The sequence below is a fragment of the Candidatus Bathyarchaeota archaeon genome (assembly GCA_026014805.1).
GTDB lineage: Archaea > Thermoproteota > Bathyarchaeia > Bathyarchaeales > SOJC01 > JAGLZW01.
The window spans coordinates 1-87,826 of sequence record JAOZHR010000029.1 but is presented as its reverse complement, the minus strand read 5'-3'; the positions used below and the strand labels follow the sequence as shown (position 1 = coordinate 87,826).

Genomic DNA, 87,826 nt, shown 5'->3' with positions numbered 1-87,826 from the left:
GTGAGGGGATAGCCAAACAGATCGGTTGGGCAGACTACTTCCCAATCGGTGTACAGCGGGTGTGTCTTCGGATAGTACATCCATTCCCATCCGAAGTATATGGCTGAGAGGTATTCTATGTATATCCGTTCTCCTGGTGTAAAGGGCATATGTCCTACCACATCTTCTACTGTGAGGTTGAGAGTGAGCGTCATGTTCTCTACATGATACTTGTCGGTCAAGCCAGTGGGTAAAAGCGCTAGTGTGACGTTATCGCAAGGATTAAGCAATCCGTCGCCATTGTCTTCCCAATCTAATGTTTCGTAGTCATTGACGCTGCATTCAGGGTAAAGCTCATGCCAGATTATGCCAGTAGGATCATCGATCTTCTCGTTGAGGATTATGTCTATTGACAATTCTTCAACGTGCCACCAACCATAGTACAAATCTGCGTACAAATCGTGCAGCTCAATGTTATCGCAATAGTCTAGTACTCCGTTACAGTTGTCTTCCCAGTTAGTTATGTTAAGAGATGGACTATATAGAGGATAGACTTCGTGCCATGTGGAATTCACCACAGTGGTTTTAATGTTGTACATTGTTTCGAATGGGCCTTTATACTCAATGTACCATTCTTGCTTTGGATCACTTAGATTGGATATGAGCATGGTGAAGGTTACTCTGTCAACGTAGTACCATTTCGTTTCTTGAGTTGTCTCGTTCAACATGTCGATCTGGTCGCCGGGACTAAGCCTGCCAGGGAAGGGATCTTCTATGGGTTCTTTCCAGCTAGTGAGAAGGTGGTAGTTGCTAAAGCTTGGATAAAGCTCATGCCATTCAATGCCAATAGGATCCATAACTTTTTCGTTAAGGATTAGGTCAGTAGCAGACTCTTCAACATGCCACCATATTCCCATCCAATCTTCAAACATGATATAGTCGCAGAAGTCGAGATAACCATTGCCGTTATCCATCCAATCAATAATGTGATATGGATGCCCCGTTACCCCGTGGTAAACGGGCCACACTTCGTGCCAGAAAGTGCAGATAGGCATGTATATATGTGGTTCTAATGGATCATAGGGTGGATTAATTGGCGGGTTCTTGTACTCAACATACAGAAATTCTTGGTAATCCTCACTGTACAAGCCTAATGTCAACGTCACTCTGTCCACATGATACCAACGTACCTCCTGAGTCACATCGTTAGTCATGTCGATTTGATCTGGAGGATCGAGATATCCATTCCCGTTGTCTTCCCAACTGGTGAAAGTCCAACTCTCACAATAGTCAGGATAAATTTCATGCCATGGAGTTCCCCATGGGTCAAATGGGTTGATTATGCCCATCAACGAGTGCATGTGAACTGGCGTAAGAGACGGACCATCCATGTGAATTGGCGTAAGAGACGGACCATCAAGGTAAATGAGGTCATCCTGCGGCAGCGCACTTGAAGGTAAATTAATGCCAACTAATAACAAAGATGTAACAAGCAAAGTCAAAGCAAACAGCGTAAACACTTTCTTTTTATCGATATTCAGCATATCTTCTATCTTCTCCTTTCTATTTTCGGTATGTACTATTTCTGTAACCTGCTTAAAAAAGCCTATGGAACATAGTTCCAATTTCTGGCCTAAAGGCGTAAAACGCCTAATCTTCAAAGCATTATCAGAAAACATCAAAAAGTGACTTTCACAGCTATATTTTCACTTTATCCCTACGGAAATATACTACTAAACAGACAAAAACCATTAAAAGCTCGGTGAATAGACAATTAAGAAAAGGAGTAAGGCTCGTTGCTTTCTGCCAGCGTTTTCAAAGATGAAACCAAACTTGACATTAACTATACACCAGCGAAACTTCAACACCGCGGTTATGAACTTAAACTTCTGAACCATTACTTCCGCCACACTATAGAAACTCCGGGAAAAATGACGCAACGTGTAATTGTAACTGGCAAAATTGGAACTGGGAAAACCGTGGTGGCTCAGTATTTCGGGCGAACCATAATGCGCGAAGCGCAGCAGCGTAACATCAATCTCCACTATATCCACGTGAACTGCCGCCAAAACAGAGGCAGCTTTTTTCTAATACTGCAACAACTAGTGACGAGATTTCATCCAACTTTTCCAAAACGAGGGTACTCTGCTGAAGAATTACTGCAGACCTTACTTCAAATTCTTGACAATCAAAACATCTATCTCATCATCGCCTTGGACGAATTAGAATCACTCATACGGAACGAAGGTTCCGAGCCTCTCTACAAGATAACTCGCGTAGAAGAAACCCGTGCCAAAGCACTTGGGCGACTTTCGCTTCTATGTATCCTCCGACAACTAAGCTGGCTCAACAAGTTAGATGCAAGTACTAGGAGCACACTTCAGAGCAACATAATCGAACTGGGCGCCTATACAAAGGTACAGCTACAAGACATTCTAGGCAACCGCGTGACATTAGCCTTCAAGCAAGGAACTATTCCTACGGAAACCATAACACTTGCAGCAGAGTTGGGTGAAGAGGAAGGGGGAAATGCACGTTATGGCATAGAACTTCTTTGGAGAGCTGGGAAATATGCGGACACAGAAGGAATTAAAGAGGTTTCACCTGAATATGTCAGAAAAGCTGTGGGAAATGTTTATGCAGGAATACGGCGAGACGAGATTGCGGCTTTAATCTTTCACAAAAAGCTATTTCTACTCGGCATTGCACGGCGTTTCCAGCAAACCGGTGGGATTCATCTATCAATGGGTGAAGCGGAAGAAGCTTATACTATTGCGTGCGAAGAGTTCGACGAGAAACCGCGAGGGCACACGCAACTCTGGAAGTATATTCAGGAGCTTTCAAACTTCGGCGTTATCAAGGCAGAGCTTTCCACTAGTGGTCAACGGGGCAAAACCACCTTGATAGGGCTACCACGTATTGCCGCGGCAGACTTGGAAAAAGTGTTAAACAAAACTCTAGAGCGCGCCAGACGAGGACATGCGCTATGAAAGTTGAAGACATATTCTCTTCCAGAGGAAGAGTTAGAATTATGCGCATTCTCTCCGAGATAGGAGAACTAAACATTTCCGGCATCGCAAAACGCGCAGGACTAAACTACACTACAACCAACGAACATTTGCAAAAGCTAGAGAATGCAGGTTTGATAAAACACAAGTCTTTCGGTCGCATTCGCATTTATCGTTTCAACGAGGAAAACGCAAAAGCGAGGGCTATAAAAGATTTGATGGAATTGTGGGAACAAGAAAACAGCGTATACGCCAAAAAAATAGGGAGGGGGGAGGGGAGGGGGGGGTAGGTCTGCATCTATGTCCCCTTGGGCTGCGATAGAAGTAGCACTCATACTGCCTTTGATGAAGCAGCCGCTGAACATCGATGCTGACCATATTTTTAGGAACTTTGCAAATAGCATAATTGGAAAAACGGAAACATTTAAAATAAGAATAAGCATTGCGGAAGCAGAGGAAAAGGTTCCATAAATTGATTATAAGCAACCTCTAAGGAAAGGCGTGAAATGTATGAGTATGGTAGATATAAGCAAGAAGCCAGAAGTTTTTCGCGAGGCAACAGCTAAAGGCACAATAAAGTTGAAAGCCAAAACCATGCAGCTAATCAAGGATGGGAAGGTTGAGAAGGGTGATGTTTTCAGTTTGGCGAAGATTGCAGGCGTTTTAGCAGCTAAAAAAACGAGTGAACTTGTCCCGCTGTGTCATGCCCTACCGTTGTCCACCATAGACATTTCAGTTGAAACTGCTGACGAGTCAATGGTAGCTGTGGAAGCAACGGTCAAAGCCTTTGCAAAGACCGGTGTGGAGATGGAAGCGCTAGTAGCCGTTTCTGTTGCGCTTTTGACAGTATGGGATATGACCAAACAATATGAAAAAGACCGCAAAGGCCAGTACCCTACAACCGTTATCGAAGACGTCAGGGTTTCGCGCAAGGTGAAGAAAGAGTGAGTCAATCTTCACGGAGGCATAAAGCTGAAGCACCAACCCAGCTTAGTTTCACCGTCATAATGTGTAGCACATCCCGTTTTGCCCGTCTAAAAAATGGGAAGCGGATTGATGATCCTTCAGGGGACTTGATTGTTCAAATGCTTAAGAGTTTTGGCCATGAGGTGGCTTCTCGTGTTATAGTGCCAGACAACGAAAACCTGATCAAAGAGGCTTTGGAAGAGGCTCTGCAGAATGAAAATGTGTTGGTTGTTGTTATTTGTGGCGGTACAGGAATTGCACCAAAAGATGTGACTATCGAAACTATCACTCCCAAGTTGAAGAAGATTTTGCCTGGCTTCGGTGAATTGTTCCGTAAACTAAGCTACGACAGGATGGGTTCTGCAGCCATGCTGAGTCGTGCAGTCGCTGGAACCGTAAATGGTAAAGCTGTCTTCTGCATTCCTGGAAGCATAGACGCTGTGAGGCTTTGTCTCGACAAGCTTATATTGCCTGAAGCAGGTCACATCGTGAAGCACGCTCGGGAAAAACCATGATAAAAGACAACTTCGGTCGCCCTGTTCTAAACTTGCGATTTTCAGTCACTCAACGCTGTAACTTACATTGTCCCTACTGCCACCGCGAAGGTCAAGAGAAAAGGCCCGACGCTTCTGTTGTCGAAATGACTGCTACAGAAATTGTCCATCTGGCGAAGATAGCTGTTGACTTGGGTATACGGAGAATCAAATTGACAGGTGGTGAACCTTTGCTGAGAAAGGACATTCTAAACATTGTCGAGGGTATTGCTGGTTTGGAGAACTTGCAGGATTTGTCGATGACCACAAACGGAATTTTCTTAGCATCTATGGCGAAGAATTTGCGGGCTCGCGGTTTGATAAGAGTCAATGTTAGTTTGCCTTCTTTGAATGAGGATGCTTATTGCAAGTTGATGGGTGGTGATTTAAGAGATGTGAGGAGGGGAATCAGCGCTGCAGTTAAGGCAGGGCTATATCCAGTTAAAGTGAACATGCTGGTTTTAGCAGGCGTAAATGAAAGCGAAATCCCTGAAATGATCCAGTTCACCCGAAGAAGTGGTACATTATTACAGCTGATCGAGCTGGAACCTATCAACCTCAGCAAGACATACTACGAACGCTACCATTATCCATTAGATAAGGTTGAAGCAGAGCTGGCAATGCGAGCCGTACATGTGGAGGTAAGACCACACATGCATAATAGGCGCATATACGAGATGTCAGATGGAAAAGTTGAGGTAATCCGCCCCACAGAGAACACCGAATTTTGCGCTCACTGCACTAGGTTAAGAGTAACAAGTGAGGGAAAACTGAAGCCTTGCTTGATGGTGAACACAAACTTAGTTGACGTGATGACTCCTTTAAGGAATGGAGCAGCCGAAGAGGAATTAGTGAAGCTTTTTACGGAGACTTGTCGGAAAAGAGAGCCCTACCACAAACAGCTAGCACATCAAATAGTGAAATAGGATAACCTTTCTTAATGTTGCCATCCAGCACTGCGCCCTAAGCCTACAGGTTCCAACATCTAATATCCATCATGCTCCAACGGGGTGAATAAGAACAATGATATCTCGGCTCATCAAACGCGGTGACAGATGACAGCAAATTATATATAAAGGATCAAAGCATTATGAACGTTCGTACTTTAAGGAACGTGACAAAATGAGAAGAAAATCTGCATTCATATGCGGCTTATTCATAGTTGCTTTGGTTTCGCTATCAACAATTAAGGTGGCTCAAGCATATATTAAGCGCTCTGAATGGCAACCGCCTTTCGTATGGTACGAGTATGACAATGTCTTTCACGATTATGACATTGTTGCTTATTCAAACGGTTCAACTGCTACACTGAGGATACCTGTACTAAATGACTATCATAGCCCCTACATGAACATCACAATTGTAAGGTTAGTTTTTGACAATGGTTTTAAGAAAACCCTAAATTACACTGCAAACCCTATAAAAGTAGATTATTATGATACCCACTGGTTTGAGATCAGCTTCACTGCTGACGTAGACAAATTTTCCCAATATACTCCGCATGAATATGATATCAGAGTAGACTATAACTATCCATACACAAGCTACTGGTCTGTGTCTTGGAGCAGCTATTATCCTGCCTACAAGTTTGCTGTGTTCACTGCTGATCAAGAAGACGTCATTGAAGCTAAGAAAAGATACGATGCACTATATCAATCTTGGAGCTCCTTCAGTGGTGTTGAAGCTCGATGGCTAGCACGTCAAGCTGCAATAGAAGGAAGCATGGCTGAAACGCACCTTTCAATTTGGGACTTGGCCAGTGCGAATACGTCTATTTGGAATGGCATTGACTTATTTGAACAAGCATATGCAGCTGATATAGACTACCTGACAATTTACCAGGATGCTCAATTGAACCAAACTATGACCCAGTCTGAGGCACTCAAGATGCAAGCTGACGCAGCCATGACAGAAGCTGACGCATCTATGCTTGAGGCGAACTCTACCAAAGTTCAAGCTAACGCAGCCATGAATCAATCCTATGCATATCTCTTGTTCGGCTTAGGCTTCATCATCATCAGCATTGGCGTACTTGTGTATGCAATGAAGAAGCCCTAATCACCTTAGCCAACTACTGCATGCGTATCTGCTGGCTCTAACAACCTTCTTTTTTTATTTTCGTTTTTCAGCCGCATGCAAACTGTTCTTGCTGTTTTTCACGGTCTTTTGCTAGTGAAGACGCAAGGTTTGCATGTGAGTTCACTTTTTACTGGGGTGCTGAGATGGGGTGCTCTGTTCCATGATTTTTATAATATTCTTGGCTTGTTTTTTATTTCCAGTAATGTAGCTGACTTCGTCTTCTTTGAAGTTGAACCAGTTAGCTATGCCTGCAGCCATATCCGTGTTGCTTTCAAAAATGATTTCCAAATAAGGCAGGACATCTTTTTGCGCTACCGCTACTGAAATGTGCATTCGCCGTTTTACCTTCTTCCCTATTTCCCTCTTCTTTGCTCTCTCGGCTCGGCTAGTTGACAACATCCTTATTCTTTGCGGAAACCTAAACGGGATCCATCCAGTCGGCTTCGACTTGTCCCTAGCCATCGCTACCCCTGCAGTCATGAAGTCAATCATGTACCGCATCAACTTCCAATTCCGTGTCCGCCTAATCCTTCCCCTATACAAGTCGGCCATTGCCAACGCTTCCATAGCATTTGCCAACTCGCTTGGAACGTTAAAATGATGAGGTGCATTTTCGTAAATCCATTCGAAAAACATGTCCAAATCAACATCAACCATGCCGACAGTCTGCTTAGCAGCCTTGCAACTTTTTCCATATAAAACCTGGCGTAGAACAGTGAAAATAACTTCTTTGCGGTCTCGATAGGCAAGCCAAGAGACATCACCATATGTAAGCCTCCGCTTTCCCTGTCCCAACGCCTGTAAATCATTTACAGCCGACCGGATGTCACCTTCACTTCGCTGAGCGATAAACCTTACAGCTTCCTCATCAGCAGCAATGTCTTCTTTGGCGCAAATCTTCTTCAAATGCTTCAACACTTCGCCTGCCGATGGCTTTTTGAACTCGATTACTAGGTATTTTTTCTTGTTTCGAAATGCTATGAACTTTTTGTTCCAGAAATCGTTCGCGATTAGAACGATAGGGCACCGTGTGTTTTTTATTATTTCAGTAATGGCTGGGATGGCTCCTCTATCTACTGTGCCATAAATTCCATCCATCTCGTCAAGGAGAATTATGCGCTTTTTTCCGAAGAAACCACCATATTGAGAAGCTAATCCAGCAAATTGGCGGATTTTCTCCTCAGTGCGGTAATCACTGGCGTTCTTCTCTACGAACTCCATGCCAAGGTCGCTAGCTAAGGCTTCAACTGTTGCTGTCTTGCCGACGCCTGGTGGACCGTGAAGGAATGCGGCTTTCTGTGAAGGAACTCCTTTCTCCCACGATTTTAACCATTCTTTGAATTCGCCTATTGCTACTCGGTTTCCCACAACTTCTGTCAAAGATTTGGGCTTGTACTTCACTGTCCATGCAGCATGCACTACAGATTAGCCACCTTTCAACTCGTAACCTGCCTCAGCAAGCCTCGCCAACAACGCACTCAACTGCACCTCTTCATCTGCGCCTTCAGTAAGGCGGAAATCCACTTCGCCCACTACGTCTGCCAGTTTAACCTTCCAGCTTTCTGGAACGTCAAGACGGAAAAGTTCTATGTGAATCTGTTTTATTACGTCGCCTCCAGCCACGCCATACTTCATAATCATCTCCCGAAGCCTCTTTCTTGCTTCAACGAAGTTGCCATCCATCGCGATTTTTATCATGGCGTGAACGTCTGCTGGGTTTGCTCTTCCAACCACCGAATAAACCGTTTCTGAGCTTACAGGTTTCCCAAGGGAAGCGGCTGCCTGTAACGAGTTGACAGCTTTCCGCAGATCACCTCTGCAAATGTCGTAAATTGCGTCTAACCCATCCTCTAACAATTCTGCGTTTTCGTTTTGGGCTATGTGCTTAAGATATATGTCCTGTTCCTCTCGAGGCAGATAGCTGAAACGGAAAGGGGCGCAGCGGCTTTGAATCGGCTCGATGATTTTTCCGCTGTAGTTAGCTATTAGGATGAATCGGCAAGTTCCGGTGTACCTTTCCATTGTTCGCCGTAAAGCTTGCTGTGCATCTCCAGTCATATTGTCTGCTTCATCTAAGATTAGGATTTTGAATGGAATTTCTCCAAGACTCCGCACACGAGCAAAAGTCTTCACGGTTTCGCGAACAACGTTTATGCCCCGTTCATCGCTTGCGTTCAGTTCCATTAAATTCTCTCTGTAAGTGTCGCCGTACAACTCGCGAGCTAGACATAAAGCTGCGGTTGTTTTTCCTGTTCCAGGAGGACCAGCAAAAATGCAGTGGGGCACGTTGCGGGATTTTGCAAAGCTGGCAAGGCGTTCTACGATGTCTTTCTGGTTTACCATTTGGCTTAAGGATTTTGGGCGGTATTTTTCTGCCCACATTTCATAGCTCATGTAATTCTCTCCGAATGATACTATACACTAGATTTATAGTAAGATAAATTAATTCTTTAGTAGATGTGCAGCGGTGGTACCTGAAGGAATGGGGGTTGAATGTTAGAAAGGCGATGCTAGGAAGATTTCCACAATCCGTGGATGCTGCAGTACTCTCTTGCCCAGATTTTCTCCGCTGTGATTTCAAACTCTGCTTCTGGTTTGTCTCTTGGTTTTAGGAATTTTCTGTAAATTCTGCCATCGGCAATTATTTCTATCCATTCAATATAGTGCTTTTGTTCCATCGGATGCGGGACTGAACCAACTTTCACGCTTATTCCTTTCGCAGTTTTTTCTATTACAGGGACATGTTTTTCTAAGCCTGTATCCGTGGTCTTTTCCGCAAGTAACTCCATTGGCTGACCGCAACAGACGAGTTGTCCCACTCCCGCATGCAAAACTTCAACTATGTTGCCGCAAATGTTGCATTTGTAAATTTGTTTTTGTTCTGTCGTTTTCTATCCCTCCTTTTAATATTCTTCACATTTAAGCTGGAAGTAGCTTCGCGGGTGATCACATGAAGGACATTCTTCTGGTGGTTCCTTTCCAAAGTGAATATATCCACATTCTCGGCATACCCACCAAACATCTTTTTCCTTTTTGAAGAAGGTTCCTGCCTCAACCTCTTTTAGCAGTTTCTTGTATCTTTCTTCATGATGTTTCTCTGCTTTACCGATCGCTCTTAATCTTATCGCGATTTCAGGAAAGCCTTCTTTTTCAGCAACTTCGGCGAATTCTGGATACATTATTGTGTTCTCGTAGTTTTCTCCTGCGATTGCTGCCTTCAGATTCTCTGCTGTGCTGCCGAGAACCGTTGGGGCTACTGCTTCAACTTTAACCTCATCTAGTTCCTCGCCACTTTTCTTTTTCAACCTGCAGATTAACTTGAATAGGTTGCTCGCATGCTCCTTCTCGTTCTCTGCAGTAATGAGGAAAATCCCCCCAATCTGCTCAAAGCCTGCCTTCTTGGCAACCTTTGCATAGAATGTATAGCGGTTTCTTGCTTGACTTTCACCGATGAATGCTTTTACCAGATTTTCAATGGTGTTTTTCATTGTTACCTACCTTCTGTCCGACTCATAAAATGTGTCTAGTTATTTAAATTTTCATTAACTGATTCGCTCACCGCTTTGAATCTTCTACTCTGGGAACCCCTTCTCTCCGCGTGTAGCATGTGTACGCAGCATGAGTTTTTCAGCGATTTCCTTTCCAAGTTGTCTGCATTTTTCAAGCCCTGCTTCGTCCGGTACGTATTTGAGTAGAACTGGTGGTTCCATCAAGTGCATTTCAAATCTGTTTTTCATGATTTCAAGAACCAGTCGTGGTGCTTCACCACTCCAGCCGTATGACCCGAAAGCTGCTCCTATTTTATCTTTCAAATTGACGTTTTTCAAGGCAATTTTCTCGAGAAGATTCTTAATATCAACAGCCATGTCATGATGGTAAGTTGGGGCTCCAATTGCAATAGCGTTATAGTCAGCGAACTCTTCAGGTCTTGCGTGAAACTTTAGTTCAGCTTCAACTCCTTGAATTGCTTTAGCTCCTTCGGCTACTGCTTTAGCCATCTTTTCGGTGTTTCCAGTTCGGCTATAGTAAAGAATGAGGATTTTTTGCATATAGAGACTCCCTTTAAGTTGTTCTGCGATGCGTCTGTGTGGTATACTCACGTTTCTCCTCAGTTTCTTTGTTCATCTAATCACTTCCTATTTCAGTTATTGCAACATTTTATGCTTGAGTCTCGTTGGATGTTGTTGGGGGCGTAAATATCCGTGTTGCAAGTTCTTTGTCAATCATAAACAATCCATTACCTTTTCCAGCAAGTTTCAATTTAGAGATTATCTCGTTGTCATTAGCCTCCTCCTCGATTTGTTTAGTGACAAACCATTGGAGAAAGATGTTTGTAGGATGGTCTTTCTCTTTAATCGCAAGGTTAACAAGATTATTGATACTCTTTGTAATGAATTTCTCATGCTTCAAGGTCTTCTGAAACATGTCTAGAGACGAGCCGAATTCTGTTGGTGGTTATATGATAGCCATGAGTTTCACTTGTCCGCCTTGGTCGTTAATGTAATCGTAGATTTTCATGGTACGTACCATCTCTTCCTGATATTGAACCATAAACCAATTGGCAAGTCCTCTAAGCCCAATAAAAGTGCTGTAAGCAGACATGGCCATATACAGATGTGCTGAATACATCTCGTTGTTGAGCTGTTTATTCAGCGCCGCTACCATTTTCTTACTTGACATTTTTTCACCTCCTTTTTAACATACTAGGTCGTGTTCTTTGTGTTTGTTCAGAATTTCGTCAGCTAGTCTGTCTAACGCCTTAAAGTCTTCTTCCTCTGGAAAACCTTTTATGACAACAGGTTCAAGCAACTCAACCTTCAGGTTAGACAGCAATCCCGTGATTTGCTCAACCATTCTACCCCCCCAACCATAAGACCCAATGATCGATGCAAACTTCAACTTCGGCCTCAAAGCATTTGCAAGATAAACCGCGTAAACCACATTTGGATGCGGCCCAACAAGAACTGTAGGCGAGCCTACCACAACTGTGGCAGCGTCCACTAGAGCCATAGCCAATTTTCCAATATCTGTCCTAGCTAGATTAAACTGTTTTACAGTTATGCCTCTCTCAACTAAAGCGGCAACAAAGTATTCCACCATCTTTTTGGTGCTGCCATGCATTGAGATGTAAGGCAGTACAACGATGTTTTTGGGCGGGGCGTAGACCCAATCCCTGTAGGCTTCAAGTATAAACTCTGGCTTGTGATAGATGGGACCGTGGCTTGGCGCTATAATGTCGATCTGCAAATCCTTTATTTTCTCTAAATTTTTCTGAATTATTGCTCTGAAGGGCATCATGATTTCTGCATAGTATCTCTTGGCTGCTTCGTAGACTGTTGCTTTATCAGTTATATACAGGTTAGATGTTGCGAGATGAGAACCGAATAAATCGCAAGGGAAAAGTATCTTGTCTTCTCTTAGATACGTCAGCATCGTCTCTGGCCAGTGAACCCACGGAGCATGGATGAACTCTAAAGTTTTATCTCCTAACGACAGGGTTTCCCTATCCTTCATAGTCATGATTCTGTTTTCAGGAATCAGGAGCAATTCCATGAGCAAGCTTTTGCATTTAGGGGTTGCAACAACCATGGCATTTGGATACAATTTCAATATTTGCGGCAGTGTCCCAGAATGGTCTTGTTCCGCATGGTTTGTGACTACGAAATCTAAGTTTTTAACTTCTAGCTGGTTTAGGTTGTTGATTAGCACATTGGCCATGGGTGGGTCAACAGTGTCTATCAAAGCTGTTTTTTCGCTGCCTTTGACAAGATAGGCGTTATAACTCGTTCCGTCAGGAAGCGGGATGAGTTCATCGAAGAGTCGTCTATCCCAGTCAACCGCTCCAACCCAATGAACGTCTGCTTTTAGTTTTCTCGGCTTCATTTTATTCGACCTTTTCAAATTGATCTTTTGTTGCTCCACAAAGTGGGCAAACCCAGTCATCTGGCAGTTCTTCGAACGAAGTTCCTGGTTCTATTCCAGAGTCTGGGTCTCCTTTTTCTGGGTCATATATGTACCCACAAATTACGCATCTGTATTTTGTCATTCTGTCACTCCTTGTTTTCTTCTTTTAGGTAAGTCGGAGCTGCTTTAGGAGTTGCACCTTTCTTTATTATATGGTAGTAAAAATAGGTCATAGGCTCTTCGTCGGTAAGGATTTCGGCGTCAACTACTTTGCAGATAAAAATGGTGTGTGTGCCTGCATCGACTTCTTTGATCACTTCAGCTTCTAAATATGCAATTGTATGATCCAAGACTATTGGTGCGCCAGTTCTTCCGATTTTGAAGTTTACTTCTTCAAGTTTATCTACATCTCTTCCACTTCTGAAACCGAAATGGCCTATAAACTTCAATGGCGTATTCCTTGAAAGAATCGAGACAGCTAAAACGCTGCTTTCTCTGATGAATTCGTGTGTGAAGTTCTGTTTGTTTATGCTCACTGCTATTGTCGGTGGTTCCGATGTTACTTGGAATAGCGTGTTGACGATTTGCCCGTTACAATTATTTTCTTTTCCGGAAGTTACGATGTATAAGCCATAGCTTATCCTATGTAACGCTTTGCTGTTCATTCTTTCACCATAGTTTCTTTAAAATGCGCGCGCGCAAAGATTGAAATCAGGGCCAAAGCCCCAGCGTTTCTATGGCTTCAGCGACTCTTCCTACGCCTAGTAGCAACGCGGCAGTTCTCATATCAGTTTCTTTCCTACTCATACTCTTGTACACATCGTTGAAGGATTTTACCATAATATTTTCCAGCTTCTGGTTTACATCCTTTAAAGTCCAGTGCTCTCGAGTCAAATTTTGAACCCACTCGAAGTAGCTAGCTGTTACGCCGCCAGCATTTGCGAGTATATCTGGTATCAAGAACACTTTTTTCTCACGGAGTATTTTGTCTGCCTTTGGTGTGGTGGGTCCGTTTGCTCCCTCGCCTACTATTTTTGCTTTTATTTTTCCAGCGTTTGCTTGGTTGATTTGATTTTCTAATGCCGCCGGGATTAGTATGTCGCATTTAAGTTCCAGAACCTCAGCGTTTGTTACTTCTTTTTTCGCTTTTTTAAACCCTGAGACAGAGCTCGTCTTTTCTTTGTGTTCAAAAACTTTGTATGGATTTAAGCCTTGCGAGTTGTAGATTCCGCCTTTGGAGTCGCTTACTGCAATAATTTTTGCTCCTATGTCGTACGCTATTTTAGCGGCGTTCCATCCTACATTGCCATATCCCTGCACCGCTATTTTTGCACCTTTCATTTTTATGTCTAAACGTTTGGCGGCTTCTCTTATGCAAATTATGACTCCTCTAGAGGTTGCTTCGGCTCTTCCTTCGGATCCGCCTATGATTATAGGTTTTCCTGTGACGCATTCGGGTACGCTGTAGCCTTTGAATCGGCTGTACGTGTCCATTATCCACGCCATTGTTTGGGCGTTTGTGTAGACGTCTGGGGCGGGTACGTCTTTGTGGGGGCCAATGAAGTCGAGGAGCATGTTTGTGTATCGCCTTGTTAGTCGTTCAAGCTCGGCTTGGGACATTTCTTTTGGGTTGCAGCAGACGCCGCCTTTTGCTCCGCCATAGGGGATGTCGACTACTGCGCATTTCCACGTCATCCACATCGCAAGTGCTGTAACTTCGTCCAAATCAACACGTGGGTGGTAGCGGATTCCCCCTTTGAATGGACCTCGAGCGTCTATATGTTGAACTCGGCAGCCCCAGAAAATGCAAATGCCACCGTCGTCCATCTTTATCGGAATCGAAACCGTAAGCGTTCTTTTAGGACGTTTTAGAAATGCATGAACCCCCGGGTCTAACTCCAACATTCCCGCTGCGATTTCCAATTGTTCTAAAGCAACATCTAATGGTCTCATTTCTCTACTCATTTGCCAACCTCCAAACCTTTTGCTACCTCTTTATGAAAGAATGCACTTAAAATTTGGGCTTTCGCGGTTTGCGTGTCCTCTTCAGAAGCTATTCATCAGCAGAAAATCAAAATAATCCTTCAGTGGGAGTCATTTCCATAACTGATAAATGTCCGCTTGAACATTTTAGCCTAAGGGAAAGTAAGCATGAGATTGATGGTTAGAATTTTTTTCATTCTTGGGCTTGTCCTGATAAACCTCTTCACTTTTGGATTCAGCATAAAACCAGCGGCTCATGGACAGTTTGCCATAACCAGCCAGACAGTGGTTTATGTTGACCCATCTAACATCACAGACATAATGTTGATCCCGTCGAAGAATTTTACTATTGCAGTAAGAATCTCTAATGTTACTGATCTTAAAGGGCTTGACATTCAGCTGAGTTGGAACGCTTCAATGTTAAACTACACCAGCCACGTAGTGAAAATTCCCGTTGAGAGCTACACTGATGGGATTCTACATGAACCAATAATGCAAGTTAAAAATGAGGTAAACGCAACAGCGGGAACTTGCTGGGTCGCCTTCATCACTTTTAGTGGGCCATCCTTTGATGGTGGTGGAACGGTCTTTGAGATGATATTCACAGTGATAGATTTCGGAGAGTGCTCCATAGATATATCCAGTAGTGATCTCTCCGACTCGAACGGGCAGCAAATAGGCCACACAAGTGAAGACGGATATTTCAGCAACGTGTTCTATGACATAGGCATCCTTAGTGTTACTCCATCTTCTACAAGCGTGTTCATCGGAGATATGGTAAACATTAATGTTGTTGTCCTAAACAACGGGACAGTGAGAGATGAAACCTTCAATGTTACCACGTATTATGATAGTGTTGCGATTGGCACTGAAGCTGTATTTGGATTACCGCCGAATACAGAAGAAACGTTAACATTTCATTGGAACACAAGCGGTATATCTCCTGGAGACTATACCATATCTGCTAACGCAACCATCGTACAAGGCGAAACTAGAATAGAAAACAACAGATTTGAAGATGGGACAATAACCTTAGCTATTGAATCGATTCACGATGTAGCAGTTACGTTGCTGACGCCTCTTAAAACAGTGGTGTTTAAGGGATACTGCTTTCATGTGAACGTTACCTTAGAAAACCAAGGTAATGTTCCCGAAACCTTCAACGTAACGCTCTATGCCAACAATGTTGATATAAACAGAACCCAAGTTTACTTAGACAAAAGTGACATCCTCACTGTGACCTTCGCTTGGCAGGTAACAGATGCAATAGAATATGAAGATTACCTGTTGAACGCCACGGCAGATCAAGTCTTCGGTGAAAATGATACAAACGACAACAGCCTCATTTATGAAGGCGTGAAAGTCGCACATCCTGGTGATTTTGATGTAGACATGGATGTGGACATCTATGACATCGTGTTAATAGCTTCAGCCTATGGCTCTGAAAAAGGTGATCCATTGTACAACACCAACTATGACGTGAATTGTGACGGCAAAATTGATATTTTCGACATCGTTATGATAACTCCTTGGTACGGGTATGAACACCAATAAACAAGACAGCTTGAGGCACGCACGTGAGAGAGAAAAAGCCGGCTCAGAGAAAGAAACTATTAAGTATGATGGTAGTTTTGGTTCTAATTATTGCCATCGCCATAGCTGCAATCTATAATTATCTGAATAATACTTTTACCGTTGCTCTAATGGAATCATTAAGCACCTTCGAAGTGACTAGAGTTGAATATCCTTCTATCCAACCCGATTCCATCCAATTGAACATAACGTTCACCTTAAAAAACCCAACTGATTTTCCAATAAGTATTGAGGCAATCATTATTTCTTTGTATATTGATGAGAAGCATATTATAGGGGTGAACTTACCCCTAAACGAGAACCTGCCTGCTGGTGAGGACACCTTTTTCTATTCCATTCACGACGTTACGGGTAACGATGTTTTAAGTAGTATCCGAAGCCAAACGTACACGCTGAGAGTTGAAGGGGAGATTGTTGGATCCATAAGTTACCTTTTCGTTCAAACACGTGTACATAAAGGATTAGCCTTCTCTAAGGTAGTAGAAGGAATTCCTTGAGCCAAATCTTAAATAACATCCTGCCCCAGTCAACCACGGTGCTGAAAGAATAGCACCTTAGACATCTTAAAAAGGAGGAGATCAAAACGCTCGATTTGTTGAGAATGAAAAGCGTGGCTGTATTGTGTCTTTTTGTCATTATGATGGCAGGTGCTACGGTATATTCGTCGCATCAATTCGCTGTTGCAGATAGGGAACTGCAATCTGATACTCCAAAGTGTACAGTGTACTTCGATCCTGGATCACCAGAAGTGAAACTTGGCGAAATCTTTACAGTTAACGTAATGGTAGATGATGTGGAGGACCTTTGGGGCTACGAGATTGGCTTGGTGTTTGACCGCTCTGTCCTAGAATATGTTGGAGCCAGAACGCCACATTGGAGGTTTATCTCTGGCCAGATTGAGTATTTGTTCTGGGTCGCTGGAACGGCTCCTCAAAATGGCGAAGTAGAATTGATGGAATTTACTTTCAAAGCTAAAACCAAGGGGAGTTCTTCGCTTAGCTTTTACATCCACAATCTTGCAACTATAAAGTACTGGGAAGCTCCTAAAGACTACGTAGGCTGGCCCATTCCACATATGCTGTCTGAAGGCCTCGTAACAGTCTCATAGTATGCTTAATCCATCTCACTGCTCTTCAAAAGAAACCCACAAACCACGCTTCTCTTTTTTTTGGCTACGAACATGACCTCTATATAGACAAGTTACTAAACTCAATAGTCGTACGTTTACTAGCTTTAAAAAGAAGGAAAAAAAAGGGGAAATATTATTCTAGAATCCTTTCAATAGCGTCTTGTTCTGCCTCTTCCGCAAGGGGTATTCCTGTGACTTTTGCCGCCCTCTCACTTAAGGCCATCAGATCGTTTCTGTTGAGTAGGTGAAGTTTCCACTTTCTTGCACCCGCCAGCAATTGCTTGAGTCCTACGCCGACACGGTCAGAAAGATATGTGTACAATCCTACTGCTTCCCATGGGATTTCCTTGAATCTTTCACCGAATTTCTCTTTTAGCTTAGGTGCAGCAATGTAAAACTTGTCAGGTGTATCACCGTATCTGTTCGCAAAGGTACGCGGTAGCTTGCCCTCTTCAGACAACTGCCTGAAATAGTTTGCTTTCATTACCGCTGTTAGTGGTGAGCGCCCCATTAAAACTGCTTTGACCATTGGTCCGTTGCCAAAGTTGCTCATAGCTATTGCTTTGAAGATTTGTGTTTCGCTGATGAAGCCTCCTGCCATAATAAGATCTGGTACGAATTTGCCCTTCTTTTCTAGAATTCTAGCACATTTCAGCACCCATGATTCCAAATATACCGTTGGAATGCTCATTTCGTCCATCATAGGAACCGGGCTCATGCCAGTTCCGCCGCCTGCGCCGTCAAAAGTTATTGCTTCAATTTTAGCCTCGGAAGCTAATTTCATGGTGAAAGCAACTGCAGAGGGTCTATACGCACCAGTTTTAAGGATTACATGCTTGGCGCCCTGTTGCCTTAGCCAATCGATGTCTTCAAGAAAGCCTTTCTGATTCGGTATGCCCACTCTGCTGTGTCTTTCGAAGGATTTGAAAACACCATCTTTGAATGCTTGCTGGACTGTTGGGTCTTCCGGGTCGGGGATGACTATGTAACCTCTTTTCTTAAGCATAATAGCTTTGTCAAGGTTACTTATTCGAACTTCTCCTCCAATAGCTTTAGCTCCTTGTCCCCACTTTCGCTCAATTACGTTTACTTCTAACTTTGAAAGCGCATAGACGTCTATACCTAATCTTTGGTCTTCCACGTTCGTTTGTACAACGACCTCACCGTATTTGCCATCCCAGAACTTTCGAAAAACTTCAATACGTCTTCTCAGTTCTTTTGACTCTACAACTTTGCCGCCTTCAGTTTTTGACTCTCGGTCCATTCCGCATACGTTTTCTCCAATTGTTATTATTGCGCCTGATAGTGCTGCGCCGATTGCTAGGCCATCCCAGTTGAGCCGTGCAACTTCTGTTGAACCAAAGGCGCCGGTTAGGATTGGGACTTTTAATGGGATTCCTGCAATTTTAGTTTCTGTGTTTGCGTTGTGGAAGAGTGCTACGTCGGAGTCGGCTTCGATGCCGTGGACTTCGAAGATGGAGGCTTGGATGTTGAAGTGGGACCAATCGAGTCCAAAATCTTTCAGTGCGCCTGCTGTGCTGTAGCCAAACTGCAGGGGTTCGGGGTAAAGTGCTTCTCTTCCGCGAAAGGTTGAGAGGCTGATTTCGCAGAGGAATGGGCAGTCACGGATGCATATTGGGCACATGCCGCTTGTAGGGCTAGTATCTTTAACTCGTGTTTGTGTTCCAGTGGTTGATTTTGCGTTGAGATAGGCACTGTTTCTATCTACACGTTCTGGCATTTTTTTCCCTCATGTTTACGTTTGCAAACCTTAGAATATGAGCGAATAGCAACTGTGGAATTTAAATATTCCTAAAAAGGGGCTCTGTTAAGTCTTAGGGTGATGGAGAAAGGTGTTAACCATCGGGTGATGGGTTGAAATGAAGGGTTGTTGTAAACTTTCGGTTACTAGATAAGAAATCAACTGTTACAAAAGCATTTACCCATGTTTTTTCCGATAGGCAACATCGCAAGGTGTCTCGGATTCCATCTTCAACAAATTGTGAGAATTTACCCATTGCATCAAGGGTAGTACTGCTTTTGCCAGTTCAGTTCCATCATTAGTGAGAGAGTATTCAACTCTTGGGGGTATTTCTGCAAAGGCTTCTCTGTTAATTAGACCGTATTTCTCCAGTTCCTTCAACCTATCTGAAAGGGTCTTGGAATTTATGCCCGTGAGACTTTCCATTATGCTCTTATATCTTACCTTTTGGTTGTTACCAATCATGTTTATTATTAACAATGCCCACTTTTTGCTGATAACATCCATAACTTCATCAAGGGGGCATATACACTTTTCTTTAGTTTCTTTTCGGAAACTCATTTTACTAATCCACATTAGCTTATCTTTCAGTTACTTGACAACATAAATACTTGACCTTTCATATTTACTTTATGATTTAAAGTAATAGAGGTGAAAAAATGGGTCATTCTATTGAAGTGTTTACGGCTGGATGCCATTTGTGCGACGAAACGATAGAAATTGTTCAGAATACTAAATGTAACGAATGTATTGTGAGTGAGTATAACATTCTGGAAAAATGTGAAAGTGAAATTTGTTTGCAGAAGGCTAAGGAATACGGGATAAAGGCTGTTCCGACAATTGTAGTTGATGGGAAGATTGCGATTGTTGGCAAGCCAACGGTCAGACAAGTCAAAGATGCATTAGGATTGTAGGTTCTGTTAAGTCTTAGGGCCATGGATGTCCATGTTAACTATCGGGTCATGGCGAAGTACATTTAGAGAAAGATATTATGAAACTATGCTAGCGATTTGTCTAGTAAATATTTGATTAATCTTGGAATTGATTCTAGCAAGTTTGTTCTCCAAATTTTCCAACTCGTTATAGGCTTCTAACACTTGTTTTTGTTCATTGAAAGCTGGTGTGTCGATTCTTACATTTCGGAAGAACCCAGTTTTATTCCATGTTCCATTGTCTGCACTAGAAGAATACTCCAAAAATGTCTTAGAATATTGAATCATCAAGTTTGAGCCAAGCTTCTTCGAGTACCCCTTCCATTTCTTCTCCCTCAGTGCTAACCCACCCTGAGATTTCATCATGCAACCATCCATTTCTATTATTTCTTAACTTAGTTGGAAATCTCTTATCGGAATTAGCTAAACCATCATTATCAATTATGTACATCCATATTGGAGATTTTTGTGGTTTTGTGTTCTTTTCGCTTCTTTTAGTTATAAACAAGGCATACGTTTTTTCCTTGGTTAAGGCTCAATTTGATGAAATGTTTCCAGAAGATTATCTGTGGACTATTAGGGAAGTGGGTGAAAGACTCACAGACATGTACCGAGAATTAGACATAGAAGTTGAAATAGAATATTTTGAAGGTGGCTTTACGTTGAAATATAAAACTTGCCCCTACTTCAAACTGGTGAAATCAGGTCAAAAGAAGTGGCTCTGCAATTTCCGCAAAAAGACAATAGACTACATAATTTCGAGGGTTACACATGGCAAAAAAGGCAAAATCAAAATCATAAAATCCCTACTTCAAAACGAACATCCATGTGAATACGCCATATTCTTAACAGGATTCTTGGAAAAGGAAGAAAAAGCTCTATAAGAAATCAAAAGCTTTAGCACTTACGGTATTATTTTTTCGACTATACATTTTATATTCCCCCAGCACTCTCTTCTTAAAGACATAATAAGGGGGAAAGGTGAACTGTCCGCTCATCAACATGTCTCAGTAGAAGATGCAGACTTTATGTTTGAAAACAAGCCGGTTAAGGTTATTGCAAACCGGAATGAGGCGAAAACTGAACTAGCAGGATTAAAGGTTGGTCCTTTTGATGAAGGAAGAGAGTATGAGGTTCGGTTTTGGGTTGCAAAAGAACTTGAAAAGGCGGGGATAGTTCGTTTTCGAGAGGAGGACATATTAGACGTTGTCAAGTTGCATAAGATACATTGGAAAGAAAGAGTGCAACCCACAAACAAGGTTTCTCCGCTTCCCGAAGATTTTTATCCAAAACTAAGGCGCTATCTCACCAGCCTCAAAGGAGCCTCTGCAAACAATGCAGAAAAACTGAAGGAACATGAAAAATCTGTTAGGATTTCAAAAGACATTGTTAATTGCCGAGTAAAAAAGATAGTTTCTCTTGCTTCGTCCCTGCCCCTTACTGCACAGGCACTTCAAAGCCTGACCGCTGAAGAGAGAACACTTTATCATAATCTCTACAAGACCATTAACGAATGGAGAGGCAAGATCTTCTAAAGAGGTGGCAAAAACGACTGAAGAAGTTGAAATCGACCCTCAGCAACGCTTTGAAGATTTTTTCAAGCAAGATAAATATCGTGAAAGAATATCTCAGATGGCAATCGGCAACAGCACTTCACTTATTATAGAGTTTGAAGACCTAATGGTTTTCGATATGGCATTGGCACAAATTTTGGTGGAAAAGCCAGATGAATATTCAGGGTACATAAATAGAGCTGCTTATTCGCAGCTGGAAACAGAAGACAGCGAATACGCGTTAAAGATAGAAAGCGTCACTGTTCGTTTCAGAAATTTGCCTGAATCAACGGCTTTGCGCATGTTGGGAGCGGCTAACATCGGTAGGCTGGTGATGGTTGAGGGCATAATCGTGCGCGCCTCTCCAGTGCAGCCTCAGGTGTTGCGAGCAGCGTTCAAATGCAAAAGATGCGGTGAAACTGCTTACCTAGACCAGGCAGGTCCCTTTCTGAAGGCGCCTTTACGGTGCGAGGTCCCTCATTGTCAGAGTAAAGGACCTTTCGAATTTGTTCAAGAGGGTTCTACTTTTATCGATTACCAGCAGATTCGCATACAAGAGCGGCCTGAAGATTTGCCTCCAGGTCAGCTACCTCGAACTTTGAATGTGAAGCTCATAAGCCGCGACCTTGTTGACACGGCTAGACCAGGCGATCATGTTGCAATAATTGGCATTGTTCGTGCTGTGGCACCGGTTTTTCCTACGGCTGGAAAACTTCGGGTTTTCCGTCTTCATGTTGACGCTAATTTCATAGATATAGAGAGTAAAGAGCCAGAAATGGTTCTCGTTTCACCAGAGGAAGAAAAGAAAATCCTTGAATTTGCCGCTGACCCGTGGATTCACAGAAACATTATACGTTCAATTGCCCCTTCCATCTACGGCTATGAAACCATCAAAGAAGCCATAATGTACATAGTTTTCGGCGGCGTTCCAAAACAATTAGCGGACATCTCAATTAGAGGCGAACTAAACATTCTTCTTCTTGGCGACCCAGGTACCGCCAAGTCACAATTGCTCCAGTACGTAGCTGCAATCGCTCCGAGAGGCTTGTATACTTCCGGTCGTGGAACAACTGCAGCGGGTTTGACTGCTGCTGTGTTGCGTGAGAAAGGCGGGGGAATGACTCTTGAGGCTGGCGCACTTGTCTTGGCAGACAAAGGAGTCGCGTGTATTGATGAGATTGACAAAATGCGTCCAGAAGACAGGGTGGCAATTCACGAAGTTATGGAACAACACACAGTGTCCGTGGCGAAAGGCGGTATTGTGGCAACTCTCAACGCAAGAACAGCCATTCTTGCAGCTGCCAACCCCTCCTTAGGGAGGTATGATGCTTATAAGACAGTGACTGAAAACATAAACTTGCCTATCACCATTCTCTCAAGATTTGACCTAATCTTCGTGTTAAAAGACGTTCCTGAAAAGGATTTGGACGAGAAAATGTCGGCCCACATTCTAGAAATACATAGACGAGGCGTAGCGCCTTTAGAAACACCTGTCCCGTCAGATCTACTTCGGAAATATATCAGTTATGCGAAGAACATAAAACCCGTGTTAACCGATGAGGCATCACAGCGGCTAAGAGCTTTCTATCTAGAGATGAGAGCAATTACAGAAAAAATTGAAGGTTCACCTATAGCCATCACGGCAAGGCAGCTGGAATCTCTGATCAGGCTGGCGGAGGCAAGGGCGCGGATTGCGCTTCGAAAAGAAGTTACTGCCGAAGACGCTGAAGCTGCTATTGTCATTATGAATAAATCGTTGGAAGAAGTGGGCATTGACATGTCAACCCAAATGCGGGACATTGACATAATCATGGTTGGAAAACCGAAGAGCATGCAAGACAAGTTGAGAGTAATCCTCACTGAAATTGTTGAAATGTCAAAAGAAACAGGTATGATTGAAAAAAGACTACTCTTGGACGAACTTTCAAGCAAGCATAAAATCGAAGCGTTTGAAGCCCAGAAGCTTATTGGACGGATGATAAGAGACGGGACAATATATGAACGGCGACCAGGCTTCCTAAGCAAAGTATAGCCTAAAGGTTTTAGGATTGAAAGTTGAAGAGCTGCCTATTCCTGAACAAGTGAAAGAAGTTGTTATGAAATCTGGGATTTCTAAGCTTTATCCTCCCCAAGAGGAAGCAGTTCGCGCAGGCGCTCTTGAAGGAAAAGACCTTGTTTTGGCAAGCCCCACTGCTTCTGGCAAAACTCTCACGGCGGAGCTTTGCGCTCTTAAGCATGTCGTAGAGCGCGGTGGAAAGGTTCTCTATTTAACTCCTCTAAGAGCTTTAGCCAGCGAAAAATATGAAGACTTCAAAAAATACAGTGGCGTTCCAAAGCTTGATGGGCGACGTGTACGCGTCGGCATCAGCACCGGCGATTATGACAGCAGTGACCCGTGGCTTGGAAGATATGACATAATCATCTCAACTAACGAGAAGGCTGATTCGCTTTTAAGGCACCGGTCTAAGTGGGTGGATGAGATATCGCTTGTAGTTGCTGATGAAGTTCATTTGCTCAACGATTCTGAACGGGGACCGACGCTTGAAGTTGTGTTGGCGAGGCTGATGCAGATTAACCCAGAAATTCAAGTCTTAGCTCTGAGCGCCACGATAAAGAACGTTGAAGAACTGGCGGACTGGCTTAAAGCTGAATATGTTACAACCGAGTGGAGACCCGTTAAGCTGAAGGAAGGAGTTCTTCTTCATCAGGAAATACAATTCAAAGACGGCGGGGCTACGAAAATAGGAAAACACTCCAGAAACCCCGCTTTGAACCTTGCCCTCCACGTTGTTAAGTCTGGCGGTCAAGCACTCATCTTCGCATCAACACGGAAGAACGCGGTTTCTCTGGCGAAAAAATTGGCTGCTGAACTGGACATTTTCCTCTCAAAGCCGGCTAAACGTTCTTTGAACCTACTTGGTGAGCGGATGTTAGCAACCGGCGAGCGAACGAGAATAAGCGAGCTTCTTGCCGGCTTTGTCAAGCATGGAGCGGCTTTTCATCACGCTGGGTTGGGGGGTGGTCACCGAAGGCTGCTGGAAGAGGCTTTCCGAGAAGGTAAAATCAAGGTCTTAACTGCTACGCCGACTCTAGCTTTCGGCGTTAACCTGCCGGCGAGAATGGTGATAATTCATGATTATAGGCGTTACGAGGTGGGTTATGGCTACTATCCCATACCTGTTCTGGAGTATAAGCAGATGGCCGGTAGGGCTGGAAGGCCGAAGTATGACAAGGTTGGTGAAGCGATTCTTATAGCCAAGACGGATGACGAGCAGGATTATCTGATGGAAAATTATGTTTTAGCGGAGCCTGAGCGTATCTGGTCAAAGCTTGCGGTGGAACGAATCTTACGTCCCCATGTCTTGTCAACCATTGCTGCTCAATATGCACAGACTGAGCAGGGTGTTTACGATTTCTTTGGCAAAACCTTCTATGCCTATCAGTATGATCCTAAGGCTATTAGGCTGGTTATAACTAAGATTCTTAAGTTTCTCTATGATGAAGAGATGATTGACGCAGGTGGCAAGAACCTTTTTGCTACGAAGTTTGGTCGTCGGGTTTCAGATCTTTACATTGACCCGATTTCAGCTGTTTTTATTCGCGATGCGTTGCGTGCTCGTGCGCCCGTGATAACTGACATTAGCTTTCTCCACATGATAGCTCATACTCCGGACATGTACCCGAAACTGCGTCCTTATTCTAGCGAGGTTGATGAGCTTGCGTTGTTTGTGGATAAGCACAGGGACGAGTTTATGTTTGAACCGCCCAGCGAGTTTGATGACCATTTTGATTTTGAAGAGTTCATGGGTGAGGCGAAATTGGCGTGGGTAATGCAGTCGTGGATTGAAGAGGTCACTGAAGACCAGATGATTGAGCGCTTTCGAGTGCAGCCTGGCGACTTGTATAGGCTTATTAACTCTGCGAAATGGCTGCTTTATGCTTCTAGGGAACTCGCGGGTTTGCTCAAGCAGAAAGACTTAGCGTCACAGTTGAATAAGTTAATGGAGCGCAGTGCTAATGGTGTAAAGGTGGAGCTGTTGCCTCTTGTTCGTCTGGAAGGCGTCGGCAGAGTGCGTGCTCGCATTCTTTTCAACTCTGGCTTGAAGACGGTGGATGATCTAAAGCGTGCGTCGGTGGAAAGGCTTGTGGGGTTGCCTCTTATTGGATCAAGGGTTGCTAAGAAGATTAAGGAGCAAGTTGGCGGGTTTGTGAAGTCAGAGCAATGGAAGAAGCTGGGAGAGGAAGAAACTCCTGAGCAACAATCCCTCTCCGAATACTACTAACACACGATTGTCGTGATATTTCTCTAATGTTTTCCAATCTCTGTTCGAGCATTTACTATGAGCGATGGCGATAGATTCTTTCCTTAAGTTCTTTTATTGCTTCTGAAAGTATTTGCGCAAGTTTCTCAAGCATCATGTCGGTTTTTTGGTCGAAGGCACGGAATTTTCGTTTTTCTATCTCTGAAACTAGTTGGTAAGACGCTTCAATTTGCTTATGAAGCTTGGATGAAAAACCGCTAAGCATTGCCTTTTCCTTTACTATGTCATACGAAATTATGCTGAAATGGACCTGAGGCCATTGTATCTTTTTGTTCCTGATTAACTCCAAGTTTCCTTCGCATTCCATCAGCAAATCCTTCAGGATCTTTATCTCTTCCTTTTTCTCCTTTCTCTTAACTATAAGATGATCGAAGAAAGATTTCATCAAAACACCGACCATAATTAGGGCTATTACTCCTAGGTGGGTATAGATCGAAGGAGAAGGCTCTAAATAGATTGAGTATAAACCACCTATTAAGGCAAGGACTATTGAGATCAGTGTTGCTATCGGAAATAGGTATCTTAACGGTGAACCAGAAATTCTACTCTTCTTTTCCTTTGACAATCCTATATCACGACTGATTCAAACCAGTCCAGCCAAAAAAAGATTTTCCCACGCATTAGACATTATTTTTGCAGTTGTGCTAAGTCAGTTTCAAGCGCACCTTCTTTTCCTAGAAAAAAGCACCTAACACTAGTGTCAATTTGGGTAGAGTCAGTCAAGGAACAACTTTTGAGTTAATCGCACAGGAATCTGGAGCATATACATTTCATTTCAAAAATGATTCTATTTCTACGCTAAAGTAAACACGCTTTCCAGATTGGTATTGGATTCTGATTCTGATTCAGAATTCATACATCTTAAATGTTACGAACCAAAACAATTCTTTTCATCCCCTGGAAAGACAAAGAAAATGCAATCCCTGATGCCAGAGTTCTTCATGCTACTAGGCATTGACTTCTTCTTAGCCACAAGCCTACTAACATGCACATTCGACAAACACTTCCCAGACAAACTCGCCTACCTCTACCAACTAATCGCTCTAGCAGGTTTCGGCCAACTCCTCGTCACCCAAGAATTCATGGGTTCCTTTGCAGATTATATGCGTTTCTGGTACAGCTTCATCTACCTAATCATTGCAGTAGCCAATATCGCCTCCCTTAACGCCTATTTATTCTTCTACAAAAAAGCGAAAACCATCGCAAAGCTTTTCTCAATCATCGCCACAGCCCCCACTTTCATCATATCAACAATGTTCCTATACAACTACGCCACCGAAGCCCCGCACGCAATCATCCCACTTCCACAAATCTCCTTAGGTCTCATGTTCATCAGCGTCTTCGCCTTCGACACGCTAGTGGTCAGCGCAAGCATCTACGTCCTCGTAAAACCAAAATGGTGGCAAATTGCGACTCCCACGATAGCCCTTTTGATAGGTGCAACAGCCTTCTTGTCTATTAAGCCAACAATGGGCGAAGTCTTCTTCATAGCAGGCGCCATATACATCTACATAATTTTGGGGATTGCGTGCGTCGGAGTTTTAGGGGCAAGCCTCTACGTACTCCTGCGATTCTGGTGGGAAAAACAAAAAGCGAAAGGAGGTGAAATAACAAAATGAACATAAACTACAAGAAATCAGCAAAACTCATAATACTACTAATATCATCGATACTCATAGCCACAGTAAGCGCAGCCACTTACAGATACATGTACATAGACGGAAGTGTCACAGTAGGCGCTGCAAAGCTCATATGGATAGAGGGTGACGATGCTCCCCCTGGTACAACAATATCAGGCAGTACAGTCACTATGGACTTAGGTGTAGAACCTGGAACTCCACAAAACTTCACCGACTGTCTCTATCTAAAAAACGAAGACACTGCAGCACATAACATGACCATCAGCGTAACCACAACAATAACCGCAGCCGATTTTGATGAATGCAAGATTCACATCTACGAAAACTCAACAAGTTCATGGGTGTTTGTCGACACACTAGATGTAGAAACCTCTGATTCGTACGAAACATATACTGGAAATGACCCATTAGGTGCAAGTGGGTACTACCTAATGACATTCGAAGTAGCTGCTACAACATCGGCAACCGGAACGTATGACTTTGACATCCAAGTGGAATATGAGTAAAAACCTCATATTCCATTTTCATTTTTTCTTTAGACGTTTTTTTATGATACATCATGCTTGTTACGTGGTTGCGCTTCACGGCCAAAAGAAGCTTGTTTTACCATGTTACACAAGAAAAGTAGCCTGTTGAAAGCCTCTTCTATGCGGTTAATACGTCAAATCGGTCTTTTTCGAGGCTACCAAGTGGGTAATCTATAAAAATTTGAATCTAATAGAACAGCCTAGCCAAGATGCTACGCACAACTTCTACTGCTTTACACCATGCTTCGCCCAAATACGACAAGTACCTTCCATTGAAACCATGCAAGCTCCCTTCGGCGACTCGGGCCTGCAAGCATCCATGAACAATGGGCATTCGCTGGGCTTAATTTTTCCGATCATTACTAAATGGCATTGGCATCCAGGTAAAAGATCTCTGCCAGCTTTTACTTTTACACCGTGCTTCTTTCGAGCATCCCACTCTTTAAACTCGTCTTTCAAGGCAAACGCTGATGAAGGCAACATTCCTAGACCTCTCCAACCACCTTTAACGACATCGAAAACACGACTAACAAGCTTTAACGCCTTTACATTTCCCTCCCGTTTCACAGCCCGCCCATACTCGTTCTCCAACCTAGCCACCCCGTCCCTCAATTGTCGCAATAATAAGTCAACTGCAAACAGTACATCTAAAGGCTCAAAACCAGCGACCACAACAGGCATATGATAAGCACTCGTAAACACCTCGTAGGGCTTCAAACCAATAATAGTTGAAACATGACCCGGTGCAATAAATCCGTCAATATGCAAATCTCCAATCCCCAACAACAGCTCCATAGCCGGCGGGATCAAACGATGCGAAACAAGAAAACTAAGATTCTCAGGCGGCCCCTTTAACACTTCATTCGCCGTCGTAGGCACAGTTGTCTCAAAACCAATTGCAAAAAAAGCAAAATCTCTACCCGGTTCTTCCTTTGCCATCTTCACAGCATCACCGACACCGTAAACAACACGCACGTCACCTCCCTTAGCCCTCGCCTCAACCAAAGACAAGTCCGAACCGGGAACCCGCAGAACATCCCCAAAAGTTGCAACCGTAACCCCCTTCAACGCCAACTTAACTGCCTCATCAATTTCTGCCGCAGGTAAAACACAGACAGGACATCCAGGCCCCGCAATCACCTCCACATTTTTCGGCAAGAAACTGCGCAGCCCAAAATGAGTCACCGTCCACTCATGAGTCCCGCAAACGTGGCAAAACTTCACCAAGTAGTCTGGCGTAAGCTCAAGAATGTGCTTTGTAACCAGCCTTGCTAATTCTGGATTACGGAATCCCGCTAACTCGTTCAAACCAAATCACAGTCCGCGTTTTAACGCCTCTTATTAAGTGGTGCCCAAAAATTTCCTGCATATGCAAAAGTTCCTATGGCTTAGTCATTTGGCTCTTCCATTTTCAAAATTTCATTCCACAATCTAAGAGTCTCCTCAGCCTCTTTTCTGTCAATTACTTGGATAGCATAACCTGCGTGAACCAAAACGTACTCATCAACCTTCGCCTCTACCAGAACAACGTTTACTTCTCTAAGGACACCTCCACCGAAGTCCACCTCAGCTACATCACCATGAACCTTCACAACTTTTGCGGGAATTGCCAAACACATTTCTTATCCTCTGTCGAGAATCTTCATCACCCATAAATCAGTTTCGGTTTACGTAGATGACAACACAAATGCACGCGTTGTCGCTCATAATATTTCTCTTATGTCACAAATTGTGCATAAATATGGTCGGTGTCTGGTTGGTATCAATGGAGGGTCGGTGTCACAGAAATATTGGTTAGAATAATAGTGTTGATGGACTTTTAAGCATGTTGAAAATGTGCGCGAGCAAAAAAAGGGGGTTTGCGGGAGATATCTCCACTGGTCGCTGGTTCGCGTTCTACCAGCAACGTAGCAGACAAGCCTGCGATTCTACTTGCGGTTTTTCATGTGGCTTTGTACGTCAAGGCGTTAGTTTTTTAAGGGTGAACTGCTATCGTGGAAGAGGATTCACATGTATCTGAGAGCAGAACATAAGCTAACCTGTGAGGGTGAAAAAATTGAACCAAAAAGAGGACAAGCCACGCTTCGGCTTCATGACACGCAACTACTTAGTGCTAACCCTCACATCCACACTATGGGGAATACCCACAAGCATCTGTAACACCTACTTCTCCCTATACGTCTTCGGACTAGGCGGAACAGAAATAACAATAGGCATAATCGCAGCCCTAGGAAGCACTACTTATGTCATATTCTCGATCATAGGCGGCCACATAGCAGACCTGTACGGCAGAAAGAAACTAATCGGCTTAATGACCATAATCCTTGGGTTAAGCCAATTCCTCGTAGCAATCGCACCCAACTGGCAATTCCTAATCCTAGCCATAATACTAACAAACATGTGCTGGATATTCGAACCCGCATTCTGGGCCATACTAGCAGACTCCATAAACGAACAAAAAAGAGGAACAGCCTTCGCATTCTACAGCTGCCTAAGCTTCCTACCATGGGCCATAATGCCCTCCATCGGCGGCTACCTAATCGACATCCACGGCATTCTAGCCCCAATGAGATGGGCTTACGTTGGCCTGGCAATAATAGGCATAACTGCAGGAATAATACGACTATCCATGCTCACAGAAACCATTTCTCCTCAGAACAGACAAACTGATGAGCAACATAGCCTTAAAGGATTAAGCAAACTCATAAAAGACGCCTTCAAAGGACACTTACAAACATGGTCATGGATGCCCCACTCAGCCCTCGCCCTAACAGCCATATACATTTTATGGGCATTCGAATACGGCCTAGTCGAACCCTACTGGATAGTCTACGCCGAAGAAATAATCAGCGTCACATCTACACAATGGGGCATCGTCATAGGCGTAGGCAGTGCAATCAGCATCGCGTCGAAGATACTTATAGTTGGCAAACTGTTAGACAAATTCAGTCGAAGAAAAATTCTGTTAGCAACAACAGCCTTAGACATATTTACCTACCTTCTCTTTATCCGCTGCGGGATGTTCATACAAGTTCTAACTCTCTGGACCGCAAGTTCCTTCATATGGTCTTTTTATGAACCAACATACTCATCTTTGGAAGCAGACCTGATTCCAGAAGAAAGAAGAGGAAGAGCGTTCGCTGCTTTCGGCGTTGCTTGGTCAGCATTCAGCGTTCCAGCAAGTCTTCTAGGAGGATTCGTTTACGAGCGAGTTAATCCTGAATTGTCCTTCGTCATGGCATCGGTTGTCATTATGCTAGCTTTTATTCTAACTGCACTATTCATTAAGCAACCACAACGCACTGAAAAGTAGATGATGACAGGAAAATATGGAGAAGAATACAATCCTCAAATTGACTCTTTCTTATTACATACACAAATATGTGAAAAAAAGGGCGTGCAGTTTCTGTTGTGTGCCAGTTTTCCTTATGTTCTAATGGATGTGTGTGTTGGCTCAAATCAGCCGCTAGCGCAAATTACGGCTGCAAGAGCTTGCCCGAAGGAAATTCCACCATCGCCAGCTGGGAGCGAGTTGTGCATATAAAATTTGACACCTTTTTTTTCCACAAGCTTCTTTATGGCAGATGTTATGTGTTTGTTGTAAGCTACGCCGCCGGAGAATCCTATTGCCTTTATTCCAATTTTCTGTGCTGCTCCAACTGCAAGTTGAGCCATGCCTTTTGCCATGTAGGACTGGGTTGAGTATGCCAAATCTGCAGTTGAAAAATCGTCTTTTGCCTCGAAAACAGCCCGTACAATGCGAGTCGTGTCAAGAACCTCATTTTCAATCTCTGGTTCCAGTTTTAGCATGTCCTGACCATGTGTTGCTGCTGCTTCCAGCTTCATCGCTGGTTCCCCCTGATATGTCCTTTCATGGCAGATGTCTAAGATTGCTGAGACAGCGTCTAAAACTCGTCCGCAGCTTGTGGTGGTTAAGGGGGGGTGTTTGCTGTTAAGTTGGCTGATTATTGTTTGCGCTTCTTCTTTTCCGTGAGGGAGATATTTGCTTCTTCTTAGAAGCCAGTTTTCAATGTTTACTACGTCGTTTAGTATTCCCGCTGCCATTCGAAGAGGATAGCGGGCTACTAAATCGCCTCCAACTAGGAGTTGTTCCTGGAGATGGCCAACTCGGTTAAAACGGTCTTGGCTACAGTGGAGAACTTCGCCTCCCCAAGGTTTTCCGTTCTCTCCATAGCCATAGCCATCGCAGACGATTCCGACAATCTCGTCCAAACCGTGTTCTCCCATCAAGGAAAGCATGTGCGCATGATGATGTTGAACAGGTGTAACTGAGCAATCTACTTCGTCTGCAATCTCTTGAGCCAATCTTGTCGTGGCAAATTTCGGATGTAAATCACAGGCAACTGCGTCGATTTTCGCATTTGTCAGTGACGTTAGGTGGCGAATTGTTCTTTTTAAGAAGGTCAAAGTTTCAAGGTTTTCTACGTCACCTATATATTGGGATATGAAAGCCTTATCATGCCACAGAATACAAGAGGTTACATTTTCTTCTGCACCTACGCCTAACACACACTTGCTGAATGAATGTTTGAGATTAACAGGCGCGGGGGCGTATCCTCGCGATCTCCGGATGAAACTCATTTTCCTGTTGTGTAAACGGATGACCGAGTCGTCGCATCTTTGGGCAATCGCTCTGTTGTGAAACAAGAAATAGTCAACTGCAGAGCCCAGCGTCTTCAAAGCTTCGATGTTATCTGCGACTATTGGTTGGCTTGGAGGATTTGCACTGGTCATAACAAATGCCGGTTCTTTTACTTGATCAAACAGCATTACATGCAATCCGGTGTATGGCAGCATTACACCGACGTTATGTAGGCTTGGCGCGATTAGCTCTGAAAGATAGTAGTTTTCTGCTTTGTCTAGGAGCACTATTGGCCTTGCATGTGAAGATAGTGTTTTTGCTTCTTTTTGGCTAACGTTTGCAAAGGTGCGAACTGTTTGTAGGTTTCGTGCCATGATGGCGAAGGGCTTTTGGGCTCTTTGCTTAACCTCTCGAAGTCTGCGTATGGGGTCATCTTTGGTTGTCGCGGTTGCTACGTGAAAGCCACCGTAGCCTTTGATTGCGAGCACATGTCCTGCCTCTAGCAGATGCCCCGCTTCGCGTATTGGATCTTTAAGGGGTACAAGTTCGCCCTTGTTTGTCGTCAGATATGCTTGTGGTCCACATTTGGGGCAAGCCACCGTTTGGGCGTGGAATCTTCTGTTAGCGGGGTTTGTGTACTCTGTTTTGCAGAACTCGCACATTTCAAAATCTTGCATTGTGGTGTTTTGCCTGTCGTAGGGCAGTTTGCGGATTGTTGTGTAGCGTGGACCGCAGTTGGTACATGTGATAAAGAAGTAATCGTGTCTCGGATCTGAAGGGTTACGAAGTTCTTTTAGACATTCGTTGCATATAGCGATGTCTGGTGGAATTACTGAGCCTGCTAGTTCCTTTGCCTCAGAGCTTTTCAGGATGGTGAACTCATTGAAGCTTCCTGTGCCTTTCTTATAACGTACAAGTGTTTTGTAAACGCAGGCGAGGGGCGGTCTCTTCTTTTCCAAGTCATTCAGAAAATGATTTATGTCGAGTTCCATGCCCTCTACAACAATTTCTACACCTGCATCACCTCGGTTCCTAACGTAGCCTTTAAGGTTGTTTGCAGTGGCTATCCGGAAGATGAAAGGACGAAATCCTACTCCTTGAACGATGCCGAGGGCTTTGATTTCTGCACGCACTAATTTGTGCTCCTTTTCAATTTGCAGTCTTGAGAACCCAAAATACTTTACGCTTTTTGTTTCGTGATGTTGGAAATTTAATAATAGAGGAGGGTTTTGGGCTGTTATAGGGATTCTAGTCTGACATTTATGCTTTCGTTTAAGTCAATCAATGCGCATTTTCCATGTCTTGCAGGTCCTGGGTTAACTATGATGGTATCATTTATTCTGTCTATTCCAGTTGCTTCATGGATATGACCGCATAACACTAGATCAGGTTTTGTTTTTTCTATAAATTCTCTTACGCTGAAGCTTCCTGCATGTTCGCCTGCAGATGTTACATCTACCTTTGTGTCCTTAGGTGGAGAATGTGAAATCAGAATGGTTCTGCGCTTGACTTGGCAAGCATTATAGCCTCGTTCCAGAATATTAGCAATCTCTGTTTCTGTAAGTTCAAAGGGTGTATCAAAAGGACTTGGCGAAGAACCTCCGACACCAAAGAAATTGATGTTGCCAATTTGCCTGCATTTTCCGTGGATAGACTCTATCGTCTCTATTTTTTCTTCTGCCAATGCAGGGGGATCACAGTTTCCTGGCACAAACAACACTGAAGACTGGATGGCAAGTAAAGAGGAAAGTAGTTCTTTGGCTTGTTGCACAGAACCAAAATGCGTCACATCCCCACACACAACAATCATATTCACATGGTTCCGCCTTGCATTCAAAGAAACTTTTTGAAATGCCCCAACATCGCCATGAAAATCTGTAGCCGCCAAGATTTTCAAATAACATACCCTTCATACATCAAATAGGAAATGACTAGTTTAAAGTTTTTAACGTAAGGCTTAGAATAACCAAACGAGATAGCTGTTGCTCTTGTGATGGGTGGACCGCATGGCAAAGAAGTTAACTTATGCTGAATCTGGTGTTGACAGAGAACTGAGGGCAAAGTCAAAGACGGCTTTGAAAATGCTAAGGCGCACCTACAAGTTTAGTGTTTACGGGGAAGTTTTGCAACTTCCTTATGGCAATGTTTTTCCAGTAAGCGATAGATACCTCGACCTCGCCATAGAAGGAGTTGGCACTAAAGTCCTCTTGGCGCAATTAGCTGGTAAATACGATACGATAGGCATTGATGGCGTGGCGATGGTTGTAAACGATGTGATTAGATCTGGCGCTAAGCCGCTAGCCATTGCTGACAACATTCACGCTCAGATATCTGATCCGTTTCTGGTGGAGGAGTGGATGAAGGGCATAGTGGAAGGCGCCGTCGAGTCCCAATGTATCGTGGCAGGGGGCGAAATTGGTGATGTTGCTGAAATTATAAAGGGACTTAAAGAAGGCAAAGGCTTCGACATGATAGTTGCGTGCATCGGTGAGGTGGACAAGGACAACATAGTTCTTGGCACTGACATCGAACCAGAAGACGTTGTTATAGGTATCAGAAGCTCTGGCATTCACAGCAACGGCATCACCTTGGCAAGGAAAGTCTTGTTCAAGAAGTGGGGCGGCAAATTCGACCCTTATGATGTTCCAGAAGGCTTAGAGAAAGAGCTCATTTATGAGGCTTTAGAGCCCACGAAAATCTACGTAAAACCGCTACAGGAAGTTGTAAGGCAACATAAAATTAAAGGCGCCGTCCACATAACTGGCGATGCCTACCTGAAATTTAACAGGCTCATGAAGTTCTCCAAGGGAATAGGATTCGAATTCAACAATTTCAAGCCACAACCCATCTTTAAGTTACTACAAGAAACAGCAGAAACATCGGGCGGCACTAGCGATGAAGAAATGCTGAAAACATTTAACATGGGATGGGGGTTCGCCATAGTTGTAGACAGACAAAAGCAGGATGACGTGTTAGATGTTCTGGACAAAAACAAAGTTGAAGCAGAACCCATTGGAAAGGCGACCTCCACGGAAAAAATCATAGCGCTTTACAAAGGGAAAAAGTTGGTGCTCAAATAGCATTTTATACTTTTATATAAATCTAGCTTACACAAGATTTAAATTTTTAACTGTTTAAGTATATTTCATGCTGTACAAAGCTCGAGTGGAAGTAAGCCTTAAATCAGGGCACTCTGACCCAGAGGGAGAAACAACTACACGCTCTCTAAGAGAACTCGCTTACCTTGTTAGAATCGTCGGAGTAAGCAAAATGTACACAATAACCCTAGAAGCGAACTCCAGAAGCGACGCAGAAACCAAAGTAGAAAGCATGTGCAAAAAACTGTTGGCCAATCCCACTAAAGATAACTACACTTTTCAGGTTGAAGAAGCTAAATGACCCTCTTCACTCGTCACAAAACACATTTCGAAATCCACGAAATAAAAATCCTAGACGCAAACGATAAACAACTGCTAAGAATCAGCAAAGAACTCAGCATAGGCTTAAACCTAGAAGAAATGAAGGCAGTAAAAAAATACTTCTCCGAGAAAGGCAGAAATCCAACAGACATAGAACTCCAAACAATCGGACAAACATGGTCAGAACACTGCTTCCACAAAACCTTCAAAGGAAACATAATCACCGACAAAGGCAAAATCCAAAACTTGTTTAAAACCTACATAGCTAAAGCAACAAGCGAACTGAACCAGCCATGGTGCATTTCCGTATTCGAAGACAACGCAGGCATCATAGAATTTGACGAAAACTATGCAATCGCTGCGAAAGTGGAAACCCACAACCACCCTTCCGCCATAGAACCCTTCGGTGGCGCCGCAACAGGCACTGGAGGTGTTATTAGGGATATATTAGGCGTGTGGGCTGACCCCATTGCCTGCACCGACGTTCTGGGATTCGGTCCTCTAGACTACGACTACGATAAGCTTCCGCAAGGCGTCAAACATCCAAAATATCTCTTTAGAGGAGTAGTGGCAGGCATAGGATGCTACGGCAACAACATGGGAATACCCACCGTAAACGGGGCAATATTTTTTGACGAAAGCTACGTAGGCAACGTTGTGGTCTACTGCGGATGCATAGGATTGCTTCCAAAGGACAAATTCGTTAAAAACGCAAAACCAGGCGACATAATCCTCCTTGTAGGGGGTAAAACTGGTCGAGACGGGATTCATGGCGTGACTTTCGCCTCGGCTGAACTCACCGAAGAGTCGGAGGAGGTTTCTCGTCCAGCAGTTCAAATAGCCAATCCGATTGAAGAAGAAAAACTGAAACGAGCCATAATCGAAGTTCGTGACAGAAGACTTGGCTCAGGCATAACTGACCTAGGTGGAGGGGGTTTGTCAAGTGCAGTGGGGGAGATGGCGCGTAGATTTGGCTGTGGTGCTCGTGTTGAGTTGGAAAAAGTTCCTTTGAAATATGAAGGGTTGGCTCCTTGGGAGATTTATGTTTCTGAATCTCAAGAAAGAATGCTGCTTCTCGTTCCAAAAAAGAACTTGGAACAAGTTATAGAAATATTCAGGGAAGAAGACGTCAAAGCCACTCCTATCGGCGAGTTTACCGATGACAACGCTTTGAGGATTTACTATGAAGGTCATGAAGTTGCAAATCTAAACATAGACTTCTTGTTTGCTCCACCAAAAACTGAAAGAACTGCAGAATGGAATGAAGTAACATTCAAAGAACCCACTTTCCCAGAGCCAAGTAACCTAAACCCATACATTATAAAACTATTAGCTTCATCAAACATCACCAGCAGAGAAAAAGTAGTACGCACTTACGATCACGAGGTAAAAGGAAACACCGTCCTAAAACCTTTACACGGAGAATTTGGCGGACCCAACGACGCAGCAGTCATCAAGCCACTGGAAGACAGCTGGAAAGGAATCGCCATTTCATGCGGCATGAACCCCTGCTATGGCAGAATAGACCCCTACTGGATGGCAGCCTCAGCTATTGACGAAGCCATCAGAAACAACATTGCTGTAGGTGGGCGACGAGTTGCTTTGCTGGACAACTTTGTCTGGGGGAGTCCAGAAAAACCAGATAGGTTGGGAAGCCTTGTCCGGGCATGTGAAGCCTGCTACGAATTTGCAAAGGGATTCGGAACCCCTTTTATCTCTGGAAAAGACAGTCTCTATAACGAATCACCTTTAGGTCCTGTGACACCTACGCTTCTGATCACCGCCGTAGGCATCATACCTGATATTAGAAAAACTGTTTCACTTGACTTGAAGTGTCCTGGCAATTTCCTTTATGTGGTTGGTCAAACTTTTGCAGAGTTGGGCGGTTCAGAATATTATGGACTGAAAGGTTTTATGGGCAGGTCGGTTCCGAAAGTTAGAGTTCCTCAGGCGAAACGCGTAATGGAAGTAATGGTTGAGGCGATTGATGGTGGTTGTGTTAGAGCTTGTCATGACATTTCAGAGGGTGGGCTTGCAGTTGCTGCTGCTGAAATGGCTTTTAGCGGTGGCTGTGGTGTGGACATTTGGTTAAAGAATGTCCCAGTAACCGAAGATGCTGGTAGAAATGATTTTGTGCTTTTTTCCGAGTCGAACAGTAGATTTCTAGTAGAGGTGCTGAAAGGGCAAGCAGGCCAATTTGAATCTATAACGAGGGGTATTCCTCGCGCTGTCGTAGGTGAAGTAACAGATGAACGCCGCCTATGTGTCTATGGTCTGAGAGATGAAAGGGTATTAGATGCCGATTTAAATGAACTTTTAAACGTTTGGAAACATGGTTTGGAGGCAGAGACGTGAAGCGTAAAGAAATTCGTGTCTGTGTTTTACGTGTCGGTGGAACAAATTGTGATGCCGAAACTAAACGAGCCTTCAAAGATTCTGGGATGAAAGCGGAAGTTGTCCATTTCAATCAGCTTGCCAAACAACAGAACCTGCTTGACTATAATGTTCTTGTTATTCCAGGTGGTTTTTCCCATGGCGATTATGTTCGCGCTGGCGCTATTTGGGCGAAACGGCTTATGGCAAAGCTGGGGGAAAATATTAACAAATTTGTGGATGAGGAACGGCCGATTCTCGGAATATGTAATGGCTTTCAAGTTCTAGTTGAAGCAGGCCTGCTGCCCCAATTTGACGGCGTTAGCCCATTTCCAGAAGCGGCTCTGGGAACCAACATACCCTCAGGCTACAATTGCCGATGGACCTATCTTAAGAATGAAAGTAGAGGTCACTGTGTCTTCACAAGGGGGCTTCCCTCCGGTTCTGTTGTTAGAATTCCTGTAGCACATTCAGAAGGTCGTTTCATGTTTGCAAAAGAAAACGAGAAAGAATATTTGGAGAAGTTGCTGGGCAATGATCAACTGGTATTTAGATACTGCCACTGTAACGGTGAATACGCTGATGGGGAATATCCGTCAAATCCAAACGGATCTTTCCACGACATTGCAGGTATCTGCGATTCTTCAGGAACAATTTTCGGTTTGATGCCTCATCCTGAACGCGCATATTTTGGGTGGCAATTGCCCGACTGGACAAGAAACGAGACTGTGCTATCTTTTGGTGATGGAAAAATAATCTTTGAATCAGTTGCTGAATATTTAACAAAAAAGTTTTAGCCAGACACCTGGCCTGGGTTCTCCACAATTTTAATATGCCGTTTCTCCAGTTCAGCTAGGATTTTATTGAAATTTTCTTCTTTAACACATAACTTTTCTAAGGGGACAACACCCCTTTCTTCTATGATTTCTTGAGCTGTCAATTGAGTTAAGATGGAGGCAGGGTACGCCGTTGTTCTTGCCATAGCCGTCACTCCACGTTTTTCATCGTAACGATCTAGAAGATGGTAAATGTAGTGTTTTTTCAATCCCTCTTTCATTCCGCTTATTTCCACTTTCATAGCCAGAATATCTTTAATCTCAGGTCTCCGAAGCTTCGCCTCAAAGAGCTTAACAGTAATTTTTCGCGGTGACAGACAAACATTCTCGATTTCTATAGGACGTTCATCAAAAAAGCCCAAAGCCTTCAGCAATCTTATCTTCTCAACATGCCCTGGATACCTGAGAGTTTTCTCCCACATTGTCTTAACATCTTTAGTCGTATGAAGCAGTGTCCTAAGTCCATCGGTATAAAACGCCTCAAGTTTGCCAGCGCCTGGAAATTCAACCTCTTCCAGTCCAGTTAATGCCTCTACTTCCTTCACTTCACCATTCTCAACTATTTTCGCCTTTCTAGTGTACTCGTCGATAAGGCCTTCTGTGGACCACGTTAGCGTATAGCCCAGAGGGGGAACTGATTCCTCTGGAAGACCACCAACCATTACATGAACACTTTCAACATTATCGAGCTTGCTGATAGCATGGCCTATAAACACATTGCTTATCCCCGGTGCCACTCCACAGTCAGGTATAATCGTCACACCGGCTTTTGTTGCATCTTTATTTAGCGTAAGAGGATTCTCTGGCATATACGAAACATCTACTAAGTCTACGTTTGCATCAATAGCAGCTTTGACAGATTGATAACCAATGTCCCCTGGTAAAGCCCCCACTACTACGTCGAACATTTTCATGTTGTCGACCAGTTCACGGTAATTACAAGCATCCAATTGAATTCCAGCAACATTCCTTTCTTGGATAAGAGCAGCTACCTTCTCAGCCCTACTTCGGCGTTTATCAGCAATGACAATCTCAGTTGAAGGCATACTTTCAGCAAGATCGGTCGCTATGACAGAACCGATATTTCCACAACCTAAAACAAGTATCCTCATATTGAGTCCAACAAGTTACAATTAGGCAATTCTTATCTATTTTAGACTTTTCAAAAATGCAAGTCAGCGAGTTGAGGAAGCCCAGTTCTTGCACCCATCTTCATTATGCACCTAGACGCCACAAAATTCCCAAGCCGCCCACACTCCAGCAAACTATTTTCTCCATGTAAGCCATAAAGAAAACCTGCATTCCACGCGTCACCTGCACCTGTAGTATCGACAACTCTTACCTTAAAGGGCTCCACTGCATGACTTTCTTCGCCATCAGTTACAAAGCACCCTTTCCTTCCTAGTTTAACTGCCACAACTTTAACTCCTTCAGCTATCAACATTTCAGCACCATCTTCATATTCTTCGCCTGTAAGCAGCTTCATCTCAACTTCGTTAGGAAGCACGACGAAAGCTCGTCTCAAAATAGGTCTTAACGAAGACAAACCCCTCTGAGCATAAAACATACCTGGATCAAAACTCACTCTGACATGTTCTGGAAGCTGTTCAACAACTTCTTTCTGGCTTTCAAATGATTTTTCACCCACAAAAGAAGTCAAATGTAGAAATCCAGCCTTTCTCGCATAATCTTTGTTAATTTCTCTCAACTCTACGGTGTCATTGACCCCAGGAGCCACATAAAGCGATCGTTCTCCATGTTCGTCAACAAAACCCATAACAACACCGCTTCGTCCACTCTTTGCAATAACAATGCACTTTGTATCAACGTTCTCTTTCTTAAAGTCGTCAAGCAAGAGTTGCCCTTCACGATCATCTGAAACTTTGCCGATGTATCCAGTTTTTAACCCCAAACGCGCCAAACCTACAATGGTATTGGCAGCTGAGCCACCGCAAGATTCTTTGGATTCGACAACAAAACTCTCCTCATCTCTTCCAGCTATCTTATTTACCTTAAAGAGTCTATCAATGTTTAAAGCGCCAAAACCGACAACGTCAAATTTAGTCATAAAAACAACTCTCGGAGATAAATCTTGTAATTGCCCAGTTTGCCTCCATAGTTGCCTGCGGAAATAATGCGGACCCCTTCTATACTACGTGCAGCTTCGATTCCAGTTTTCATAGCTGCCTTCACAGCACTTAGAGAAACACCGTTAATTACAATTTCTGGAATGAAATGGACACCTTCAGGAACTTTAGATGCTGCCCCAAGTTTGTTTCTTAGCGATGGGCAATAAGGATGATTAGTCGTGGGACCTATCGACGGAAATTTGGTTTCAAGTTTTGACCCGGCAGAACATATACCGAAGGGAGCTATAACTCCTTCAACTTCGTCAATTGCTTCAAGAGCTTTTCTTCCCGCAGTCATAACCGTCTCTTTGGTTTCACACAGGTACCAGAAATTAGCACCCATAACTCCCTTCGTATAGCCCAGATGTCTTTCTATGACAAAGTTTGGCACCATTAAAGGAACAACAATAACGCGGCGGTCATAACGTTTTTCTTCCCATTCAAACCCATCTCCACAATGACCAACTCTTTCCATCATATCGAATTTTCCTATGGCATTTGGTAAGGCGTCGAAAAGGGCTGTGAAAGGTTTTACGAGGATGTCTTGTCTGATTCGGTAGGACAGTTCAGTTTCAAACTTTTCTAATGAACTTTGCACAGGCTTTCTGTTGTCTATGCCACCCCAAAACTGCATGATTGCCCCCATGCGACCATCTGGCGTTTCTTTTGGGATCAACCATTTTTCGATTCCACCCTCAACTCTGCCCACAACTATTGAAGGCGTCGCAGTTGCATCTTCAGCAGCACTATGCAAAACCTCTTCATCGTCAGCTGTGACAATAACTCTGCAATAGAGTCCTTCGAAAGCCTCTGCATACGTGTTTTCAACCTCTGTTTTCATGGTACATACCTCTGAAAGGAAGATAAATAAAACTTAGCCGCATCTCAGCCCAACCGTCCCACATTCTCTCCTCTCACAAGTTTCCTGAAAACGCTACTTTCAGCGGCAAGTTCCTCCATGTTACGTGCAGTAATTTTGCTCACTTTAGGCAACATTTTTGGGAACAAGTTCTGAAGTTTCTCCTGCAATAACGGGTCGCTGCCATATTTTTCTAGTGCCTTGTATCCCCAATTATCTACTAAATCGTAAACGACCTCCTTGCCAAGTCTTTCAAAAACATCAGCAATAGCCGCGACTACGAGGGCGTTTGTTGAAAGAACTGCGATTTCGGCTTCGCGAACAGCGTAAGCGTTGCCATTGAAGGAAACTGTCGCACCGCCGTTTTCTCTAACTAGTCGGAAACAGTCAACATCTGTAATGCTGTCGCCAACATACATCACACTATTCAGATTGCTTCCGGCTTCATCAACGATGCTTCTAACTGCCTTCGCCTTTTCTACCCCCCCTACTGGATTAATCTCCTTCAGCATAGTACCTGACTCCATCTGCATGATCTCCCTACAGAAAATCTTGTCCAGCCGCTTCATCGTGTGTTGGTCTCTCTCTGAAAAATCTTGCAGTAACGTTGCCTTGTTAGGGATTTCAATTAAAGGCATCGAGCATATCTCTCGTCTAAACTGGTCAAGTTTCTCCTTTTCTTCTCTACCCATTTGATAAGCGTCAATGTCTAGCGTTGTACAATATGTGTTTTTATAAGGAAAATCTAATGCACGGCACAAAACTTGGATGTAATGCTCGTAACTGGTGCTTACAATAAAACTTGGCATCCTACTCTTCACAAATTGCAGTATATCCTTTGCACCTGGCATCAACAAAATGTTTTGAGCGGAAAACTCCATAATCCTTCTATTCGTAACCTCGGATGCCTTAAGAAAAGGAACAATGAGTTTCAAAGTATCGCCCGCCTTGTATCCGACGCGTTTGACAACGTCTGCCAAAACATCGTCATATGTGCTGATTTGAGTGAAAAATTTGTCGCCTTCTGGAATAAAATGGCAGGATAACTCGAAAGCGTTGTCGTTTTTTGAAATAGGGCCTTCACAGTCTGTTATGAAAACTCTTTTTGCTTTCTTCACCTGCCCTTACGCCTCAATCTCTCCATGTGCTCTACGCTTTTTTGAACGTGTTCGCTAGAGGCTATGTCGTTTCTATTCCAAAGGGCACCGCCTTCAATGGCGCTTATACCTTTCAAAGAGAGTTCGCGAGCATCTTTGATCGTATCAGCGATGCCGACAACGGCGACAGCTCTTGAAGCGAGAACGTAAACTTCGCTGTCTCTGAGTTCCATAGAAGCGGGATAAACCCGAACATTATCTCCCAACTCGTAGGCTTCTTTCAATCTCACAGGCTTACTAATTTCTTCGTGATTCACTTTGTTCGGGAACACGTTCATGTATCCGCCATAAGAGGGCGGTGCCTTATAGGTTACTACGGAAGCTTTTCTCTCAATCTCCACCTTCGTTAAGTTGCCTTCTACCATTTTGAAGCAAATATCGACGAAGTCGTCCTTTAGAAGTGGTAGTATGTTTATTATTTCAGGATCGCCTGGTCTACTGTTATTTTCCAGTATTTTCAGTCCATTTGCGGTGTGACTGAAGGCAACATAAAAGGGGACACCTCTCAATTCATCACCGCTTCCCCGCTTCTTCATTAGGTTGAAGATTCTGTTTACGATTTCAATTTGTTTCTCTCGATCTTCAGTTGACATGAAAGGTAAAAGATTGCCTTCGTCTTTGTAAGAGCCCATTCCACCCGTGTTTGGACCTTTGTCTCCGTCAAAGGCTCTCTTGTAGTCACGGGTTTCAGGCAAGGTTACAAGGTTTTTCCCGTCGCAGAAAGCTTGAAAACTCGATTCTTCACCTTCAATCTTCTCTTCAACTATTACTTGCCCATGTTGATAATTAGCTAGGAAGTGGTTGAACAGTTGCTCGCGCGTGTTAAAGTGATCCTCCCAAACACCTACTCCTTTCCCTGCTGCTGGAACATCTGGCTTCACCACTGCTTGGTTGCCCAACTCATCCAACCATGCATAAACAGCTTTTTTTACATCAATTTCAGTTTTGTATTCTTCCGGATTGAAAATCCTAAATCTAGGGTTAACTGCTGGCGCAGCCTCTTCAAAAAGACATCTTTGCGCCACCTTGCTTGCTTCGATGGCGTATCGTTTTGTTGGGCATATCATAGGTATACCTGTTTCCTTTTCCACGACATCTCTTAGACCGTTTATTATCGGCTTTTCTGGTCCGACTATTCCAAAGTCAATTTTGTTCTGTCGTCTTGCAGCAAACCTGCAAATCTTGTTTACATCAAAATCTAGAACAACAACATGTTCTGCCGCTCTTTTTATGTTGAAAGGGTTTTTTTGCTTATCCACAACATAGATTTCTGTTCTATACTCTAAACTACGTTGAAATGCATCTATCATGGCTGCTTCTCGAGCGCCATAGGAAACGACTAAAATGCCCACCCTTTCCATAAATTCTACCCCTCGACTCTTTTGTAGACTAGGATTATTTATCTTTAGACGAGATTTTCAACATCTATCTCGTAAATTCTCCCTGTTTCTTTGTGTCCACTATCAAATTTTCTCCGCATCCAGTTTGCCAGTCTCTGCGCAAGAGGTGTCGGATACTTACCCGTAACGCAGCCAAAGCACAATTCATCTTTCCGCATGCCAGTAGCTTTTACAAACCGGTCTACAGATTGGTAGCTCAACGAGTCTGCTCCTACTACCTGCGCTATTTCCTCAGTTTCCCGTGTAGAACCTATCAACTCACCATATGTTGCCATGTCAATGCCATAGAAGCAAGGACCTATGATGCGGGGAAACGTAATGAACAAATGTACTTTTTTGACGCCTAGTTTCCGCATCTTTTCAATGACGACTCTTGTTGTGTCGCCTCTCACTATACTATCATCGATAACTATGAGGTTCTTGCCAGCAAGCTTGTGGTCTACAATATTGATTTTTCGATCTATGGTTGAATAACGCTCTTGCGACAATAAAATGAAAGCTCGGTCAGTCACATAGCGATGTCTTCTTGTACATCTCTCCCAGCGCAATCCAGTCTCTTCATGAAGACCCAAAGCCGCATCATCGCTTGTTTCAGGCAAGGACACGATTAAATCAGCGTCTTTAACTATGTCTGAGTATTCTCTTCCCAGATTTCTTCCAAATTCCTCTCTAACCTCATATACATATTTGCCATTAAGCTTTGAATCTGGACGAGCAAAATAAGCAAACTCAAATGCACAAAGAGCCTTTCTTCTCTTAGCCACAAGTTGCTCACGCTTAAACCCTTCTCCGGTAGCTGTGACAAACTCACCGGGCTCCACTTCAAAGGCGTGGTTAAAGCCATTGATGTCAAGACCCACAGTCTCAGAAGAAAAAGCACAAATATTCCCATTAGAGCTACGACCAGTGCAAAGAGGACGCAACCCATAAGGATCTTTGAAGGCAAACAAGTCACCTTCTTGAGTTATCCCACTCACCGAAAAAGCCCCTTCGACCTCCTCCATGCAAGTTTTAACCGCAGACTGCAAATCATACCCATTCATGAGTTCGACAGCAAGTTTTCCGCAAATTAATTCAGCATCACATTCGTAAGAAAAGTTGGGGAAAGTCCGGCAGAGTTCCTTTCTTAGCCCTACAGTATTGACAATGTTCCCATTGAACGAGATAGCCAATTCTAACTTCTCTGTCTCCACTGTAACAGGTTGAGTTCCTCGAATCAACGCCTCCTCATCCAACCGCCCAGACGTCGTATACCGCACATTCCCGATACCAACATGACCCGGCAACCTAACTAACCACGCTTGAATTTCTTTCTTCTTTACTTTTGGAATAAGGTCTAAACCGCGGTAGACGTTGAATTTTCCATCGAAAGTCAAAAAACCATGGGACTGGTGACCCCTATGATTCTGGGCGCGCATACCCCAGTAAACATGTGGAAAGATGGGTTTTCGTTCGAAATCAATGGCGCTGAATACGCCGCATTCCATTCCGACAGAGTCATCCATGTCTCCCAGTTACAAATGCAAGTATTTATCAATTTTGTACATGTTCAAAAACAAAAATTGACAGTAAACTGTAGAAGGTAAGTTGCTACACAGTCTTAGAAACCGTTTTCAGCAGGTCAGACCGCGTTATTATGCCCACCACATCGCCTTTATGCATAACTAAGACACCTGGATAATCTTCCAGCAATGGGCGAATCATGCCTATACTGGTGTCCTGTGGAAGACACGGCAGCGGCGGGTCCATTATTTTTTTCGCTGTTTCATCAGCTATGTTAATGTGCAGATTTTTTATTATACTCTCTTCGGTTACCGTGCCAATAATTTTGCCATTTTGCATTATAGGTAGTTGGGAGATTGCTTTTTTCATCATGACTTCGCTTACTTTTAAAATCTTATCGTTTGGTTTGGCGAAAATCAGGTTTCGGGTCATTATATCTTCACATTTCCTCCCTTCGCCTTCAGTCAGCACTTGAAGAATTTTGTTGACGGTTGATAGCCTGGGGTCTACTTTTCCATTTTCTATTTTCGCGATGTGTGCCTGGGAAATTCCGATTAGCTGCGCTAGTTGTCGTTGAGTAAGTCCTGCGTCGATTCTGAGTTTTTTAAACTGTGAACCTGTTAAGATCATACTTGATAACCGACAGTTATTTTTTATGCGTAGCAGATATCGCAAGATATATATTCTCAAGCATTTTATAAGCCTTGCCAAGGTGAACTCTCGTTGAGGAACATACTCGTTGATCACTCTAAACACGTACCTATAGAACAGCAAAAATTTGAAATTGTGGAAAGAAAGGGACTTGGACATCCAGATTCTATATGTGACGCCATTATGGACAATGTCTCTGTCAGACTATGCAGAGAATATTTGAAAAAAGTAGGCTTTATCCTGCACCATAACGCGGACAAGTCTCTATTAGTGGCAGGCGACGTAGAGCCTAAATTCGGCGGAGGAAAAGTGAAGGAATCCATGCTTCTTATACTAGGCGACAGAGCCACCACCGAAGCGAACGGCGTTACAATACCAGTCAAAGAACTGGCTCTTCAAGCTGCAAAAGAATGGATAAAAAGCAACCTACGCTTCGTTGATCCAGAAAAACATGTTCGATATCAAGTTGAGTTGAAACCAGGCTCTCCTGAACTCGTCGACATTTTCAAGCGAAAAGGCAAAGTGCTCGGAGCAAATGACACTTCAGCCGCTGTGGGATACGCACCCATGACCCGACTTGAAAGAATTGTCCTGAAAACAGAGCGGTATATCAACTCCCCGTTGTTTAAAAAGAAGTTTCCAGAAGCTGGAGAAGACGTGAAGATTATGGGGTTGAGAAAGAACAACGCGCTTGATTTGACAATTTCAATAGCTTTTGTTGATAAATATGTGAAAGATGAGAGGGATTACTTTAGAAAGAAAAGCGAGATTCTTGAAGATGTTCAAATGTTCGTGAAAACAAACGTGACATTCGATGAAGTTGACGTTAACTTGAACACGTTGGATGCTGAAGGCAGAGGCGTTGGCGGCGTCTACTTGACGGTGCTTGGCACAAGCGCGGAGAGCGCCGACTCAGGCGAGGTAGGAAGAGGAAACCGCGTTAATGGAGTAATACCCTTAAACCGCCCAACATGCTCCGAAGCCGCTGCAGGCAAAAATCCTGTTAGCCACGTTGGAAAAATATACAATCTCTTGACGCATCGCATTGCCAACAGCGTACATGAACAGGTGCCCGGGTTAGAAGAGGTTTACATATGGTTGCTCAGCCAAATCGGCAAGCCTATCGACCAACCAGCAATTGCTGCCGCGCAGGTTGTTCTACAATCTGGTAATTCCTTGGAAAGCCTTCAGAAAAGCATAGAGGAAGTCGTAAACACGGAGTTAGCAAACATTGATAAATTCACCATAGACCTAGCTTATGGAAGAATTCCAATCTGCTGAATTATGGGAAGTATTCTTCTCCGTAGCTTGTACAGATCATTACTACATCGTATATGTCTATTACTCCATAGGATTCAGCTATGTCACAGTGAGGGTTCCAGTGCGGGTCAGAGGGAGTGGAGCTATAGGCGTTACAGGCTAAAACGACATCGTATATGTCAACTTTCAAATCGTGGTTGATGTCTGCTGGGTTCCAGTAAATATTCATTAGTGGATAATTATCGGTATTATTTTCATCAATAGCATAAGGTGAATCACCTATTCCATCACCGTCAGAGTCCAGCCCAGCATAATTACTCCAATAGTTTCCTTCATAACCATTATCCAAGGTGTTATTGACAGAGTTGTCGAATATATAAGCTTGAATTGAGTTGCTGATGAGGTTATTTCGGAAAAAACTGTTACAGTTGGAGTTTGACTCTAAACTGAATCCTATACCCAGTAATAGCGTATTATTCAATAGTGTGTTTCCTAAAATGCTGTTGTAGCTCGATTCATATAGGGCTATGCCAAACATCCCCTTCGACGCTGTGTTGGCTTCGACTATGTTGCCACTGCAATAACTTAGCCAAATTCCAACCAAGTTGTCTGTAACCATGCAATTGTGTATTGCATTGTCGTCCGACTTGACCATGTAGATACCAATTAAGTTGTCGAAGGCTTGCACGTTTGCCACTGTGGAGTTAGCTGTAGAGACAAACAGCAAGCCTTGGCCACTGTTTGAGAGGTTCAAGTCTTTCACTACAATCCAGGTAGAGTTCAAGATGGCTACATATCCCGCGTCATTTGGGATCGATTTATTGTGTTGGTTCACCCAGTAGTAGACAGGCTTCCCGTCTACAGTGTTTGAAGCATCTATATCATTCATGTAATCTGAAAGTGTTCCTCCAAGAAAATCTATGTCAAGATTGCGGGTGTTACCAATCATATGATTATCTCTGAGAATGTTTTCATTTGATCCCTCCAGACTTATGCCCCTTGCAGAATTTGAGACTATATTTCCGACAATCGTGTTTTGCTCAGAAAGAAGTCTAATTCCGTAGTAATTGTCCCAAATTATGTTTGAGCTGATGTTATTGTGCGAGCTGTATAAGACAATGCCGCTGTCGCCATGCAACGGTTTTGAGCCGCTGTTTTGAATGGTAAACCCGTTGATACTCACATTGTTGGCGAATATCTTGATTACGGACTTGATACCGGTTCCGTCAATAATCGTAGTGTTGGAGTTCTCTCCATGAATAGTCATTGATTTTGGTACGATAATATGTTCATAGTAAGTTCCTGGTTCAACTTGAATCGTGGATCCATTGTCAACTTTGTTTATGGCATTCTGTATTCTTGGAAAATCATTGGGTACTTCAAAGGTTTTTGAGATTCTGACTATAAGGTTTTCAGACAACACATTGTTTTGCGTTGCTGTTTCTCCGTTCACTGGGATTACTTGCATTGTGACGTTGTAAGTTCCTTCAGCTATTGGACTCCATAGGTGACTAGTCATGATTGATGCACCACCTGTCAAATTGTTAACGAGTTTAGAAGCTTCAACAGTTCCGTTAACCAACAACTGCACTGTCAAGTTGTCTTCGTTAGCAGTTCCGAAGTTCAGCAGAGTGCCGTTGAAAATAGCTGTATCAAATGGCTTCAAGACGTAAGGAGCCTTCCAGTGCAGCAAGACAACGTCATGTACAGGCGGGTCCTGTTCAACAGCTCTTCTTGCGTTGATCAAGCCATATCCGTAATATTCATCAAATGTGGGGTCGCCCAAGTCATCAGCTGTGTAACGTAGCTGAGCTCGCACTTGGTCTCTAGTCATGTTGGGGAATTGGCTCCAGATTAATGCTGCGACACCTGTCACGTGAGGAGCTGACATGGATGTCCCACTCAAGCTTTTGTATTCATCACCTAGCCAGGTTGAGTATATGTTGACACCTGGCGCCGCAACTTCAACCCAATCTCCATGATTAGTGAATTCAGCTGGATCATTACTTTCACTAGTGGCCGTAACGGCTATCACTTCCTTATATGATGCTGGCCAATGATACCATTCCGAAGCGTCATTTCCCGCCGACCCAATTATCAACACACCCTGCTCATCAGCATATTTTATGGCCGCATAAATTATCGTGCTTTCCACGAAAGCTCCAAGACTCATGCTTAAAATGTCCGCTCCTTGATCCACCGCGTGAACTATCGCATTCGCAACATCATCTGCTGATCCCTCACCGCGCTGGTTAAGCACTTTTTCAGCCATTAATCGTACTTGAGCTAGGCCAGCTATCCCAAAGCTGTTGTTTAGCAATGCTGCGATGATGCCTGCACAGTGGGTTCCATGCCCATGGTCATCCCAAGGGTTGGTATCATTGTTTACCCAATCGAATCCCAATGGAACAATGTTTGCAGCCAAGTCTTCATGACTTGCGTCAATTCCGGAATCTATAACGGCAACGATAATGGAAGAATCTCCCACCGTGGTATTCCAAGCCAAGTCTGCTTCTATTGCATGTGGCCCCCATTGCATCTGCCAACCTGGATCGTTTGGTATGAAGTCGGCTTTTAATCTCACATTAGGCTCGACATATCTTGACAGCCCTGCAGCATGAGCCTTCATTACGAAAGTAGACATTGACAATTGAGGAATATTGGCAACAACAGCACTAATATGGCCACGCATAGAAACTCTGTTAACGAGTTCACCACCACTACTTCTAATTAGCTCTATGAGCTCCGAGTAACTGTCTGAGCTAATTCCATCGACCCCAACAATAAGCTCTCCATAATCATGGTTGACAGACACAAGATCATCCCATTCCGCCCTTAACACACGCATAGTATTGAAGTTCCAATTGTCAATCTGCGAAAAAGACAACTGAGAAATATTCATCAATTCCGTATGTGTGTGTGAATCTGTCGCTGTATCACAGTCTCCAGCCCATCCTAAGGTCTCAGTCTCTATTGGTTGGATGTTTACTGCAAATGTGAATACGCTGATCAAAAGCAGCTGTAGCATTACTATAAAGACTACTTTTTTCACGCCTTCCCCCCAACGACAATATAGTCACCAAGCTTATTATCATTTTTGAAAGAATCTTCTATTTTGTGCAAGCAAAAATGGGGAGTGTGCGGGAAGGAATCGGGAGACGTCTCCACTACGCGCTGATTAATCCCAATCTGTTAGCTTTTTTTTCATTCCATAAGGTGGCGATGCTACTTTCTTTTGCGGAACAGTTTGAAGCCTTCCATGTCGGTGACGTATTCGAAGCCAACTGCCAACAAAGCTCTGGCTCCCTTCACTGTTTTAGCTAATCTCGCTGACTCTTATTCATCCAGCAGCGGATTCTTCAGTTCAGAAGGGAAAAGAGCTCTCACCTGCTCCGTCGTGTCCAACCTGTTCACGCTCTCCGGCTCTGGAGTAGAATTGTCCTTCTTGTTTTCCGGCTTCACGTCGTCTCCGTCGCTCATTGCCTGTTGAATTCCTCCAGCAGCAACTCTACAAAGAAATCGTCAACCGACAACAAAGGCTCCCCACTTCTTGTTTTTTATTGCCAATAAAAGACTTGTTGGAAGGTCGGATTCGGAATAGGAAAAAAAGAGGGAAGGATCGTTTTAGGGCTCTGAGTTTCTCCGAATAATGACACGAACTAGGTCCCAGTGCATGCATTTTGAGTGAAGTTGCGCGTTTTTTCTCTCTTTGTTTTCCAAGCGTAATGGATACGCGCTATATCTCTCCATTTCCCCGCGTAAATCTTCTAGGTAAACGAAGTTGCTAGGGAAAAGGTGGACAATTTTTCGTAACACAAGAAGACTTTGATGCTACGACAAAATGGACAAGAAAACAAAAAGAGAGGAGGGTGTTGGCTAAGGCGACTTTGTCATCTTTTCTCTACTCGTTTCAATATTTTCCTATACCACACCCATGTTCTGATTCTTCAGAGGAAATCCATCAGTTTTTTACTGACACGTTACAGCTAAAAGATTTATCTTCTATTCAGAATCTAACAAGAAAAGAGGGTGTTGATTAGAGCCGGAAAGCTCTCGTTTTTGCACGTCTACAGGCTGCCATAAACAATAATAGTCGTAGACGCACGCACATCAACCCTCATGTATTGATTCGTTGTTGAAAAAACGTAAACTGTTTCTTTTCTGAGTCGGAATATAAGAGTTTAGCGATATTTAGCATCATTTCACAAGCTTTTTGAACTCATCACCATGTTCTTAACTCTGAAGAAAAAACTAAAGGTCTCTGAGTGAACTAGAATGCGCAGACATTACAGAACCATCAAACTGCCCAAAGAAATGATAGAAACCATAGAACAATTAATGAAAGAACATCCCGAATACGGATATGTCAGCATCGCAGACTTTGTCAAAGACTCCATCGGACAACATTACTGTTGGTATATTCACGGCATCAAATTTGAAAAGAAAAGAAGTTCTTAACCCCGTTTGAGTCATAGGTGAATCCCAAGACTTTTCTGAAAAAGACTAGTACATCGTTTCACAATGGGGTTTCAATGAAAACAAAGAAAGTAATGATTCTGATTTCTCTTGTTGAAGAAAGCCGAGAAAAAACAAACGAAGAGATAGAAGGTGAGATTCTCCAAGAACTTTCAACAGACTTAATCCCATGGTGCAAAGAAATAGAAAGCGTCAAAGTCGTAGAGGAGTAATTCTTCAATAAATCACATTAGATAACACGGTCTTATGCATACATAGTCTATCTCGATTATTGCCTCTTTGGCATTTTCCGATTTTTAGGGAATGACAGGATTTCGATGGCTTTTCTGGCAGTTTTTCCATAGTTTTCCAATCTATGTAACGATGCGCGCAAAAAAGCACCGAAAGAGCTACAATCAAGATCACAGACAGTAAGAGGAGACTTTAATTGACACAGAAGAATGACAGGACGAAATCCCCAAAAACGGTCAAACTCAAATGTGGATGCGAATATGAAGACCATGGTTGGATGCTCATAAGATTGAGAGAATGCCCAAGGCATAAGAAACAACGAACAACACCAAAACCAAAAAGGCCGAAAGCAGAATGCGTCAGAGCTGGCGGAAGATACGACTAACGCAGACAGTATTTGGGCACATGTGCGGCTATGTTGCGTGTCTATTGTCATCAAGTATTAGTGGTTGCGCATGCACGCAATTTTTTGATTTTTTCCTTTCTTTCATCATTCGCATTTTTGCACGTGAAACCTTTTTCCTCATATCTACTCAACTAAAATCATGGGGTGCATTAAGCTTAGATAGCTTGAGTGCGTGAACAACGCGCTTAAAACCAAGTAGTTATGGAGGGGATTATTTGGCAAAGGAAATCCAAGTTTCCACCTTAAGGAATTGGGCGACCAAAGAAGAAAGAGTTGAAACTCCCCGCTTTCCTGCTGCCAAAGGGAGAAAGAGAGAAACTACTCCATTACAAGAAGTATGTCAGAGGACGCCCAAAGGGATAATTGATAAAGCAGCTTGATAATTTTCATCGGGAAGTAATGAGGAAATCTAGGCCTTTTAGCAGATCAGAATGTAAAGGGCGTGTTTTTAAAGGTAGCAGATACTGTTGGAACTACTGCCCCTACAACGTATGGCGAAGGGAATAATGCACGCCCTGCGACTTTCTGGAATTTATAAGCTATGTGGCGTATCCAAAGGCTTTTCTAAATGTGACTCTAAAACTTCTAAAGGAGATGTTTGTGTTGGTTAGACTGTTAGATTGTTTTGATGTAAAGGGATTAACACTCAAAAATAGAATTGTGATGCCTCCCATTCACACGGGCTTGGCGACAACGGCAGGAGCTGTAACGGACAAGCTTGTTGAACATTATGGTAAACGGTCAAAGAATCTTGGTCTTCTAATAATCGAACATAGCTATGTGTCCCTTGAAGGAAAGCTGAGCGAAAGACAGCTTGGAATATACGACGATAATTTAATTATAGGTTTGGAGAAGCTTTCAAGTAAAATCCATTCTATGGGAACACCTGCAGTGATACAAATCAATCATGCTGGCAAGCATGCCAAACAAGAAATCACTGGACTTCAACCCGTAGCTCCATCAAGTAGTAGAGAAGCGCGCGAACTAAAGCTTAAGGAAATCGAAGATTTGGTTGAAACGTTTGCGCTTGCTGCTGAGAGGGCTATGAGAGCAGGTTTTGATGGTGTTGAGGTGCATGGGGCACACGGATTTCTATTAAATCAATTTTTCTCTCCCTTGGCAAACGCGAGACGGGATAAGTATGGTGAATCTTTGGAGAATAGAATAAGGTTTCCCCTGGCGGTTGTTGAGAGAGTGAAGGAAAAAGTCGGAGGAAGGCTCCTTCTTTATCGTTTAGGCTCTGACGATTTAGATCCAAATGGTGTCCTAATAGAAGATTCTAAGAAATTTGCTATAGAACTTCAGAAGGCGGGGGTAGACATCCTGGATGTGTCTGGGGGTCTATGCGGTAGTCGACCTATGCAGTTGCAGGGAGAACAAGGGTATTTTGTTGCTCAAGCGCAGCAAATCAGGGGAGTTTTAGACATACCTGTTATCGGTGTTGGAGGGATTAAGGATCCCGAGTTTGCGAATAAACTGGTTGAAGAGGAAAAAGTTGACTTGGTTGCAGTGGGTAGGGAACTCCTGAAAGATCCTGATTGGATACAGAACGCTATCAAGACTTTAAAAAAGAGTTGATGTGCGCAACACTTAACGTTTATGCGCGCATTATTAACAATGGTGAAAAAACATGGTCAATGCTAAAAAACATACTAAAAAAAGGCTAAAAATTCCCAAAACTCAAGATTTCTGAAAAAGACAATATTCAACAATGGAAAAAAGATTGCATCAACCTTGCTGTTTTTGAGCTTCTAAATCTAGACCCTGATTCCTTCATTTTGAGCTTCTTTTCTGATTTGTAGAAGATTTCATGACCTAGAAGGTTTTTCAACCTACTTATCAACCATGAATTTTCCTTAGATTCTACGAAAACCTTCTAAATTTAGACAGTATTACCATTAGAATTTGAGGAGCGAAAGCATGGAAAAAGAGACCGAAAGTCAAGCAAAAAAGATTCTCGCGCGTGCAATTGTCAGAAAGCTACAATAATTCTTAAAAATTCAAACTAAAGATCCTTGTTTGCTAAGGTTCATTTTTGTAGAAGCATAACCAATTTCATTTTTCTTTTGGCTGTAGGAATTTTATGTTGCTAGTATATTCGCCAGCTTGAGTAAGTTTAGGTCCAAAGGTTTCTCCGTTCTGCATGACTTCTCTAGTTCAATGCTGGTGATTTTACCTCTTTGCAATCCAACTATTCTGTTTCCGCGCTTCTTTGATAATAGTTCAACCGCTTTGTTTGCAAACAAGTTAGCCAGAAGTCGACTCCTCGCAGTAGGGTTGCCGCCTCTTTGGGCATAGCCCAAAATACTAAGTCTAACTTCAGCGCCTGTGTTTTCTTCGATTTCCCTTGCAAGTTTATGGATATCTCCAATTCCTTCCGCCACCACAATTATGCCTGACTTCTTCCCTTTAGCACTATTTTCCCTGAGCGTTTTGAAGATGTTCTCTTTTGTATATTCAACTTCTGGGATCAGAATTACTTCGGCTCCAACAGTCAGCCCTATTGTTAGGGCGAGAAAACCTCTTTTCCGTCCCATAACTTCAACAATGAAAACTCTTTCGTGGGAGATTGCAGTGTCTCGAATTTTGTCGATTTCTGTTACCGCCGTGTTTACAGCAGTGTCAAAACCTATAGTTTCATCCGTCCCAAAAACATCATTATCAATTGATGCAGGAATGCCCACTATTAACGTGTCAGTTTCTTTACATAATTCCAAAGCTCCCTTGAAAGAACCGTTACCGCCAATAACTATGAGCCCTTCAACACTGTTCGAGACAAGAGTTTCGGCAGCTTTCTTAAGCCCTTCTCTCCTTCTAAACTGTGAGCATCTTGATGTATGAAGAATGGTGCCGCCTAATTGTAGTATTCCACCAACAGAACGGGGGGTTAACGTCATAGGCATATTTGTTGTCAAACCTTCCCACCCTCTTTTAAATCCCAAGACATGAAAATTCTTTGAATAAGCGATGCGGACTACTGCCCGAATAGCAGCATTCATACCAGGCGCATCTCCGCCACTTGTGACTACACCTAAATTCCTCAATAATCACTCCTCGCAATCGCCAAACTTATCTCAGAGCAAACGGTACACTGACCACAAATAAATTTAACCTTATCTTTGTTGGCTTTTCTATGATGAACCAAGGTTTTTGGCTAAGGCGCACGCGCATTGTGCGCATCTTAGCGGAAGTCTAGTAACTTCCGAACCCCAATTTTTTTTCGACGACGACGCGAATTTTTACAAGTGTAGAAATAAAGGAAATGATAAGATTCCTTGTAATTGTAAAAAACTACAATGCGCGCGCATCTAAATGCTGATGCGTCAACCCAGAAACAGCAACTACGTGTTTGGCGAGAACGCCAAGAAACGAATGAGACACAACTTTCAATGGACAAGAAAGCACGTCGCAATGAAAACCGCGAATAAAAGCTTTCTCAAGATACATCTTCATACCTTCCCCCATTTCTTCGCGACAAAACTCTATCTGCAAACAAGGGATATCCGTTACGTCCAAAAGAAATTAGGCCACCGAAGCATAACAAGCACGACAGTCTACGAGAACAGTGACGCCATGGAAGAGGTTGAACAATATACTATTAAAGCAGTGACTTCAAAAGAAGAAGCTATAAAGCTCGTGGAATTAGGATATGAACCGTTTGATGAGATTGACGGAGTTAGGCTCTACGTAAAGAGGTGTATAGGACTTGACTGAAGAACTATCTCAATACTTAGTCAAAACAGATAAGGAACCAGACTTCTACACTCTGCGTTTCCCAACACATTCAGTAGAGGTTCATAACACATTCGCCGAAATGTTTGGTATGTGGGTGGGGCGAGTCTTAATTACTGCAGAAAACGAGAAATGGGCAAACATAGCGGCTAAGACGGCAACTGGCTTTGCTTCTTCAATTATCATGTCTCCAGTAGAAGCTGGAATAGAAGGATCTGTAAAACGACATGACACCCCAGATGGACGTGCAGGTGTATTGATTCAGCTTTATCATAGAACACGGTTTGATTTGAAGGCTCAAATGATCCTTAGAATTGGACAGTGTATAATGACTTGTCCTACAGCTGCGGCTTTTGACGCGTTGCCAGAAGCGAAAAGAAGATTGAAGGTGGGGCGTAGCCTTCGCCTTTTCGGAGACGGATTCCAAAAAAAAGACACTTTGGCGAATAGGAAAGTCTGGCGAATTCCAGTTATGGAAGGCGAGTTTATGGTAGAAGACAAGTTTGGAGCTGTAAAAGCAATTGCAGGAGGAAATTTCATAATCATGGCTCAGAGCGGCGCAGCTGGTTTACAAGCGGCAGAGAAGGCGGCAGAAGCTATTAGTAGCAACGTTAAAGGCGTGATAATGCCATTTCCAGGGGGCATCTGCAGGTCAGGCTCCAAAGCAGGCTCGACTAAATACAAGCTTAAAGCGTCCACCAACCATCCCTTCTGTCCAAAACTTAAAGAGCTAGTGGCAGACTCGCAGATACCTAAAGATGTCAAGTGTGTTTACGAAATCGTCATCAATGGTCTCAACCTAGATTGTGTGAAAGAAGCGATGGCTGAAGGGATAAAAGCGGCTGTGAGAGTGCCCGACGTGGCTAGAATTTCTGCTGGAAACTATGGCGGAAAGCTTGGTCCTTACCACGCTTACCTTAAAGAAGTTCTTGAGTTAGATTAGAGCGACATATCTAAAGCCTTTTCTGCATGGTGCATTCGTGGATTTTTATTGCTGCAACCAGAAAGATGACTGCAAATGCCACAAGGAGTATAAAGTCCAACTCGAAAGGATAGAAACTGCACCTTCATCAGGCTTGATTATGCCCCTGAGCATTCGAATTGTAGTGGTTTTACCTGGCAACAATGCGGCAGTAGGTCTAAAGCGGTTTTATATATTCTCCACCTTTTCCTTCAGGCGAACCCACCAGAACCCTGTCATATTCCCTCCCAGTTCGATTATCAATAACGTGTTCAAGTTTTCCCTTAACTTCAATTTCCTCACCTTTCTCTGCGAGACTGTCATAAAGCCCCTCATAGGAAACCACTTCTTCAATATCCGCCTCAACATCTTCTTTAACCTCAACCTCTCTAACTCGATAAACGGCTGGAAGGAATATGCTGTCTTTGCTGTCGGCAACAACTGCTTGTATAGTCACTGTTTTAACGGGATGATATGTTTTATCGCCATACTCCTCCGTAAGTTCTTGTTCCAGCTTCATGGGATGTACAGAGAAAAGAGTTCCTTCAAATACTCCAATGTTCCATTTTCGTTTGTAGATTCGTTCAGCTTCAGCTAAACTGATTGGGTGATTACGTGTTTTGTTTATATACCAATTCCTGAGTTTTTCTTCTTCAAAACGCCCAACACCGAGGTTCCCGGTTGAGCATACTCCAGTTAAGGCGCCCTTCACTGTGTAGCTACTCTCCACTCCATATATAGTGATGTCCATGTCTGAAAAGACTGGATTGTGAATGCCCAACAGTATCGAGCCTGTGACGCCAAAATCGTCAACTGAAATACCGCTTAATTCAGATAGCAAAGACACAAAACGAACAACTTTCGTTTGCAAAGGGTCAAGCCGCGACTTTCTGAAAAGCCTTGCTAGCTTCTCTTCAGGTTTGAAGTGTTTCGTTATATATTCTCGTGGAACAGCAGTCATCGTAATGTTATAGACCGAAGAGAAAAACAAGTATTTGGGGTAGGAGACTTTTAAAAAGTCAAAAGTTTCCAGCAAACTTGGAATTGTATATGCCCGCATTATGCGTTTAAACCGGTCCTTTCCCTTCCGCCATTTACCCTCTGGGTCGGGCAAGTATTTCAAATAGCTAATCACGCGGTCAGCGGGATGGTATGGGCCTACAACGCAGAAGAGGAGGTCTTCTTTTGTGCTTATAAAATCGCGGTCTCTGAGACCCCGTTCTTTTAGAATCACCTTTCTAGCACCATGAAGTCTGATGGTTTGCCTCCCAGGAGAAGCCTAAAAAATGTATCACCATTTTTCTTTTGCACTCTTTCAACTTTTCCTTGAGCTATCACAGTTTCCCCTTCTCTTGCCTGTTCGCAAAATCTTCCTCGAAAAGACGCGATTTCTGACACTGCTTCTTCCCATGTTCCTTTCAGCAGTTGTACGTGGTCCACTGAATAGCGACAGGGGGTAAATATGGTTTCTGAATCATCTGAAATCGTTGCTTTAATTTTTGCGTAGCCGACTCTTTTGTAAACAACATCACCATAGCGTTCTTCTATTTCGTTCCAATCCTTTACACATCGTATGTAAAAGTCATGTTGCAGAAACTTGCCCTGCAAAACCTTTCTGCACTCTATCGTGACAAAATCGTCAAAGGACATTTCTGTGTCCTTTGAACGGAAACCATAGAGGTTTCTTAGCTCTTCTTGTGTATACGCTTTCACTAGGCTTTTCTTTTCTTTCATCATTGATTTTAGTGCTTCATACACTTTAAAGCAGCTTCTCTCTCCATAGACTATTGGGTCGATATCTGATTTGAGAGTATGCAACTGAACTAGAAGAGAGCCGGAAATGCCCAATTTATTCCAAGGAATATCTGAGTGGTTCTGCAAAAGCTTAGCAAAGCACAAAGCATCAGCTTCTAATTCATCCAACTCGCTACAATCACGAAATTCCCGTAGGCGATCAACTGGATTATAATAACATTTTACGTCTTCTGTTGGGACTTCACTGAGGCGTTCTCCAAAAACAAGATCAGAGACTAAATATTGAGGAAACCGTTCTTTGAGAAGCTCGTAGCGTTCGGAAAGAGCATAAACTTTTCTGTAAATTCTGTCTCCTCGTTTGCGGTTTCCATGAGGGTCTGGAACGAAACGGGGAAAAGCAATAATTCTGTCGGGAGGATGAATTAGCCCCTTAACATCAAAGACAATTCCGTCTGGCGTTTCAAGCAAGTCACCTTCTCGGGCTTTCATTTCTACTCTCCGTTAGAAAATAACTGAAAACAATTAAAGCTATATTTGATTCCCTTTGGAATTGAGAACTGTTTTCGAGTTGTTGCAGAACCTTCTCCAAAAGGAAACCGTAAAGATCATAGTAAATTCCCTATTCGAGTAGATCAGTAAACCCAGCTTTTCTCAGGCTGTGGTAAACTGGCGTGGTAATGATTGTTACCAGAATTAGGGCAACCATTCTCTCCACGGGATAAACAAACATTACTGAAAGCCATATTTCTGGTGTTAAAATCGGCGAAAAATACCACATTGCTAAGGCACTGCCCGTTATATTATCAGTTAAAACACCGACGAACGCAGCAACCGCAACACCGAATATCAACTTTGCAGATTTAGATGAACTAAAAGTTGATCCAGCCAGATATGCAAAGGGCGAGAAGGCAACTATCATAGCGACAATATGGAGCCAAGGGTACATGAAAGCTCCCCTGCCAAAGGGATGTGCATAGAACACCAAAAGTGAAGCAAGGATAACTGCCCCAACTACGTATCCTCTCTTGATTTTGATGCAACCAGCTCCAAATGCCCCAAAAAACGGAGGAATCACTGTGAAAATGCCGAAAATCGCACCTGCAGGATTTAGAAAAACGCCAACAAGAGACCCTATTGACACAGCTAACCCGCCGATAATTGGGCCAAGCAAAATACCGATAAGAGAACCCCCTACAATGCCAAGCGTTATTTGACCCGAAACACCTATTGTGATTGTAAAGGGAAAACTTGTGAGAAGAGCTTGCAAAGCCGCAAAAGTGGCTATTAAAGCGATATTAACAGTTGACAGTCTCATGCTAAACAACCCAGTGTAGACCATTACCTTGTTTTGTAGATTTTTGCACAACGTTAATAAAACTTCTGCACCACGTTTTAGAAAGGCCTGTCCCTTGCAGCGAGACATTTGTAAAACAACAAAGTACATTTCCAGCTGTCTTCAACTGGCTGTCCTCTTAGAAGTTAGTGCAAACAAGCCTGGGAACGTTAATAAAACAGCAAATTTTAAAAGCACGCGATATGAACATTTTTTGGCTTCCGCCGTAGCCGTTGAACCTAGTTTTGCACGAGCTGCGCAACGGGGCATCATGATTTACAACGAAAAAATTGACCTAAACGAAATGGGCATTGGAGAAATTATAAAGCAATCGGTGGTGAGTATTAATGCTTGGCAACATGGGAACAACACGTTGCTAGGCACAGTTCTTCTGCTTTTCCCAATCGCCGCAGCAGCCGGAATGACGTTGGCTGAAAGAGACGAACTTTCTATTTCCCGACTGAGAAAAAACATAAAACTAGTCGTAGAATCAACCACGTCATTAGATGCAGTAGCAGTTTACGAAGCAATAAACATAGCCAATCCAAACGGTTTAGTTGGTAAAGCGCCAACTCTCAACGTGAACGACCCCCACTCAAAGGAAAGAATCCTAGAAGAGAACATAACTCTCCATGATATTTTCAGAATCTCAGCATCCTACGACTCTATATCAAGAGAATGGGTAGAAAATTATCCCTTAACCTTTGAAGCTGGCTTGCCATATTTCACCCAGCAACTCAAGGAAACAAATAATCTAAACACTGCAATAGTTCAAACTTTCCTCAAAATACTTTCAATAGTTCCCGATACACTTGTCGCCCGAAAAGTTGGCTTAGAGAGAGCGAAAGAAATTTCTGAACAAGCAAATGAAGTGTTGATTTCGGGCGGTTTAGCAACAACTCTTGGTAGAGAAAAGCTTTCTGGCTTCGATAAGAAGCTGCGTGGGTCAACTAATCAATATAACCCTGGTACAACTGCTGATATTATATCTGCAGTTTTAGCCGTAAGCCTTCTGGATGGTTATCGCCCGTAAAGCCGTTCAAGAGCGAATATTTTAATTGAAACCGTTTCTTTTAGGTGCATCAACAACGTTGGTTCTCCCATGATTGTAATTGCGGTTATTGGAAGCAAAAAATCAGGCAAGACAACAACGATCGAGGTTCTAGTCAAAGGCTTAACAAGACGTGGGCATCGTGTTGCCACTATCAAGCATGTTTCTCAACCAGACTTCACAATAGATGTTAAGGGGAAAGATTCTTGGCGGCACGCACAAGCAGGTGCAAAAACAATAATGATAGTTGCTGCTAAAGAACTGAGTATCATTAAGAAAGGTGACACTACAAAACTAAGCCTTAAAGAAATTGTCAAAAACTGCCAAAACAGCACTGATTTTGTTATTCTTGAAGGTTTTGGAGGTTTAGTTGAACAAGAACCAACAGTGCTCAAAATAGTAGCTGTCAAAACATTTTACGAAGCTATAGAAGCGTTAAAACGTTTTGAACTAATAATTGCATTTACAGGTTCTGCAGCTTTGGCAGCAAAAAGTCTAGGCGTACCTGTCGTAGATATTCTTGAAGAACCAAGAAAACTTGTAGAAGCTGTTGAGAAAAAAATTAGGCTTTAAGAGGCTTTTCCGGGATCTGAAGACATTTGCCGAAGGGAGAAAGGAGGTTTCGCTTACTGTTAAATAAGTAAGGTGCAAACTTCTTCAAATCTTTCCGATGCCTCCCCGAAGCCATTTTTTCAAACTAGAGTGCCTTAAAAGCGTCAAACCATTTGTTGTAGGATGCAACCATGTCAAGGGAAACGCTTGGCTTCCGATCTTCAAGTATTTGTCGAAAGTCGTCCATAGTTACGGGTCTAGGCTTAGCTTGTTTATCATTTACTCGCCCAGACTCGAAGAATTCACCGATGACTCTCAAGTAGGCTGACTGACAACAATCTTTTATATCGCTTCCTGAAAACCCTTCTGAAAGTCTGGCCAATTCGTGAAGACTGATGCTTGGGTCCAGGTTCAAATTACTGGTGTAAAGTTTAAACATCTGCAACCTTGAATGATGGTCAGGTAGCGGCACTATGATTCTCTTCTGAAATCTTCTGATAAAAGGCCAATCCAGATCCCAAGGTCGATTCGTAGCCCCTATTACGTATGCGTGCAAGCTTTTACCTTTATCAATAACACCATCCATTTCTTTAAGAAACTGGTTTCGTACACGAACTTCGCCGCCAACTTCGCTAGAATGTCTTCCCAATAGAGAATCTAGTTCGTCAATGAATACGATAGCAGGTTTCCCATTATTAGCAGACTTTCTCGCAGATGTAAAAAGTTGCGCCACATTCCTCTCGCCTTCTCCTAGCCACTTAGACATTATTGACGCTGCGTCAACAGATATGAAGTTACCGTCAATTTCTGTGGCGACAGCGGCTGCCAGCAAAGTCTTTCCGCAGCCTGGTGGTCCGAAAAGGAGTATTCCTCGGGGCCATCCTAGTGGGAACAGATCTGGTCTCTGAACTGGGTAAACAATTGCTTCTTTTATGGCTTTTTTCGCTGGTTCCAGACCTACGACTTCCTGCCATTTTACGTTAGGTTTCTCCTGCATTATTAGTTCGTCGTAGCTTGCTTTTCCAGCTTCTTGAGGTTCTGTAGCGTCGGCAGGTCTTTTCTCTACATCTGGCCTTAGAGGCATTCCGCCTTGTAGCACTTTAACTCTTTCTTGATATGCCATTGCACGTTGTATGTAGACTTTGTTTAAGCCATAGTCAGGATACAAGTGTACTATTCTTAGTAGTGTTTCTATGGCTCTCTGGTACATCGTGATAGCCATTCCCCTTGAGCCTTGTTTGTCCAATCTAACAGCTTCGGACGCGTAGTTTGTCGCTGCTTTTTCAAGTTCTTGAGAAGCACTCATTTTTAACATGTTCCGATAATTATTTTTCCTTTAGCATCAAGTTCTTTCAATGTTTTTTCCACATCTTTGGGTGGGATTTTCAACTTCAATGCACATTCAGTGACGTCTATTTGGCCATTACATTGCTTAACGTACTCGAGCAATTTGTCTTGCATGGATTCAGAATGTTGAATTCTGAGGGAGATGCTTTGCATTTTCACATCTTTAATCGAAAGAAAAGCTTCAGTTGTTTCTTTCTGCTTGTCTCTACTCGATTGTGGGCATGCAGCAACCAAAGCAACCATTTCCTTGATTCGCTCTGGTTGCATGATCTTTGGCAACACTTCCGAGACAGGTGGTTCGGGCAGTTGTTCATTCAATTTTTGTTGCAAAGCCATGTTGACTTCCTTGAGAATTCCTTGTCCAGCAGCAGTTTTTATGTTAGTTAGTATGGTTGGTGGCTCGGAGGGAAGCTTGGTTACAGTGAGTGTTTCTTGTATGCTATTGTTGACTTTGTCCAATTCAGAGGCAATGTCAGGCATTATGCTGACTAGGTTGGTTGTGACGTTTTTGAGAGCGTTCAACGCTGGCTTGAGGTCTATCATTATGGCGCTGAGTTCTTTGATAGTGTCTAATCTGATGATTATGCGTTCTATCGCGATTTGCGTGTGGGAAAGCAGCTTTATGAGCTTTCTAACCTCTGCCAGTTCGTTAGCACACATCGCGGCGCGTGCATTATTCTTTTTTTCTAACGCGAAGGTACATGCCCTGAAAAGAGTTTTATCTCTTTTATGAAGTCTTATGTGCACCTGTTCCAGCTTTGAATGTTGAATTTTAAGTTTTCGAATAGACTTCACAATAACTTCGTTGAGGGGTGGAGGCTCCGAACGAAAGAAATTTCGAATAGTTCTGTCCCTCCGCCCACCTTTTCGTGTTTAAGGACTTGGTTGGTCGACGTTTTTCACATACACTACGACGGGGGATTCCCCCGAAGGTTCGGGGGATTCCGGTGGTTCTGGAAGCGAGGTGTCTAAGGATTCGCTGCTTGGCACAGGAAGTGTTTCTTCGATTTTTTCTTCGAGAGTTTCTTTTTGTGTTTCGCCTAGAAGCATATTGGATAATTTACCTTTTAGTGTTTCAAAGTCGTTCTTCTCTGCATTAATTCGTTTGAGTCCTCCTTTCACCATCTCTATAGCAGTTTGGTAGGATTCTTCATCGATTTGTCCTATCTCTCGTTCGATTTCCAGATTAATTAGGGCTGAATTGAGTTCTTTGACTCGTTGAGTGCAATCTTGGATTTCCTTCTCAACGTCTGCAATTGTGTCTTCTGCTTCTGTTTTTAACTGGGTCAACGCACCTTCAAAACTGGAGTACAAGTCGCTGTACATGTCTTCAGGAATCTTCTTCTTTTCGTTCAAGTCCTTTATGGCTTGGGTTTTCCGCCAAAGAAGCGGGATTTGGTTGCAGAAATTGTTGGCTTTCATTTTAAGTGGCGCAAATAGTACAACTTCATCGTTCTCTGTCTTTATTTGGTCGCTTGAATATTGTTTGATGTGACCATCCCCGTGTTCTATGAATACTCCGTTTATTCTTCCTCCTGGAGTAACCAGGAATGATGCCATTGTGCCGATGATGTGGCCGTATTCGTCCTTTACCGCCTTGCCGAGATAGGTAAAAAGGTTGGATGTCGATTCAGACATAGTGAATCACCTGTTCCCTGTGTGTCTAAGCTGTATTGGTGGAAGACTTTTCTCCAACTTGTGCGATTGCTGCAGGTAGCTCTGGGAATTTCTCTTTGATTTTTTGCTCTGCTACTGAGGATGCTTCCGCAAGGATTTTCTGAGCGTCTTCATTCGCAGATTCAAAGTTGATTGTCAATCCGCTGCTTTGACCAGCATCAATCATTATGCCGTTCAACATGTTTCCTATTTGTCCTAACTCTCTTTCGGCTTCAGGAAATATCGCTGACATGCCACTCTTTACACTGCGTAATACTCCAACTGCAGGAGCAAGTGTTGTTACAATGTCGCCGAGTTCGGAAACTGTTCTTAACCTTAGCACAATCTGCTCTAAGGCAAGCCTTCCATGCATTATCATTTCTTCCATCTTTCGTATTTCAGCAAGCTCGTTTGCGAAGACGTTTGCACGTGCCATGTCATGTTTTGTGTAGGCGTCAACTATTCTGGCGAAGATTTTCTTGTCTCGTCCTGAGAAGCGTTCGCCTGCTTGGTCAAGCCTTTGAACTTGAAGTTCGATGCGTCTGATCGCCGTGTCAAGTCGCGGTTTCAGAGGACCTGGTGGTTTCAAAGATTCCTTAATCTTAGTTGTGAATGGTTGCTGATTTGGGGCTTCTTCCCATCGTTTAGCAAATCTTTCTGACATAATTTATTTTACCTCCTTAAGAACAAGGAGGGTGTTAAAAGTGTATTATTACATTGTTATTATGCACTAAACACCTAGGTATATATGTGGCAGCATAGGCTATTTCAAAAGTGTTTTGGGCTTTAATTTCCACATTAACAGAGAAGCGCGGTTTGTTCGCCATTATAGACAGTTTTGTGTCAGTCAATCTAAAAAGGAGCTTTCTCGTAGTATGTCTAATCAAGGTGATTAATGTGGGTGACAGAATAAGAGTATTCGCCATGTTCGGGTTATTAGGCTTCGTTGCAGGAATTGTCGCTAACTTCACAGCAAAATACGCTATTCCATGGCTTACTATGCTAGTCTTTCCAAATATAGGATTGGAATGGGTTCTTTCAGGATTTGCCGGCGCTTTTCTGACAGTTCTATTGGTAACGGTTTGGGCTTATGTAACTGCTCCTTCGGAACCTTAAACGCAACTCAGTCCGCAACTTGGAGATTTTCCTTCTCCAACTTATCTTGGGACTCGCTATTTAAACAGCTTTTACTTTGCCAAAAGATTATGAACAAGTATGTTAATTTTTAGTGTTAGGTTTTAGTTTGAAGGAAGAAGCTCAAGTTTTCAAACTGCTGGCCAAGCCTATTCAAGATATTTTAGAAGAGCTAGGGCTTTCTGAACCCACAGAACCGCAGGTGAAAGCTATTCCCTTTGTTTTGAAAGGTAAAAATGTTCTCCTAGTCGCACCAACTGGAAGTGGCAAAACAGAAGCTGTTCTTCTTCCATTATTCTCAAAAATTCTCGAACGGCCAAAAAGACAGGGAATTTCAGTTCTCTACATCACTCCCCTTCGTGCCCTAAATCGTGACATGATAAAACGCTTGTCTTATTGGGCATTAAAACTCAACCTTTCCGTACAAGTTCGCCACGGCGACACCGAAACCAAAATTCGAAGAAAACAAGCAATTCAGCCACCAGACATTCTGGTTACCACGCCTGAAACTCTTCAAGCAATATTGCCTGGTTCACGAATGCAAAAACATCTTAGCCATATACGTTGCATAGTAATTGATGAGGTGCACGAGCTAGCAACAAGTAAGCGTGGAACACAGCTTTCGGTAGGTCTTGAAAGACTTGCTGAGCTGGCTGGAAGGAATTTTCAGCGGATAGGCTTGTCAGCAACTGTAGAAAGTCCTGAAAAAACTGCTAAATTCGTCGCAGGCACTGGCAGACCTATTAAGGTTCTGGGCATTTCGCTACCCAAAGGCTATTCATACACTGTTGAATACCCAACTCCTACAGATGTAGATTATGATTCTGCTCAGAAATTGAGAACAGCACCTCAAGCTGCTGCAAGAATTAGACATATGCTTGACCTAGTTAGAAAACATTCATCGACACTTATCTTCGTAAACAGTAGAACCAACGCTGAAATGTTAGGACATAGGTTTAGTTTGCTTACAGATGACATTGGGGTGCATCATGGGTCATTATCCAGAGAGGAGAGAATGCGAATTGAAGACGAATTTAAGGCAAATACTTTGAAAGCCATAGTTTGCACCAGCACTATGGAGTTGGGAGTTGATATTGGGCAAGTAGACTTGGTGATTCAGTATCTTTCTCCACGGCAAGTCGGCAGCTTGATTCAGAGAGTTGGTCGAAGCGGTCACCGCTTAAACCTCACGTCAAAAGGCGTCATTGTTGCAGCTTTTTCTGAAGATGTTTTAGAATCTTTAGCTGCAGCACAGAGAGCCCGTAAGGGACAGCTTGAACCCCTTTTGATTCATGAAAACGCGTTGGATGTGGTTGCGCATCAAACTGCGGGGATTCTGATGGACAAGGGAACTATTGGGGTTGATGAGGTTTTGAAGATTTTTCATCGTGCATATCCGTTTAGGAACCTCTCAAAAGCTAACATTTTAGAAGTTGCAAATTATCTACATATTCTGAGAGAAGTGAGACTAGAAGGCGAAGTATTGAAGAAAACTAGGCGAACGCGGGACTACTATTACCGAAATCTCTCTATGATACCAGATGAAAGACGCTATCCCATAGTTGATGTTCTCTCTGACCGAAGAATAGGCACTCTGGGCGATGAGTTTATGGCTCTGAGGGCCCGCGTAGGTCTAAGCTTCATATGCAAAGGCAAAGTTTGGCGTATCGTGCAAATAGAAGACGAAACGGGTACGGTCTATGTAGTTCCTTCAGAAGATCAGTTTGCGGCAATTCCAGGATGGGACGGCGAGATGCTCCCAGTTCCTTTTGATTTGGCTAAAGAAGTTGGCAGGTTGCGAGAAGAAATTGCAGAGGAATTGAAAAAGGGCGAGAGTGTCAAGCTGGCAGCAGAAAAACTCGCAGAAAAACTTGGAGTAGAGAAAAACGCGCTTATTGAATCAGTCAAAGAGATAGACGCATATTTGAAAGAAAACTTACCTCTTCCAACACATGATCGCATTCTTCTTGAAGCCTTCGACAAATACATTGTAGTTCATGTATGTTTTGGAGAGATTGTAAACCGTACTTTAGGTAGCATTTTTGACGCGATACTGTCTGACCACGAACTTATTGTGGCTTGGTGGAATGACGGATACCGCATCTTGATTGAAATGCCTCGAAAGGTCGAGGTAAAAACGCTGGAAAAAGTTTCACGGCTGCTTTTTAACTCGTCATCTAATAAAGTTGACAAGGCGTTTAATGAGTATGTTAGGGCACGCTTTCCATTCTCTTACAAAATGAAATTTGTGGCAGAGCGTTTTGGAGCTTTACCGCGAGGAAAAACTATGAGCATGGAGAGGATGACGGCGCTTCCTTCGCGGTTCAAGAAGACGCCGATTTATGACGAAACTATTCGCGAAGCAATGATTGAAAAAATGGACATTACGACAGTGAAGCGGATAATGAAAGATGTTAACGAGGGTAAAGTTAGAGTCAACGCGGTGCTTAGATTGGAAAAGCCTACGCCCTTAGCCTATCACATCTTTGCAAAATACTCCGAAGTTGCAGAGCTTATGGCGCCTGAACACATTGTTCTCAGCAACATAGAAAGAATGAAAAAGTCAACGTTAGCGAGGACAGTGAGGCTACTTTGTCTGTCATGTAGTAACTTGATCAAAGAAAGACGAGTTCGAGACCTTCCGGAGAAGTTAGTATGCAAAAAGTGTGGTTCTGGGCTGCTGGCGAAATTGATGCGGAGGCAAGACCCGCGTACTCTGCGTAGTTTGCTGGAACAGAGACGGGAAGGAAAGAAGTTAACTCCTGAGGAATTGGATGAGTTGGTATACGCGCGTCGAACTGCAGATCTGATTCTAAGTTATGGCAAGAAGGCTATAGTTGCTTTGCAGACTAAAGGTGTGGGGCCTGAAACAGCTTTTAGGATTCTTGGGAGGATGCATCCACGCGAAGACGAATTTTACATGGACCTTCTGAAGGCGAAAATCCAGTATTTACGGACTAAACCGTTCTGGGAGAAAAAGAAGAATCGGTAACCTCCCCTTTTTCCTTAGTGTGCTAAAATCCATATACTTAGAAGACGAATGTTTAGTTTGGCAAATTGAACTTTGAGCAGTTGTTTTCGGTTGCACAGTTTCTTGCAAGTTTAAACATATGCGATTTTCTTTTGAAATGGGGTGTGCATACATATGTTTTTAAGGCAAATAAGACACGTTCATTTGCATGGATATCGTCCTGCAGTTTAATCGAAATTGGTACGTGTTGTTCTCTGCTTTCCTATTGTCATGGTTAATTCTATTGATTTTTAGAAAAAGGTCTAAAGGTAGAAAGGAGGTCAAAGAGCAGCTCGTATTGGCTTTAGCTGGTTTGTTTGCTTTATTACTCATGGAAATCTTCGCTGTATCATTGAACCTTTGGCATTACATCCCTGGAAATTGGCCAATTATGTTGTGGCCAACATATTTTGCTGCAATATTATTTGGATATCAATTGCTGAGACTCATCGAAGGATTTTTCTCCTAGCAATCCTTTGGTTTGGGATTTTACGTTCTTGTTCCTGCACGCGCATATAAGACAGGATTGCTAGGCTCAATCTAGCGCAGTGTGCGCTCCTATTGATGCCATTTCTGGAAGAAGCGTGGCTGCTTTCGCACTTTCATGCATGTATTAATAATACATAGGAAAGTCCTAAGTTTTAGTCGGTTCAACGGATGATATTGACTAGTTGACACGAAGCCTTATTACACACTCGGCGGATTTTTTTTTGGAAACATTAAGCTGAATAGTGGTAGAGAAAGGAGGTTGTCTCCATCGTCGAAGAACTCCGAGGAAAAAGCGAAGCATTAATTTCAGAAAATTTTGGAGAGAGACCACTTGAACTGTCGCTTAGAAGAGACCGTCACGATATAATCGCGGAGATTCTGAAGACTGCTATGGAAGGAGAGAAGAAAACACATATAATGTACAAAGCAAGGCTGAGCCATTCTCAACTGAAGCTTTATTTGGAGCTTCTAAACAGAAGTGGCATGATTGTTAACAATAATGGAGTATACAAAACAACTCCAAAAGGTTTGACTTTTATCAGAGAATTTGAGTCTATCAACTTTCTTTTCCGTCAATAAACCTGCTTTGTTTCTAGGAACACCTATGCGTTTTTTATAGTATGGAACTCAATTGTGCGTAGAAGAGCTTTATTTCGCAATTAGAGAATCTATCAAAGTTTTCTCGTCTATTTCTGCTCTAGTCCGCCAATCTAGGTAAAGCTGTCCCTTCTCGTCTTGATCTACGTAGCCTGCTCGCATATAACGGTCTATATTAGCATCAACTCTCCAACCTGGCAGTTTATCCCGCAAAAGCATCTCCACCTCCTCTCTGGAGGCCTTCCCTTTCTTCGCTATTATTGTGGAAATAGTTACGGCCAAGCCTGCTATGTCATCAATGCGCCACCCCATCATCTTTGTCTCCTTTGGCGTAAGCCCTCCGCGCAGAGTTACGTAGAATCGTGCTCCATCCAACTGCGTCCTAGTTGGTTTCTCTGGTGGCTTTGTCTCTTCGAAAACAGTCTTCACCTGCAGGTCTAGATTTCCAAGATGGCTATTTAGTAAAGCCATGATTTTTGGATAGTCTACTCCTAATCTTTTCCTTAACTCCCAGCCTTTTACTCCAGGCTTTCTGTGACGTTTAAAAAAAAGCAGGTGAGTAGCTTGTTTTACTTTGGTGGCGTAATAGGTTTTCTTCTTCAATCTTTCACACCTTCCATCCAATTTTTCCAGTCTTCAACGCTTACTGGGATAGGCAGAGAAATCGCCTGCTTATTGCCCACTGTGGGAATGGGAGTTTTGTAGGACCTAATGTAGACCATTTCTTCTAACCTGTCTACCTCCAGCGTTGCGTAACCATATGTAACGAGAAAACTTGTCATGTATGCACGTCTGACTGTTTCTTCATAGGTTTTGGCGCCTATAAAATCCCAGTAATCGATTTTCTCTTCACCCATCGTTTTTTGTTTGAGTTCTTGCCAGAACATTTCCAGTTCTTTGGAAAACTCTTTTTCAGTTATGATATGCTGTTTCAGTAGTTCTTCGCGTGTTGTGGTTCCAGTTTCTGCCTGTAGCCCTGCTGTTTCTTGCCATCTTTCGTTAAGTGGAATTAGATTTTGCCAGTATTTGGTTGCCTCCATTAGGCTGTGGGGCGAAATTTGTTCGAGTTCCACTATTGGGTGCCAACTTTTGAGGAATATTGTGCCAATTTCTTCTTTTGACAGTTTTCGAAGCTTTTCTTCTATTAGGAATGGATCTGTGTAAAGTGATGTCGAGCGGTGTTTAATCCATTCGCTTTGATGCTTAATGGCCGAGGCTAATTCGTGTATAGCCTCTGCGTCTAGGCAGAGTTCTTCTGGGTTTTCCCATTCTGGAAAATACTCGTGGATGATTGTAAGTACGTGGTCTACGTCCACTAGAAATGGGTCTAGTCCCCTCTCTTCAACTGAGCGGCATGAATCGATGATGCGTTGAAGATGCTCTCTGCCCAGCCGTTTCTTTTGCCTTTTTGTTGACAACTAGACAGCCTCTTTCACTCTAGATGCGCCTTCAACATTCTGCACTGTTATGATGTGGATGTCTTGTATCGCAAAGGTGATTTGGCTTGGCGTTATTATTAAATACTGCGAGTTTAAGCCCTTGACTGATTCTATGAGAAGATTAGCTATTATTTCACGGTTTTTCGGGTCCATGTGGACGTCATATTCGTCAATTGCGCGGAAAGGAGACTGCACATGCTGCTGTAAAGCTAAGAGAAAGCTCATGGTAGCCATGCTTCTTTCCCCTCCGCTCTGAGTGTAGGCGTCCAATGGGACTGGTTGGGCGCCTCTAAAGCCTACAAGCACTTCTAGCCCAGCGGCTTCTATATCATGGCCATTGATCAAATGAATCTCACTTGTAGCTTGAGCTTGCGACAAAATTCTCTGGTATTGAAGACCTACGTGGTCAAGGAGACTTTGCATGACTGTGTGCCATGCTTCTATTCGAGTATTAACTTCTTCCAAGGTTTTTTCTCTGTTTTCTGCTACTGTTCGTGCTTTTTCTTTTAGGTCTAGGTAGAGTTTGGAGTAGGACTCATACATGCGTTCGATGTCTTCTGAAACGTCTCCAAGGGCTACAAGATAACCATCAGTCAACCGAATTTCGTCTAGAATTTCATTAACATGTTTTGTTGACGCTATTCTGGAGCCAGTTTTTTTTGCCTTTTCTACAGCTTCTTCATATTCCCTTGTTTTGGTTTTCAATTCTCTGCGAAGCTTTTGAAGATGTTTTTCGATGTTCCGTTTCCTGTAGTTTAATAGGGCAGCGTCAATTTTCGAGTCTATGATTTGGTTAGTGTGGTCTTCAATTTCTTTTGTAGCAAATTCTGTCTTCATTCGTGTTTCTAAAAGATGTTTGTCGGTTTTTTCAAGCTGTTCATTGCAGATTTCCTTTTGTTCTTTCAGGTTTTCGCTCTTTTGACTATGCTGTTGGATCCACATGTTTTCAAGATTTTTGTATATTATTTTTATCTCTGCAAGTTTTTTCATGTAGTCGTTTGGATTTTGTTGTGTGCTGATTGATGTTTCCAGCTGCTCAACCATGGCTATGCATTCGCCTATTTTTTCGCAGTTGTTTTCCAATAGTTGGCTCATTTCTTCTAGGGCTTGAGTTCTTAACGAAATGAAAGCTTCGTTTTTCACTTTTTCTGTTTCTATTGATAGGCGTTCCTGAAAGAGTTTTTGCCACTGTGATTTTGCTTGTTCCAGCCTTAATTGCAGCTCGTCAAGTGTAACCTGCAATGTTTCTGTTTTGTTTTCGATTTGCTGGAGTTCCCTTTCCTCTGTTTTAAGCAGATTTTCCAGTTCGTCCATGGACGTCTCTTTTTTCAAGGCTTCTGCCCACGCAAGTTCCCTTTCAAGAAATCGCCTTTTTATCTGCAGTTGTTTTTTTTGCTGGTAGCGGTCATATTGTTCGCGCCAGTAGTTCAGCGTTTGTTCAGCTGATTCGAGAAGCTTGCTTACCGACTCTTCTTCGCTTAATATGTGGCTTAACTTTTTTCTTGCTTGCCAGACGTTTCTTCGGTAAAGTTCTAAGCCAACAGCTGCTTCAACTATTCCAAGTTTTTCCTGAGGGGAGAGAACTGTAAACTGTTCAGTCATGTTTTGATGCATAATAATCAAGAGGTTGTCGGGTTCTACGTTGAATTTCGCCAGCAGTCTTTCAACTTCTTTCTTTGTTGCAGCACGATTATCGAATTCAAACCAATACTTTCCATCACGCCTTAATCCGCGAGTTAGGAAGATTTGGTCTTTGTTAAATCTCTTAACTGGGCGCTTGCCTTTTCTCAGAGAATTGTCTAAGACAATTGTTACTCGTGCCTGATCTTTTCCCCATCTTATGAGGTTGCTTAGTTTTCTCGAGCGTTCAGTGTAAGATTGACCTAATGCTACTGAGATGCCTAAGAGTATGGATGACTTTCCTGCGCCATTTGGCCCACAAATCACGTTTACGCCTGATTTAAGGGGTATTCTGGCGTATTCGTAGGACATGAAGTTTTCGAGGATTACTTCATGAATCAACATTGTTGTGAGGCCTTCTTGTAGCAGTAGATAGAAACACATTTTCTCCTATTAAAGGAATTACATCAAGTTTTGCGCAATTAGGGGTAATGGCCTACTTCCGTTTTCTAAAGAGTTTGTATGCATCAAAATCGGTTACAAACTCAAAGCCTGCCTCAACCAACTTCTTAGCTTCCTCAACATTCTCTGCCACTTTGCAATTGTATTCGTGTTCTGAAAAATCTATGAGCTGTGTGTAAAGCATTGTGCTTTCGATACGTTTGTGTCCAAGAAGTTTCTTAACATAAAGAATGTCTTTGGTTTTGTGGTATTCCATAGTTGCTTTCGGGTTCTAGCCACAACATATTTCAGTTTTCGTAATATTAGGAAAACAACAATTTGACTTAAATTCCAAAAACTGTATTATTTATCCAGTGTCAAGATATGAGCAACAAGTTATCATCGAAAGATTTCATTACTTTGGCAAGGGCATTCTGGAAAAACCACTTGGAGGTAAAATATCAAAACCCAGATGCTTGGATAAGCTACTTGACGAAATAAGATTCTCTAAAACCTTTTGGCACAGTTTTGTCTTGAACAGCAATTGTAATATTGCTTCATAAAGGTAGATCTAGCGATATTACGCCGCGATAGGCACTATGGTTTCAGCAATTTTCCTTCTTAATTTGGCGTAGTTGTCTTCAGTCTTATTTTTTAGCAGAACTATTTCTGAGTGTAATCTTTGTTTGGATTCTGGTGCCAAATCTTTCGATTTTACGATGTCTCTTTCTATTTTGTCTATTTCCTTGTCTATAGAGCGCCTCATTTCTTCTGTTTTCTTGAGAGAATCTAGCTTTATTTTTTCAATTTTGCTAACGTTGTTGCGGACGTCTTTTGCTCGTTTGTTCAGTTTTTCTTGCATTTTGTTCAATTTCTTTCTGTATTCTCGTTCTGAAGTACTGCCCATTTTCCTTAACACGGCTCCAAATTATCGTCTGTCGCAATACTTAATAAAACTTACGCCTTCCGAATAAGCAAAATACGCACAAACCAAGAACCACCACCATTCTAACCTCCAATAACCTTCAATAAATGTCACAAATTCTCCTATTACAACCCTTAATCACCTTTAATTCTAGCATTAAATATTATCAATTCATATCTGGAGTGTATTAGTTGCCTGTTTGGAGTAAAATGAAATCTGGAGCACTAGAAACGTCGCACATACACACTTACGACAATACCGTTCCAAAAGAACGACAAACACATTTTGACTCAAAAATAAGCAGTTACGGCTTTTCGCAAACCTAAGTTTTAAATCTTGAAACCCATCTATAAATAGAGTAAAATGATTAATGGTGAAAAATCATGTTGAATGAACCCAAAACACCCAGAATTCTAAGACCCCTTCCCAGAGATAAGGCCTTTTACTTCTTCACCTCAATAGGAAACTATACTGGAGAAAGTGCCGCGTCTTTAGAAGAGTTTGTCAAGAAAATTCTAGATATAGACATCAAATCTTTGGAGTTTCACCTTTACAGAAAGGATTTTGAAAAGTGGATTACTGAAACACTAGAAGACAACATTTTAGCCAGCAAAATCAAACAACTCGAGGAATTAAAACCAATAGGAATAGACCTCAGAGACCGACTTTACCTAATTGTCTCAAAGCATTGCGAAAACCTCAAAAGCCCACATCCACCTTCAACTCCAGCAACCTTCACGAAACCCAAACCCACTCGAATAATGTTCGGGAAAACGCAGTCGCAAGGAACTGTAGAGACTCGAGTCAAAGAATAAACAGATCATTTCGCCTCAACTAAAGAGGCCATCTGCACGTCACATTTCCGTTTTGCCAAAGTAGTAAAGAGCAAAATTTGGAATAATTCTCCTATAAAACCCGGAGATATTTCATTGTTTCTCGTTGGAATAATGTGGCTCGCAGCTTCATCTGATGTTGGATAGTAAGTCAGTGTTGTGTTGTAACGATTTGGATGATAGAGTTCTATTTGGTGATTTATCTTGCTTATAGCACCTTTAATGGTCTCGGGATTCTCAGCGAGTAAACGTTGAAGCAGTTGTATAGTAAAGGAGTCAGTATAGCTCGCTTCTACCCAACTAGTCCACCCTATAACAACTTTAGCGCCTCTTCCGACTAATGCTTCTGCCATAGTCGTCTCGTTAAGACTATTGCATCCCATCAAAATAATTACGCAATTGCTGTCAAACAATCCGGTCATGCTTCGATCTACAAACGTAGGACCAATGGCAAAATACCATTCATCAGACGAATACATCTGAGCCTTACTGATCTGCCTATCACTCGCTAAATCAGTATGTCGGTCTTTACTAAAGCTCTCACTCGTGAACAGATCAACCCAATCTGTGTTATCTCTTACTGCTGAGTGAGCCCTCAGAATTGTTATTTTGCCGCCTTTAGAAGGAAGATCTTTGTAAAACTTCACATTGACATCGCTACCGGAATAGTATTTCACATCAAACCCTGAAGCGTTCAGTATTGAAGTGCAATTAGCATTAAAAATTTGGTTTGCCAATTCTTCTTGCACAACTAGTTGGTCTATTATGACGGCTGTCCAATTTTCTGTGTGATGCTGAAAAAATAGGAAATATACGACAAAAATAGCCAAAAGAGTAGTAGTGATCAGAACAACACCAGTTAATAATTTTCTGTTTAAACCCTTTTTACCTGTCTTGCGTTTCTGTCTATTTGCCATTGACACCACAGCCTAATTAAAGGCAAGTATCTAAGATATCATATATCTTTCGAAATTCTTTAACTTTCTCCAACGCGCATAGAAATTTTAGCTTTCACCCAGTTTCTTTAACTGGTTTCTATAAGTTTTCACTATTTCCTTATCTGTTGTCGCATCTTCTGCGGACTTGTCAAATCTGTAGTTTCCAGTGAATCGGGGAAATCTTATAGCCAACCCGCTTTCTTTACGAATCGCATCTATCGCACATGTGTGAACTGGGCTTAACGTAATTTCTGCTCCGAGAACCTCAATCACAACAGCGGGTTCAAACCATACATCTGCTTCAAGCATCGACTGCACCCTCGGATGCTTGTGAGGAATCTTATGTTTCTCCATTATTTTCGGTAGTCTCTTCAAGTCTTCATCGGTAAAGCCGGTTCCGCATTTTGTTACTGTTTCAAACGTGTCTTTGTCAGGGTTATAAGCCGTTAAGAGTAATGCTCCATATGTTCCTGCACGTTTTCCTCTACCGTGAAAAGCTCCTACGACTACTAGGTCCACGGTGTCGGTCATTTCGCTTTTGTAATCCCGCTTATATTTTATCCACATCCACCCTCTCGCACCCGCCTGATAGATCGAGTCTTTGGCTATTGATTTACACATGAGCCCTTCGCAACCACTTTCCACGGCTTTTTGAAAGAACTTTTCCATATCTTCAGCGTTGTCTACGATGAGAGACTCTGCAGTTTTCGCGCGGGTGTTCTCTTTGATTATCTGCTCAAGTTTTCTGTGCCTAGCCGAATAAGGTTTCAAAGTATAGTCTTCTCCGTCGGCATATAACACGTCAAACATGAAAAGCGAAACAGGATATTCTTCCATTGCCTCTTTGATGCCATATTTCCGTCTGCGATGCATCAATTCCTGGAAGGGCTTCATTTCGCCAGTGTCTGAGTCCACGGCAACACATTCCGCCTCAATGATAGCGTTTTTTGCCTTGACATGTTTCTTGAAAAGCTCTACAGCATCGGGATACTGATTTGTGATGTTCTCTAGGCGTCGTGAAAACAAAGTAACTTGCTCTCCTTGTTTGTGAGCTTGCACGCGCTCCCCGTCATACTTGAACTCTGCCATACATTTACCGTTAAGCTTCTCTAAGATTTCTTCAGGTGAACCCAGTCGTTCTGCGAGCATTGGGCGTATAGGTTTTCCAAGCGACACCTTAATTTTTTCAATGCCCTTTATCCCTTTCTTTGCAACTATCTTGGCTACCTTTCCAAGATCTGAAGAAATGTTGTAGGCTCTTTCTAATGCGTCTCTTGCCTCCTTACCGCCTCCATAGGCGATTGCTAATGCGTCTAAAACGGTCATGTCAGCGATTCCTAGTCTGAGGCTTCCGGTCACTGTTCTTATGATGTATTTTGCCTCTTTTGGAGTAGCACTTGTCAACAGCCCTGCGAGAAGGCTCAGCTTTCTGTCCATTGAACCTGTGCCGGATGTCCTCGCCATCCTGTCGAGTGTATCGTAAACTTTTTCAACTGTTAAGGGCGTTCCTTTGAAGAGTGTTGCTTGAGTTTTTTTTGCAAGAAATTTTTGGGCAGTTTCACCTATGTCTCCTGTTTTCGCAAGGTCTTCCCCGGTTTCTTTCTCACTTTTGCCTGTCGCCTTTGCAACAGCTTGAATAGCCAGCTTTTCAGCTATGCCTGTCTGAATGTCAACAAAGTCAGGGTATAATTTTCCCTGTGTAAGGTAAACAACTTTGTCTATAATGTCTTTCGCGGTGAGCTTAAGAAGTTCCACCAGATAATCAGTCATCTCAAGTCTTTTGGTTGTGGCATCAATTTTTTCATAGCAATCCGCTATCTGAGAGAACTTCAAATAGACTTCCTCTGGTTAACTTCACAAGGCAAGCTATTAAATCTAAACCATCCTGTGCGATGCATGCCATAAATATAGTTGACCAGTTCAAAACGTTTCTAGATGAACAATCTCTTGGATATGTCTTCTTCTCCGAGGTGTCGGTTTTTCTGAGGGGTGTCCAACTGGAATTATTGCAACTGGTCTCACGTGGTCAGGGGTGTTTAAAGCTTTTCTTACGATTTTTTCTCGAAAAGCCCCAACCCAACAAGCACCAAGTCCCATGGCATAAGCTGCTAATAACAGGTTTTCTGTAGCTGCAGCGGTGTCTTGTATGCAGTAAAGGTTCGCCCCGCGTTGTCCATAACCTTGGCTAGAACGCACTTCGTTTGCACAAACCACTATTACAACTGGGGCTTCTTCAATGAAAGTTTGGTTTAAAGCGGCGGCTGAGAGCTGCTTCTTTATCTTAGGGTTTCTCACTATAACGAATTCCCAGGGTTGAATGTTGCCTGCTGAAGGTGCATGTCTTGCAGCGTCAATAAGCCATTCAACTTGTTCTTTAGATACTATTTTTCTTTCAAAAGCGCGGATGCTTCTTCTGTTTCTTATGGCTTCGAACACATCCATCATTTTCAGCCTCAGTGCCATGCTATATTCTTATGGCTGTCTCGACAACTAGCGCGCGCGGGTTCACCCATAATTAGAATGATGCTTTTTGGCGGGAGGCCCCCAAGCGTTCCGTCTAGCCCCTTTGCCAGTGTTTTCATAAGCTCCATGTTTTTTCCTCGCTGGAGTTGAGTGAATGTGTTATATAAGTTGGAGAATATTTTACTTTCTAAATGAAATGAGTATCTTGTGGTGAAATCGGATGGGAAAGATTCCAGTAACAAAGCTTCTTTACTATGGTGATGCTTATTTGCGTGAGTTCGAAGCCAAAATTCTTCAAGTTGCCAGAGACAATGGATTGGTAGGCATAATTCTTGAGAATACGACCTTTTATCCGACTGGTGGGGGTCAACCTTCAGACAAGGGCATGATTGAAGGAGAAAATTGCAGGGCTGACGTTGCAGAAGTTCAATGGAATAGAGGTCGGATTTTGCATCTAGCGGACAACATGGTTGGTGAGATTAAGCAAGGTGAAGTGATTAAAGGGGTCATTGACTGGAACCGTCGGTATTCTTTGATGAAAAACCACACCGCAGCTCATTTAATGGCAGAAGCAGTAAGATGTGTTCTTAGCAGTCCTGTAAAAATCGTAGGTTCAGGACTTGATGTCGACAAAGCGCGTCTAGACCTAGCTTTAGCAAGTTCGTTAAGGCCAATGTTTCAAAAAATTGAAGACGTTGCCAACAGCATGGTTAGAGAAAATAGAGCTGTCGAAATAATTATTATGAACCGTGATGAAGCAGAAAAATATGTTGAGAAATTTCATGAAAACCTGAAAACACTTCCATCCAACATTTCACAAGTGCGGATTGTTGAGGTTAAGGGTTTACATGCGTGTGCTTGCGGTGGAACACATGTTAGAACCACTGGTGAGCTTGACTTCATAAAGATTCTGGGGCGTTCTTCTAAGGGAAAAGGCGTAGAACGATTGGAGTTCAGAGCGCAAAATCCTTAAGCTTGAAAACACCTCATTGCCTTTGGATGATGAGCGAGAGAGTCATATGAGCATTGCTGTGATAAAGCTCTCGACGGACGATCTGACACGAATTCTTTGCCACTAGCTAGTTGTGAATAAAAAAGTGTTAATAAGGACTGGCTGAAATAGTTCAGAGATTGCAAAAAGCGTCTAGGATTGCTTGCTAATGAGTGAATTACTAGACTGGTTCCAAAAACATCGAGAGACTAATGCATTAAATACAATGCGGCGCCACCTTACAACAACAATGTCCATTGTAGACGACTTGGAAAAAGCAGTGGAAGCAGCTGTTTTGAGCAAGACAAAAGAAGCAAAATCGCTTATTGACAATATTACAAACGCTGAAAGAGAAGCAGATACTCTAGGGAGGAACTTTATGGACGAGTTGGCTCAGGGCGAGTTGCCCTCTTCAGATAGGGAAGACTTGATGCATCTGATGAAGCGAGTGGATATGGTAGCAGATTGGTGTAGAGAAGCTACAAGGTTGCTAAATGTACTTCCAATGGAGGAGGTTCCACAGAGTTTGAAGAAAGCCTTTATAGAAATGGCTAAAGGTCTCAAAGAGTGCGCTTTATCGCTTCAAAGAAGTATCAATAAAATGGTCATTAAGCCAGAAGATGCTTTGAAGGCAGCTGATGAAGTAGAACGACATGAAGAGAAAGTTGATGATTTACATGAGAACGCTCGTCAACTGCTCGTTGAAGAGGCAAAACTGAAAGCGGGAATAGCCGTTTTAGCAAGCCAACTCTTCGAAGCAATTGAAACTGTGGCTGATTCTTGCGGAGATGATTGCGATCAAACCAGAATTATTATTGTTAGACGTTGACAGGAGGGAGAAAAATATGACGAAAATTCCTATTGAAATCTCGGAGTTGCGCAAGAGTGTCGATGGTGACACGGTGAAAGAACTAGCCGACTTCCTTGAAGAAAAACTAGAAGAGATAGAAGTTGATATGACTGGCAGCGAAATAATCTTAAGCTATGAAGAGGAAGAGAAGCCGTTTTCTCGGTCCTATCTGCGAACTCTTCTTCGCAAGTTTCTACACAAGGCAGAATTGAAAGAATTTCGGGTAATTGCTGGAAAAGAAAATGCTTTTGTTATCAAAGAGAAGAAGCTGCGCATCGAAGAGTAGCATCATCTTATTCTTCTAATTATTCTCCTGCTGCTACTGAGAAAATTCCCACAAGCACCAGAACTGCGCCTAAGACGAAAACTGGCGTAGGGAATTCTGCAAAGATTGCGATACCTAGAAGAACTGCGCCCAAGGGTTCAAGAAGTGCCATAGTGGCAGTTTCGAAAGACTTGAGGTTGGATAGTGAAGAAAAATAGAGGGTGTGAGCTACTGCAGTCGGGAAGATGCCAAAGCCTACTAGTAGTAGAAGCATTCCTGAGCTGTCTGAAACTTCAAAGGTTGTTCCAGTCAAGACTGTTGTTGCGCCGACGGTAAGAGCTGCTGCCAAGTATATGAAGAGCATGGTTGGCAAGAGTGGAAGCTTTCTGCGTTTTTCTCTGCCATAGTTAAGGTAGAAACCTTCTGCAACGGCTGCCAAAGTGGCTTCTAAATCTCCTATCAAACTAGCAGTATCTCCCGCCATAGCATCTCTATAAGCTATGAACCCTGCCCCGATGAACGAGAATATTACACCTGCCAGAGCCAGTTTTGACGGTTTTATGCGGTAAAGGAATGTGGATATTATCATGGAAAAAATAGGCGTTGTATTCACAAGTACCGTTGCATTCAAGATGGTTGTATCTTTCACCGCCGAAACGAAAAGGATGAAATGAACGCCCAGCAGCAGCCCGAGTACAAGAAAATGTTTAAGGTTCTTCCGAACTAGACTGGTGTCTAGTTTTCTCCTAAACGCTAATATTATGAAAGCTAGTGCTGCTGAGGCTATCATCAGCCGCCAAAGAGCTATTGAAAAAACGTTGATATCAGTTAAAAGGCGGATGAATATTGCCCCCGTGCCGAAAAGTGTGCCTGCTGTAATGCCTTCTAACAGGGCTAGTTGTCTACCTCTTTTTACCATATGACAACGCCATGATTATTCTTAAGCGACAACTTTGCTTACATCAGCTTCCTTAGCCAACCTTATTATGTGCTCAGCTTTTTCTGCAAAAGCTTCATTGTGGGTGACTGCGATTATCTGCTCTATAGCTTTGAGACGTGCGATTGCTTCCGCTAAGCGGTCAACGGAACGGTCTTCCCTACCGAGACTTTCTGTGGGTTCGTCCAACAAGAGCATCTGCAAGCCGTGTCCTGTTCGTGCCTGCATAATAAGCTGACCCAGAGCAAACCTGTAGGCGAACGCTAGAAGGGTGCGTTCTCCACCGGAAAGATAAGAGACTTCCCGTTCATGGCCTTCTTGGCTTTTAATAGAGGGAGTGTAGGTTTCGTCAATGAGTGCGATCAACGCAATGTCTTCTTCGCCTACAAGACTGTCTAACACTTGCTGAACCACTCGTTCCAAGATTCTGACAAACTCCGTTCGCAGCTGGGGCTGTATGCCTCTATAAGCATCGCGAATTCCATCAAGGATTTCCAACAATTTCTCTATTTTTTTCACTCTTTCAATCTTTTGCTGAGCGTGCATAACCCGTTCGCGAAACTCTTCAATCCTAAAGGAGGTATCCTTTTTCCAGCTTTCACTGGATTCGAGCCTTGTTTTGATTGTATGATATTGCTCAGATGTGGTTTTATGGAGGCTCCGTGCATTTTCCAGTTCTGATATGTCGAATTTTTCGATTTCTTTGCGGGCTTCTTCAAGCTGGGTCCTAAACATTTTTTCTCGCAATTGGTGTTCTTCAAATTCTTTTTCCAGTTTCTCCTTGGACTCAATCTCTTCAAGAACACGCGTTTTTACGTCTTGAATTCTGGGAGTATATGATTGAAAGTCTAAAACTGCTTTGTTTGCAACGTCTCTTAGTTTTTCCAGTTCGTGAATGTTTTTCTTCAGTTCTACGAGTTTTCCTTCTCTTTCCGCCTTCTCTTCTTCGATATGTTTTAGCATGTGTGCTTTGTAGTCTTCTGGAAGAGGCTGTAGACAGAGTGGGCACTTGCTTTCGGCTGCGAGGTTGGAGACTCGTTGCTTGGAGACTTGGTTTTCTTTTCTTGCCGCTTCCTGTTCAGCTCTTATGCTTGTCATCTGCTCATCAAAGGAAGTTAGTTGGTGTTTTAGTTCTTCAATTGTCAAATCTGAAGCCAGACCGATTTCTTGCAGCTTTTTTCTCTGCAAGTTCAGCTTTGCTTTGAAAGCTTCCAAACGCTGCTCCAATTCGCCAATAGTCGCTATTTTTCTTTGAATCTGATTTGCAAGCCTTGCACACATGTCTTCGCTGTTTACGGTGTTTGTTTGAAGCTCAGCCTCTTTCCTTAATAATTCCTCAGTTTGTTTTCTCAGTTGTTCAAGGTTCTGAAGTTGGGTAGATGCGGCTTGCAAAGCCGTTTCTGCTTCTTGCAGCCCGTTAGTCAAGTTAAGAATTTCATTTTCAAGATTTGAGAATTCTTCAACAGCTTTATGATACTCAGCCTCAAGCTTCTCTATTCCTAGAACGTCAAAGTCCTTCTCGTAAGCCTTCTTTTCACCCTCGTATTCTCTTTGAATTCCACGTATGTTGTTCCACGCCACCTCGTAGTCGCTTAATCCAAACAGCTGGTCTAACCGTTTCTGCCGTTCTCGAGGAGCTATATCCAATAATTCCTTAAGATGCTCCTGCCTAACCCACACAACTTCACGGAAAATTTCCTTATCTAGCCCCGTTATGCTTTTCAACTGCTCCGCAACAGCTTCATTTCTCATGCTGGCGATTAAATTGTCTTCTTCGTAAAACTTCAGGTGCTCCACGTCTTGGCCTATCCCCTTTCCACGTCTCTTCAATCCCCTTTCAATGCGGTAGGTTCTACCATTCAATAGAAACTCGACTGCCACCTTTCCCGAATTTTCTCCTTCACGTAAAAGATAATGATAGCTTCTCGTCAAAGGGTCGCCAAACAAAGCAAAATCGATAGCGTAAAGTATGCTGGATTTGCCGGTTCCTAGACCCCCAACTAGGCAGTTAAACCCTTTCTCAAAGTCAATTCTGGATTTGGCATGAGAGCGGATGTTTTCCAAAGTTATGGCTTTAATTCGCATCTGAATGCGCCTCCAACGCCTCCTTTACTTTGCCTTCATCTTTCCGAGTTAGCGGTTCGATGATGTTTACTGAAAGGCGCGCAATTTTCTCAGCCTCGTCTCTTGAGTAGCGCTCAGAAAATATCTGAAGAAAATATTCAAAAGCTTTAGTTTTCAAGTCCTTAAGCTCGCCTTCAAATATTGAGCGCACAACCGCTTCTGGCACCTCTGCCTCATTTAATCGAATGATTGGATGGACTAGAAGTGCTTTTTCTGCCGCATTCCTAATTCGAGCAATGTCTATCTGGCTTCGGTTGGCTTCAGCGGGCAGAACTCCTTTCAAAACGGGAACAATAATGGCGCCTTCTTCATCGTTTTCTTTAACTCGGTGAGCCGCGATTTCGCTAATTTTCGCCGGAGTCATGTGGGAATAATCGTTTTTCAAGATCACAAAGCGGCGGGGGCTCTCTAGTTTTGTGTGTTGAAGTTCAGCTTTGCCTTCCTCGTCTACTTGCACATAATAGAAGCCTTTCTTTAGCTTTGCATCATCATAATAAACAGTCTCGGTAGAACCACTATAGGCTAAAGTACCAGTCTTGAATCTGCTTTTAAATGGCTTGTGAACGTGTCCACCCGCGTAATAGTTGAAACCTTCTGGTAAAAGTTCAGGCGGAGCTTCTGCTTCCATTTGTGGTGGCTTGACGCTGGGTAAGTCTAGCGCCATGTGGAAAACGAATATGTTAAACAACGCGGGGTCGGGTGATGGCTTATTTTCCTCGTAGAAAAGCGGAAGTTGTTCTTCCGTTTTTCGTCTGGTTCTGTAGTTCGGAATGCCGTAGATGTAACATTTTTCGTTTCGCCAACAGGCGCCTTCGTGACGAGGCAAATAGTACAGTAGGCCCGCCGCATCCAGCGGGTTAAGAATTGTGCTTGTTATTATGTTTGGCGCAGCATCATGAGAACCGTCAACAACTAGGATTGGAATATCTACGTCTCGAAGTCGACTAAAGTTTTTGATTGCAGCCTCTAACGTGACGTTGCTGGGCCTTGCATGGTGGAAAATGTCTCCAGCGATTATCATGAAGTCTGGTTTCAACTCTAGTGTCTTGTCAACAACTTCTTTGAAGGCTCTATTGAAGTCTCTACGCCTTACCTCTAGGTTATATTGGGTATAGCCCAAATGGATGTCCGCCACGTGAACAAAACTCAAAGGCTTCAACTTTCGTTCTTCTCCTTTCTCTTAGCGATGTTGTTTCTTTTAAGTGTAAGAGGGAGGTGAAAATATTTTTCTCGCTTGTTGATTTATCTATTTTGCTGAGGTCTTACCAAACCTTTAAATCTATTTTCGTTGATTTTTAGGTAAATCTGGCAACAGTTTCATTTATGGGGGGAGTTACTTGGTGAAAGGGCTTTTTAAAAGAAAAAAGAAGGAAAAACTAGAAGAGATACAACCTGAAAAAGTGGAAATAACAGATTTGGAAAAAATTTGCGCCGACGACAAAGAAGCGTGCACTGCTTTGAGGCATACGATGTTCCTTGATCCACGAAAGATTCAAGCGACGTTGGAAGATGCTGTGAAAAAAGCGGCGGATTTTGAAAAGAAAGGAAATAGTGGATCAGCAAAGGTGTGGTATCATATTGCTGGCGGGCTGGCGCTTTGGAAGGGTGACGCTGCAAAGGTGAAGCAGTATTTTGGCAAGTGTGCGAAGTTTGCTCCTGAAATAAATTATGAGTTGATTATGAGGATTCCTGAGAGAGCGGTGAAGAAGGCTCAAGAATATTACCAAAAATTTTTGAAGTAGAGCTGCCCTGTTTCTAGTGGTTAGGTTTATTAGATGTATCTAGGTTTTTCTTTGTTGCCGGGGTGGCCGAACGGTTCAGGCGGCAGCCTGCAGAGCTGCTCTATATGGGTTCAATTCCCATCCCCGGCTTTCTGGTTTTGTCGAGTGTGTTTTCTCGGCACAGTGACTAGACCGTCCTATTAGGCTCCAAATATGTGTTTGTCGCTGTTAGCAGAGGATTTGTGTTGTTTACGATTCTCTTCTTTTTTGATGGGGAGAAATGTTTTATGTGGCTTCTGAGTTTGGGGGATATTTTCATTGCGGTGAGGGTTCAAATCTCTCCCAACGCACTTGAACAGGTATTATTAAAGCTAAGAAAGAGCCGAATCACGTTACGGGGCTCTGGAATATCCCTAATTCTTGATTACTAGGATTGGCAAAGTTCAAATTCTTCTTATTCTCATCTAAGTTAGTGGAGAAGCGCTGTGATGAAGACTATGGAATTTATAGACTTGAGAAGCGACACGGTAACCTTGCCCACCGATGAGATGCTGGAGGCGATCAAAGCGGCTGAGCTCGGTGACGATGTCTTTAGAGAAGATTCTACAGTCAACAAGCTTGAGATTATGGCTGCCAAAAAAATGGGCAAAGAAGCAGCGCTGCTTGTGGCTAGCGGAACCCAAGCTAACTTGGTCTCTTTGCTGGGTAACACAAAGCGTGGAAACCTCGTAATACTGGAAGCTGAATCCCACATTTACTGGTATGAAGTTGGAGGACTATCCGCGATAGCAGGCTTACTACCTTGGCCAGTAAGAGGCGACCTCGGAATCTTAGATCCAAAAGATATCGAAGCGGCTATGAGGCCGAAGAACATTCACTTTCCAGAGATGGCGTTGATCTGCATCGAGAACACCCATAACAGGTATGGCGGTACAATCACCACCCCTGACCAAATAAAGGCGGTTAGTAAAGTTGCTAAAGCCTTTGGTTTAAAGCTTTACATGGACGGTGCAAGAATTTTCAACGCTGCAGTAGCATTGAAGGTTGACGTAAAGGATTTTACGAGACATGTTGATAATTTGATGTTCTGCCTGTCTAAAGGGTTAAGCTGTCCCATAGGATCGATCGTCGTTGGAACTGACGAGTTCATAGAAAAAGCCCGAAAGAATCGAAAAATCCTCGGCGGAGGAATGCGCCAAGCTGGCATAATAGCAGCCCCTGGAATAGTTGCTCTCGAAAAAATGATTGACAGACTAGAAGAAGACCATAAAAACGCGAGGGCATTGGCTGAGGGATTAGCTCAGATAAATGGTATCTCAATTGAGCTAGAGAATGTGCAGACAAATATAGTTCACTTCGACGTAAGCGAATTACCAGTCACCTCAGAGCAATTCGCTTCAAAACTGAGAGAAAATGGGGTACTTGCACTACCACGAGACAAGAAACGAT

Annotated in this window: 85 protein-coding genes, 1 tRNA gene and 2 pseudogenes; 41 read left to right on the top strand and 47 right to left on the bottom strand. The window is 43.0% G+C overall.

The annotated features are described in order from the left end of the window. Positions 1-1,658: hypothetical protein (locus NWE91_08210; GenBank protein MCW3986371.1), on the bottom strand; the 1,658-nt coding region annotated here is incomplete at its 3' end. A 117-nt stretch (positions 1,659-1,775) separates the two neighbouring features. Between NWE91_08210 and NWE91_08205 the strand changes: the two genes are divergently transcribed. The 7 genes from NWE91_08205 (at position 1,776) to NWE91_08175 (ending at position 6,544) form a co-directional block, all read left to right on the top strand. After that, on the top strand, positions 1,776-2,969 hold the full coding sequence (locus tag NWE91_08205) for an ORC1-type DNA replication protein (GenBank protein ID MCW3986370.1): 1,194 nt from the start codon (positions 1,776-1,778) through the stop codon (positions 2,967-2,969). Continuing rightward, entirely contained in the window at positions 2,966-3,277 is a 312-nt protein-coding gene (locus tag NWE91_08200) for a winged helix-turn-helix domain-containing protein (GenBank protein ID MCW3986369.1), read from the top strand. The genes NWE91_08205 and NWE91_08200 overlap by 4 nt, the downstream gene beginning before the upstream one ends. Before the next feature lie 10 nt (positions 3,278-3,287). Beyond that, positions 3,288-3,458 carry a hypothetical protein gene (locus NWE91_08195; GenBank protein MCW3986368.1) on the top strand — a complete coding sequence of 57 codons (171 nt, stop codon included), beginning with the start codon at positions 3,288-3,290 and terminating at the stop codon, positions 3,456-3,458. A gap of 39 nt (positions 3,459-3,497) precedes the next feature. Further along, positions 3,498-3,935 (top strand): cyclic pyranopterin monophosphate synthase MoaC, encoded by a 438-nt coding sequence (gene moaC / locus NWE91_08190; protein MCW3986367.1) that lies wholly within the window; start codon positions 3,498-3,500, stop codon positions 3,933-3,935. After that, complete coding sequence (locus NWE91_08185) at positions 3,932-4,468, top strand: MogA/MoaB family molybdenum cofactor biosynthesis protein (protein MCW3986366.1); 537 nt, start codon at positions 3,932-3,934, stop codon at positions 4,466-4,468. Before moaC ends, NWE91_08185 begins: the two co-directional genes overlap by 4 nt. Continuing rightward, entirely contained in the window at positions 4,465-5,412 is a 948-nt protein-coding gene (moaA, locus tag NWE91_08180; GenBank protein ID MCW3986365.1) for a GTP 3',8-cyclase MoaA, read from the top strand. Before NWE91_08185 ends, moaA begins: the two co-directional genes overlap by 4 nt. 196 nt (positions 5,413-5,608) lie before the next feature. Beyond that, on the top strand, positions 5,609-6,544 hold the full coding sequence (locus NWE91_08175; protein MCW3986364.1) for a hypothetical protein: 936 nt from the start codon (positions 5,609-5,611) through the stop codon (positions 6,542-6,544). A gap of 141 nt (positions 6,545-6,685) precedes the next feature. Here the strand turns inward: NWE91_08175 and NWE91_08170 are convergent, their stop codons facing one another. From NWE91_08170 to NWE91_08125, 10 genes and pseudogenes are all read right to left on the bottom strand, one after another. Further along, positions 6,686-7,984: a replication factor C large subunit gene (locus tag NWE91_08170; protein ID MCW3986363.1), complete on the bottom strand. Its 1,299-nt coding sequence runs from the start codon at positions 7,982-7,984 to the stop codon at positions 6,686-6,688. 6 nt (positions 7,985-7,990) lie between these two features. Continuing rightward, on the bottom strand, positions 7,991-8,959 hold the full coding sequence (locus tag NWE91_08165; protein MCW3986362.1) for a replication factor C small subunit: 969 nt from the start codon (positions 8,957-8,959) through the stop codon (positions 7,991-7,993). 116 nt (positions 8,960-9,075) lie between these two features. After that, a pseudogene (locus tag NWE91_08160) lies at positions 9,076-9,447 on the bottom strand (desulfoferrodoxin). A 21-nt stretch (positions 9,448-9,468) separates the two neighbouring features. Beyond that, positions 9,469-10,053 (bottom strand): rubrerythrin family protein, encoded by a 585-nt coding sequence (locus tag NWE91_08155; GenBank protein MCW3986361.1) that lies wholly within the window; start codon positions 10,051-10,053, stop codon positions 9,469-9,471. Positions 10,054-10,137: 84 nt separating this feature from the next. Continuing rightward, positions 10,138-10,665: a flavodoxin domain-containing protein gene (locus NWE91_08150; GenBank protein ID MCW3986360.1), complete on the bottom strand. Its 528-nt coding sequence runs from the start codon at positions 10,663-10,665 to the stop codon at positions 10,138-10,140. A gap of 58 nt (positions 10,666-10,723) precedes the next feature. Continuing rightward, positions 10,724-11,245, bottom strand: a pseudogene (locus tag NWE91_08145) (ferritin). 15 nt (positions 11,246-11,260) lie between these two features. Continuing rightward, positions 11,261-12,448, bottom strand: coding sequence for an FprA family A-type flavoprotein (locus tag NWE91_08140; protein ID MCW3986359.1), 1,188 nt, complete (start codon positions 12,446-12,448; stop codon positions 11,261-11,263). Position 12,449: 1 nt separating this feature from the next. Beyond that, on the bottom strand, positions 12,450-12,611 hold the full coding sequence (locus NWE91_08135; GenBank protein ID MCW3986358.1) for a rubredoxin: 162 nt from the start codon (positions 12,609-12,611) through the stop codon (positions 12,450-12,452). A 4-nt stretch (positions 12,612-12,615) separates the two neighbouring features. After that, entirely contained in the window at positions 12,616-13,134 is a 519-nt protein-coding gene (locus NWE91_08130; GenBank protein ID MCW3986357.1) for a flavin reductase family protein, read from the bottom strand. 46 nt (positions 13,135-13,180) lie between these two features. Further along, positions 13,181-14,434 (bottom strand): Glu/Leu/Phe/Val dehydrogenase, encoded by a 1,254-nt coding sequence (locus NWE91_08125; protein ID MCW3986356.1) that lies wholly within the window; start codon positions 14,432-14,434, stop codon positions 13,181-13,183. 195 nt (positions 14,435-14,629) lie between these two features. Between NWE91_08125 and NWE91_08120 the strand changes: the two genes are divergently transcribed. The 3 genes from NWE91_08120 (at position 14,630) to NWE91_08110 (ending at position 17,153) form a co-directional block, all read left to right on the top strand. Then, positions 14,630-16,006 (top strand): hypothetical protein, encoded by a 1,377-nt coding sequence (locus NWE91_08120; protein ID MCW3986355.1) that lies wholly within the window; start codon positions 14,630-14,632, stop codon positions 16,004-16,006. 23 nt (positions 16,007-16,029) lie between these two features. Then, positions 16,030-16,542 (top strand): hypothetical protein, encoded by a 513-nt coding sequence (locus NWE91_08115; GenBank protein MCW3986354.1) that lies wholly within the window; start codon positions 16,030-16,032, stop codon positions 16,540-16,542. Positions 16,543-16,655: 113 nt separating this feature from the next. Next, positions 16,656-17,153, top strand: coding sequence for a cohesin domain-containing protein (locus NWE91_08110; GenBank protein MCW3986353.1), 498 nt, complete (start codon positions 16,656-16,658; stop codon positions 17,151-17,153). Between the two features lie 154 nt (positions 17,154-17,307). On the opposite strand, the gene NWE91_08105 is transcribed toward NWE91_08110, so the two are convergent. Together NWE91_08105 and NWE91_08100 are read right to left on the bottom strand one after the other, a co-directional pair. Further along, complete coding sequence (locus NWE91_08105) at positions 17,308-18,915, bottom strand: glutamate synthase-related protein (protein ID MCW3986352.1); 1,608 nt, start codon at positions 18,913-18,915, stop codon at positions 17,308-17,310. Between the two features lie 198 nt (positions 18,916-19,113). Then, on the bottom strand, positions 19,114-19,497 hold the full coding sequence (locus NWE91_08100) for a helix-turn-helix transcriptional regulator (GenBank protein ID MCW3986351.1): 384 nt from the start codon (positions 19,495-19,497) through the stop codon (positions 19,114-19,116). A 98-nt stretch (positions 19,498-19,595) separates the two neighbouring features. On the opposite strand from NWE91_08100, the gene NWE91_08095 reads away from it, so the two are divergent. After that, positions 19,596-19,850 carry a thioredoxin family protein gene (locus NWE91_08095; GenBank protein ID MCW3986350.1) on the top strand — a complete coding sequence of 85 codons (255 nt, stop codon included), beginning with the start codon at positions 19,596-19,598 and terminating at the stop codon, positions 19,848-19,850. A gap of 75 nt (positions 19,851-19,925) precedes the next feature. Here the strand turns inward: NWE91_08095 and NWE91_08090 are convergent, their stop codons facing one another. After that, a complete protein-coding gene (locus NWE91_08090; GenBank protein MCW3986349.1) occupies positions 19,926-20,234 on the bottom strand; it encodes a hypothetical protein in 309 nt (102 codons plus the stop codon). A 158-nt stretch (positions 20,235-20,392) separates the two neighbouring features. On the opposite strand from NWE91_08090, the gene NWE91_08085 reads away from it, so the two are divergent. From NWE91_08085 to NWE91_08070, 4 genes are all read left to right on the top strand, one after another. Next, positions 20,393-20,752, top strand: coding sequence for a hypothetical protein (locus NWE91_08085; GenBank protein ID MCW3986348.1), 360 nt, complete (start codon positions 20,393-20,395; stop codon positions 20,750-20,752). 144 nt (positions 20,753-20,896) lie between these two features. Beyond that, on the top strand, positions 20,897-21,403 hold the full coding sequence (locus NWE91_08080; GenBank protein ID MCW3986347.1) for a hypothetical protein: 507 nt from the start codon (positions 20,897-20,899) through the stop codon (positions 21,401-21,403). Between the two features lie 4 nt (positions 21,404-21,407). After that, entirely contained in the window at positions 21,408-23,453 is a 2,046-nt protein-coding gene (locus NWE91_08075) for a minichromosome maintenance protein MCM (protein MCW3986346.1), read from the top strand. 16 nt (positions 23,454-23,469) lie between these two features. Then, the gene (locus NWE91_08070) at positions 23,470-25,704 is read left to right on the top strand and encodes a DEAD/DEAH box helicase (protein MCW3986345.1); all 2,235 of its coding nucleotides are present in this window, start codon (positions 23,470-23,472) and stop codon (positions 25,702-25,704) included. Between the two features lie 55 nt (positions 25,705-25,759). On the opposite strand, the gene NWE91_08065 is transcribed toward NWE91_08070, so the two are convergent. Continuing rightward, positions 25,760-26,308: an efflux RND transporter permease subunit gene (locus NWE91_08065; protein ID MCW3986344.1), complete on the bottom strand. Its 549-nt coding sequence runs from the start codon at positions 26,306-26,308 to the stop codon at positions 25,760-25,762. A gap of 349 nt (positions 26,309-26,657) precedes the next feature. On the opposite strand from NWE91_08065, the gene NWE91_08060 reads away from it, so the two are divergent. Together NWE91_08060 and NWE91_08055 are read left to right on the top strand one after the other, a co-directional pair. After that, positions 26,658-27,362 (top strand): hypothetical protein, encoded by a 705-nt coding sequence (locus NWE91_08060; protein MCW3986343.1) that lies wholly within the window; start codon positions 26,658-26,660, stop codon positions 27,360-27,362. After that, positions 27,359-27,889: a hypothetical protein gene (locus NWE91_08055; GenBank protein MCW3986342.1), complete on the top strand. Its 531-nt coding sequence runs from the start codon at positions 27,359-27,361 to the stop codon at positions 27,887-27,889. Before NWE91_08060 ends, NWE91_08055 begins: the two co-directional genes overlap by 4 nt. 246 nt (positions 27,890-28,135) lie before the next feature. Here NWE91_08055 and hypD read toward each other — a convergent pair whose 3' ends face one another. Together hypD and NWE91_08045 are read right to left on the bottom strand one after the other, a co-directional pair. Next, complete coding sequence (gene hypD / locus NWE91_08050; protein MCW3986341.1) at positions 28,136-29,176, bottom strand: hydrogenase formation protein HypD; 1,041 nt, start codon at positions 29,174-29,176, stop codon at positions 28,136-28,138. 122 nt (positions 29,177-29,298) lie between these two features. Further along, the gene (locus tag NWE91_08045; GenBank protein MCW3986340.1) at positions 29,299-29,529 is read right to left on the bottom strand and encodes a HypC/HybG/HupF family hydrogenase formation chaperone; all 231 of its coding nucleotides are present in this window, start codon (positions 29,527-29,529) and stop codon (positions 29,299-29,301) included. A 437-nt stretch (positions 29,530-29,966) separates the two neighbouring features. On the opposite strand from NWE91_08045, the gene NWE91_08040 reads away from it, so the two are divergent. Then, positions 29,967-31,223, top strand: a complete 1,257-nt coding sequence (locus NWE91_08040; protein ID MCW3986339.1) for an MFS transporter — start codon at positions 29,967-29,969, stop codon at positions 31,221-31,223. Positions 31,224-31,369: 146 nt separating this feature from the next. On the opposite strand, the gene hypF is transcribed toward NWE91_08040, so the two are convergent. Together hypF and NWE91_08030 are read right to left on the bottom strand one after the other, a co-directional pair. Then, positions 31,370-33,646, bottom strand: coding sequence for a carbamoyltransferase HypF (gene hypF / locus NWE91_08035; protein MCW3986338.1), 2,277 nt, complete (start codon positions 33,644-33,646; stop codon positions 31,370-31,372). Positions 33,647-33,750: 104 nt separating this feature from the next. Then, complete coding sequence (locus NWE91_08030; protein ID MCW3986337.1) at positions 33,751-34,410, bottom strand: metallophosphoesterase family protein; 660 nt, start codon at positions 34,408-34,410, stop codon at positions 33,751-33,753. Between the two features lie 109 nt (positions 34,411-34,519). Here NWE91_08030 and purM point away from each other — a divergent pair, with 109 nt between their 5' ends. The 4 genes from purM to purQ all read left to right on the top strand — a co-directional run bounded on the left by purM (position 34,520) and on the right by purQ (position 39,102). Further along, positions 34,520-35,593 carry a phosphoribosylformylglycinamidine cyclo-ligase gene (purM, locus tag NWE91_08025; protein MCW3986336.1) on the top strand — a complete coding sequence of 358 codons (1,074 nt, stop codon included), beginning with the start codon at positions 34,520-34,522 and terminating at the stop codon, positions 35,591-35,593. Between the two features lie 67 nt (positions 35,594-35,660). After that, positions 35,661-35,912 carry a phosphoribosylformylglycinamidine synthase subunit PurS gene (purS, locus tag NWE91_08020; protein MCW3986335.1) on the top strand — a complete coding sequence of 84 codons (252 nt, stop codon included), beginning with the start codon at positions 35,661-35,663 and terminating at the stop codon, positions 35,910-35,912. Continuing rightward, positions 35,909-38,287, top strand: a complete 2,379-nt coding sequence (gene purL, locus NWE91_08015; GenBank protein MCW3986334.1) for a phosphoribosylformylglycinamidine synthase subunit PurL — start codon at positions 35,909-35,911, stop codon at positions 38,285-38,287. The genes purS and purL overlap by 4 nt, the downstream gene beginning before the upstream one ends. Further along, positions 38,284-39,102 carry a phosphoribosylformylglycinamidine synthase subunit PurQ gene (purQ, locus tag NWE91_08010; protein ID MCW3986333.1) on the top strand — a complete coding sequence of 273 codons (819 nt, stop codon included), beginning with the start codon at positions 38,284-38,286 and terminating at the stop codon, positions 39,100-39,102. Before purL ends, purQ begins: the two co-directional genes overlap by 4 nt. On the opposite strand, the gene NWE91_08005 is transcribed toward purQ, so the two are convergent. From NWE91_08005 to NWE91_07975, 7 genes are all read right to left on the bottom strand, one after another. Beyond that, on the bottom strand, positions 39,099-40,253 hold the full coding sequence (locus tag NWE91_08005; GenBank protein ID MCW3986332.1) for a saccharopine dehydrogenase family protein: 1,155 nt from the start codon (positions 40,251-40,253) through the stop codon (positions 39,099-39,101). The genes purQ and NWE91_08005 overlap by 4 nt on opposite strands. A 50-nt stretch (positions 40,254-40,303) precedes the next feature. Further along, the gene (locus NWE91_08000; protein MCW3986331.1) at positions 40,304-41,209 is read right to left on the bottom strand and encodes a carbohydrate kinase family protein; all 906 of its coding nucleotides are present in this window, start codon (positions 41,207-41,209) and stop codon (positions 40,304-40,306) included. Next, positions 41,206-42,111 (bottom strand): formylmethanofuran--tetrahydromethanopterin N-formyltransferase, encoded by a 906-nt coding sequence (locus tag NWE91_07995; GenBank protein ID MCW3986330.1) that lies wholly within the window; start codon positions 42,109-42,111, stop codon positions 41,206-41,208. The genes NWE91_08000 and NWE91_07995 overlap by 4 nt, the downstream gene beginning before the upstream one ends. 44 nt (positions 42,112-42,155) lie before the next feature. After that, positions 42,156-43,247: an HAD hydrolase family protein gene (locus tag NWE91_07990; protein MCW3986329.1), complete on the bottom strand. Its 1,092-nt coding sequence runs from the start codon at positions 43,245-43,247 to the stop codon at positions 42,156-42,158. Continuing rightward, the gene (locus tag NWE91_07985; protein MCW3986328.1) at positions 43,244-44,647 is read right to left on the bottom strand and encodes a hypothetical protein; all 1,404 of its coding nucleotides are present in this window, start codon (positions 44,645-44,647) and stop codon (positions 43,244-43,246) included. Before NWE91_07985 ends, NWE91_07990 begins: the two co-directional genes overlap by 4 nt. 44 nt (positions 44,648-44,691) lie before the next feature. Beyond that, a complete protein-coding gene (locus NWE91_07980) occupies positions 44,692-46,191 on the bottom strand; it encodes an amidophosphoribosyltransferase (GenBank protein MCW3986327.1) in 1,500 nt (499 codons plus the stop codon). An 85-nt stretch (positions 46,192-46,276) separates the two neighbouring features. Continuing rightward, on the bottom strand, positions 46,277-46,819 hold the full coding sequence (locus NWE91_07975) for a CBS domain-containing protein (protein ID MCW3986326.1): 543 nt from the start codon (positions 46,817-46,819) through the stop codon (positions 46,277-46,279). A 93-nt stretch (positions 46,820-46,912) separates the two neighbouring features. On the opposite strand from NWE91_07975, the gene NWE91_07970 reads away from it, so the two are divergent. Beyond that, a complete protein-coding gene (locus tag NWE91_07970; GenBank protein ID MCW3986325.1) occupies positions 46,913-48,121 on the top strand; it encodes a methionine adenosyltransferase in 1,209 nt (402 codons plus the stop codon). A 1-nt stretch (position 48,122) separates the two neighbouring features. Here the strand turns inward: NWE91_07970 and NWE91_07965 are convergent, their stop codons facing one another. Together NWE91_07965 and NWE91_07960 are read right to left on the bottom strand one after the other, a co-directional pair. Continuing rightward, positions 48,123-51,152 (bottom strand): S8 family serine peptidase, encoded by a 3,030-nt coding sequence (locus NWE91_07965; protein MCW3986324.1) that lies wholly within the window; start codon positions 51,150-51,152, stop codon positions 48,123-48,125. A 284-nt stretch (positions 51,153-51,436) separates the two neighbouring features. Continuing rightward, a complete protein-coding gene (locus NWE91_07960; GenBank protein MCW3986323.1) occupies positions 51,437-51,580 on the bottom strand; it encodes a hypothetical protein in 144 nt (47 codons plus the stop codon). A gap of 795 nt (positions 51,581-52,375) precedes the next feature. Between NWE91_07960 and NWE91_07955 the strand changes: the two genes are divergently transcribed. The 5 genes from NWE91_07955 to NWE91_07935 all read left to right on the top strand — a co-directional run bounded on the left by NWE91_07955 (position 52,376) and on the right by NWE91_07935 (position 54,791). Then, on the top strand, positions 52,376-52,558 hold the full coding sequence (locus NWE91_07955; protein MCW3986322.1) for a ribbon-helix-helix domain-containing protein: 183 nt from the start codon (positions 52,376-52,378) through the stop codon (positions 52,556-52,558). Positions 52,559-52,632: 74 nt separating this feature from the next. Next, positions 52,633-52,788 (top strand): hypothetical protein, encoded by a 156-nt coding sequence (locus tag NWE91_07950; GenBank protein ID MCW3986321.1) that lies wholly within the window; start codon positions 52,633-52,635, stop codon positions 52,786-52,788. Positions 52,789-53,003: 215 nt separating this feature from the next. Beyond that, positions 53,004-53,192, top strand: a complete 189-nt coding sequence (locus NWE91_07945) for a hypothetical protein (GenBank protein MCW3986320.1) — start codon at positions 53,004-53,006, stop codon at positions 53,190-53,192. Positions 53,193-53,428: 236 nt separating this feature from the next. Next, on the top strand, positions 53,429-53,593 hold the full coding sequence (locus NWE91_07940; GenBank protein ID MCW3986319.1) for a hypothetical protein: 165 nt from the start codon (positions 53,429-53,431) through the stop codon (positions 53,591-53,593). A gap of 220 nt (positions 53,594-53,813) precedes the next feature. Further along, on the top strand, positions 53,814-54,791 hold the full coding sequence (locus tag NWE91_07935; protein MCW3986318.1) for an NADH:flavin oxidoreductase: 978 nt from the start codon (positions 53,814-53,816) through the stop codon (positions 54,789-54,791). Between the two features lie 503 nt (positions 54,792-55,294). Here the strand turns inward: NWE91_07935 and NWE91_07930 are convergent. Beyond that, positions 55,295-56,257, bottom strand: a complete 963-nt coding sequence (locus NWE91_07930; protein ID MCW3986317.1) for a 6-phosphofructokinase — start codon at positions 56,255-56,257, stop codon at positions 55,295-55,297. Positions 56,258-56,525: 268 nt separating this feature from the next. On the opposite strand from NWE91_07930, the gene NWE91_07925 reads away from it, so the two are divergent. Both NWE91_07925 and fhcD read left to right on the top strand, forming a co-directional pair. Continuing rightward, positions 56,526-56,927, top strand: a complete 402-nt coding sequence (locus tag NWE91_07925; protein ID MCW3986316.1) for a site-specific integrase — start codon at positions 56,526-56,528, stop codon at positions 56,925-56,927. Positions 56,928-56,979: 52 nt separating this feature from the next. Further along, positions 56,980-57,888, top strand: a complete 909-nt coding sequence (fhcD, locus tag NWE91_07920; protein ID MCW3986315.1) for a formylmethanofuran--tetrahydromethanopterin N-formyltransferase — start codon at positions 56,980-56,982, stop codon at positions 57,886-57,888. Between the two features lie 196 nt (positions 57,889-58,084). Here the strand turns inward: fhcD and NWE91_07915 are convergent, their stop codons facing one another. From NWE91_07915 to NWE91_07905, 3 genes are all read right to left on the bottom strand, one after another. Next, entirely contained in the window at positions 58,085-59,140 is a 1,056-nt protein-coding gene (locus NWE91_07915) for a hypothetical protein (GenBank protein ID MCW3986314.1), read from the bottom strand. Continuing rightward, positions 59,137-60,150, bottom strand: a complete 1,014-nt coding sequence (locus NWE91_07910; GenBank protein MCW3986313.1) for a hypothetical protein — start codon at positions 60,148-60,150, stop codon at positions 59,137-59,139. The genes NWE91_07915 and NWE91_07910 overlap by 4 nt, the downstream gene beginning before the upstream one ends. 130 nt (positions 60,151-60,280) lie before the next feature. Continuing rightward, the gene (locus tag NWE91_07905; GenBank protein MCW3986312.1) at positions 60,281-61,084 is read right to left on the bottom strand and encodes a hypothetical protein; all 804 of its coding nucleotides are present in this window, start codon (positions 61,082-61,084) and stop codon (positions 60,281-60,283) included. Here NWE91_07905 and NWE91_07900 point away from each other — a divergent pair. Next, complete coding sequence (locus NWE91_07900; GenBank protein MCW3986311.1) at positions 61,071-62,027, top strand: triphosphoribosyl-dephospho-CoA synthase; 957 nt, start codon at positions 61,071-61,073, stop codon at positions 62,025-62,027. The two genes, NWE91_07905 and NWE91_07900, sit on opposite strands and share 14 nt — an antisense overlap. 69 nt (positions 62,028-62,096) lie before the next feature. Continuing rightward, the gene (gene mobB, locus NWE91_07895; protein MCW3986310.1) at positions 62,097-62,618 is read left to right on the top strand and encodes a molybdopterin-guanine dinucleotide biosynthesis protein B; all 522 of its coding nucleotides are present in this window, start codon (positions 62,097-62,099) and stop codon (positions 62,616-62,618) included. 124 nt (positions 62,619-62,742) lie between these two features. Here mobB and NWE91_07890 read toward each other — a convergent pair whose 3' ends face one another. The 4 genes from NWE91_07890 to NWE91_07875 all read right to left on the bottom strand — a co-directional run bounded on the left by NWE91_07890 (position 62,743) and on the right by NWE91_07875 (position 66,264). Further along, positions 62,743-63,903, bottom strand: a complete 1,161-nt coding sequence (locus tag NWE91_07890) for an AAA family ATPase (protein ID MCW3986309.1) — start codon at positions 63,901-63,903, stop codon at positions 62,743-62,745. A 2-nt stretch (positions 63,904-63,905) separates the two neighbouring features. Then, a complete protein-coding gene (locus tag NWE91_07885; GenBank protein MCW3986308.1) occupies positions 63,906-64,739 on the bottom strand; it encodes a hypothetical protein in 834 nt (277 codons plus the stop codon). Positions 64,740-64,817: 78 nt separating this feature from the next. Beyond that, the gene (locus tag NWE91_07880; protein MCW3986307.1) at positions 64,818-65,582 is read right to left on the bottom strand and encodes a CdvA-like protein; all 765 of its coding nucleotides are present in this window, start codon (positions 65,580-65,582) and stop codon (positions 64,818-64,820) included. Positions 65,583-65,607: 25 nt separating this feature from the next. Next, complete coding sequence (locus NWE91_07875) at positions 65,608-66,264, bottom strand: Snf7 family protein (GenBank protein MCW3986306.1); 657 nt, start codon at positions 66,262-66,264, stop codon at positions 65,608-65,610. A gap of 152 nt (positions 66,265-66,416) precedes the next feature. Here NWE91_07875 and NWE91_07870 point away from each other — a divergent pair, with 152 nt between their 5' ends. Then, positions 66,417-66,716, top strand: coding sequence for a hypothetical protein (locus tag NWE91_07870; GenBank protein MCW3986305.1), 300 nt, complete (start codon positions 66,417-66,419; stop codon positions 66,714-66,716). A gap of 127 nt (positions 66,717-66,843) precedes the next feature. Next, positions 66,844-69,726 (top strand): DEAD/DEAH box helicase, encoded by a 2,883-nt coding sequence (locus tag NWE91_07865; GenBank protein MCW3986304.1) that lies wholly within the window; start codon positions 66,844-66,846, stop codon positions 69,724-69,726. A gap of 1,155 nt (positions 69,727-70,881) precedes the next feature. Here NWE91_07865 and NWE91_07860 read toward each other — a convergent pair. From NWE91_07860 to NWE91_07840, 5 genes are all read right to left on the bottom strand, one after another. Continuing rightward, complete coding sequence (locus tag NWE91_07860; GenBank protein MCW3986303.1) at positions 70,882-71,433, bottom strand: hypothetical protein; 552 nt, start codon at positions 71,431-71,433, stop codon at positions 70,882-70,884. After that, positions 71,430-72,248 (bottom strand): hypothetical protein, encoded by an 819-nt coding sequence (locus NWE91_07855; GenBank protein ID MCW3986302.1) that lies wholly within the window; start codon positions 72,246-72,248, stop codon positions 71,430-71,432. The genes NWE91_07860 and NWE91_07855 overlap by 4 nt, the downstream gene beginning before the upstream one ends. Continuing rightward, the gene (locus NWE91_07850; GenBank protein ID MCW3986301.1) at positions 72,249-74,294 is read right to left on the bottom strand and encodes an AAA family ATPase; all 2,046 of its coding nucleotides are present in this window, start codon (positions 74,292-74,294) and stop codon (positions 72,249-72,251) included. 91 nt (positions 74,295-74,385) lie between these two features. Continuing rightward, entirely contained in the window at positions 74,386-74,607 is a 222-nt protein-coding gene (locus NWE91_07845; protein ID MCW3986300.1) for a hypothetical protein, read from the bottom strand. Between the two features lie 303 nt (positions 74,608-74,910). Next, the gene (locus NWE91_07840) at positions 74,911-75,237 is read right to left on the bottom strand and encodes a hypothetical protein (GenBank protein ID MCW3986299.1); all 327 of its coding nucleotides are present in this window, start codon (positions 75,235-75,237) and stop codon (positions 74,911-74,913) included. 401 nt (positions 75,238-75,638) lie between these two features. Between NWE91_07840 and NWE91_07835 the strand changes: the two genes are divergently transcribed. Then, complete coding sequence (locus NWE91_07835) at positions 75,639-76,070, top strand: DUF5752 family protein (GenBank protein ID MCW3986298.1); 432 nt, start codon at positions 75,639-75,641, stop codon at positions 76,068-76,070. A 5-nt stretch (positions 76,071-76,075) separates the two neighbouring features. On the opposite strand, the gene NWE91_07830 is transcribed toward NWE91_07835, so the two are convergent. The 3 genes from NWE91_07830 to NWE91_07820 form a co-directional block, all read right to left on the bottom strand. After that, on the bottom strand, positions 76,076-77,005 hold the full coding sequence (locus NWE91_07830) for a hypothetical protein (protein ID MCW3986297.1): 930 nt from the start codon (positions 77,003-77,005) through the stop codon (positions 76,076-76,078). 87 nt (positions 77,006-77,092) lie between these two features. Then, the gene (locus tag NWE91_07825) at positions 77,093-78,859 is read right to left on the bottom strand and encodes an ATP-dependent DNA ligase (GenBank protein MCW3986296.1); all 1,767 of its coding nucleotides are present in this window, start codon (positions 78,857-78,859) and stop codon (positions 77,093-77,095) included. An 87-nt stretch (positions 78,860-78,946) separates the two neighbouring features. Beyond that, a complete protein-coding gene (locus NWE91_07820) occupies positions 78,947-79,468 on the bottom strand; it encodes a nitroreductase family protein (GenBank protein ID MCW3986295.1) in 522 nt (173 codons plus the stop codon). A 241-nt stretch (positions 79,469-79,709) separates the two neighbouring features. On the opposite strand from NWE91_07820, the gene NWE91_07815 reads away from it, so the two are divergent. The 3 genes from NWE91_07815 (at position 79,710) to NWE91_07805 (ending at position 81,616) form a co-directional block, all read left to right on the top strand. After that, positions 79,710-80,462, top strand: coding sequence for an alanine--tRNA ligase-related protein (locus NWE91_07815; GenBank protein MCW3986294.1), 753 nt, complete (start codon positions 79,710-79,712; stop codon positions 80,460-80,462). 187 nt (positions 80,463-80,649) lie between these two features. Then, on the top strand, positions 80,650-81,309 hold the full coding sequence (locus tag NWE91_07810; GenBank protein MCW3986293.1) for a DUF47 family protein: 660 nt from the start codon (positions 80,650-80,652) through the stop codon (positions 81,307-81,309). A gap of 16 nt (positions 81,310-81,325) precedes the next feature. Further along, positions 81,326-81,616 carry a 60S ribosomal protein L22 gene (locus tag NWE91_07805; protein MCW3986292.1) on the top strand — a complete coding sequence of 97 codons (291 nt, stop codon included), beginning with the start codon at positions 81,326-81,328 and terminating at the stop codon, positions 81,614-81,616. Positions 81,617-81,635: 19 nt separating this feature from the next. Here NWE91_07805 and NWE91_07800 read toward each other — a convergent pair whose 3' ends face one another. Genes NWE91_07800 through NWE91_07790 form a run of 3 tightly spaced genes read right to left on the bottom strand, consistent with a single transcriptional unit; the run spans position 81,636 to position 85,815 of the window. Further along, a complete protein-coding gene (locus NWE91_07800) occupies positions 81,636-82,514 on the bottom strand; it encodes a DMT family transporter (GenBank protein ID MCW3986291.1) in 879 nt (292 codons plus the stop codon). 21 nt (positions 82,515-82,535) lie between these two features. Then, the gene (locus tag NWE91_07795) at positions 82,536-84,617 is read right to left on the bottom strand and encodes an SMC family ATPase (protein MCW3986290.1); all 2,082 of its coding nucleotides are present in this window, start codon (positions 84,615-84,617) and stop codon (positions 82,536-82,538) included. Then, positions 84,607-85,815, bottom strand: a complete 1,209-nt coding sequence (locus NWE91_07790; GenBank protein ID MCW3986289.1) for a DNA repair exonuclease — start codon at positions 85,813-85,815, stop codon at positions 84,607-84,609. The genes NWE91_07795 and NWE91_07790 overlap by 11 nt, the downstream gene beginning before the upstream one ends. Positions 85,816-85,993: 178 nt before the next feature. On the opposite strand from NWE91_07790, the gene NWE91_07785 reads away from it, so the two are divergent. The 3 genes from NWE91_07785 to NWE91_07775 all read left to right on the top strand — a co-directional run. Continuing rightward, the gene (locus NWE91_07785) at positions 85,994-86,398 is read left to right on the top strand and encodes a hypothetical protein (protein ID MCW3986288.1); all 405 of its coding nucleotides are present in this window, start codon (positions 85,994-85,996) and stop codon (positions 86,396-86,398) included. A gap of 56 nt (positions 86,399-86,454) precedes the next feature. Next, positions 86,455-86,527: transfer RNA gene (locus NWE91_07780), tRNA-Cys, on the top strand. Between the two features lie 338 nt (positions 86,528-86,865). Then, positions 86,866-87,826 (top strand): aminotransferase class I/II-fold pyridoxal phosphate-dependent enzyme (locus NWE91_07775; protein ID MCW3986287.1); only part of this gene is annotated, 961 nt, incomplete at its 3' end.

Bases quoted from the DNA above. Each gene is read 5' to 3' on its own strand.
- NWE91_08200 (MCW3986369.1), top strand. From the start codon at position 2,966: ATGAAAGTTGAAGACATATTCTCTTCCAGAGGAAGAGTTAGAATTATG.
- NWE91_08195 (MCW3986368.1), top strand. From the start codon at position 3,288: ATGTCCCCTTGGGCTGCGATAGAAGTAGCACTCATACTGCCTTTGATG.
- moaC (MCW3986367.1), top strand. From the start codon at position 3,498: ATGAGTATGGTAGATATAAGCAAGAAGCCAGAAGTTTTTCGCGAGGCA.
- moaA (MCW3986365.1), top strand. From the start codon at position 4,465: ATGATAAAAGACAACTTCGGTCGCCCTGTTCTAAACTTGCGATTTTCA.
- NWE91_08175 (MCW3986364.1), top strand. From the start codon at position 5,609: ATGAGAAGAAAATCTGCATTCATATGCGGCTTATTCATAGTTGCTTTG.
- NWE91_08165 (MCW3986362.1), bottom strand. From the start codon at position 8,959: ATGAGCTATGAAATGTGGGCAGAAAAATACCGCCCAAAATCCTTAAGC.
- NWE91_08155 (MCW3986361.1), bottom strand. From the start codon at position 10,053: ATGAAAAACACCATTGAAAATCTGGTAAAAGCATTCATCGGTGAAAGT.
- NWE91_08140 (MCW3986359.1), bottom strand. From the start codon at position 12,448: ATGAAGCCGAGAAAACTAAAAGCAGACGTTCATTGGGTTGGAGCGGTT.
- NWE91_08135 (MCW3986358.1), bottom strand. From the start codon at position 12,611: ATGACAAAATACAGATGCGTAATTTGTGGGTACATATATGACCCAGAA.
- NWE91_08130 (MCW3986357.1), bottom strand. From the start codon at position 13,134: ATGAACAGCAAAGCGTTACATAGGATAAGCTATGGCTTATACATCGTA.
- NWE91_08125 (MCW3986356.1), bottom strand. From the start codon at position 14,434: ATGAGTAGAGAAATGAGACCATTAGATGTTGCTTTAGAACAATTGGAA.
- NWE91_08120 (MCW3986355.1), top strand. From the start codon at position 14,630: ATGGTTAGAATTTTTTTCATTCTTGGGCTTGTCCTGATAAACCTCTTC.
- NWE91_08105 (MCW3986352.1), bottom strand. From the start codon at position 18,915: ATGCCAGAACGTGTAGATAGAAACAGTGCCTATCTCAACGCAAAATCA.
- NWE91_08100 (MCW3986351.1), bottom strand. From the start codon at position 19,497: ATGAGTTTCCGAAAAGAAACTAAAGAAAAGTGTATATGCCCCCTTGAT.
- NWE91_08095 (MCW3986350.1), top strand. From the start codon at position 19,596: ATGGGTCATTCTATTGAAGTGTTTACGGCTGGATGCCATTTGTGCGAC.
- NWE91_08090 (MCW3986349.1), bottom strand. From the start codon at position 20,234: ATGATGAAATCTCAGGGTGGGTTAGCACTGAGGGAGAAGAAATGGAAG.
- NWE91_08080 (MCW3986347.1), top strand. From the start codon at position 20,897: ATGTTTGAAAACAAGCCGGTTAAGGTTATTGCAAACCGGAATGAGGCG.
- NWE91_08060 (MCW3986343.1), top strand. From the start codon at position 26,658: ATGCAATCCCTGATGCCAGAGTTCTTCATGCTACTAGGCATTGACTTC.
- NWE91_08055 (MCW3986342.1), top strand. From the start codon at position 27,359: ATGAACATAAACTACAAGAAATCAGCAAAACTCATAATACTACTAATA.
- NWE91_08045 (MCW3986340.1), bottom strand. From the start codon at position 29,529: ATGTGTTTGGCAATTCCCGCAAAAGTTGTGAAGGTTCATGGTGATGTA.
- purM (MCW3986336.1), top strand. From the start codon at position 34,520: ATGGCAAAGAAGTTAACTTATGCTGAATCTGGTGTTGACAGAGAACTG.
- purS (MCW3986335.1), top strand. From the start codon at position 35,661: ATGCTGTACAAAGCTCGAGTGGAAGTAAGCCTTAAATCAGGGCACTCT.
- purL (MCW3986334.1), top strand. From the start codon at position 35,909: ATGACCCTCTTCACTCGTCACAAAACACATTTCGAAATCCACGAAATA.
- NWE91_08005 (MCW3986332.1), bottom strand. From the start codon at position 40,253: ATGAGGATACTTGTTTTAGGTTGTGGAAATATCGGTTCTGTCATAGCG.
- NWE91_08000 (MCW3986331.1), bottom strand. From the start codon at position 41,209: ATGACTAAATTTGACGTTGTCGGTTTTGGCGCTTTAAACATTGATAGA.
- NWE91_07995 (MCW3986330.1), bottom strand. From the start codon at position 42,111: ATGAAAACAGAGGTTGAAAACACGTATGCAGAGGCTTTCGAAGGACTC.
- NWE91_07985 (MCW3986328.1), bottom strand. From the start codon at position 44,647: ATGGAAAGGGTGGGCATTTTAGTCGTTTCCTATGGCGCTCGAGAAGCA.
- NWE91_07980 (MCW3986327.1), bottom strand. From the start codon at position 46,191: ATGGATGACTCTGTCGGAATGGAATGCGGCGTATTCAGCGCCATTGAT.
- NWE91_07975 (MCW3986326.1), bottom strand. From the start codon at position 46,819: ATGATCTTAACAGGTTCACAGTTTAAAAAACTCAGAATCGACGCAGGA.
- NWE91_07960 (MCW3986323.1), bottom strand. From the start codon at position 51,580: ATGAGCGACGGAGACGACGTGAAGCCGGAAAACAAGAAGGACAATTCT.
- NWE91_07955 (MCW3986322.1), top strand. From the start codon at position 52,376: ATGCGCAGACATTACAGAACCATCAAACTGCCCAAAGAAATGATAGAA.
- NWE91_07950 (MCW3986321.1), top strand. From the start codon at position 52,633: ATGAAAACAAAGAAAGTAATGATTCTGATTTCTCTTGTTGAAGAAAGC.
- NWE91_07925 (MCW3986316.1), top strand. From the start codon at position 56,526: ATGCTGATGCGTCAACCCAGAAACAGCAACTACGTGTTTGGCGAGAAC.
- NWE91_07910 (MCW3986313.1), bottom strand. From the start codon at position 60,150: ATGAAAGCCCGAGAAGGTGACTTGCTTGAAACGCCAGACGGAATTGTC.
- NWE91_07905 (MCW3986312.1), bottom strand. From the start codon at position 61,084: ATGTCTCGCTGCAAGGGACAGGCCTTTCTAAAACGTGGTGCAGAAGTT.
- mobB (MCW3986310.1), top strand. From the start codon at position 62,097: ATGATTGTAATTGCGGTTATTGGAAGCAAAAAATCAGGCAAGACAACA.
- NWE91_07890 (MCW3986309.1), bottom strand. From the start codon at position 63,903: ATGAGTGCTTCTCAAGAACTTGAAAAAGCAGCGACAAACTACGCGTCC.
- NWE91_07880 (MCW3986307.1), bottom strand. From the start codon at position 65,582: ATGTCTGAATCGACATCCAACCTTTTTACCTATCTCGGCAAGGCGGTA.
- NWE91_07875 (MCW3986306.1), bottom strand. From the start codon at position 66,264: ATGTCAGAAAGATTTGCTAAACGATGGGAAGAAGCCCCAAATCAGCAA.
- NWE91_07850 (MCW3986301.1), bottom strand. From the start codon at position 74,294: ATGTTGATTCATGAAGTAATCCTCGAAAACTTCATGTCCTACGAATAC.
- NWE91_07845 (MCW3986300.1), bottom strand. From the start codon at position 74,607: ATGGAATACCACAAAACCAAAGACATTCTTTATGTTAAGAAACTTCTT.
- NWE91_07840 (MCW3986299.1), bottom strand. From the start codon at position 75,237: ATGGGCAGTACTTCAGAACGAGAATACAGAAAGAAATTGAACAAAATG.
- NWE91_07835 (MCW3986298.1), top strand. From the start codon at position 75,639: ATGTTGAATGAACCCAAAACACCCAGAATTCTAAGACCCCTTCCCAGA.
- NWE91_07830 (MCW3986297.1), bottom strand. From the start codon at position 77,005: ATGGCAAATAGACAGAAACGCAAGACAGGTAAAAAGGGTTTAAACAGA.
- NWE91_07820 (MCW3986295.1), bottom strand. From the start codon at position 79,468: ATGGATGTGTTCGAAGCCATAAGAAACAGAAGAAGCATCCGCGCTTTT.
- NWE91_07815 (MCW3986294.1), top strand. From the start codon at position 79,710: ATGGGAAAGATTCCAGTAACAAAGCTTCTTTACTATGGTGATGCTTAT.
- NWE91_07810 (MCW3986293.1), top strand. From the start codon at position 80,650: ATGAGTGAATTACTAGACTGGTTCCAAAAACATCGAGAGACTAATGCA.
- NWE91_07805 (MCW3986292.1), top strand. From the start codon at position 81,326: ATGACGAAAATTCCTATTGAAATCTCGGAGTTGCGCAAGAGTGTCGAT.
- NWE91_07800 (MCW3986291.1), bottom strand. From the start codon at position 82,514: ATGGTAAAAAGAGGTAGACAACTAGCCCTGTTAGAAGGCATTACAGCA.
- NWE91_07795 (MCW3986290.1), bottom strand. From the start codon at position 84,617: ATGCGAATTAAAGCCATAACTTTGGAAAACATCCGCTCTCATGCCAAA.